Source organism: Pseudomonas sp. MS15a(2019) (assembly GCF_013277805.1).
Lineage (GTDB): Bacteria > Pseudomonadota > Gammaproteobacteria > Pseudomonadales > Pseudomonadaceae > Chryseomonas > Chryseomonas benzopyrenica.
The window spans coordinates 96077-208460 of the sequence record NZ_VBTN01000015.1 but is presented as its reverse complement, the minus strand read 5'-3'; the positions used below and the strand labels follow the sequence as shown (position 1 = coordinate 208460).

Sequence of the window (112384 nt, the reverse complement as noted above, 5' to 3'; positions counted from 1 at the left end):
GGCAGGTTTTTAGAGGTGCCCTCGATTGGGCGATGGCTGCGTCCTGGCGGACGTTCACAGCGCGCTGGTCAATCGCGTCTTTCTCAAAAGCCTGGGATTGGAGAAGCATGGCGTCGACGTCGGTGCAGGAGGAAAACCAGCGAATGATCTCGCCCTCGGCGTCGCGGATCGGCAGGGCCCGGCATAGACACCAGTGGTAACTACCGTCGCGGTGACGCATCTGAAAGGTCGCTTCCCAGTCACCTCGACGGGCCAGCGCGTCAGCCCGCTCGCCCGTGACGTGGGCGCGGGTGGCGCCATCGATCAGACGATTCCAGCCGTGGTGGTTGAGTTGCTCAGAGGTCAGCCCAGAAAAGGCTTCCCAGCGCGGGTTGAAGTAAAGGTCATTGCCTTCGAGGTCCGAGATCCAGACCATTTGAGGAATAGTTTCCGCGAGCTGCTGGAACTGCTCGGCCAGTTGTTCGGTTTGGCGGTGCCGCCGGCTTTCGGCTTCTACCCGCTCGGTGAGGTCGCGGATGATCTTGATCACGCCCGCGAACTGGCCATTTTCCCAAATCGGCATCACTACGCCGCTGGCCCAGAACTGTTGGCCATCGGCGCGCAGGTGCCAGCGATCATCGTCCGCGCGGCCCTGACTGATGGCCTGGCCTATCTCACGCTCAGGCACGCCCATTTCACGGTCTTCAACGGTGAAGATGCGGTGCAGGGATTGGCCGAGCGGATCAAACTTGTCTCTAAGGCCAAGAGCCCGGCTACTTCGGTACGGTTGATAACGCCAATGATATATAGGTAAGATTTAGATATTAATATGGTGTTTATCACTAACTAATCGAAAGGCGACCCCATCTTAAATTGGTAAGAATTTCCAATGGGGTTAAGCTGCAGGTGGTCGGTTACTGATAATAGTGACGATTTTTATGTATCAAAGCGCACGATGCGTGCGCCTCGGATACGTAGGTCTGCTAAGCACTCTGGGCTCATCATTCCAACGGCGTATTCCATATCCCGCTGTAGGTCTTTAACGATAGCTGAAAATGCTGTTTTGCAGCGCAGGCTCGCAATGGGTATGACCTTCGTGATGCTGGCCGTCCGGTCGGGATCCGCTACAGTTAGCAGAACTGACTGGTCTGCACTGCGGCATACGGCGTGGCAGGTGTAAGGGATAAGCGCCTTAATTAGGGGGTTTACAACGTCTTGCATTTGGGTCATCCGTAGCGGGAATTCAGAGTGCTCTAACAGAGGCGTAACGGTCTACCAACGTTCGCTTCGATCCGTTGGTTATTTCCATCTAGTGCGCCAGATCACCAAAAATCAAAAAGCAGGACTGAAACCAGAATTATTACGATAGAGCCTACCACTATGCAGAACAGCACGCCCCCAACGAACGCGGTGATTTTCGACATAGGAAATCTCGAAGCGAAGGGCTGGAGTTTAGTTGACAATACGCCCAAAAAATCGTTGCGGCGGAAAATTGCAGCTAAGATCGAGCACAGTGTTCGTGTGCAAATGCTGTGAAGCAATCCGCATTTGTTCACATTGGTCAGTCTTGGCAGACGGGCCCTTGCGTTGCTAATACTGGATATCTGGAGTAGAGCACTAGCGTTTTAGGGGCGCTAAGATTCAATTTGGCCTAAAGCATTAAGCCAAAATTCTCGAAGTATTAGTCAACTTCACCGTAAATCAACTAAAAGGATTAAGTCTTAAGGCTAAACGGAACCTTCATTTTGCCTCTCAGAGCTCCTGGATGTGCTACAGATGCGAGCTTGCCTTTGAAAAGTGGCAGTTGGCGCCTAGGGTTGAGGAATGAGCAATGTGCCAGGCTCTAACGGGACGTGCGATCCCTTTAGACGAAGCTCATTGACCGCATAGAGGATAATTACATTGAGGGTCCCCGCGTCAGCTAACGTTTTTTTGAGATCAAACGGCTGACCTTGGCCGGTACACCAGGGTCAAGCAAAGTCAGCAACAAGCCTTCAGTGCGCCACTCTGCGAAATGCTTTACCGGGGGATCAAGTGCTTCTAGTACGTTGCCTAAGCCCTTCATTGCATCTACCTCAGATCGACAGATTCCCTACGAACCTATCGCTGCTATGAGCCTAGGCTAAGCTATAGTTTTTGGGGGAACGTTCTGATCTATGCCGACAGCCGGCGCGCATTACTGCCTCGCCGCTGAAATTTGCCTCAAAGAGGAGGGGCAAGGATGAACCAGGAAAATCGTCTGCACGGCTTAGATCTTCTCGAGCGCTACGCCAGGCAGCAAGATCACATTGACTGTTTGCTGCGCCAAATTGAAGAGTGTAAAGACCGATTAGAATCTCAAGAGCTTTGGAGTATGCTTAGTTTGTGCCTCACCGAAAATAAGCAAAACCAAATTACCGTATGTAAAGCATTTCGCTTTCTGCTAGAGCTAGAAGATGATGATAATCAAGCGGCAGGAAGCGATTAAAGATTGACGTGTTTTAGGTTGAGCACATTAACATTCGGGAATGCGTATATTTTGTGGTGCTAAAGTTATCTCTTTGTAAGCCAGTCGCGGAGTGGGCAGTATGGCGAAGAGTAAAGATCGATTTGAAGATGCTCCCCCATATTATATGCAATATCTCGCGGTACGTGATGGCGGAGGCGCAAAAATTGCCCATCATGTTGCTGAGGTGCATGGCATTACTATCGAACAGTTGAAGGCTAATTGCCGGAGAGCAGCTGAGGAGTATCGGCTGCATAACGGTGCGCTAATGTCATATGATCAGGCGGTACTCGATTGGGCCGAGAGTTGAATTCTTCTCTTTGAATAAGGATAGGGCTAAGGGTAATTGCGCAATCTTTAGCCTTGCAGCGTCTTCTTGAACGTGAATCAGGCAGGTGCTATCGAGCGTTTGGATCTTCTTCGTGGTTGTCTCCAACGCATTGGCAGGCAACTGCCTCAGGGGACGGTGTCCCCTAAGGGTATGGGTCAGAGTAGGCGCTTAGGAGTGTGCGGACGTATGGTCATCAGGCTTTGTGGGGCAGCCGGCCCTGACGAGGTCTGAGCCTGCATCTTGGCGCTACGTCCTTTTAGTCATCTTTCGCTGCATTGGGCATCGATGCCTTAGCGCGGGCACTAGCACGGCCTTAGCGGTTGGCCTAGACGGCAGGTTGCTTGGTAACTTGGCATCATCAAGAGGCAACCGGATCAGCAAATAAGTAGGTATTCGACTTAAAGATAATTGGGGTTGGCTGATCAGTGAAAATCCCGGCTGCGCGTATCCAGCCCCTGTAACAGCTCGCTGATATCTTCCAGCCTACCCGCCACTACATGCAGTACTCCGTCTCGCGTCTCTATGGTGCCATCTACACGCATCAGCTGAGACGCCACCAACTCCCGCCGTTGGCGCTCCGCCAGGGTTCGCCAAACCACCACGTTGACCATCCCAAACTCGTCCTCCAGCGTTACGAAGGTCACGCCACTGGCGGTGCCGGGGCGCTGCCGACCGACCACCAAGCCGGCGATCCGCGCGGGCTGACCATGGCGCCGCGCCTTCAGGTCCTTCGAGCTCATCAACCGCCGCCCTGACAATGCTGGCCGGAGCAGTGAGATCGGGTGCGGACCCAGGGTGGTACCCAATGATGCATAGTCCGAATAGAGGTCCTCGCCCACGGTCGGCGCGACCAGCTCCTGGATCTCCTCCTCAACCACAGCGCCCTCGGCGAAAAGGGGTAGCTGCGGCTCAATCGCGGCCATTGCCCAGCGCGCCTGGAAGCGATGTCCGGCCAGCCCCTTCAACGCCCCTGCATCCGCCAGGCACTCCCGGGCCTTGGCATCGAGGCCGGCGCGCAGGCATAGATCGGTGACATCGCTGAACGGCCGCTGCCGGCGGGCCTGCTCAACCGCGCGCCCGGCTTTCTCGGCCAAGCCTCGTACCATGCGTAGCCCCATCCGGATGGCCGGCTGTGAGCTACCTGCGACATCCTCAAGGCTGCAATCCCAGTCGCTACAAGTCACGTCTACCGGCAGAGTCTGCAGGCGATGTCGTCGGGCGTCTTGCAGGATCTGGTCGGGACTGTAGAAGCCCATGGGGTAGGAGTTGATCAGCGCCGCGGCAAAGGCCGCCGGCTCATGGCATTTGAGCCAGCAGCTGGCGTAGGTGAGCAGGGCGAAGCTAGCCGCGTGGGACTCGGGAAAGCCGTAGCTGCCGAGCCCCTCGATCTGCCGGAAAATATCCGCGGCGTATTCCGCGGTATAGCCGTTGGCGAGCATGCGCGAGGTGAGCTGCTCCCGGTGCGGCTCAAGGCCCCCGTGTCGCTTCCAGGCCGCCATGCTGCGGCGCAGCTGATCGGCTTCGCCCGGGGTGTAGTCGGCGGCAAGGATGGCGAGCTCCATCACCTGCTCCTGGAACAATGGGACACCCAGCGTTCGGCCGAAGACGCGCTCGAGTTCCGGCGGGTAGCTGATCTCCTCCTGGCCGGTCCGCCGGCGCAGGTACGGGTGGACCATGCCACCCTGGATGGGGCCTGGGCGGACGATGGCCACCTCGATCACCAGGTCGTAAAAGGTCTGCGGCTTCAGCCGCGGCAGCATGGCCATCTGCGCGCGTGACTCGATCTGGAACACCCCGAGCGTATCGGCGCGGCTGATCATGGCGTAGGTCGGCTTGTCCTCTTGGGGAACGGTGGCCAGGGTCAGTTCTTCACCCCGATAGCTTTTGACCAGGTCGAAGCACCGGCGCAGGGCGCTGAGCATGCCCAGGGCGAGGATGTCGACCTTGAGCAGGCCCATCGCATCTAGGTCGTCCTTGTCCCACTGGATGACGGTGCGTCCTTCCATGGCAGCGTTCTCCACAGGCACTAGCGTATCCAGGGTCTGATCGGCGATGACGAAACCGCCCGGGTGCTGGGAGAGGTGACGTGGGAACCCGATCAGCTCGCCGGTGAGCACCAGGATCCGATGGAGCAGGGGACTATCAGGGTCGAAGCCCGATTCGCGCAATCGCTCGGGTGGCGGCAGGTTGTCCGTCCAGCGGCCGCAGCAGTCCGCCAGCGCGGTGATCTGGTCCGGAGGTAGGCCTAGGGCCTTGGCCACGTCCCGGACGGCGCCAGCGGCGTGATAGGTGGATACCACCGCGGTGAGCGCGGCGCGCTGCCGGCCGTAGCGGCGGAAAATGTACTGGATGACTTCTTCCCGGCGGTCATGCTCGAAGTCCACATCGATGTCCGGCGGCTCGTCGCGCTCGTGGCTGATGAAGCGCTCGAACAGCAGGTTGATCCGGGTCGGGTCCAGCTCAGTGATGCCCAGGGCGAAACAGACTGCAGAGTTAGCGGCCGAGCCGCGCCCTTGGCAGAGGATCCCCTGCTGCCGTGCGAAGCGGACAATGTCGTGCACGGTCAGAAAGTAACTCTCGTATGCCTTGTCGGCGATCAGCTGAAGCTCCTTCTGGATCTGAGCGCGCAGGCGATCCGACAGTCCCTCCGGCCAACGCCAGGCGCAACCTTCCTCAGTGAGAACCCGCAGCCAGCTGGTGGCCGTATGACCCTCCGGTACCACTTCGCTCGGGTATTGGTAGCGGAGCTCGGCCAGGCTGAAGGTGCAGCGCTCGGCAATGCGGAGGGTCTCCTCCAGCAGCTCTGGCGGGTAGCAGCGCCCCAATGCCTCACGTGTGCGCAGGTGACGCTCCCCATTCGGGAAAAGTAGTTGGCCAGCCTCGGCCACCGGGACGTGATGGCGGATCGCGGTAATCGTGTCCTGCAGGGCCCGCCGCCCGCGGCAGTGCATGTGCACGTCGCCGGTGGCCACCAGCGCTACGCCCAAGGCCACACCCAGCCCCTGCAGCTGCCGCAGCCGCACCTGGTCGTCCTGATCGAAGTGGAGCTCGGCGGCGATCCACAGCCGACCGGGGAACACCTGCAGCAACCAGCGCACCGCCTCCGCCTCCGCCTCCGCGCCCCGCTCCGGTACCCAGAGTGCGACAAGGCCAGCGACCTGGTCGAGGTCCTCGCGCAGTAGCCGGTAGCTGCCTTTGTCTGCGCGCCGGCGGGCGAGGGTGATCAGCCGGCACAGTTGTTGGTAGCCCTGCAGGTCTTGCACCAGCAGCACCAGCTTTGGCCCCTGGGCGACCTGGAACTCAGCGCCCACAATCAAGCGGACGTCGTGCTTCTCCGACGCCTGCCAGGCCCGCACGATGCCGGCGAGAGTGCACTCGTCAGTGATGGCCAGCGCCTCATAGCCCATGGCCTTGGCCCGCTCGAAGAGCTGGTCGACGCTGGAGGCACCGCGCTGGAAGCTGAAGTTCGACAGGCAGTGGAGCTCGGCATAGCCGGGTGTCACGCGAACCACCCCTGCACCCACCAGCCCGGCCCTTCGGCCGGCGACTGGAAGGCCCACGCCGTGCGTCCGTCGCTGAGCTCGAGGACGTAGTAATCCCGCCGGGCATCCTCACCGTCCCACCACCCGCTCTCGATCCGCTCTGGCCCGCTTAGGACCCGTGACTGATCGATATCCAGGGGCTCCGGCGCCGGCAGCAACCAACCTGGTCGCCGATTCGGTCCCAGCGCCTGAAGTGCTAGGGAAGGCGTGTCGCGCCGCCAGGCCCGCTCAGGTCGGTGATCGCCCTGGGCGCCTACCGCATAGACCGCGTCGTCGCCTAAGCGTGAACGCAGCCGCTCGCGCAGCTGCTCCCAGCTCACCGTCTGTTGCGGACGCTCATCGAAGAGGCCGCGGTGCTGAGGGACGAAGGAGGGCAACTCGTCGGCAACCAGGCCAATCGCGAGTACCGGCTCCACCACCTGGGTGGGCTCCAGGCGGCCCCGGGCAAATTCGAACAGCAGCGCAGGATCACGCTCCGGGGCGAGTAAGCCAACCACCACCTCCGTGGTCGGCGCCTCCCTATGCTCCAGGCGCAGGGTGAAGCGCTGGGCGCCCATGTCCCGGCCGGCCAGGTAGGTGGCCAGGTCCGAGGTCAGGCGACGCAGCGGGAACAGCAGGGCCTGGGTCGACTCGACTTCGAAATTGAGCTCGATCCGCAGCCTGAAGGTGGTCGGCGGCAGGAAAAACTCCAGGGGCAGGACCTTGCTGCCCAGCATCTGATCGAGGTGGTTCAGCAGACTCAGTTGAAAGCGCCGGGCGAGCTGCGCCCGAGGCAGCGCCAGCACCTGGCTGAGCTGCCGAAGCCCCATGCGGCTCAAGGCCTGGACGATCTCAGGCTCGAAGCCAAGCAGCGCTACTGGCAGCGTGCGCATGGCGCTGGCCAGGCCGGCGTCTTCCCGCACGTTGAGGCTGTCGCCGGCGTTGGCCAGCACCCGGGCAGCGACCGGGTTGGGCGCCAGGGTGATCCGGTGGCTGAACCCCAGCGCCGTGAGCTCTTGGCGCAGGCGCGCTTCGAATCGGGGCCACGGGCCGAAGAGCGGCAGGCTCGACTGCACCTCAAGCACCAGGGCGTCGTCGAAGTGCAAGCTGACCTGAGAGCTGAACCCATAGGCCCAGGCGGCGAGCAGCTCGTGCTGGCGCCGTAGTGCCCCCTCGTCGTACTCGACCGTCGCAAACTGCGGGCAGATCGCTTGAGCCGCGGTATAGGTCATCTCAGGCCGGAGCCCAAGCGACAAGGCCGCCGGGTTCGCCGCCTTGATGATCCTGCGCTGGATAGGCCCGTGGAGCAGTACCAGGGGTTCGTCCGGATCAGGACAGTTACGCAGCACACCGTCCAATGCGAACTGGGTGAAGTAGATGCAGGCCCATTTCATTGCGGTCGTCCTTCAATGCCACACTCGATGCGCCAGCGCGGCGACAGGGGGATTGCCGCCGCGGCACTTGAGCACTCGCAACTGCTGAGGCGAGCCGTCGAGCACCAGGCGCAGCGCCGCGGGGGATGCATTGACCGCCTCACGCTGGTGGCGGAACGCAAAGGCGAGGGTCTGCCCGGTTTCGGCGGCCACCTGCAGCCGGCGCAACGCGCGATCATCCGCCTTGCTGGGCCAGCAGAGCACCGCGCCGCAACTGCCGGAGCGCAGGCACTGTTCTGCCGCCCACAGCACGTCTTTGCCCTGGACATGGATGACGCTCAGCCGGCCAAGGTCGACGCCGGCCTGTAGCCAGGCGTGTGGGTAGAGCAAGTAGGGAGGGGCGATCAGCACCACGCGTTCGCCGGCGGCGGTCAGGCGCGCCAGCGTCGGCCAGACGAGCGTCAGCTCACCCAGGCCCGGCCGGGCGCTCAGGATTTCGGTCAGGGCAGCATCAGGCCACCCGCCGAGGGGCAGTTGGCCGTCGAGCGCGGAGTGCCCGGTTGGCTGGGTGCTGGCGTCGTCCACATGCGGACTTTGCCCGCGCCACACACGGCGACTGTCGAGCAGAGAGTCGAGCGCCACGACATTGGTGGCCGCGTTATCCATGCTGCACCCCCGTCTGCACCACCTGTGCCGTCGGCGTGCTGCCGCGCTCGGTGAGCAGGAACTGCAGCTGCGCACGCAGTTTGAAGAGGTCTGCATGCAGGACGGAGTTCATCGACTCCAGCCCCAGGATATGACGCTGGGCACGCGAGAGGGGATCGTTGCGGTCGTCCGGAATGAGCCGGTCACCCCGGGGCACGTGGCGTTGATTCTCTTCCTGTACGAACTGGACGTAGCGCAGTCGGTGCCGCTGTACCTCCGCCGTCAGGACGTCCCGCTCAGCGACTAAAATACGATTAGCACGCTGGGATTGCCCCAGGCACTGACGTACCTGATCGAGCTCCTCGGTCAGCAGATCCACGAGGTTGCGGCAGTACGTCAGCTCCGTGGGGCGAAACAGGGACTGCTGCTGTTCGAAGCTGTCCTGCTCATCACCAAGCATGTCCATAGCGGCCCACCTGCTCAATCCCTGAAGCCATGACCTTCTGGTACTCAACAGAGCGATCGGGACAGCGGTGACAGAGACGAGGGATACGGGGAGAAATGGACATGGAATGGCCTCCTTTAGAGTTACTGTATAAATAGACAGTAATCAGGGAGGAACGATCCAGCAAGCTTGACACCGACAGACGGCAGGGAAGACGAAGCGAAAGATTCTTTCGTGCAGGAAGGTGATCGCACGCCGGTGCCTGGTTTCAGCTAACCGGTGTGGCGAGCAATGAGTATGCAGCCAGGTAGCAGCGTCGCGATGGAACTGGCTGCGGTGAGAAGGGCGATCACAGGGTCCGAATCAAACGGCGCAGGGAGGTCAGCAGGCAGCAGTCCATTTCTGGCTGCATGAAGCCATCGGGCACCTTCGCAGACAATGGCAAATGCCACCGCCACGAGGCCAGTGCCCACCGTTGTTTGCGCTACGGACCGTACCGCCATCTGTCTTCCCCCAACTCTGAGAGAGAGAGGATGGCACTCGCGGCTGCTGACTGGATGGTAATTCACACCCGATGCCGGTCGTCGATCGTACAGCCCGGCAGAGTTGAACCTTTAACATGGGCAGGCGCCGGGGTCCCGCTACCGGCAGCAAGCTGCCGGCCCCTTTCCAGTTACCCTCCTGGCGACCACGGTGTCAGCGCATCGAACCGCGTATGAGTGTGAGATGCCGCCTCGCCGAGCTGCGCGCCAGCTTCGTCTCTTGCTCCGCTGCCCACTCATCCTGGATCTGCCGGGCGATGCCCGTGCGGACCGGCAGCAAGACTGGATACTCCGGCTCTTGCTGATCTACCTGTAGGAGGCCGGCCTCGTGCAGGTAGGCGTAGGGCTGCTTGAGAAAGTCTGATAGCGCCACCGCGTTCGGCTGGCCGCAATAGGCTTGAAAGTAGAGGTCGGCCCACATGTCCAGGTCGACACGATCGACGATGACGGGGTGATCCATTTCTGGTGGACGTTTCATAAACCGGTCCTTGCTGTCTGGAAAAGGATCACCGTACCGGTACTTCTGGAAACGCAACTAAGCAACCGGCGGATTGGCGTTCACCTTGCGCTGCTGCATCAGCAGCAGTTTTCGCACCTTGCCGAGGTTTAGGAGCTGTTCTCTGATCATGGCCAGCTTGGGCTCATACAGATGGAATAGCTCGACGAACCACGCATCCATTCCGATGGTGACTGGGGTGGCCGCATAGGTGTAGCCCAACCCCTTGGCGATGGGGGTACGCGCATGCTTCTTCGCGCCATTGCTACCTTTTATGAAAAAGACTTTGCACCAGACGATGGACACAGATCCTTTGCCATTGCCACGCACGTCGATCAGTCGATAGATGATCTTCCCATCGGCTCTTGCCTTGGCATCCTCGAAGTACTCATCCCTCAGCCGCAGCGCTTCTTCGCGTAGGGCTTCGTGCGCCTCGTCCAGTGAAGTCAAAGCCAGCCCATAAAGACGTGAAATTGGGCCGTTGCTGACTTGGGGGTCGATTGCAGGGGTCATTGTCATATCCTATCTATTTACAAGGAGACCGTTCGGGTTGTCATTAGCGAACGAGGGTGAAAACAGGGTCAAAAATCTACGTTTTCCATAGAAACCAATAAACGCGTATAGGTTGTCATTAAATATGCATTTCCCTGTCCTAAATGGGACGCTCCGGCGAGAAAAACCATATATCCGTTTGTATTGTCATTAAATATTGGGAAATGAGGCGGTGAACCTTGGGTATGATCGTCACCGGAAAGGGTGACTTGACCAGTTTCGCGCTAGACCGTTGTCAGATACCCCTGTGCTACGATGCCAACTCACCCGTTTGTATTGCCATTAATAATGGAAAATCTGTTAGCCAATGGCGTCTATCCCCAAACTCAATACATCCGTTTGTATTGTCATTAACTATTGGGAAAACCGTCTCGGAACGGGCGTAAACGATCAACCCAACACATCCGTATGCATGGTCAATAAGGCTCGGCAGACCAATACATCCGTTCAGATTGTCAATAATTATGGGAAAATGACCGGTATCTCTGTTCCCAAAGGGCGCCCTGGAGCCGATTTTGAACGGAATCGCCAAGGTTGTAATTACTATTGACAATGTTAATCAGTGACGAAAGATTTTTGGTATTGGGTCCCCCTTACGCGCGGGCTTTATAGGGCAGAAATATCGCTTGTGAAGCGAGAGTCAAGAAACCACTTCATCCGTTTGTATTGTCATTAATTATGGATAAGTGAAGGTCTCCCGCGGAGCCACAAAAAAGGCAATTCATCCGTATGTGTTGTCAATAATTATTGGCAGATTTCATGGCGTTAAAGTCGATTCCCGAACAACAACTCATACGGATGCCTTGCCAGTACTAGGTGACACCATTCAAGCACTCCCAGGCCGCATGGCTTCAGCGAATTCGCGCCCTTCGAGGGCGTGAATTGGAGAGAGAAAGAGAGAGGCGATAGGCACTCTTGTCCTAGGCGTCCTGTAGGACGCCTCGTTGCCCACCGCAATGGTCGACGTGCTCCGTAGGCGTCCTGCAGGACGCCTACGGAGAGGAGGGCGAAGCAAGGTGCTCCCGAATTGACCGGCAGGCGTCCTACAGGACGCCTGAGAGGCGGGTAGGGATTGGCAAATGCCCTGCCAGGCGTCCTGTAGGACGCCTCAAGCACGAACGGCAGCGCTGTTGCATGGGCGTGCTTGCGCCAGGCGTCCTCCAGGACGCCTGGCTGACCATTGCGGGACGTGACGCGTTGCGAACCCTTTCAAGCGAGTGCACGCATGAGTAAGAAATCCCAGAACGCCGCTCCGTACGTAGTGGGCCTCGATATCGGTTACTCCAACGTCAAGCGGGTCGAAGGCTATGCCGACGAGACCTTGCCACGCCAATTCATCTCCCCTGCCCAGGCAGCGCCGTTAGGAAGCCTCAATGGCAACGCGGTACTCAAGGAGGGGGAGCACTATGTCACTCTCGATGGCGAACCCTGGGCGGCGTTTCTAAGCGCCGGCCGAGCCGGGGTCACGCGGGAATTGCATGCAGACTATCCCGCCTCGAAGAGCTACCGAGCGCTGTTCAACGCGTCGATCAGCGATGCGTGCCGGGACGGTCGAACGGAGATCGACCACCTCATCACCGGCCTTCCGGTCAGCCAGATGCGCAATTCGCAGCTGGTCGAGCGGCTGACCGCACAGCTGACGGGCGTTCACCAGGTGGCGCCGCAGCGTGAGATCACTGTCCAGAAGGTCACTGTGTTGCCGCAGCCGGTTGGGACCCTCAACTATATCTACAGCACCTACGAAAGCCCGGACGACCTTGATGAGGGCGTAATCCTAGTCCTGGACCCAGGGTTCTTCTCGGTTGATTGGGTGGTCTTCCGCCGCGGGGATATCGTTCGAGATTCCAGCGATTCGTCCATGGAGGCAATGAGCGCTCTGCTTGAGGCTATCAATCTCTTGATCGCCCAAGAGTTTGGCGGACCGGGCCCTGGTCGCGACAAAATCGAGATTGCCTTGCAGCGGGGCAAGCCATACATCCAGCTCTATGGCAGCAAGGTGGACCTGCAGCCATTCGTGGATCAGGCGGTCATGACTGTTGTGCCCAAGGCGCTATCGAACATGAAGCAGCAGATGCGCTTCCTCGATGGCGAGGCGATCGACTTCGTTTTGATCGGTGGCGGCGGCGGCACCTGCTATAGCGCCGCGGCGAAGGAGATCTTCCCCTTGTCGAAGATTCTCGCCGCGAGTGAGCCGGTTATCTCCAACGCCTTCGGGTATTGGCTCAATCACTGATAAGGGAGCTAGGAGATGAGCGATGCGCCGGACGATCTTGCGCTGAGACTGAACGTCAAATTTCGGGACGGTACGGCTCCAATGCTTCAAGCCGAGCTGCTGAGGCTCCCGGGCCGGCAACGGGTGAAGCGCCTGTTGGAGTTGGCGAGCCTAGGACTCATGGCCGAGCGTGGTATGTCGGTAGAGGGCTTTGCCAGCCCATCCCCCGGGTTGATAGCGCCTAAGCTGGACGCCGGCCCTTTGCGAGCCGGCGAAGCGCCAGGCGATCTACCTGCCGACGATCTGCCGAAGCCGCCATTGCCTTCTCAAGAGGTCGGCAGGATCCCCGTCGCGGTAGTAGTGGAGACTGGAGAGGCAGGCGCACTACCAGACCTTCAGCAGCGTGGTGAAGAACTCTCGAGTGTGTCACCGCGCCCCCGAAGGCGTCCTAGCTTTAACGTCGACCTAACCGGTTAGGGGGCAGTTGGTTGAGAGATCAGTGCGGGAACTTGAACGAATACGACCTGGCCACGCATTCAGGTTCTCGCATTTCCTTCACGCGCCAGGCGATCCGACCGACGAGAGGGATCAGGCCCTACTCAAAGCGACGTCGTAGAGATCTTGAACCTCACCCGACCTACGACCTTGGGCACTCTGGCCTCACCGCTGGCAAGATCCTCAGGAGAAAACGTCATACTGGAATAGCGGACGTTAGCGACGTTGAAGCTCATCAAATCACTCACTGGGCTGACACTGCGCACAATGACGGACCCATGATGGGTCAGGATGAAATTCCCTTCCGTCAACGTGGTGTCTGCGATATCGACGACCACGATCTCGTCTGGCTTGATGTATGGCTCCATGGCGTCAGTGTCGACTCTTGCAGCCCTGGCGTTGCCCGGGCTGATGCCATACCGCTGAAGCAACTGAAGCGGCAGCGGAAACGTGCGAAGGAATGTCCCTTCGGAGGCGAAGTCAGGCTTCTCTCCAAGCAGGCCTTTCTCATAGGCCAGCTCGCGCAGCGACCTGACTATAAGGGTGACCGATTCCAAAGTCTGGCCAGGCTCGCCAACACCTGTCGCCAGGTATTCGACGGTGCTTCCCAACGCGCCGGCAAGCGCTACAAGGCGCTCCCTGTTACAGCTCGTACCTCGGTAGAGCATGTTTTTCGTAGTCCCTTCGTTTTCGTTCAAAGCAAGGGCCAGCTTTTGAACGGACAGACCTCTAGCATCCATGAGGTCCTTAACCCGTGTGACGAACGCTTCGTGCGAAGTGGCTTCGGGTGTGTAGTGCATGGTGGTCCCTTCCTTGTACGAGGCGATTGCGGTCGCCCGCGTGGCTTGGTGGTGCGCTGAACATCGGTCCAATTATCGGCCATTTACGCGCATTTTATTTACACCATTCCCTGTACAAAAGCTGAACGGGAAAATGCTCACAGAATGGTGTCGAATTTACGACGCCATCAACGTAAACGGCATCGCTCTCCGCGCTATCCGTCAATCTGGTGACGAACAAAAACGCTTATTGTGTGAAGCAAATCACCGAATATTAGGAGTTCCTTAAGCGTACACGCCGTTCGTCCCGGAAATGGGGCCAGTTAGCCCCCTAAGGAGGCGATTGATAGATGGCTCTATTGAAACAGTGAGAACCAGAGCACAAAATATGCACACATTAGAGGTGCAGTTTGCAGGGTGGCTGGTGTGGCGAATATTGGAGCTATTTTCGGGAGGCTAGCAGCAGCACTGCTTTGTGCTGTCAGTGCAGTCCCCGGCCAGGTAGCTGCCTTCGACCTGACTGGCACTGTCTGGGATAGGCCTTCGACTCAAGGGTGTCGGCCGTCACCTGAGCTTCTTTACGCAATTGCGCTGGTTGAATCGAAAAAATACGCGGGCCGGATGGTCACCCCCAATCCCTATGCTCTCAATATCGACGGCAAGGGATTTCATCCGGGAACTCGCGCAGAAGCAGAAAAACTGCTCCGAGAAGCGTTGCCCAGAACCCGGGCAATTGCTGTGGGAGCGATGCAGATCAGCCTACGGTGGAATGGGGGCGAGGTCAGCGACCCGGCGGACCTGCTCGATCTACGCACCAACGTGCGGACCGCCACGAAAGTCTTCTGCGGTTTTCAAAAGCAAGGGGGTGACCTAGCGCTGTTGATTGGGCGTTATCACACCCCTAATCCAGAGCTGGTCAGTGTCGCCAGGGCTTATGGAGAGGACGTCCTCCGCGTGTGGAGACGTCTCGTTTTGCTCAAGCAGGAAGGAGAGCAGGGATGATCACCGCGACGCCAGTGGGTTGCTTGCTGGAGACGGCTCAAGAGTGGATCGAGTCGAAGGACAGCGCCCTCTACCGCTTCTTCGATATCAGCACTGAGGACGGAAAGTGGCTGCTCACCGCAGCTGAAGCCGACATTGAGCGGCTGGCCTGCCTGCCCGCTTCGGTCTTCAAGATCAGCCTGGTACACGGCGATGGTGGAAGTGCCCCCCGCGCCATGTTGAACAGCTACAGCGTCAGCCTCGTAACCAATGTGCTTAGCGAGATCCGCGAGGATCTGCGTACCTCGGAGCTGGAGAGCCGAATCTTCTGGGGACTATCCGAGAAAGACGCCGGCTGGCTCAAAGAAAGCTCCTTCAGCCAGCGCAACCAAATTGCCGCCCTGGGCCGTGTGAAATTCACCGCACGAGACGGCCTGGTGCGTGAGTCCGCCGGTGAGCGCAGCGACACCCTTCAGCTACTGCTTCGCGTCATGAATCCCAGCTATTGAACCTGGGAATCCGATAACACCCTTTGAGATCCGCAGACATGGACAACGCAACCTTGACCCAGCAGATGGTGCAGGCAGGCTTTCGCTGCAGCATCATCACCGTGCATACCGATCACACCTCCAAGCAGGTCAATCGTCTGCGTAAGCAGATTGGGGTCGAGTACAAAGGGGCTAGCGGCCCCCTCCCAAGTGGCGCCTGCCTGCTGTCGAACTCCGGCCAGGTCGTTGAAGCAACATTGTTCATGTGTGCGTACCTTCGGGCCGCAAAAAATCCGTTCGTTGATGTCGATGTCCAGGCAGTCATGGCCGCCTATCGCGTTTACACCGGATACCGGTCCGCAGGCGAGGTAGCGCTGGCGACTTCGACCGAGGCGCTTCATATCGATCGCGCTTGGGTGATCGCACGTGAGTACCGCTCCAAAGAGGTCGTGGTCCGTATCTGCTCCTCACGCCGGTGCCGCCTTCCTTACCTGGTGTCGAGCTCCATGGGTCATCGGTCGTCCTGCCCGTTCTGCAGTGCGGTCGCTGAGCGCGATCGCTTCCATTGCGATGTGAATGACGCAGTACTCACCGAGCGTCCGGTCGCCGAGCTGTTGGAACTGGCAGCTCGTGTTCAGGACCTGGCCGGTTGGGGGTTGGCGGATCATGAGGTCGTCAAGGAGCTGGGCTTGTCTAACGTAGAGTTTCTTGCCACGCGGCGTCTCAACGCCTACGGCGAGCCTGCAAGGCAGGCAATCGCCAAGCGCTACTCGACGGGGAGCGCCCTTGTAAGGGCACTGACACGTAGCAACAGAGGTGTGGCTGAAAGACGCCTGGCATAAAGCACGCTGGCGGTAGCCACAACTCCCCAAAAGCCGGCGCCTTCGCCGGCTTTTTGTTTCCAGGTCACACAGGCGCGATCAATCACCGCCGAGATAATGCATCCCATAGGCGTCTTGCGCGGCGCGTGGCTGATCAGGCGCCTTTTCGCCGGCGTCCTGCAGGCGTTCCAGATCCCACGCTACGGAATCGCTCCGCCTTCCTAGAACACGCTAGACGTCCTGCAGGCGTCCTGCAGGCGTCCCAGCTCCCACGCTACGGGATCGCACCGCCTTCCTAGATCACGCTAGGCGTCCTGCAGGCGTCCTGCAGGACGCCTGATGCAACGTCCTCCGAGCCTGGCAACTCCGGCATCGCCAAGAATGTCTCCCAGTCGCTCATCAGTGCGCGCCGCTTTTCGAGTAGGGGGCCTCGGTTGTAGGCAGCCTCAGTCTTGGAGCCAATCCTGTGGGCCAGCGCCTTCTCGCAGATTTCCCTCGGGTGTGAGGTGGTCTCCGCTGCCCAGGTACGAAACGTCGAGCGGAAGCCGTGCGGGACCGCTCCCTCAAGCTTGATCTTCCGCAGCGCCCGGCCTATCGCGTTGCCCGGCAGTGGTTTCTTACCGCGGGCGTTGGGGAACACCCAGGTATCGTGCTGACCCTTCTGCTGCTCTAGCACCTCCAGCATCCGGTTCGTCAGGGGCACGATATGCTCCTTGTCTCGCTTCATGCGTTCCGCCGGGATGGTCCAGCGTCTTGCGTCGAAGTCGAACTCCGCCCACCGTGCCTCGCGAACCTCGGCATTGCGCAGTGATGTGAGGATCAGCAGCTCCGCCGCACGGGCGGCTGGACCGTCCAGGGAATCCAGGCGATGCAGCACGGATGGACAGCTTTCCGCCGGCGCCGCTGGATGGTGCGTGACATTGCGATCGTGGCGCGGCAGCAGCTTGTCGAGGTGGCCACGCCACCGAGCCGGATTGGCGCCTTCGCGAAACCCCAGTGCCTGGGCGGCATCGAGCACCGACTCGATGCGGTTGCGGATGCGCGCGGCGGTGACCTCGATCTTGTCCCAGATCGGGCGGAGCACCTGCAGCACCAGGTCGGTATCGATCTCGGCGACCGGCCGGCGACCGAGTACCGGGAAGACATAGCGTTCCATGGAGCTGACCCATTGACGATGGTGGTCATGGCTCCACGAAGCACCGTGGGTGGTGATGTACTGCCCGGCCAGGGTCTCGAAGAGGTCGGGTCCCGCGGCCGGCGATTGAGCCGCAGGCGATCGCCGGCCCGGTAACTCAGGCGCCCCCTCCGCGATCTTCAGTCGGCGCCTGTCCGCTTCAAGCCGGGCCTGCTTCAACGAGACCGCCGGATAGCCACCCAGCCCTACGTCATACCGCTGACCTCGGAAGGAAAATCTGAAGATCCAGCGTTTGGCCCCGGTCTTGGCCACACGCAGGATGAGGCCGCGGCCGTCCTGGTAGACGCCTGGTTCGGATAGCTCTTTCACCTGCTTCGGTAGCAACTGGCCCACGGTAACTCTCCACATCGATCGCCGAAGGCTATCACCCAATCCTGCGTATGCAACTATCCGAACCTCTAAAAACTGAGTCATACAGTACGGGGAAGTTATATCCCCGTACTAGATCTACGGAGCCCGCGCCATAGCTGAGATTTGTCTTGTTTCTATTGGTCAGAGCCCACAAAGAGCCCCACACGGCTGAGGCGGCCGCGATTCCAGGTTCAGCTCCTGACCAGTGTTGATCCGCGCATCTCTCACGGGCTACCGACGCTCAAAAGCGACAAACCCTCGCAGACGTTAGCTAACGTTAGGAACTAACCAGATATACCTAACCTAATTGTTTGTTAGCTGTGTTTGGCTTTACTATGCTGTTTTCCATTACCCGGAGGCGGCCATGGCTGAACGCAAATTTACAGACGCAGAGGTCATCGCCGCCGGCGAGCAGCTGCTGGCAGGTGGGCGCAAGGTCAATGGCTGGGCGCTACGGACTACCCTCGGCGGAGGCCGCCCCGAAACGCTCCTCAGCGTCTGGCAGCGACACCACACTGGGGTACCGGGTGGGGCCATTCCGACCAGGCCGCTGCCGGAGGAAGCCACGGCGATTATCGAAACCGCAGTCGCCAAGCAGACCAAGGCAATGCAGGACGCTCTGGCCGGTGCCCTTGACCTGGTAGCGGCTGCGGCGCGCAAAGAGGTTGTGCTGGAGCTCGAGCAGGCGCGGCAGGAGATCGCCCGCCTGGAGGCTGAGCAAGACGATGCCAGCGGCGTGCTGGAAGGCCTCGAGGCCGATCAGGAGCGCAGTCAGCAGCAGATAGACGGGTTGGCCAACGAGCTTCAGCTGAAGGACAGCCAGCTCAGTGCTATGGCCGAGGAGAACGCCAGTCTCGCCGAGCGGCTTGCCGAGGCAGAAGGGCAGGCGCAACAAGCTCGGGACCAGCTCGCCGAGAGTCAGGCCGAGTTGAGCCTGGCGTTCGCCCAGAAGGCTTCCGCAGAAGCGGCGAGCGCAGAGCATCAGCGTTCTGCTTCCGCAGCTGAAGAGCGTCTTGCTGATACCCAGGTCGAGCTCCGTGAAATGCGCAATCGGCTTGCCATCGCTCGCTCTGAGGCTGATAGCGCCGCGGGGCAGATCCAGGAAATGGAGCGTACGCGCGCCCAGGATCTTGAGATCCTCACAGAGCTGCGAGTGGAGAATCGCGCCCTGGGTGACAAGCTCGCCCGGGCCGACGCCGGCCGGGAAGCCGCAGAGCGCTATTTAGAGCGCGTCCAGAAAGATAGCAGTGCCCGAATCGCAGCGTTGGAGCGCCAGCTTGCCAAAGCGGTTGCGAAGCCGGCTCCCAGGGGCACCGGTAAGGCGCCCCGGGCAACTAGCCCTGCTTCCGGGGAATGAGGGTGGCCGACCAATTCGAGGGCTTCCACGTTTACGGCGGATCTGCCGCGCTGAAGTTCGAGGTGGTGCTGAATCAGGCGCAGGAAACCGTGCTCGCGGTGGACGGTGCCGGGCGCAAGGGATCCAGCGAAAAATTCGACTGGTCCGAGAAGCTGACGCTCCAGATTACGCCTCGCGAAATGCCGGCGTTTATGTGTTGCGTCCTGGGAATCACGGCGACGTTCGAAGCGCGCAATCATGGCGCCGCCGGCGACAAAGGGCTGACCCTGGTTAACCAGCCTGAGCGCGGTGTGCTCTACCTGCGCCTGCTCCAGCAACGCCAATCGATCAACGTGCCGATCACCCCGGACAAGGTCTTTCATTTGGGTGCCCTGGGCATCCGTGTGCTCGCCAAGCAAGTTCATCTGGACGTACCGACATGCCTAGCGATGTTGCGGGGCACGGCGGGGCGACTGCTGGTAGCGCCAGGACGCGAGTAATCCACGCGCTCGAGCTGCACCTAGCATCTGCTGCGGAAGAGTAGCTCAACCGCGATTTATGCGAGGCGTCGAAACGTACGCTTCGCTGGGCGCTGGTTATGCTCATCCAGCGTCATAACTTCACCCTGGCCATGACAGCTGGATCGGCAGTTGTTGGCGCTTTCCTGTGGCTTTGGGGCTAAGCCGAACCAGTGTTCATCAACGAGCGCTCCTTCGGCACGTTCCACGCGGAGTTTCCGCCCTTTCCAGGCATGAACTGCTCAAATCCGAGCGCTACTGGCAGCGACAATGGTCGTCAAAGCATGCGGTGTTCACCCCGTCTCCGGTAGACATGCCTGGGGTCTGCACTATGGAGCGGTCTATTGAAACCCATACCTATGAAACGAGAGAGCTACGTCGTCCGAAACTGGCCGTGGCTCGGCCTGCTGCTGTTGGTCCTGTTCATCTGCACATTCGGTTGGCTCACACGTGGCCTCGACCCTGCACCAGTTGTTGAAGTGCATCCTGGCTGGTATGGCTTCGTCGTAGCTGAGCTGCTTGGCCTATGTGCGCTTGAGGCGCGAGCGACCGATACTGCGTCCGCCCGGGTTATCAGCCGCCTCGCCATCGGCGGTGCAGGGGTCGCCATAGTCTGGATGTGCTTCTTCGCCGGCTGAATGGGCGTGGCGGGGCGGCCCCGGGCTGCTTAGCGCTGACACGTGTGACAGCCTCTCGCGCCTAAGCATCGGCCTTCCGCCGGTCACCAGTACCCCAGACCGGATGACCCGAGGCCAATGCCACCGTCTGGCCCACCGATGACGAAGATCGCGCACTTCGCTGTCACCATGCGCGGGTTCATTAGGGTCTCGTCGCCCGAGGCGATGCGTCGAAGCGATCGCACCGTACGGGCGCGGTGGGTGGCTGACCTCCCCCTACTATGCGCGGCTTGGCTCAGCTGATCAGCAGGTGTCGATACAGCAGCTCTCGGATGTCCTGGCCATCGCGAAAGATGGCGAGCACTACGGCTTCGCGCCGCGCCTCGTCGATCAGGTATCCCGCTCGATAGCCAGACTTGGCGATCTCGCGATACCTGGCGATGCCAAACTCGGCACCGGCGGCGGCAATCGGGTGAGCGAGTGGTGACTTCCGGAGCTCGGTGGCGACCTCGTCGACGACGCTGGTCATCTTGGCGAGTGCTTCGGGGCGAGAAACCGATTTCGCGAGGTGGTGCACCTGGTCGAGCGCACCGGTCCTTGCCGAAGCGCTGAACCGGACCTGGAAAGCCCTGGCGGTCATTTGCTATCGCCCCCGAACCGCTGCTGCAGGCCTTCTTTCAGCTGCTCGGATGACATGTGCTCGCCGGCTTCGTACTCCTTGGATCCCAACGCCAGCAGCTTGACCAGGGCGATGGACTCATCGCGGCGGACACGATCCGCATAGGCCTCGATCACATAGGCCGGCTTGCCATTCTGGGTAACAATCATTGGCTCAGTGAGCTCAAGATCGGCCGCATTCTTTTTCAGGTAGCTGATCGTTTCGACTCGCATTGATAGATCCCAATGTTCACTGCAATGCGGCCCACTCTATCGTTTGTCGGACCAAATTAAAACCAAATACGGTCCTATCCTTTCGGCGATGCGTTCTTGTGTCAGGGCTGGAGGCATTTCCGGCACCGCTGCGCAGCCGCACGCCGGCCGGCAGATGCGGATCCTGGTCGACCTCAATCACCAGCCGCGCGGCGCAGGCTGACCGACTGGACCTGGTGCAGCTGCAGACCCTGTTCAACCTCGATCACCAGATGCCTCCGGTGCCTAGACCGCGTAGTACAATGATGCATTCTCGCGTTGACTGTCATAATCTAGGGACCAGATTGCAATCAAAGGCGTCCATCACGACTGTTTGACGAAGGGGTCATTGATGCGTAATATGATTCACAAGAGCGCGAAACCAGCTGCCCCGCAGCGGCTATAGCTGGCGTAGGAACCTCGTTGATAGTTGCGGTATCAGCGTCAGGTGAGACCTCTTCATCCTAGTCTGAGGATGCAAATATCAGGCAAACACTCTTAGGGCAGCTCATAGCTGCCCTTTTTCTTTGCTCTCGATTTCATATCGGCGGAACAAGAGCTCACCATGACGATGCTTGTTCATCGACCTGGCGTCGCCATGCATGAAGTTCCAGAGCAACAGCCCATCTTTCACAGTCACGACCACAAGCATCTGATTCTTGGCCTCATATGCCCCAATGAAGGCCAGCCGATAGTCATCGTTGGTATAGAGCACCTTCCAGACCTCGAACGGCCCGGTGAGGGTATCTAGGGCATAGCGAACATACCTCTCCCTAGCGTCCGCGCGCTTCTCGACGATGTGTGGAAGGCTGTCCCGTAGAATCCGCACAGCACCTACAGGCGTAGTCACATCCACAAAGGTAACTCCCCCTGTAAACCCAAATTGGGCCGCTATGCACTCAACCGCATCGTCAACGGTTGCTGCTGGTGCTACCAGCGCAGGAGCTAGGGCCCTAAGCTCGCGGGTAAGGGAGCGAAGGTCAGGTAGCTCATGCTCCTTCCAAGTCTGCTGGCCTGAAGCCTCACGGATCATCACCCGGGGCGTTTCAGCCGACATTGCCAGCTCCAAACTCCAGTGATGGCATCATTCGGCTGGCCCATTGATTGCCTCGACAATAGCTTCACACGGGCCGGCGATGCGTCTGATCAGGGCCTCTAGTTCGGCGATCTTCTGATTGGCGATCTCTAGCCGGGCGGTGTTACGAACCCCTAAGTTTGCAGCTTGGATGATTGCTTTCGAGGCTGTTTTCTCTCCGGTCAGAGCAGAAAAGGCTTCGATTTGCTCATCGGTTACGTTACGAATAGTCAGTGCCATGATTCGTTGCCTTCTGATAGCAATACTGCTTATAGATGCTGGTCTGAGTAAGCGCTATTGATTGCATTTTAACGTTTTTGATAGCAAAAATGGCTTCCAGCAGAAAAAAATTTGCGTGCTATAGCTTGCGTACCTCGATCAGCAGGCGCTGTCGGCACCGCTGCGTAGCCCTGGGCTGGCCGGAAGAGCCTGGTGCGGCCGCAGATCCTGGTCGACCTCGATCACCAGCTGCAGCCGGCGCCGGTGCACTGCCTGGGCTGGCCAGCAGGGCCTGGCGCAGCTGCAGATCCCTGTCGACCTGGAGGCTGAGGCAGACACCAAGGCTATCGTCGGACGGATTACACCTTCGGTAGCCACAAAACGACCGTGCGGCTGAAGGGGTATGGCAATCGTCGGACTTTCAAATAATTTAAGAGTTACTGCGACAAATATGTCGTCAAGTGAACACCCGCGCCATCCTCTCGGACCCTTTCCATGAATCCCTCTCGTTCCCTGCGTGCTCAATTGCTGCTGCTCATCGGCGGCGGCCTGGTCTTGTTGCTGGCACTTGCCCTGGCCGGTTTCGGCCTGCTGTCCCGCCAACTGGATGGCTATCAAAGACTCCTCACCGGTCCGCTGGAAGAGGCGCGGCTGGTGGACGCCACCAACCTGGCCTTCAAGTCCCAGGTGCAGGAGTGGAAGAACGTGCTGCTGCGTGGCGGTGCCGCCGATCTACGTGAGCGCTACTGGAAGCAATTCCAGGAAGAGGAGGCGCGGGTCCAGACCGCACTGGAACAGTTGCGCCGGGGGACCGATGAACCCGAATTGCGCCAGCGCCTAGAGCAGCTCGCCCAGAGCCACCGGGAGATGGGCGAAGCCTATCGACGGGGCCTGGCGGCCTATGTCGCAGCGGACTATGCCGCGGCCCAGGGCGATGCCGCGGTCAAGGGCATCGACCGGGCCACCACCGAGCAGCTGTCCGGTCTGGTCACCGAGTTGAACGCGCGCGCCAACAGCCAGGCCGAGGCCCTGAGTGCCGAGGCGCGGCGCACCGTGCTGTTGGCGGTCGGCGCCATGCTCGCCTTCGCCGCTCTGATCGCCCTGCTCAGCGCCTGGCTGGTCAACCGCCGCATCGTCGGTCCGCTGGCGCGGGTCACCGAGCAACTGGTCCAGCTCAGCGAGGGTCGCTTGGGGCAGCCCCTGGCCGAGTCGCGGCGCGACGAGGTGGGTCGGCTGGCCCGCGCCGCCAATCGCCTGCGCGACTTTTTCGTCGATCTGGCTAGCCAGCTGCGCTAGGGCACCGGGGCGCTCGACGCCACTACCCAGGAATTGGGCACCATCGCCCAACGCAGCGGCGAGGGTATCCGCGACCAGTTTTCGCGTACCGATCAGGTGGCCACCGCCATGCACGAGATGAGCGCCACGGCGGAAGAGGTGGCCCGCCACTCCGGCAGCGCCGCCACGGCGGCCAACGACGCGGATCGTGCGGCCCAGGAAGGCGAGGTGAGCATGACCCAGACCATCGCCACCATTGAGCGGATGCATGCCGAGATCACCCGCACCGCCGCCGTCATCGCCCGCCTGGAACACGACAGCGAGCGTATCGGCAGTGTGCTGGAGGTCATTCGCGGCATCGCCGATCAGACCAACCTGCTGGCGCTCAATGCCGCCATCGAGGCCGCGCGGGCAGGGGACGCTGGGCGTGGCTTTGCCGTGGTGGCCGACGAGGTGCGTAGCCTAGCGGTGCGCACGGCCAGCTCCATCAGTGAGATCCATCAGTTGATCGCGACGCTGCAGGGCGCCGCCCACGAAGCGGCCGAAGCGGTGCGTGCGGGCGCCGCAGAAAGCAGTGCCGGACGCGATCAAGTGGTGGCTTCGGGCGAGCGGTTGCGCAGCATCACCCTGGCCGTGGAAGCCATTCGCGACATGAACCGGCAGATCGCCACAGCGGCCGAGGAGCAGACCTCGGTGGCCGAGGACATCGCCCGCAACCTGGCGGAGATCGTCACCGTCGCCCAGCACAATGAAGAGGACCTGCAGCGTACCCAGAGCGCCAGTGAAAGCCTCCACGTTGTGTCGCAAGATCTCTCCCGGCTAGCGAGCCGCCTCCGAGACTGATGGCTTTTCATTCGCATAGCCCATCTCAACGAGATAGGGCTATGCGAGCAAAACTTGATAGGTGCTGCTCGCTACCGGCTTCATCGCCATACGTTTAACCATATCCAGCTATAGAAATATACCACCCCTATACAAACCTCTCATTCCAGCCCCCCTGCATCTCCTCTGCCTAGCTTCACTTACTGACCGCCCGCGCCCCGCGCACGATGAAAGGGGAAGGGAAGGAAAGAAGAGAAGGAGAGAAGGAAGGAAAGGGGTCAGGGTCGCCGTGGGGTGGGAAGGGAAAAGGTTGGATAGGGGCTTGCGTTGTATAGGGGTGGTATATTTCTTTAGTTGGGAACGTCGCCCGTGAGGAGGGCACCACCATGTACGAAGGGATCCAGCGTGCGCACCAGGTGCTCGTCGAGCAGCTGACCAGCTTCAATTCGACCTGGCCAGGGTTGGTGGTCGACGGTCGCGTGTGGCAGGTGCCGCTGCTGAACGAGCAGAAGACGCCCGACGTCCTAGAGGTCCAGGAGATCGACGGCCAGGCGGCGATCGCGTTGGCCACCGCGGCCTTGGCCAGCCACCAGCGCGACGTTGGCCAAGCCGCCGGCACCGTCATGCGCCTGCCGGGCTACTTCCGCCTGCAGGCCAGCGTGCTGCCGCAGGTGTTGGCCATCAATGCGAGTAAGCAGGTGGTCACCGACGAGATCGAGGCGCTTCGGCTCGCCCTGGGCTACACACCCGAGATGCGGCCGCGGCTCCTGCGGCGCGCCCTGGGCGCCGGCGTCACCACCAAGCAGCTGCAGCGCACCATCCACGCCTTCGACGGCGCACCGCGGCGGATCTCGTTCACCTGGGCTGGCCACACCACCAGCAACCAGCGGATACCGGTGGCCACCGTGCGTGAGCAGCTGCAGGCGGAGGCCGAGAGTAGGGCGCAGCAGCAAGGGATACCGCTCGAGCAAACGCCCGAGTACCAGGATCTGCGCACGATCGCGAACCTCTCTGACGACCAGGTGCTGATCAAGCACAAGGTCGTCGCTCCGCACCCGCGCTGCACTCTCTGGTTCGGGGAGCGCGGAGAGAAGTGGGACGCCATCATCAAGGCCAATCTGCCGGTGTTTATGCTCGCCGGCGAGGCCGAGCCGAAGGTCTCGGCGCTGCGCGACTTCGATCGTGCGGCCCGCGGCCGCCAGCGCGGCGATGTGAAGGCACGGGCGGAGGTCTGGGCTGAGCGCAACCTCTACCTGCCCACCGGTGGCCAGCGGATGGAAGTGGCGGAGGGTGATCGCGTACCGCTCAAGACGCCTTCGACGTATCGGCTCGGCGGCATCACCTACGAGTCACCGGCCTAGCGCCTGCGGTCAGCTGTGGCTCTCGAGCGAGATATCCGTCAGCGTCACGGAGGCAATCCTGGTCGGCCCTGCAGGCATCGGTCGGCCCGGCTCCCTGCCTAGATTGGTAAGGGCTGCCATCATCAAAAAGATCACCGCCACCAAGATCGACAGATCGACCAGGTGCTCCCATCGTCGCACCTGATCAGGCCACCGCTTTCGCAACAGCGCCCTCGCAACGCTCACGACCACTACGAGCAGCGCGGCCCATTTGATCTCTTGATTCGTCAGCACACTGGCATCCTATTGCGGCTCCCACACACCAGAGACAGCGCATAGCTCTGCTGCAGACAGGCTTCCATCGAATATCCGAACGTTTCTGAAGGCGCCGCTTGACCCTCGAGCGCTCCGCTAGCGAAGCGTATCCTCCCTGAGGATCTGGCTGCCCATCGACCGCATCGTCCAGCCGACGATCGAACAAAGCAGCTGAAGCAGCGGTGTGCCTGGCTACGTGTGTCTGATGGCTATGCCGCCGACCCCGTCATGCGCCAGCCGGGCTACTTCCGCCGGCAGGCGAGCGCGCTGCAAGACGTGTTGATCATCAAGGCACCCGAGCGGCGCATCATCGACGAGCTCGAGTCATGCGAGAGCGCCCTGGGCGCCGTCGCTGCACACCTTCCACGCCTTCGATGGAGCGCCACAACGGATCTCGTTCACCTGGCCTGGCCAAGCCACCAGCAACCGGAGGGTACAGGTGGCCACCGGGAGTGAGCAGCTGCAGGCGGGCGCTGCACCAGAGGATGCCCATCGAGCAGACGCCCAAGCACCAGGACCTGCGCGCCATCGCGAACCTGGCAGACGACCTGGTGAGGATCAAGCACCAGGCCGTGGCGCCACATCCACGCTGCACGCTCTAGTTCGGTGAGCGCGGCGAAAAGTGGGACGCCATCATCAAGGCCCACCTGCGGTTGTTCGTGCTCGCCGGCAAGGCCTTGGCCCTGCGCAACGTCGATCGTGGCGCGCGCTGAGGTCTGGGCAGAGCACAACCTCTACCTGCCCACCGGTAGCCAGCGGCCACAGGACAGCGCCCGACCTGCGCTCCTTACGACCTCGACCTATCGGCTCGGCGCCATCGCCTATGTGGCCCAGGGCAAGCCAGGCGCTCGCACGGGGGACTAGCGTCGCGGCCGGGGTTGCATTTCCACCGCGTCAGATACGTTCTGCTGAAGCACACAGTTTCCCCATCCAGCGGACGATCACATGACCAGCTACAGCTTCAAGAAACGAGCCGGGACCGATGCTAGCGACCCCGAGTTCGTGCTTCAGATCTGCGGGAGATCAACTCGCATCCAGATCCAGGACTCTACGGCCTGGGGCGGCGCCTATGCGGTGTCCGTCGATTATCTGGATGACGAGGCCGAGCCACACCTCCTCTGGGTGGCGCAGTCCATCACGAGCTTCGCTGAGGCGGCCCGGGTGGCTATCGGCCATTTCGAGGCGCACCCTCTCGCACGTGATCAAGCAGCCGCGCCTGGCGCAGAGCCTGGCTCGCCTTAGCGGCGGCCCAGAACACGGAGGGAAGGGCGCATCAGCGGCGCGAACGGCGGCTTAGCGAGCCTTGCGTTTTTGGGACCTGCGATACCATAGGTCTATCGAATCAGGAGGTGCATCATGCATCCGATCATTGCCGGGGAAGTGCGTAGGGCGGAAGCCCTGCTCGAAGGCTATCTAGGTCTACCACCAGATAGCATCGACCTTGCGTCGATCAATTTAACGAGATTTAAAGGGGTCTCGTTGGAGCTAACTCGGACCGTGTCGTCGATACAGGACCTGATCTCGGCTGACAGCTTTAGCCAGCGTCAAACTGCGTGCGTCGTAAACTTGGTCGATAAACTTGCAGTGGATGTACAGCAACCGCGCGGCTCACGTTTTTCGCACGTCTTCTATGGGATCAATCGCAATCTAAACAAGACCAAACTGAGCTTTTTCTTGCAGATCATCCTTCCTGTTTTAGCATCGGGAACCGGGATCGTATACCTTCACGATGATAGAACTGAAATCGCCGATCTCGTATCTTGCGCGGCGATTGCAATAATCTCCGCAATGCTAATCGGTGCTTGGATAGCCGGGCGAGCCAAGAACTCAGTTTACCTTACAGCTTTCCTTATCTTCACTGTCGCCGGAGCGGCTGCTGCTATCTTCACTGGGAAGACAGCCCAGTATTGCGGATTGCAGTTTTTAATCTCTCTTGTGCCTCTAGTACACGCGATGGCTCACGGTAACTCAATCAGTAGTGACCGGAAGACGAACGACATGTCAGCAATAGAGGAGCTTGAAAAGATGCAGGACGGCATCTACAACCCGTATCGTATGGGTGAGAATTATCTGCGAGACGTTCACATAAAAGACATTATCGAGGGTGAATAATAAAGCCCGCTTACGCGGGCTTTATTTAGTGGCCTTTTTGTAACCCTCGAAGGTTCACGTCATCCACGATATCATCCGCACGATTTAACGTCATAACGTCGCCTAGCGCGCCATTGCCGTTATTGGACCGAGCAGCCTGAACGATGTTTTCGTACATGCCCGCCGCCAGCTCTTTGTCCATCCCCTTTTCTTTTACATACCCGTCCCACTTTTGCTTCACTTCGGCATTGTCCAGATGCCCCAGCTTTGCACTCGCATAGACGTCTTGTTGAGCGCCCTGCAGCCCCAGGTTCTCCGCACTCGCCTTGTACGCTTCAAATTGAGGCTTGAGGCCTGCCCAATCACGTGCACGGTCAATAGCCGAGCCGGCGATGTTGGTAAGGGACTCGCCGCGGTTATCGACGTCTCTGGACTTATCCCGAAGCCTGCCTTCCGCAGCGGCGCGCTCGTCGTGCATCGCGCGCTGAGCATAGGCTTGGCCCGAGCCTTCAATCGTACGGTCGTGGCTCTTCCAGGCATCGCCGACCGCTTTCGTGGCTGCTGGGCCTGACGCATTCGCATAACCAGCGCTGTGACGCTGCGCGAAGTCACCGCTGGACACCTCGTGACCCGCATTAGCGGTGTCGCGCTCTACGCCCTCGGTGTTGGGGCGCTGAATGTCCGAGAACTCCCGTGGCTGTAGCTGGCGAATGTTGCTGTATTCGTCGTGATTCAATGGAGGCCGGGCCAGTACACCAAGGTCATTGTGTTTACCTAGCGTGATCAACGCCGCGCCGACATCGCGGCGCTCGGGATCAAGCATACTTGCGTTGAGTGCGTGCTGCTCCTTGAAGTCCTGAGGATATTTATTCATTGCCTCATTGACCAAGGAATCAGCCTTGCCTTCGCGAATCGCACGACCTGCCCAAGAGTCAACGCCCATATTTTCGGACATGCCGACGCTCTTCTGATATGCAGCAGTTTCAGAGTATTGCTTATTATCGGAAATAGCTTTTTGTGCAGAGCGGGACAGACTTTCCTGATCCGATTGAGATACCCCGAGGCGTTCCGAATTTTGGAAGTTCTCTGCTACCTTGTAGCCTTCGGTTTTATCGATAGCATTTTTTGTTGTTTCACTGAGTCCCGAAGACTTCAGACTACTCACCGCACTTTCTAACTTTTGCGTGTCACTTGTTTGGATGCTCGAGGCAGTGCTGCCGCCAACTCCCACGGAAGCAGATCCGACAGCCCCCATCGGCGCTTTCAGCGCTCCGTTAGCAGAAAGTGTAGTTGCAGCAACTGCTGCGTCAATCTGGTTGCTTGATAGCCCGCTACTTTTAGCCGCTTGGTACCCGCTATTGAATTCCGCATTGCGGCTCAAGCCGAAAGCGCTCTGCATCGCTCTTCCGACCTCGGCCTGCTCGCCGATTGTTTTCGCCGATTCGAACTGCTTTGCGAAAGAACTCATCAGTTGCTTGTTGAAGGTCTCAGACGACTGCTCTGCCTGGGCCCGTTGGCTCTGCATGGTGTTGGAGAGGCCTTGCGAGATATCAATGGTTCCACGCTGATTTTCGGAGCCATTGATCCTTAGGCCTTTATCGTAGTCGCTCGTGGCATGAGGGGTCGTTTGCAGGCCCGCGGACGGTGTAACAACGTCAGGCGATACGATCTTCTCGTTGATCTGATCGGAGCCCCCGAGACGCTGAGCCATACTGGTAAACGCGACCGCGCTACCGGTGACTAGGAACATGCTGATCACTGGTACCGAGGATGCCATCAAGCCGGCAACGCCGATCGCGCTGTCCAGGGCAGGCATCATCTGCTTCATCATCTCGAACGAAAGGGCATTGCCGTCCGTGACACTGCTGGTGGTCGCGAGCAGCCCCTCCATCACCGTGCCGGTGTACCAGTTGGTATAGAGGTTGACGATGGCCAACATGGGTTGCCACAGCATCATCCAGCACAGCATGGTGATGTACTTGGTGATGAGATTCATCCCGAAGGTACCCATCACCAGGAGGAACGCCATCATGGGGGTGATGGCGTAGATGAGGCCTTCGAAGAACGTCAGGAATGGCCGGACATAGCGCGTGAACATCGAGCCTTCTGCAGCCCACTGGGTGGCTTGTTGCGCCTGAGCCTGGCTGAGCATGATGGCGTAGGCACCTTGCTGGTCCTCAAGGGCCTTCTGTGCTGGCGCGCGCTCGAAGATCGGAAGCAGCACGGATGCCATGGTGAAGGCACGGGCGTCTGCCACTTGGAGATTCAAGCCGCGAAGTGCATCGTCCACCCGGGTGGTGACATCGTCACCGGTGACCGTCTTGCCAGGCTTCTGGAACGCCAGCTTTGCCACATCGTCCATGATGCCGCTCTGCGTTGAAGCGCTGAGCGCCTTGAGATGTGTGTGCGCTTCCGAGCAGTTGTAGTAGGTACCGACGCCGGTGTTGCCCTCGAAGATTTCTGTCCCATAAACCTGACTGTCGAATCTCATGGAATCAACAGGGTTGTTGCTTCGCATCAGGGCCCCGTAGGCCGCCACGTTACGGCCTACCCCAACCAGGGTGCACTCCTTGATATAGGTCATCCACGACCGTACGAAGTCTCCCCCGGCGCGGGTGTCGCCCATCACAGACGGCATCGCCAGGACATTGCGGGTAGCGCCGCGCACCTTCATCAAGGTCGTGAGGGGGTCGGCGAACCCGTAGGTCGTCATGGCCGGCGTGGAGAAGGCCTGCTCCATCTCCCTGGTCAGCTTGTAGCCGATGTTGGACACCACGGACCCTACGAACAGCGGTCCGATCGGCACGTTGTCGACGACCACGACTGTGCCGTCATAAACGTCTTCCACGACCGCCCGGCCGGTGGGGCCGTAGAGTGCCATGTACAGGATCAGGGCCACGCCCACCTGCTGGAAAGGGATAGCCTGGTTCTTGAATACCGCTTGGAAGCCAAGGAAGAGGGCGCCGATCAACAGACCGACCTTGGCCAACGATTCGATGCTGCCCGATCCCGAGATCATTGCCACGGCGTTGAGGATGCTTTCGAGGTAGGTCGCCGACCCTACCGAGTAGATTGAGAACTCCATTACTGAGCTCCCTGCACAGGTTTTTCGACGTTGATAAATGCGGCAGGCGTGGGCAGCACCTTCATGCGCGCCTCGTAATCGAGCACCAGGTCGTTTTCGTTGCCGTAGCGGCTCAGCAGCGCCTGATGCTCCTGCACCAAGCGGTCACGTGCGGTACCGATGAATTCCCCGGCAGGTTTGCCTAGCTTGTCGACCATCTTGCCGCGGGTGATCACTGTCTCAGCCGAGTCGATGTAGGACTTCACCAGCGAATACGCGCCTTCGAGCGCGAGCATCTTCGCGTGGGCAGAAACGAAGCCGCGGGCCATCGATTCGCTACCTTGCGACAGGCGCTGGACCATGCCGGCAAAGCCCGGCTTCTGCATCATGTTGAGGATGGCCTGCTCATCGTTGGTGAACGCCCCTGTGTTAGTCGCCCACTTGTTCACGATGCCGACGGAGCCGTTCGAGCCATTGAAGCCTTTGATGATCTTCTCCGCCAAGCCGTCGAAAGCGATCGGGTTGATACTGGGCGCCAGACACGCCGCTGTGTCCCCGGCACAGGAGTAGATCGGCACCGTCTGGGTCTTCTGCCCCTCGACGATGTCCTGCAGCGAAATGCTGGTCGGCAATATCGGCTTGGTCTCGGGTACCTGCCCCTTACCATCGGCCGCGTCCACCAGGCCGGTGATGACTACCGAGCCGGTGAAGGACATGATCATCTCGTCGGTCTGCTGAGATCCGTACTTGAAGAACTGCTGGCTGTTGTACTGCTGCATGGCGCACCAGACGACGTTGCCGGTGTCCTCGCAGCTGACGAAGTTGCCAGCCTTGCTCTTCTCTTCCGTCGGCGACTTCGAGTTGGTGCTGCCGGAGAACAGCGAGCCGAAGCTGTCAGCAAGGCCTTTCACGGTGTTCCCCGTGGCCGTCTGCATGTTGTCCTTGCCTTCGAACGCGGAGAACGCGTCCGTCACCAGGCCCTGGGCGAGCTGGCAGCTATTGGACATGAGGCCGTTGAGATCCTGCATAGTCTCCTGCAGGTTGGCGATGGTGTTCTCTACCGTCGGCCCCATCGCCTTGAGCGCTAGCTTGAACGCATAGCCGGACGCTACGCCTACCGAGTTGGAGGCGATGGAGCGTAGCGACTGAACAAACTGCTGAGCGTTGATGAACGAAAAGGAGCCAGCAAACATGTCGATGCCGCCGCAGCCGGCCTGGAAGGAGGGCGGCCGGAAGGAGACGACCGGCGCCGTCGCGATCTGGTTGCGGATCCGCATCGAGCCGCCACTGACTACCCCTCGGGTTGCCGTCTGGTACATGCCCGGGTCGGTGCTGTTGGACATCGAGTTGAACATCGAGTCCAGCTGGCTCTCGATGTTGGCATAGGCGCCCAGGGGCGCGAGGGCCACAACCAGCACGGCTGCGCACAACGACTGCTTACTGCTGCGCCTCATGGGGCACCTCTCCATCTATGGTCTTGCGGGCGAGCTTGCGGCGCATGCTCTCAACGAACGCGGCGGGGTCCTGGTCGATCTGGTCCTGGCTGAGCCCATCGTTGTCCTCGAGGGTCAGCAGGCCGTTGTCGAAGAAGGGCTGCGTGGAGGCGAAGGTCTTCTGGTCAATGAGCGAGGCTTCGCGCGCAGCGATCAGGACCCGGTTGAACAGCACGTCCAGGGTGATGGCGCCGTAGCCGACAATCTCGGTCCGGCCCGGCGGGATCGCCAAGGCGAGGGCAGGGGCCTGATAGACCTCAAGCTTTTTGGCCTGACCATCGTCCGTGCGGTAGTTCGCGAACAGCCCATTGTCGAGGGGCGCGCCGTCCAGCGAGACCGGGATGATCCGGATGCTGGTGGCCGCCGTCAGGGACTGCAGCACGGCGGCCTGCTCAGCGCAGAGCACGCAGTTGCCCTTGAAGAAGAAGAACAGGCCGACCTTGTTGGCCAGGCCCTTGAGCACCTTGTCCCGGTTGTTCGAGACTTCCCGATTGAGCGCGTTCGCCGCATAGGTGGCCACCGGCCGCCGGCTGTCCTCGTCGAGGAACGGATCACGCATGATCACCTGGCTGGACCGCTCGGAGAACTTGGACGACTTGTCCATCATGACGCGCTGCAGGTAGTAGTAGGCCTGCACGTTGGCATCGGTCGGATTATCGATCGCGCGATCGCGGTACTTGGGCAGGTTGTCGCGGATCCAGGCGACGCTGAACAGCTCGGGGCCAGGTTCCGCTGCAGGCGCCGCCGGCGGCTCGGCCTTTTGCATCGGCGCGGGTGGCGGTGGAGGAGGGAGCGGCGCTTTCACCTCGAGCTCAGGCTCGTCCTCGGGCGGGTCCTTGTACCAGAACCACCCCTCGGCCTTTCCTCGGTAGAAGCTCTCGCTACCAGGTGCAGCGAAAGAATCTTTCGCGCCCGGGGAAGCAGGAGCCGGAGCACCGGCCTGACCATGAGCCAGGCTCACCCACAGAGCGCTGAACAACGCTATGTGCACGGTCCGCCTCATTGGGGAGTGTCCAGGTACTTCGCGACGGCTTCGGTCGCGTAGACCCAGCGTAGGCCGCGCTTTCGCCGATGAGGGGCTATCGCCTTGACCCAGGGCAGGTGCTCGTAGCCGGCGGCACCGATCTTCTTCGCCACATAGGTGGCGCTGTACTCCAACTCTTTGGCGATCTGCTCGGGCGTCATCGCCTTACCGTAGGCCGCGGCAAGGCGCGCGAGGGTAGGGCTTAGCTCGCCTTGGCGCTGATGACCATGCGGCAGTGAAAGAGCATCACGAGTGGTGTTTTGGGGATGCAGCATGACTCGTCATTCCGACCGATATGATGAGGACATGCTAAGGAGCAGCGTGACGTAGATGCGGCGGGTTTGCGCCCACCTAGGGCTCGTTCAGGTGGAAGGCAATGACCTGATAGTCTTTGCTACCTTTGGCCTGCCGATCATTGGCTCGGTAGTTCCGAATCGGCTAGCGCTTTCCTGCCGGCGTAAGGCAAGCCCAATATATTCGATTTAACGCAGGACGAAGCCGTACAAATAAATCAATCCAAGCAATGAATAAGCACTACACACGAGACATCGAACACTTAAGGAGAAACAGTTGATCAGGTCTTTTCTTCATGAGCGACGAGAAATTAAACTACATCGTTCTAAAACTATAAACCTCGGAAGAGACAGCCTATATCAGGCCAACTCGATGACGTTATTGGTAGGGCCAAATGGCTCAGGCAAAACAGCTTGCCTGTTCTCGCTTATGAATCAAATCCTTTCTGGCGACAGAAAAGCGCATGACAGTGTTGCCTTCGATCATCCTGAAGAAAAATATAAAACGTGCATAATTTACTATACGCCAGTTCCATACCTGAGAGAAACGCCGGTTTCAGACCCTCACTTAAAGATGCTAGTACCACGGCCATCTAAACTGGCCAAATCTCTTACCGATACTGAGACACGCATAGCGGAGGAACTTAAACAAGAATTCAAAATAAATATCCTATCCTATTTAAAGCTTGATCCGATTACAGATCGCGACATAGAAAACCTACTAACCCTAATCGCCCGAAGAAGGTTTATTCAAGACTCTTTATTTGTGGAGATCCAGAACGAGTATGATTATTTAGAGCATGTCCATTTAGAACTACGTGAAACGAAAGCCACCTACGACAGCCCAGAGTTTCTCAATCTTAGGAGTAAACAAGAACACTTAAGATCTAAATTTTTAACAACATATAAAGCGTTAGCAGGAGACGACTATGCAATAAGGTTAAGGGCATATGTTTCCGCAAAGAGGTCTTGCAAAGCCAGTCTTGGCGGAGATCTTCAGCTATTAGAAGATCTGGGATTTACGATAAGCATAAACCGGATTAAAAATATATCTCAAAGAAGAACCAAATCAAGAACGGCTTTTAGATCAGCGATTGGCACCCTGCGCCATGTATCAAGAATACTAAGAGATAGAACTTTAGAGAATGACTTACATGAAATAAATCATAGTCAACACGCCCTATTACATCACATTGACATATCGAGAGTTGGCTTTACTAAGTTCAACCAACTCAGCTCAGGAGCCGCGGCCCTATTCGATCAGTTCGCGAGCATAACGCAGGCAGTTGCCGATCTGGCTCCAAATCCAAAAAATGAGCATCTACTGCTTTTAATAGACGAAGGCGATGCATTTTTGCATTTGAAATGGCAGCAGCATTACATAAATTATCTAGATAAGACCATTGCCAACATAAAACTTTGGTTTAAGACAGTCCAGGTTATTGTCACCACGCACTCCCCAGTGTTGATGTCAGATTTTCCGAGAGAGTTTGTTGTAAATTTAGAAGACAAGGATAGCATAAAAAGAATTATGGATATTCCACAAGACAGTGATCAGCCAACCTTCGGTGCTCCAGTGGAGACAGTAATGCGCGAAATTGCCAATGCTGGCACTATAGGTAGCTTCACAGCGAAGATTATTAGGGAGCTAATCGATAGGATTCGAAATGGCGAGGAAGTGTCGCCTAGCCAGATTTCTGTAATCGGTGATCCTGCGCTGCGTAAGCAGCTTATGGCAATGCTTAATGAACAGATTAGAAAAGATTAACAGCCATGCTTATAAATATCACAGATTGCTGGCCAAGAAAGATTCAGGAAAAACATGATAAATATATCAAGGACGTTATTAAAAAAAGTGAACCGCATTCTTGCGTTCTACTTGATCACTTTATAAGGGACTACGGAGGTGAAATAGCTCTTGCACCTGCAGATCGACTCAAAGCAATAATAATTGATATAGAGAGCCGCCTTGTAAAGCTGAGTGACGAGGAAAGAAATAATTTCCATATGGCGTGCAAAAAAACTTTCAACTATAGCTATTTTTCTAGCAAATCGAAGCCAGGGTGGAACGCTTATGCGCTCTGTAGCGGTGCGATATACAAACTTTGTCCGTACTGTCAGCTTACTAATATAGATACAATAATCTCAACCTCGTCTGAACTTAGCCTAAGACCGCCGCTCGACCACTTTTATTCACAAGACTACTATCCTTACCTCTCACTCGCTTTGTACAACCTGGTTCCAAGCTGTCATCCCTGCAACTCAAGCTTAAAGTCAACGAAAAATTTTTTTGAAATACCTCACTTACACCCTTACTGTAGCACTGAAAGCGTATCCCATAAACTCGATGTAGATGACTACTTGAGCTATCTAATGGCTGAAGGTATTACAGCAACTCCAAAGGTTATGATCTCTGCACCCGACTCTGAAAACATTAATTATGCAGAAGCAAGGAACTCCATCAATACGTTCCTTATGGAAGAGCGCCTAGCGAAACACCAGGAGGAGGTTTCAAAGCTGACCTCCCGTCTGCGTATCTATCGGCCGGAGCGCATTCCGGAACTCGAGAAGGTTTTTGGATTAGGCTTTTTTATAACCGCTGAAAGGACACTTTTGGATTTTTGTAGGTCTGACTATAAGAATGAGCTACTCGGCGTTGCTAAGAAAGACATGTATGACCTGCTTTGGAAGAAGTAGGAGATAATTGTCAGGTCTTCTTAATTTCCTTTAAGAATGAACTGATGATGGCGAAGAGCGGCTATCACGCAAAACCCATATCCAATTTAACATAATTATGATTATGCGAATTAGAAAAATATCCCGCGCTAGGTTCGGAAAGTAGGAAATTTCAAAACGCGGCATTTTGATTTTCAAACCGCAGTCAAAAGCTAAGTCAAGCTTTCGCTTGCGCACACCATTGGGCCTGAAAGCTATTCCAAGCATGAAGCATAGACACTGTTATGCGAGGTCGACGCGCGCCGCGGCAGGGTGCCCGGACGCGCATTTTACGTCCGGGCGCTGACATCAACTCTGCTCGTGAGCTTCGTCTGCGGCGGATTTGCCACAGTCGTCGCAATCACCCAGGTCCGCTTCGTAGGTCGCGTTCGCCGTGACGACCTCCGAATCTGCTCCTTTGGATCGGCGATCGCTGTAGCAGTCGTCACAAAGATTTACCGTGGGGTACTGGTCGGACGTCCGCTCCGAACCCATGCTGCCGTAGACCACACATGTTTTCATACTGTTACCTCTGGTTGCTGCCGGCGGTGCCGGCGGGGTTGCCCATGAGCGCGCGTCGCTCTATCGGGATGATATTACTTCGGGAGAGCGGTGTTCGCTGCCCAAATTCGGATACACTAGGATTTTGCAATCAATTGCAATTTCGCAGGGATCGCTTTGAATATCAACCGCTTCAAGTCTTGGTGCAGTCGGAACCGTATATTACTATCTGCCACATGCACTGCTGTTCCTTTGATTATAGGCTTATACTTTGAGCGAGGCAATATAAAGCAACTTGGCCTTCCTCTAAGTGTCAATGACGTAATTCAAGCCCTAGGCCAATTCGCAACAGTAGGGGCGTTTTGGGTTGGTTTCAAACAACTTAAAAAGGCCAATGAACAAGCCAGCGAGCAGGCTGAGAAAGAGCAGCAGATGGTATTCATGAACGCTGCACAGTCACAGATCAGCAAAATGTCCTGGGTGTTGAGCCAGGTTTCTGCAACAGACCTAAGAATCACGGGACTATGCGATTTTGTCAGCACGATGGCGAATCTTGGAGGCAATTTTCATGGGATTTACGAAGATCTTAGGGAAGGCCCTGAAAAGCGTGTGCTTAGAATCGCTTGGCAGGACATGTTGTGGAACGAGTTAAGTCCTAAACTGGAGCAGGTAACCCTCACCGGCTTGATCAGGGATTCAATAAGTCACGGGGACCTAACTGCAGCCAACGTCAACGCTGCAGAGATGCAGTATCGCCACAGATACCTAGACGAATACAAAGAATATTTTAAATCCGTAAACATGCTGGATGTCTGTGCCATCGCTCTGCCCACAGAATTACGGAGGCTGCTCGAAAAAGAGAACACAACGTTTATGCTCTTCAGAATGTATTACTTTGATGAAGAGTACGTTAGTGACTACTGCAAAGACTTAGTAAGCCAGCCAAATTATAGAGCTCACGTTCCGACTATTGCGGCGATTGGTTACTACTTCTCCAATCCTCGAACCCCTTACCTTGACGACCCAGATCCTATATAAAATTACAGCGCATCCCTTGAGATCTGAGCAGCTGTTGAGCCCCTGGCCCTCAGATTTCAAATTCCAGAAACCGGGGCGTCCTCATCAAGCTCTCGAAGGATCCGCTCGGCAATCACCCAGCCATCCCACCATTCGATCGTCTGGACGGTGTTGTTCGGGTACGGGCAGGGGTCGCCCAAGCCGGCCAAGTAGTCTTGGTAGCCGCGGCGGCGTGGGGTGAGCAGCGTCGTCTGTCGGAGATCACGCATGGCTACTCATTCCCCAATATCTCCGAACGGCTTTGGCTCGCTCAAAACTCGATATAGAAGATAGGCCGACGGGGAGCTAAGACATCTTGTGTAGCAGAACAACGACTGCCATCGGAATCAAGGCCATGGCGGAGCCGATGCCCAGCGGGAGCCAGAAATACTCGGCCGATCGCCAAGCTGGTTTGGAGAGCATTTCCAGGTTCTTCCGGTTTATTTCGGCCGTATCTCTCATGGATTGGACGATCATCCGCTGCATTTCTACCTGGAGACGCCGGGACTCAAGCTCCAGGTTCTCTCTCTCGCTCATGATCAAATCTCGCTGATTCGCCTGCGTACTCACGGTAATGCTACCCCTTCCCAGTCAAACCGGCACGGCATCGCTCGCAGCGCCGGTGGACACGAGAGGCTGGGAGCGCTCAAGCCGCCTGGAGGCGGTCCGGGGGATACTGGCGCAGGAAGCCCGTCGAGGCTTCGGCCGATGCCATCAGCCAGTCCTTGATCGACCCATTCGGCAGTATCGCCAGCATCCGTTTCTCGTCCTCAGGCCGGTGGTAGTTCTTCATGAAGGGGTGATCGTCAGCGTTGACGGTCAGCATGGTGAAGCTGAAGCGCCCCTTACCGTCGGGATCGCTCCATTCCTCCCACAGGCCGGCAATCGCCATCAGGCCGCCGTCAGCGCGCTCGATCCGTGTCGGCAACGCTTTCCCGCTACGCCAATCTGGCTCATAGATCGCCGCCGCTGGAATGATGCAGTGCTGGGCCCTCTTCCAGGCCGTGCGAAAGGAGTTCTTCGTGGCGGCCGTTTCCGAGCGGCAGTTGTAGGTGCCGCGCCCGAGCTTCCTGTCCTTTGCCCAACCAGGCAGCAAGCCGAACTGGCCTACCGAGATGTCGTACTCCGGTGCGCCATCCTCCTCCCCCTCGACTGTGTTCAGCCGGACGAAGGGCCCCATGTAGAGGGGCCATAGCTCGCCTTGGTATTGCTCGTCGAAGGGCGCGCCAAACGCGCTTTTCAACCGCGCCGGCGTCGGCGCCTCATAGTGACTGCACATGCCCTGTCGCCTCCGGGAAGTCCCACCTGGTGCTGCTGGCCTTTCGGCCGCGCCACACTGTTTGACCGGATGACCGCGCTGCGTTCCCGAAGACCGCCTGCGGGCTTACTGGCCCAGGTGAAGCAAGCACCTTCGCCGGCCGCTGACGCCCCGCTCGGAACGCGCGATCGGCTGATTCTTTACCCTCCAGGTGGTAGCCGTTCTAATAACGGCCTTTGACGGGACCTGCGCGGGTCCGCATAGCGCAAGGAGCGAGCATGATCATCGGCATAGACCTGGGTACCACCAACAGCCTGGTCGCCGTCTGGAGCGGCGAAGTTGCCCAGCTGATCCCCAATGCACTGGGCAAGGTGCTGACCCCAAGCGTGGTTGGCCTGGACGACAATGGCCAGCTGGTGGTTGGCGACATCGCCCGCGAGCGCCTGCAGACACATCCGCAGATGACCACCGCCTTGTTCAAGCGCTACATGGGCAGCGCGCAAGAAACGCTGCTAGGGCACCGGCCGTACCGCCCGGAGGAGCTTTCTGCGCTGGTCCTTCGCAGCCTCAAAGAGGATGCCGAGCGCTTCCTGGGCGAGCCGGTGACCGAAGCGGTGATCAGCGTGCCGGCCTACTTCAGCGATGCCCAGCGCAAGGCCACCCGTATCGCCGGCGAGCTAGCGGGACTGAAGGTGGAGAAGCTTATCAACGAGCCTACGGCCGCCGCCCTCGCCTATGGTCTGCACCACAAGGAAGAAACGACCTTCCTGGTGTTCGACCTAGGCGGCGGGACCTTCGACGTGTCGGTCCTCGAGCTGTTCGAAGGGGTGATGGAGGTCCGCGCCAGCGCCGGCGATAACTTCCTCGGCGGTGAAGACTTCGACGACGTCCTGGTCGCGCACTTCCTGGCGGCGCCGGCGGCCGCGGGCCTGTCTGACGCCACCACCGGCGCGCTGGCGCAGCGCCTGCGCCGTGAAGCACAGCGGGTGCGGCACCAGCTCGGACAGCAGCCCCGGGCGCAGTTTGCTATCCACGAGCACGGCCGTGAGTGGAGCCTGGAGATCACTCAGGATGAGGTGATGGCTCTCTACCAGCCGCTCCTCGATCGAATGCGCGCCCCGATTGAGCGCGCGCTAAGGGACGCACGGATCAACGCCGCCGATCTGGATGAGGTGCTGCTGGTAGGCGGCACCACCCGTATGCCCTTGATACGCCGCCTGGTCGCCGGCCTGTTCGGCCGCTTTCCGTCGATGCAGCTCAACCCCGATGAAGTCGTGGCCCAGGGCGCCGCGATCCAAGCCGCGCTCAAGGCCAGGCACGCCTCCTTGGACGAAGTGGTGCTGACCGACGTCTGTCCCTACACGCTCGGCATCGAAACGACGTCAGGCGATGACCTCCGGCGGGAATATGGGATCTACCTTCCCATCATCGAGCGCAACAGCGTAGTCCCAGTCAGCCGGGTCAAGACGGTCTCCACGCTCGACGACAATCAGACCGCGGTGAAGCTCTGCATTTTCCAGGGCGAGAGTCGGCTGGTGAAGCACAACATCTACCTGGGCGAGCTCGAGGTACCTGTGCCACCGCGCCGGGCGGGTGAGGTGCGAATCGAGGTGCGCTTTACCTATGACAACAACGGGCTGCTGGAGGCAGAGGCACACGTGCCGCTGACCGGCGAGAGATTTAGCCTGGTCATCGAGAACAACCCGGGCGTCCTGAGCCCGGAAGAGATCGCGCAGCGCCTGGAAGCGCTTTCCGCCCTCAAGGTGCATCCTCGCGATCAGCAGGTGAACAGCGTGCTGATGGCCAGGCTGGAGCGCCTGTATCAAGAAAGCCTGGGTGACCTCCGGGAGCGGGCCGGCGGCCTGGCGCAAGATTTCCAGCGAGCGCTCGACACCCAGGATGAGCGCGTGATCCGCGATGCCCGCAAGTCGCTGGCGGAGCGGTTGGATCGTCTCGAACGACGTCTCTGAGGCCAGGCATGAAACTTGACCTGTTGGAGCTCTCCCAGGCGGCCACCGAGCGGGATCTCAAGCGCGTCTATGCGCGTCTCCTGAAGGTTCACCGACCCGATACGGATCCGGAAGCCTTTCAACGCCTGCGGCAGGCCTACGAGTGCGCGTTGGCAGAGCTCAGTCGGCCGGCAAGCTTGGACGAAGGGGCCAAGGCCACTCAATGGGTGTACTCACCCTCCCCCGCAGCAGCGACGCCGGTCGATCCTGTGCCTAAGATGGACGGCACTCCGCTGGCCGCACCGGTCCAACCGATCCAGCGCGCAGCAGAACAACCGCCCACAGAGCCTTCCCTCCAGCGCCTATCCGAGCAGCCACTTCCAGACGCCACCAGTCGCCTCGCCGGGTTGCTCAAGGGTGACCTCACCCTGGCCTGGGAGACAGCCAGGCGCGAAGGCCTGGAGGCTGCTTTTCAGCGACAGCTCCTGCAGCGGTGCTTGAACAGCGCTGACCTGCAAGCCCTGGCCTGGGCGCAAGCCAATCTCCACTGGCTGACCCTGGCCCAGCCCGACTACCTGGGTCTGCGTGAGGAAGCTGTGCTGGCCAACCAGCTCGCCCTCCAGGTGCTTGACCAGATGCGTCAGGCCCTCGCGCAGGGCCTCGAGACGCAGGCCTATAAGCAGCTTCGTGTGGCCTTGGAAAGCGACTGGCTGCAACCACTCGACCGCCGGACCCGGTTCCAGGCCGACGTGTTCGAGCTATTGGAGAACGACGGGCACTGGACGCCGGCTTTCTTTGATCGGGTATGCGCACTCAATGTCTGGAGCGAAGAGCGTGGCCACCTGCCCTGCAGCGTCAAGCGCTGGGCCGTGATGGTAGGGCGTTGCCATGCTTACGCACTGGAGGCGAGCTTGCGCGACCAGCTCGCCGCGCCGGCGAAAACAGCCGGGCAACGGGCAGCGTGGTTCCTGCTCGGCGACCTGGACGACCGCCGCCGGCGACAGTGGGCCGATAGCTTCACGACAGAAGACTGGCAGGCCTGCATAGCGTTGGAAGAGGACATCGCGTCCTTCTCCCAGATACCAGCCGCTCTGCAGCAACCTTACTTCGCGGAGTGGCGATCCTGGATGCCACGCGGCTACTGGCGCTGGGGCTACGTCTACCTGTGGGCGATGCTGTCCCTAGCGCTGACCATCATGCTGATCGCCAACCCGGAAAAGACCCTCGGCGAAAGCCTCGGGATACTGCTCGTAGCACCGCTAGCGGTCGTGCCCCTGGCGTTTGTGCTGCCCGCCACCTGGCTCATGCGCCTGTGGACGGACCTATCACGGCTGCTCGCGCCAGCAGATGTCGCAATGAGCGCCAGGATGTTGCCACGGCGCCTGACTCGAAGAGGCAGCGGCGTTTTGGTGCTGCGCCATGTGTTTCCCAGCCTGCTGCCCGCGGGGTTTGTCTGGATGTGGGGACGCGCCGTACCCATGCTAGGCCCGGTAATGGCGTTGGCCACCGTACTGGGCGCTATGCAGTTCGCCAACGTCGTCACCCGAGGCGCCTCACCCGTAGCTTGGATCGAACGAGGCCTGCATCAATTGCTGCAGAACCGCCGTCGAGCGAAGCAGGTGCTCGCCCTGGGCGCAGGATTGGCGCTTATGGTCGCGGCACGGCTGTTCATTGGCTAAGCGACTGCGGGACATGCTGCGTCGTTGAGGCGCGTTCAAGCTCAACCAGATTCGATCGCGCCGCTGACGTGCGGGCCCTCCATTCGGAGGCCTCGCTGGGTGACGCCTCACCACCTATCGATCGCCGGTCGCCGCCCTGGAGTTACCTGATGAACCTAAGCAGGTCAGGTCCGTCGATGCACAGTCCAGTACGCATGCTGGTGAACTCACTGCTTTTGCCAAGCAGATCCATCTGAGCATTGCCCTTGCTGGAGTCGTGCCCGTAGAAAAAGATTCTTTCGGGCCGACCGCGAGCGTCCCAGTCGATCTTGATGATCTGCAGGCGGTAGATACGCTGCTCCCCCCGCCGCTGAATCAGGCTGCCTTGCTCAAAGCCTGCTTGCCCGAGGGCCTGGTGGCTGATGCCCTGCATGACCGCGTAGGAGTTGGCCAACGCGGCGACCTGCTCCTCTTCCGAAGCGTCGCGAATCGTTTCCCACAGCGCCGGCTCGACGGCGCGCACCATCGCGAGCAGCTCCGGCCGTAGCTTGGAAAGGTATCGCTTGAGCCCTGCTTCCATGGATCCTTCAGTACCCCTGTCTCTGGTATACGGTGATCGCGAGCAGACCCGACTGGTCCAACGCGGGCCTCGTCACGAGCTGCCAGCCCGCCATGCTGCCAAGGTACCGCACGCCGTCCTGGTTACCGGCGTGCCGATGCTGCTTATGCCGAAGTACCTCGGGAGGAAGCGTCACTTCGCGATTCAGGTCACGGACTACCCGGGCCAGTCGTGGGAAAACGTTCTCCGGCTTGCACTCACCCTTCGTCTCGTCCAGGTACTCGACAAGGGTGTGATGGGTCAGATAGATCTTGCCGAAGACTGGGTTCTCCACCGACGGCTGCGGAGGGGGTGTTCCATCCCATTGCACGCAGAAGGCAAGATGCTCCTCGCGGGTCCAGGGCTTGTTCTTCTCGACGCTGATGCCGCTCAGGCCGAAGAACTGAGTGCGCAGCGCGTTCGACGTCTCGTAGAGCTCGCCCTTGGAGCTGTCCGAGAGCAGCAGGCGCTTCACCGCGCCGCGAGACACCACAAGCTTAAGGTTTCCGCAGGTACGCTGGTGGCCGGCCAGCTCGAATTGCACGAGGGCGCACCACAGGCCGTAGAGCTCGATGAAGTCGAGCACGTTGTCGCCCAGGTCTCGGCTCAGGTGGATCTCGATCCGGCGGAAGAAGCGGTCGTCGCCATTGAACAGGACGTTATAGACGCCTGGCACGTCCGTGGCCGCAGTGCTCACTTTGCAAACTTTATAGGTCATCGTTTGGATCTCGGCAGGTAACTGGAACCTAGTCTCCATGCCTTTTGAAAATTGCAAACGCCGATTCTAGCGCGGTTCTGGGTCGAACCTGCCAGCGCGTCATACGATCACTTAGAACTCGTCGTAGCTGACCTTCCAGAACAGGTCGACGCTACCGTCATCGCGATGGGCAATGATGACGCCCTCCATCTCGCTGATCGCCTCGAGCAGCTGATCCCAGTCCTGATCTCGCGCGTCGCGTCGCTCAACGTGGACGTGCTTTTCTCGGACGCCAGGCGCACTCATGACTTGCCTGTGAACCCGTGCGGCGAGCTGGTCATAGGGCGTCAACGCCGGCGGTGAGGTGCGGGCCATCTCCACAGGTCCCATGGGGCTGTTCTTTTATACAGTATTAAACGGACCAGCTACCTGGCAACCGGCGCGTGCCTTGCGAGACGAAAGGCGCCCAGGCTGATCGCCAGACGAAAAAAAAGGGTCAGCGTGCGCTGACCCTTTCAGGATGCTCGGTCTGACCGAACAAGGTGTTGATGATGAGTTGTGCTTCTGCCGCGTAGGGCCCGAGGAAGGTCAGTGTGGCGCCCTCCTCTGCAGCCTTTACGTGCAGCAGGATCCGGTACCGGCCGTAGTGCTCCCGGTACCGATCCCTGACCAGCGCGCGGTACTCCTCCGGGCCGCCGGCAAACGTTGCCGGTGGCGCGAAGGGGTCGATACCGTGGCTACCTGGTGCCGTGGGCACAATCCGCGGATCGAAGAGGTAACTGCTCACGCAACTGCCCTCCTCGCCGACTGCGGAAAGCCCATCCGCCCCAGTTGCAACAGCACATCATTCCAGTCGACGCCCTTGGCCCCTTCCGGAATGGGAAGCGGCGGCACGAAGACCTGCAGCTGGATGTTCCGCTCCCAGAGCCGCTTGCGCAGCACCTTGGCAGCTTCCTCTCCACGACCTGACCGGTCCTTGTCGATCCAGATGCGAACGAGCTTGGTCGACGGCCCAGGCTCAAACGCTTCCAGCAAGGTGGCGCTCACCGCCGGGTAAACCCGAACAGCAAGATCCATCCCTGTTTCGATCGCAAACGCAGTCTCCAGGCCTTCGCACAGGTCGACGACCGGGGCATCCCACTGCCCGGTGCAGATCGCGCCACCGGTGACCTGACGATCACTGGGATAGGCGCACATCTTCTTCGGGTTCTCCACCGGTGCCTTCTCGCCGCGGGCGGTGAGAAAGTGCCGGTGCAGGGTGATTGGCATCTTCGCCTTCGAGACCTTGGCGACGATCGCCGGGTACTCGCCTTCAAAGCGCCCATCTTCGTTGTGGCTGGCCAGGCCCCGGTGAAACCGCACCGTGCCTTCGAGGCCGCTGCGATCCCAGATCAGGATCTTGCGGCTGGCCAGGTACAACCGCGCGGGCTCGGCATCAGGATGAGTCAGCGGGATGGTCTCCGCCCACATCTTGTTCAGCCGGTTGCGCAGCATCGTGTCCTCCTCCGCCTGCTTCGCGGCCGCGGCCTCGCGCCGGGCTTGAAGCTGGGGCAGGCTCTGCCGGTTGACACGCTCCTGCACGTTCTCGTCATCGGTAGAGCGGATATCCAGGCGGTCACCCACCAGAGATACCGCATCAGCGAAGTCGATACCCTTGAGCCACTGCAGCAGCGCGAAGCCATCCGGGAACGCACCGCAGGTGTTGCAGATACCGCCGCCGGACTCGTGAAAGTCCTTGCGGAAGAAGCGGAAGCCATCGCCCTTGCGCCCAGTCTTGCCGTGCACAGGGCAGGCGACATGGCGCCCCACCTTGCTGAATGCGCGTGCATCGATCTCAGGGCATAGATCTTCCAGGATGGAATCCCAGCCCCGCACCTTTGCCGCGTCACGCACCACACTCGCTTTCAAATTTCTCATCATGGACCTCCAGGTAAAGCCCAGCACCGGGGCTTCCCGAAACCCCCGAGACGGGAGCTTGGGGAAGCCCCGGCGCTGGGGAGTGGTCCAGAGAGACTTCGCCCCCAGAGGGGGATAAGCCCCCCTGGGGTTGGTTGGATCAGGCTGCCTGCCGCAGGCGCGGTAGGGACAGCGAGTTGAGGTACTGACGGGCAGTACCGATAGCTTCGTGAATGAGCTCGCGGCCGGCGCAGCAAACGCGCCGACCTTCCGGAAGCTCTACGCCGTAGACGTGCTTGCCGGCGAGAAGGATGTCGCCACCCTCCTCTTCACTGGTGACCAGGTAGACCTTGGCCTCCAGTGCGCAGAAGCGCAGATCGCCCTTCAGGACCTGAGCAACCCGCTCATCAAACTCCTCGTTCGTGGTCTCCGACTCGAACGGGTCGTAGGATTCATCCTTGAAGGCGCTGAGCTCCACACGAAAGCGATCGAGCTTGAAGATCCGCAGATCCTCGGTTTCCTCGATGTAGCACTCAGAGAGCGAATAGCCCATACGCGCTAGCATCGCCCCGGTGGACACGACATCCTCCTCCAGGGCCTTCATGAAGCGGTAGAAGGCTACCTTGTGAGTTGGGCTGCCGTAGACGTCCGCGGCAGTGCCTTCGACGCTGCGCGCAGACTCACTCAAGGACGTCGACCGCTCGTGTACATAGCGACCTGGACCTCGAGACAGCGTGAGCTCCTCGTCCTGGTCAGCGTTTTCCTTGAGCTCGCTCCAGATCGCCGGAAGAATCTCCGGTACCAGGCGCGGGCCAAGCTTTTTGATGTCGAGCGTACCGGTGAAGCTTGCGCCGTCTCCCTGGCAGTAGCCGAGGGAGAAGCGCACGTCGTCAGACGGATAGCCAAGCTTGTCGAGCTGGCGGGCCATCATGGTGGTAAGCGCGGTGGTGATAGACATTCCTGGATCTCCGGTAAGCGCGGAGTCCGGCCCCGGCGGGGACGAAGCCCGCGCGGGTTGAGGGTTGGCCTATCAGAACGAAAGGCCGGTGCTGAAGAGCTCAGCTGCTGCATCGCGAAAGCGCACCATGGCGCCATCGAGAATCCACTGTGGGCTGCCTGATGGGCACTCCGCAGTAGACTCAAGGCAAGCCCCGCCGTGTGGGCGGGGACTCGCTTGAGTGATCGCTTCAGAGAAGCAGATCGAGAACGACAATCACCAGATTGATGATCTCGGCCATGGTGCACCTCCTGGTTGGGAGGGACCCTGCCCCCATCGGGAGCATAAGTCCCGTGGGGAAAGGCCTTGCGGCCCGCTGATACGTCTATCGGTGAAAGCACAGCCTCCCGGAAGAGAGGCTGGCCAGGATTACGCTCAAGCCTTGCGGGCTTGCGCCTTTACCGCATTGATCGCGCCCCGCAGGGGTGCGAAGTAGATCGCCGGCGCCTGCTTAGCAGCGCTGACGAACTCAGCAGCGAAGGTTTTGAAGAAACGCACCAGGTGATGTCGGAACATGGTCGGCTCCTCGCCAGTACATGTCCCGAGCATACGCCCGGGCTGGTGCCATCACAACGGCTTTGTGCCACTGTTTTGGTGGCAGTTTTGCAGCTGTCGCCACTGCAAAGTGACACCGGTTATAGCCCCGCGTAACGGAGCGAAGTAGATGCGCGGCGCCTCGCGGGCCGCCGTGATGAACTCCGCTACCGCTCTTCTTACCTTCGAGCCTTCAGTGATCATCTTTGATCTCCTTGAATGCCTTCCAGGACGTGAAGCCCAGGTAGGACAGGAACAGCAAAGCATCGACCACCAGGATGGTGTGCTCGAGGAAGAACAGCACCGTGAGCGTGAACTCAGCGACGTTGTACTCCCGCAGCTTGTGCACCAGGTATCCCAGCAGCACCGCCGGCATGGCGACGATGAGGAAGATGCCGGTACCGACCAAGCTATGGCCGGCAAAGTGCATCAATGGGTGGTACCAGGGAACGCGGACAGCAGGGTCTTTCTTGCTATGGTCTCCCATAACAGGCCTCCATCGAAAATGCAGAGACCCCTGCCCCACGGGGACAGAGATCCCCGCGGTGGGTTGAAGTGCTGAAGGAAGATGCTCAGCTACATCGTCTTCACCGATCGCATGATCGCGTGAAAGATTCTTACAGCGCGGCCTGGATTCAGGCGGCGGCCACAAACATCTCGGCAGCCAACTGGTCGAGCAGGTTGCCCTGATAATCGATCCAGTTCAGCAGTGCCTCAGCTAAAACACCCGAAAATCCTATGGCCTTCGCGCCGCTCACTAACTCGATGACGAGGGCAGAAGGGAGGATGTCCAGAGCGTAGGGCCCAAACTCAATGCGCATGGGCGAGACCTCACACGGTACGCCCTCAAGCTCATCGAGTTTTTCATCCACGGCTTCCATGACCTGCGCCATCGCTCCCCTCAACATCTGCAATCGCATGCTTTGAGGTTGTTCAATGCTGGAGGCGAAGCGAAGCAACTCCTCGAGCATCACCGACGGCTCAGGAATCCCGGCCGCGGCATTCGGCACGAAGTGCCAGCAGTGCACAAAAGCACCGCGCTCGCTTCGGGCAACGACGGTTAGGTCGTCGAACTCGATGTCGTCATCCGGCGCCCTCTGCGCAGCCCTTACGAACGCGCTTTCCTCACGCGTCACGCCAAAAGCGTTGATGCAGTCACCGAAGGTCAGCCCTCGTTCGACGGCCGCCTGCAGCAGCTGTTTGGCGTCGAGCGCGCGCAGCGATTGCACGAGCTTCAGGGCATCCGCTTCGGCACAGGGACGTACCGCGTTTTTGTGATTCATGGTCTAGCTCCTTGGTAGAGCCAGGCCGTGTCCCTACCGGGACTAGGCCCGGCTGGGTGAGGTTATGAGTAGATGATGCGTTCGATGGACACGAGCGGTATCAGGGTCTGCTTGAGCAGCTCCATTGGCGTGTCGACGATCAGCACGTGATCGCCAAGGGCCTCAGGGAACAAACACAGCAACGTGCGCCCATCCGTAAGGCGGGCGCGAAAGCTCGTGTGGACATCCACCTCTCCTTCGGCAAAGTTGATTCTGGCCCAGGGATACACCTGGCAGAGCCGTTCACGCTCAACGTCGGAAAACGTCGAGACGAAGCCTGAGTAGAGATAGTTCGCAAGGTGGGGTGCGGTGACTTCCATGGTCTCTCCGGTAGAGGGCGAGACCAGTCCCTGCGGGAGAGCTCCCGCCAGGGTTTATCGATGTGCTGATAGAGGATCAGCTGCCTTTCGACGCGGCCACCATTGGCCACGCTGAAACCGCTTTGCAAAGGCCTGCTTTGCGAAACGGTTTCCGATCCGTCGATCCAGAGCCACGAGGGCCCTGCATCGACATCGGCGTTCCCAGCAAGAGGAACGGGTGCAGCGGCGCAGGCAAGCCTGGACCGCCGCTGATGTAGAAGGAAAGCTCTATTTCTCTGCCTGGTTCGCCTTCCGGATCAGATCGTCCGTAGTGCTCGACAGCAGTCTCCACAAAGCCACGGCGGGCGCCCAGTAGCCGTACATGGTCTCTCTTGCGCCGCGCTTGAAGCCACGAATGAACTCACTCATAGCTGTTTCCTCTGGTGATGTCCTATTAAAGGGCTGCCAGGCAACCCATCAATTGATCTTAGTCTAGGTTCTTGCACGCTTTGATGGTGGATTTTATCACCCACCACAGAAAAAACGCACAGTCACCGTAGAGAACCGCTTTTTCGAGCACTGTAAGAATAGGGACGAGCGGCTTTCCGTAATCCAATGTGCCGACCTGGTGGGTAAACCAAGCGAGCAGCAAGGCGGCCGAAGCCAGGATCAGAAAGAACAGCACCCCTACGAGCACGTGGGCGACGAATGCGCCCAATAGACCTATTTTTTTCAACATTGTTATCTCCGGTTGTGACGGGATAACAACGCCCCGACGGGGTTGTTAAACCCCGTCGGTTTAGTAAGTGCTGGTGGTACCAGCTTTTCAAAACAGACCACCATGGGTCTGCCTGAAACCGCTTGAGCAAGCTGCTCTTGCCGAAGCGGTCTCTGCCCCCCTCCGCCAGGCTGGTGGGGGGCGAGATCGTCATGCCGCGAGTCGATAGGTGCCAGGCGCGACGCGCTCGAAATAGCGCTCGTCCTGGACGACCTGCCGAATCTTGGCCTCCCAATGGTTGTTCGCTCGGGTAGCCGCGAAGGCCTCGAGCTGCGTGTTGATCTCCTTGAGGTGCAGCGTCTTGCCACCCTGCAGCAACCGACGCACTGCGGCGCGCCAGGTGATGCCTTGCATGGCCTGAGCGCGCTGCTGGACCTTGGCCAGGAAATGCAGTGAACCGCGCTCCTTGCGAAAGACCAGCAGCTTCTCGTGCGCGATGCGTACGACGTTGCCGCCATAGGTTCGCCGGTCAGACACGCAGTTGTGCTGCGCCTTGATCAGCTCATCGATCAGCTTGCCGGGCGCGACCCGCTCCACCAGCGAGGAGAGATTGAAGTACTCCCCCTGCCGGCGCAGGTTGCCCATCAAGATGCCGTAGGTACCGCCGCGCTCCATAGCGTCGTGGATGTTCATCAAGGCCAGCTCCAGCGCCTCCACGAACTCCCTCATCGCCATGCGGCTCATGTCCCACCGGTTGGGTTCACCCCAGACGTTCCCGCTGTACTGGATCATGTCCAGGTACGCCGGGTGCCAGAAGCACGAATGTGCCTCCTCGCCCAGGAACGTCTGCAGATCATCCAGCAGCAGATTGAAGCCCTGGTGCAGGTCGGTACCTTTGAAACGCAGCCCCATCTCCTGAGCCACCTCGACCGAGGTGCCTCCGCCAATGCTGGGATCGAACGCCAGGCCGTCCTTGCGCCGGTGATAGGTGGCGAAGAAGCCCTGGATGACGTGACCACTGCAGTTGCCGCGGTAGCGGCTGTTGCCCCACGGCCCACGGTCCGGGAAAGACAGGATCGAGTTAGGGAATTTCATGATGTGCTCCAGTTGAAGGAGGCACACCCCCTATCGGGGGTAATGCCCCGATAGGGTTGAGTTGTTGTTCAGCCTTTTGGAGGCACGTGGCTGAACGCCGCCAAAAGCTCGGTGACATCGGTGGGTTTGCACACGATGCGCTGGACGTAGAGATCGAGGCTACCCACCGAGACGCAGGTCTCCGGTTCCTCCTCGCTATCGAAGTCGCTATCGCCATCCTGCAGGAAGAAGAGATTGATCGGGCTGTCTGCCTCGACCAAGACCTCTCCGTCGTCGTTGTAGCGAACCAGGACATTGACCGTACCGGTTTCGCCTTGCTGGGCTACCGTCAGGGACCAAGGCTGCTGCGTACCGACGCCACCGCTCAGGATGAATGGATCCAAGCTGTGCGCCGCAGGAATGCGTTGAAGGTCCTCGACGATGCCGATATTGAACCGCTGGACCGCCAACGCTCCCATGCCGTCCATTAGGAACCGCCTGGCGGCATCTTGCATGTCGTAACCGACAGCTTGATTAACCAGTTTGAAACCGCGGGAAACGAGCGAGCAGGTGTAGGTGAGTTTCATGACTATCTCCGAGAGTAGGAGGTGGTCATGCCCCGAGGGGGACATGGCCACCCAGGGGTTAGGAAACGCAGACGCTGCGACGGGCAACCGCCGAAGCATCGAAGCAAAGGTCGTCGACGGCCTGAGTCGTGAGACTCCAGGCCGAGACAAGGCACCGGGGCTTGCCGAACTGATCGCGCGCCGGAGTGCGCCACAGCGGTAAGGCCATCACGTACCGGCTGCCATCGAAGAAGCCGATGATGGAACCGGCCGCCGATGCCCGCGGTGCGATGTGGCGAAATAGCCGTTTGCCGAAGGGAGACACGACGAAGCGACTCGCCGCGTCGACCGTGCTCGAACCAGCTACCTGGGCAGATACCCGGTAGTCAGCCATTTCAAACGTGCAGTGGTAGAGGTTCATGCCGATCGCTCCAGAGTGAAGCGAGGCTATGACCCTGCAGGGCCAGTAGCCCCGCAGGTGGGTGAGATGCTGACCAGGTCAGCTGAGGAATCTGCCACCGCACATGCGGGGACAGAAAAGATCGCTTTCGCAAGCTGGGCTTGGGAAAGCCATCTCGAACGGATCAGGATGGGTGCTGGGCTGCCAGCTCAGGCGTCGATGCGCGCTCCGACTATAGCGAAGCGGCTGGGCCGACGCCAGCAAAGCCCTCCTCTGGACGCCGAAGCGACCAGAGGGGGAACGTCTACGCAGCTGCGTAGCGGTTGGGGCTGAAGACCCGGGCGCGCCCGCGCTCGTAGTACACCAGCAGGTCGTCGAAGCGATCACCTCGCTCTCGAACCAGGGTGAAGCGCGGCCGCCTCCCGGGCGCCACCTCGCGATGAAGCTCCAGAACCGCACCGTCCGAAAGCTCCCACAGCAGGATCTTCATGGTATCGGTGGTGACGCTCGCGCGTCGGCCGATCTGGCGTGGTCCCAACAGCCTCGCGGCTTGAAGAATGATGGTCATGCATTCACCTCGGAAGAGGCGGGCACGCACGCCCCTAGCGGGCATGGATGCCCGCTAGGGTTGAATTTCAGAACACGCCGGAGAGGACGCGCTGAATTAGCCGATCACGCTCATCACGCGATCGGGGTATTGGGTGTAGCTGCAGCCGGCGCTACGCATGAGAGGCAAGGCCTCCTGCACGCGCACAGGCGCGCCAGACCTACCGCGTTGCGAGATGCATCAGGTCGTCGACGCTGTCGATCTGTACCAGATCGGGCGTAACGTCTTTGACATGGATGCGGTCGTTGCCGGTGGGCACGACGAGGGTCTTCAACTCGCCATCGTCATACAGGCATAGATCGTAGAGGTGAACCTCATTGAACACCTTTACGCGCGCTCCGGCCGGCAAACCAGCGGTTTGGATGAGAGTGGGCATGCCGTCCTTCAAAAGGACAGCGACACCAAATCCCTCCCTTTTAACGCTCAACCAGGAATCCGGGTCGGCGCCGCCTGCGTTCAGGTGGTTCTCGATGAGGTCGTCGATCTCCTTGGAGGAAAGCGGGTCGACCTCACCGTCGTTACTGGCCATATCCACCAAAGGCGCTGGATGCTGGCCCTCGTGCAGCTGCCAGAAACGCAGAGCGGCGATGAGGGTGTGAAGGGTACGTTCGTTCATGGTCTGCTCCTTGAAGCGAGGCCATGATCCCCACGCGGGATCATGCAGCCCCGCGCTGGGTTGGTGGTGTGCTGACTAGGCGTCAGCTGGCTTTCCCGGCATCGACATCGATGACGGAGAAGTCTGCTCAGCAAGCCTTCGCTTGCTCAAAAGACTCGGTAGTAAGCCCGCCCCCGGGTGGGGGCAGGTGTATCACGCAACAGTCAGCAGGGCGGAACGCGTCCGCCGTAGCGTCTCTCTGGATAGCAACATGCCACGGTCAGTCCCGGTGCCCAAGCACAGGTCCAGACCGAACTCAGCGATCAGCTGGGAAGCGTTGCCCGGCGCTGCAACCGCGGTGCCGGCGAGGCAGCTGCTCAGCATCTGAGCAACCTCCTCCCCGGGCAGCGTGCTGGTGACCACGTCGTCACCGGTGTGGCGGTCCCGCACGATCAGCTGATCGGCTGCGGGCGCTGTTGTCAGCAGCTTGCGCAGCGTCGGCGACAGCCGTGGGATCGCCTCGGGCGAACCCAGGTGATACTCCTTGAGCAGCGTAGGCTGTCCGAAACGGACGACCACCTGGCCGATGTCACCGTAGTGCGCCAGCTGGCGGCATCCGGTAAGCGCCTGGCCAAGGCCGCCCCAACGAGCGTTGCGGCCCGTCTGATCGAGGATTCCCAGGATCCGATAGCCTTGGAAGCTATGGACGAACGGGACCACGATGCGGTTGCCGAGGCGACCACGGCCGACGACGGTGAAGGACCAGAAATCAGTCCCGCAATGCGAGGGCTGCCGGAGGCGCACGCGCGAACCTGCACGCTTGAGTAGCAGCTGACAAACCAGCAGGGCTTGATGGGTATTCATGGTTTTGCTCCTTGGTGGGAGCGGGACCATCCCAGTGCGGGGTGATCCCGCAGTGGGTTAAGGGTGTTGCGTACCGTCTACCGCTTCGCTAGCCGGGATGCCACTGACGGCCAGCACCTCATCGAACGTGTGGAGGCGAGACCAGCCGGCCTCTTTGCTCCACACCCCGCCTAAGTACACTTGAAACGGCTCCGGCGTGTAGTGGCCATACTTCTCAGGCTGAGCCAGGATCAGATCGATCTGCGCCTTGTATTCGTCGTAGCGTGACCGGTTGAACCCGGCGACGGCTTCGAGCGACAGCGGCAACCCGCAACGCACCAGCCCGACCGATCCGTTGACGTCACGCTCGAATTCCTCAGGCGAGCAATTCGAGTATGCGGCGCGCGTCCTGCGCTCGGTCTGCACCTCAAACCGGCACGACGCGCCGTCCAGGAAACAGTCGAACGAATGGCGGCCTTGGTAGCTCGAGCGCCAGCGGACCCGAAGGTTCAGCATGGTTCGCTTGAGCTCAGCAGATGGCAGCGTTTGGGTAATCGTCATGGGGAAGCTCCAAGGTAGAGAGCGGCCCCTCCCCCTGCGGGAGAAAGGCCGCAAGGGGGAGTTGGTTGATGCCGGTGTCGCCGGTGGCGATCAGGCGTGTTTCTGCAGAATGCGGCCACGCCAAATGGTGCGCGTGACGTGCTTCTTGCGTGTGCCGGTCGGGTTGCCATCGGCGTCGAGGATTCTCTCGTCGACTTCGACAGTTTCCTTTCCCATGCGCTTGAGCTGTACCCGATCACCAACCTCGATGTTCAGCTCATTGACGACCTGCTGCAGCTCGATTCCCCAAACAAGACCACCGGTGTCCAGATGGACCAGGTAGGAGAATGACGAATTTTTCTCGAAGCGGTAGCGATAGCGGCCGTGCCGCTTCACTACCCCTTCCTTGGCGCCGGACCAATCGATCACGTCCGAAGATACCGGCGATGGCGTGGCCCGCCGCTCCGCCTTGGGCGGGGCAGCAGGTGCCTCATCGGAGACCGGCAGATCCTCGCCGACGTCGAAGCCCTCATAGTCAGCAAGGCTCGCCGGCGGCGCCGCGAAATAGTCCTGCCCGGCAGCCGGGGTCGACCTTTCAAACGGGATGAACTGCGCAGCGTGAAGGAACCGCGGCAAGTCCTGCCAGGCGGTGTCTGCTGCATGCGAAGGGAAGCTTCGCAGCGAGCAGGGCCCGTCTTGCATGACTCCGTGAAGGCGCTGCGCGAATTCGCGCTGCCGGTCCTGCAGTGCTTCACGCTGAAGCCGATTAAGCTGCTCGTAATCCGCCCGGGTGCGATAGGCCTCCGGAGCACGATAGGGAAACAGCAGGGCATCGACCACAGGTGACTGGGTGAGCTGATAACGCATGGTGAACTCCTCGTAGAGAGGAGACACGTCACCCCTAGGGGGAACGTGCCCCCAAGGGTGTGATGCTCCGGACGGACCGGAACGATAGGTGCTGGAAACCTCCAGCTGGGTATCTCTCGACCAACAGAGGTCGAGGAGAATCTGATCGGCGCAGCCTGGCGCTCTGCCCATGAGACTCGAGAAAAAGCCTCCCCCGGTGAGGGGGGAGGTGTCAAGCAATCACACCGACAGTTGCTCGAGGACCTGGTGCTTGGTGAGGGTTCGAACCAAACCCTCGCGCAGCAACTCACTGTCGACGCCGGCGAAGTAGGCCAGGGTCTTGAACGAGAAGGGACCGAAGTCCTCCTCGTCCATCACCCAGGCCCAATGCTCCTGGCGAGACGCAAGCGAATTACGCCGGTCCAGCAGGACGCCCAGCGCGTGATGCAGCATGTATTCGCGAACGCGATCGATGTCTGCGTCAGTCCAGACGTAGGTGTCGACCTCGCTGTCCGGAATGGCCAGCAGGTCGAAATACAGCTGCTCGATATCAACCGCGGTGTTCGTCTTGCGAGGCGCCCGTTTGAGCCGCGGCCTGGGCAAGCGCTGCGGTAAGGGAAATTCGCAAAACGAGCTTTCGGTGAAAGAAAGCGCAAGTTGCATGGTATGCCTCCGGTTAGGAGGAGACACACCCCCCACCAGGGGGGTATGTCCCCTGGTGGGTTGTCCGCCGTGAGGCGGTTGGTAGAACTGCGGTCGCGGTTAGGCGGCCTGGGTCAACACACGCTGCACGAGCGCCTGGAGGGCGCTGCGCAGCTGTCCGAGGTCATCCAGCAGCTGCCAGTGACCGGTGCCAAACATCAGCTGCAGTTTCGTGGCCTTCGCCTCCCCATAGGCGATCGCGAACACCTCGATTCCTGAAGCGCGACACCGCGCGACCATATCGATCACGTCGGTCACGTTCCGCGGGTCGCCGTCGGTGCTGATGATCAGCACCTTCCGCTGTCCCTTGGCGCGCAGCAGGTCGCCGGCGGCCGGCCATATGGCGCTGGCCAACGGTGTTCCGCCGGAAGCAGTCAGGCCGAAGCGCTGTTCTGCCACGGCGCTGGCCAGGTTCTGGCCGTGCCGTTTCAAAACACCGACCTGCTCCCGATCCCCCCGAGGGAAGACCATCGCACCACTGGTAACGCCGGCAATGCCTTCCAATGCCGTAAGCATCGCAAAGCACGCCTCCTCCGCAACCTGGATAGGCTTGCGCCCGCCGGTCTTCACACCCATAGAGCCGGAGCCATCGAGCAACAGCTGGATAGCAGCGTTGGTGCGCTGCACGGGTTCCTGTTTCCGGAAGATCCGGTTTTCCCCAACCCTCACCCGTGCAAGGCTCGCTGTATCCAGGCGACTACCCGTTTTGCGCACGGTGACCCGTGCGTTCTGGCTGCCCTGAATGAGGCCATTGAGCACCTGGCGCAGCCCCATGGAGGCGGCGCGTCCGTTGATGACAACGTCCTGCTGCAGAGCCTGTGAACCGACAGCGTGCGCCAGCACCGAACTCGGCGTGGAGCTTGTGCCGCCCGCGTTGGCGCCGATCAGGGTAGCGGCTTGGGATGAGACGTCCCCAAGCGCATCCTGCATGGCCTGTGAGTCAGCGTTTACCACCCGCTGCTTCAGGCTTGGCTGAGCGCCCTGCTGATCGGCGCCAGGCTGGCCGGACGCCGCTTGCGCGTCGCCTTGACCTGCCTGATCGCCGCTGCTGGAGTCGCCCTGTTCGCCCTGGCCAGGTTGACCCTGGCCTTGCTGAGCGCCTTGATCCTGGCCCTGTTGAGGACCCTGCTCCTGAGCTTGCGGCGCAGGATCTGGATTCGCGCCAGCATTAGGCTGCTGAGGCTCCTCTTCATCCAGCACATCGAGTATCCGATGCGCGAGCTGGTACACCCCTGCGGTATCCGGCAAGCCGGTGACCGTGGACAGTAGCCCCAGGATCTTCGCGCGTCGGCCGGCACCAAAGGTGTTGGCCAACGCAGCGTCGAGGACGACAGCGACCTCTTCGATCGGCTGATTGAGCAAGCGCGCCCGGCCGATGATCAGGCAGGCGTCGTGCAAAACCACCGCTTCGGATTTGCCGTCGGCGCTCCAAGGCTTTTGGAACACCTCCTGGGCGGTCACCCGCAGTGGCTCGATGGCGCAGTAATGGTCTTCCATCATGCGCTTCTCGATCCGCAGGTCTTCGAGCAGGTTCAGAAATCGTCCAATGAAGGGGCTTTCTGCGTGGGCCAGCTCAAAGGGCTTATCGTCCGTGTACTTGATGTGCGCCGACTCATGGGCCGTCCACCCGAGGGAGACGTTGACCATGCGGGGCGACTCATCTTTAAGCACTGGCAGGTAGATCACCTTGTCCTGTGTTGCTGGCTGGTTGCCACCAAACTCGATGCGCACCCCCAGGTCGTCGCAGAAGTAGCGCGCGATAATCGGGAAGGCGTTGCTCAGAGAACGTTGCATAGCTGTCACTCCAGTAGTGGAGGACACACCACCCCCAAACGGGGGCAGGTGCCCCCGGGGGGTTGGTTTACATGCAGAAGTCCAAGGCGTCCTGGGTAGTCGGCATTGGGATATTGGCAATAGACGTAGCAACGCCCAAAGCCGACATCTGGGTATCGATCACCTGCCCGTCAATGGCCCGGGCCTGCAGCTCTGCAGCTACCGAGCTCAGATCCTGAAGACCAGGTGCTGCCTGCTGACCGGCGATCTCATCGAGCAGCTCGCCAACGGACATGCCGCCGTCGTCCGCAGGGGACGGCGACTGCTCGATCACGGCAGCAGAAGCTACGACGGCCCCAGCAGCTGCCGGGGCCTGTTCGATCACGACACTCGCCGCCGGCACGCCACCGGTGGCGGCAGTCTGCGCAGCAGATGCCGCGAAGGACGCTGCCAGCTTCGAGATGTTGCGCTCGTCACTCAAGGACAGCATGAGTGTCTGCAGCGTTTGGAAATGCCCACCCTCGTACGGCCCCCTTTTGGGGAGCTGCTCGATGACAGACATCATGTGCTCGGCGACCAGGTGGATCCCGGGATTCAAGAACGCGAGCGAGGTGAGCTTGCGGTGAATCTTCAGGATCGCGCTGACCGCCTTGCGGCTGACAGAAGACTTGTTGGCGAAACTGCCATCCACCAGGTCCTCGGCCGCGTCCGCGATCTCCCGGAACAGCTGTCCGGAAAGACCCTCCACTTCCTGCTCCAGCCCCTTGCTCAGGGCCGGATCGGACTTGTCGGGTACCACGCGCACCAGGGTGTAGCGGAAACCCAAGCGTTGGGCCACGACCTCTTTCGGGGTCTTGGCCTTCTCGATCGCAGCTTGCCACTTCGGGTCCTGATCCCACTTCTGCGCCCACGCATCGAAGTTCGAGTCGTAGTTGTCGAGGAAGGATTTGATCTCAACGTTGAACTCGCGCTGGATGTCGTCGAGCTCCTTAGCGATGGCCGGAGCCGCGTCGTTCGGGATGCCGTAGCCGCCCAGGAAGCGCACGCCTTCGCTCTCAAGGAGGCGATGGGCGCGGCGCTTGAGGTTGTCGAACCGCTTGATCTGCTCGGGATCCATGATCCGCTTGCTACCCAGCGATGCGAGCTCCGCCGGCGGCAGATCCACACCAGGACCGAGGTCCTCGATACGGAGCTTTTTGCGGCCGGACCAGATGTTGACGTCGAGACCTACCAGCAAGAGCTTGCTGAGGGTTTCGATTTCCTTGATGGGTTGAACAGTTTGCATGGTGAAGACTCCGGTTTGGGCGGGAGTCTTCCCCGATGGGGGAGACCCCCATTGGGTTTGAGATGAGCTGCTGGTGTTTTGAGTGCCCAGCTGGCACTTCGCAGCTGCCTCCACATGGAGGCGGCCGAGAACCGGATTTGCTATAGCCGACTATAGCAAATCGGGCTCAGAGAACGGGGGCCCGAAGGCCCCTATTCACCAGTCAAACGTCGGCAGATCTTCCACGACATCAGCGTCGCGGTCGAACGCCAGGTACATGATCGCGCCACTGTTTGAATCCAAGCAGTAACGCAAAATCCGTACGAACGCGTCTGACGCACCGGCTGCCATGATTCCGCCAACCGTCACGCTACCTATGCAAATCACGAAGCCGAAGATCGTTTCGAGCACCACAGGCATTGCTGCACCGTCGGTACCGAGCAGATCGCGATAGTCAGCCGCGAATCGCTCCAGCAGCACGAAGTCATCCTGCGTGATGTGGGAATTCGATAGCTCAACCGATCTGGTAAGAGGTAGTTGCATTGCATCGCTCCATCGTTTGGGACGGAGGCCACCCCAGCGGGGTGGCCCCGCCAGGGTGGTTTAAAAGCAGAAATCCATCTCGCCTGCAGCAGCCACATCGGCTACCACAAGGCTGGAGAGGTCCATCGGTCTTGGCATAACGCCCAGGGTAACTAGGGCATCACGCCATTTCGGCATCGACGCATCGGTGAGGTTGCAGACGCGCTGCAGCACCAGGTCCCAGCCATCCGGCCGAGCGGGCTCTAATGTGGCGCCGGTATCGTCTGACAGGGTCAGATTCGACGGCTCCTCCAGAGCTACCTTGAGTGCTATGAGCATCACAACCTTTTCGACCTCGTACTCCGGATCCACCGAGCCCGCGGCAAGCTTCCCGAAGGAAGCCTGCACGGCCTCGAAGGCGTTAGAGAATCCGAGAGATGCCGCAGCAGCGCTCAAGCCAGACAATGCCTGGCCAGCCCACCACTGCGTATCGGCCTGCTCGAACTCGTTCTGGTCCGCGGGGGCCAGTGCAAAGTAGAGCGTCACGATCAGACCCCCGGTGCAACGACAGGATCATTTGCCCAGGCCGCGCCGAACTTGTCCTTCGCGATGGTATGGATCACCAGTCGCATGGGTTTGTCCGTCCGGTTGGTCAGTGCTTCGCGAAGCGCCTGCGCCAGGGGGCAGGCGAACGGGAAGTTCGCTTGCCTGCTGGCAGCGGTGCTGTAGGTCGTCGCGATACGGGCCCAGCGCAGCAGGGTCCGCGTCGAGAAGGTGACCGTCAGCCCCGATTGGCCAGCTTGAAGCGCCTGGTCGGGATTGCCGATGAACTGCTGACGCACTCCATTGGCAACATCGATCATGGTGCTCAGGATCGTCGCATCGACCTGGGGCAGCGTCGCCTGCAGAACCGCGAGCTCCTCCTCCTTGGTCAGGTAGGAGACTTCCAGCATGCGGTACCGATCCCAGGACGCAAGGTTCTGGGACAAGGTACCCGTGTAGAGCCCCGTCTCATCACCTTGACCCCGCGTGTTGCAGGTGATGATGAAGCGGAAGTTGGGGTGCGGCACGATGACCTCACCACGGTTTTCGGCCAGCACCAGGGCGCCGCCTTCCAATACCGCGTTGAGGCCGGCCATGACAGCCGGATCCAGGAAGTCAGCTTCATCCAGGAGGAAGATGCTGCCCTCTTTCATCGCCAGCGCCAGCGGCCCGTGCGCGAACACGGTCTGCTGGTCACCGGTGGCCGGATCACACTGCAGCGACATCTGACCAATGAGCTCCGGCATTTCCATGCGGGAGTGAGCATTGACCCTGCGCAGCGGGTACCGCATCCGCGCCGCGATCTGCTCGACGACGGACGTTTTGCCAGCGCCGGTAGGACCTACGAGTGCCAGCGAGTCTCCGCCCGACGCTGTCAGGAAGTTCATCACGGGCATACGCAGTTCAGTGCGGAACAGGAATTGCGCGTTGTGCTTGGGTACCAGGTCGAGTAGCGGGTGATTCTCGGCGGCGAACGCAGGCGACATAGTGTCAGCGTTCGTACCAGTAACACCGTAGGCGGACATCGGGACGCAAGGGGTAAGGTTCATGGTGACTCTCCAGTGAGTTGGAGGCGCACCACTCCCCTACGGGGCGTGGTGGCCCCTGTAGGGTTTCAATGATTGCTGTGAAGACGCACAGCTGCGTTATCGCTCTCGGGCCGCATAGCCAGAGAACAGATCCGGGAAAGCTCTGGTAAACCGGAGGCTTACCGCAACGTTCCAGGCAAGAGACAGGGGCGCTTTCGCGCCCCCTCATCCTCACAGGCAAAATGCCTGAGATTCCGTCTCCTGGTCAACCAATGGCAGCCTCATGGCCTCCAGCGCAGCAGTCGTGATCGGATGATCCGAATCGAGGGTGATCCGGACCCGCTCAGAGGGTGCCTGCCGGAAGCGCTGACGCTCCGCCTCAGTCGCCTGCAGCTTCCGGCTCTCGAAGAGATCCTTCCACCGCATGTTGCCGGCCTGCTGGTAGCGGACGACGCGAACGCCCTCCGCCTCGGCCAGCATGTACCCGCCCATCTGCTCGACGAGATCCGCCTGCAGGGCTTCGCGTTGGCCCTTCAGGGCTTTCAGCTGTTCCTGCAGCGTGCTCGCCAAGGCATCGACGTCGCGTACCTGCTGCGCCGTCGCTGCCCAACGCACCAGAGCACCGTCGACCGGGGTGAAGTAGTCGCGCTGAGGATCCTTCTCAGGCTCCTTCTCGCTGACCACCAACTCCCAGAACAACTGCGCCTGCTGCTTGATGAGCTCGATGGTGTCCGGATCGCGACGGATCTCGAACACCAGGGGCTGCCGGGTCGTGCTGTAAAACACGAGATAGCCCCTGGCCGAGCCAGCCACCGCAATCTGGTGCTGCACCTGCCACCAATAGAGCCGGTAGGGCTCGCTCTTCTCGCCCTGCTCCAGCACCAGGTCGAAGTTCTTGTCCGAGGGGACCTTCACCTCGACCGGGCAACCGTCGTCGTCGACGCCATCGAAGCTCGCGCGAAGAAGCGGAAATGTCGCGCACTCGCCGCATAGCGGCAATAGCGTGGTCTGGTACCGCTCCTCGAACCAGGCGACCGCATACGGCTCATGCAAGATGCCCAGGCGGACCTGAGGAATCATGGACAGATCCAGCGGCGCGACACGGCCAGTGAGCTCCGCCCACAACCGCCAGCGCGTCTTTTCCACATGCTGGCCCAGGATGACCGCTGTCGCGGTCGCCGTGATGCCCTGCCGGCGCCAGGCGTGCCATTCCGGCGTGCGCTGGCGCAAGTCGACAATCTTCATCATCACCTCCAGGTTAGGAGGGACCCCAGCCCCAACGGGGATGAAGCCCCGTTAGGGTTGGGTTTGGGCTATGCCGCCTGTGCTTGCGCGGCCTGCCTCTGCTTGAAAAGACCCAGTGCATAGGTCAGAGCCTCACCCGTGAGGTTTTGCTCTGCCCAGGAACAGGCCCCTTCCCAGCTGCGGGTTCGTGCCGCGCGGTCGCAGACGCTATGGATTCGCTCGCGCGTCACCTCACGTCCTTGGCCAGAAGCAGCTTGGGCGGCCGGCTGCACTTGGGTGCGACCGGGCTGCTCACGTGGAACCTGCTCATTGACCGTCTCCTGCTGGCGACGATCATGCGGCTGGTCGCCGACGTGGTCATAGACGTTACCGCCCTGCGCCTGCGATACCGGCGCGGACGCCTGCACCATCGACGCGTCGGCCAAACCGTCCAAAGCACTCAACGGGGTGCCAGCGATCCCCTCCTCACCTTCGGTGTTGAGGTAATCGATGACCTGGTCGAGCACCGGGTTGGTCGTTGGCCAGTACTTCCGCGCTGACTTGATACCGGTCTTGATGGCCATCGCCTCGAAGTGCGTCTCCCAGGGACCGCGTTTACCAGGACCTTGAGAGGTCCAGGCCGCCGACATGTCCCGTGCTTTGAACACATCCGCCGCCCGCATCGCCTTCACCATGACCCTTCCTGTTGCCAGGTAGGCGGTGGTGTAGACGCCGCGAAACGTCCCGCGCTCGCTCACGTCGAGGAAAGGGTCGAAGACATGCTCAGGCTCGGCAGTCGCACCTCGGTAGATGAAGCGATCGCCGCTGTAGACGACCTCCGCCACCACCATATCGACAGCGCGGCTGTCGGTGGCCACCTTGATCAAACCGCGGAACGAAACGTCAGCGATCACCTTCCCCTGGCGAGGAACCAGGAAGGCCATCTTTTCGGTGGGATTGAGCGTCAGCCCTGTCGCTGCGATCTGCTGCATCGCAAGCTTGAAGCTGAGCTTGTTGTTGATTGCGCACTTCATCAGCGTTTCGTTGGAAAGCATGGCGTGGTAGGCAAACAGCGCCTCCTGCGCCCAGTTCACCCCGCTCTGCGAACGGGTGACGATCTGGATGCATTCCGCCTCGATACCGCTGAGCAGATCCTGCGCCTGTTGATCGCGCTGGGTTACCTGCTGAGTGTTCTGGGATTGGATAGAACGGGACATGAGAACCTCCGGTTTGGATGCGGAGGCCCCCCGAGCGGGGGACGCCCGCAAGGGTTATTGGATTGAAGCGTTACAGCATGCAGAGGTACGGCACTTTCGCGAACGGGATGTCGTCGTCGAACGAGTCGTAATCTCCTGGGGTTGGTTGCTGCTGAGGACGAGGCTGCTGCTGCGGCCGCGGTGCTTGCTGCGAACGATCATTCGCCGGCGCCGACGACGCCGGTGCCTGCTGTGACCGCGGCGATCGTTGGGGCGCTGGTGCGCTCTGCTGATCGTCGTAGTCACCGCCCTGGCCAGCGCCATTGCCGCGGCCGCCGAGCAACTGCATGTTGCCGTTGATGTCGACGACTACCTCGGTTGTATAGCGATCCTGGCCGTCCTGCCCTTGCCATTTGCGCGTGCGAAGCGTGCCTTCGACATAGACCTGAGAGCCTTTACGGATGTACTCGCCGGCGATCTCGGCCAAGCGGCCGAAGAACACGACGCGGTGCCATTCCGTTCGATCTTGCTGCTGCCCGGTCTGCTTGTCCTTCCAGCTTTCGCTGGTGGCCAAGGTGACGTTGGTTACGGCATTGCCGTTGGGCATGTAACGGGTTTCGGGATCCGCACCGGCGTTGCCGACGAGGATGACTTTGTTGACGCCACGAGCCATGAGGAATCTCCGGTAACCGAGGCGCCTTGCCCCTATGGGGAAGAAGCCCCGCAGGGTGGAAGGGAGGTGCTGACGGAAACAGTTCAGCTGCTGCAATCAAGCGCCCTGCAGAGGGTGCTCGAAAGTCATGGTCTGGGCAGGAGAAGCTCCTTCCGGCTGGGCTTGAGGCAAGGCCAGTCGGGAAAAGCTTCCGGGGAGCCGAAGCCCCCCTCGCTACTGCTGGATCACATCGCAATCGACACCTCCGCGGTGGCGCCGATCAGTCCAGTTTCCTTGGCCCAGTGCGCCAAGTAGCGCAGGTCCAGGGCATCAGGGTCCACGGTCTCAGCGATATGCGGCGGTACGGTGACCGAGCTATCGGATAGGTAGAGCTCCTGACGATCCAGTAGGTAGATCGCTTGTACGTTCATAAGCATGGCGGAGTTCCCCGTCGAGTGGTCCACCCAAACGTCCGCCAGAGACGCTTGGGTGGACCACCCGCGAGGGAGGTCCGTGCAGCACTACTCGCCGGTGGGCGGGCAGTCCATGATCAACCCTTGCACATCGACTCCGCGACGCTGCCACGTAGGCGCTTCGTACCCGGAGTAATCAATGCCTTTCGGCAGTTGAGATTCACGCGTAGCACCACGCAGCCGAGGCTGGGAAGCGACATCGCGTTCGATGACAAGAGAGGGAGCTGCTTTTACTGGAACGGCCCGCAGGGGCGAATCCAGCTGGATGTCATCGTCAACATCAACGGATGCAACCATAGGCTCTGTACGTTCAGAGCGCTTGTGGCCACCGGTGATAGCAGACCAGATCACCCAACCGACAGCGAGAACCAGCAAAACCGGGACGATATCGGTCATTGTCCAGCCTCCTCGATAGCCTGTTGATGGGCACGAAGTTGCTGAGCAACGGGAGCGGTCTTAAACGATGGGACGATCGTGAACTGCGCAATGGCGGTGCAGATCGCAAAAACGAGCAGGTATTTCATTCTTGGAGGCCTCCAAAAAAAAGAGAGCCTCCGCCCCAAGGGGACAGGAAGCCCTCTTGGGTTAAGTCACGATCGCGAATCGTGACTGGATAGTGCTAGAGAAAGTGCCTAGCTGCACTAAAACCCAACCAGAGCAGAGCTCGGTGGGTACGACACACAAGCAACATGCTTGGGCGAAGTAGGCTTCAGAATATCGCCGCTCTCGACCTCCTGTAAACACGTTTTTAACTGCGCCCGGATAGGGCGCGAATCGCGCGCGAATATGAGATCCCAGCCCCTATGGTTGAGCTTCCCCCAACCCCAGGAGCCCACCATGGCCAACGGAAGTGATTTCAAACCCCAGGGTAAGTTTTCCGCCCCTACCCTGCCCTCGACCTACACGCTGAAGACCGAGCAAGCGCAGCAGGTCCATCGACGCTGCTTCGAAGGCGCCGCCCATGCGCTTTACACCATCGATGTCATCGCGCGCGCGCTTTCCCATCGCAACAAGGCCTTCAGCCACACCGAGGTGATGAAGGCCGTAGAGAGCCTGATCACCAAGCTGGAAAAAGAGATCAATGACGAGCGGGACCGCTTCCTCGCGATCCTCAAGGCCCAGGGCGGCGAAGGCATGGTCGCCCGCTATGACAACGCGGCTGAGTTCAACTTCACGATCTCCACGCCTCTGATCCTGCGCCTCGCCCATGTGATCCAGAGCTTCGACGACATGCTCGTCCAGGCCCAGACCGCCTGGCTGATGGGGTTTCTGCCGTCGGACAAGAACGACATGACCGCCAATGAGCGCAAGCGCCAGCTCATGCGTGTGGTGCGCAAGCTGCAGGCAATGGCCTCCGATGCCCGGGCAAAGGCCCGCAAAGGCCCCGATGCGGAAGAAATCGCCCGCACCGTCGGCGCGGTCGCGGAAGAAAGCGACCTGGATCGAGATACCGCACAGGCAGTCCGAGAGCTCGAGGCAGACGCCGCGTGATTCGCTGGTTATAAAAAAGGGCGCCTATTTAGGCGCCCTTTTTGTTGCTACTTGTCGGTGAACGTCCCGCGCAGGTTCTTCTCCGTAGCGTTTCGGGAGTCAGGGAACGTGACGTCCACATTCTCCATGATCTCGTTGTTTCGAGTGAGAACATCTTTCCGATTAGCGCCGGGAAAGTTCAGCGCGGATCCGCTACCAGTGAGATTGTCGAGATTGATCTTGTCTGCAGTCGGATAGTTGTTGGTGATCTGCAAGATCCCTATCCATTCCGAAATGTCGATCTTGCTCCAATCCAGCTTCGCTAGATCGCCGACGGATATCCCTTCACAAGAAGGGTTTTCAGCGTCGCCCCAGGTTCGCCCCAACTGCGGACGCGCCTGCTCTTGGATGATCCGGCCAAGCGGCGAGTTGAAGCAGCAGTACGATTCGCGCTTTTCGATACAGCCCATAGGAGACTTGGAGGCACAGTAGCTTCCAAGGAAGTGACAGACCTTAGTTTCCTTTTTTGCCGCAAGCTCAAACTCCTTCTGCTCACACTCCCAGATTATCTGCACCATGATGTTCGCGATGGTGTAAATCGTGTAGGCAATCATGATTACCGAAAGAGCGGACGCGAATCCGGCAGCAAACGTGGCGTTCGGCGCGGTGCTAACTGCACCGGTGGTGGCGTTAGTTGAAGCGTAGGGAACAGAGCTTGATCCCTGAGCAGCTGTTCCGCTGGCAAAGATCGTATTCGCGGCGGCAGTACCGAAGGTGTTGGCTGTCCACTCGGCCGCGTAGTTCATCATCTTTTGCTTTAGGAAATCCAAGCCAATCATCTGGCTGATGGTAGTTGCGCCTTCGTTCACCCCGGATGCCGTATTCCACGCTGATGTAAGGCTACTACCATTCGCCAATTCCTTGCCGAACGTCCATGCGGCCTCAGCGGTTGGCGCCCTCTCGATTATCCCGATCTTCTCGGTCAAGCTGATGGTATTCATGGTCAGCGATACGTAGTCCATGAGCGAGATGCCGTCTGGCGCCTCACAGCAATCGACCCATCCGCCGACCGCCTTTTTGCACTCCATGGGCTCCCCTTTCCAGACCTTGCAGTTGTGATCGGTCGAGGTGTCGGTGGGGTTCTCCCCGCAGTCCAGGTCATGCTCCGCGAACTGAGCGATCTGCAGCGCCGCCGCGGCGTAACCGAAGTCAGTGGATTTCTCGTCCGTCGGGCTGAAGCACTCGGTGCCTAGGCACCGAACAGGTCCATCGCACTGATAGCTGGTGTTTGAGGTCGACGTCGGGACCTCAACCTCATGGCCACAGTCCCAGGTTTCCTCCGTGACGTAGCATTTGCCCGACTCGCCCTCGGCGCCGTCCACGCACTGGCGAGAGATGAAGCCGCACTGCTTGTCAGCCTCGAACTTGGTACAGGTGTCCAGGTTGAGTCCGCCGGTCACGCACCCCTGCACCTTGACGTTTTGAAAGAGCTTATCGACACCCTTGATCGGGGACGGCTTCATGGCGTTGTACATGTCATCGCCCGGGCAAACCGTAACCCCCTTCAGGTTCAAGCACCCGCTGGCCACGCCCCGGGTAACTGTGACACTGCCGCCCTCTGAGCATTGGCCGTTCTGGATTTTGTTCGCCGAATCGATGCAGTACTGGGGACCGAATGACTCACCATCGATGCGCACGTTCTTCAGCTTGAGCTCATGAGCATAGAACGCGCCAGGCGTGCCTTTGCCGGTGTCCTTCACGTCGACGACCATCTTCAGGCCGTTGTCGCACGTCGGCATCTGAACGATATTTAGCGAGTCCTCGGTCAAGGTGTTGGGGGCAAACTTGTGCCCCGTCCAGATCGCAGTGCTCGAAACGGCGAAGCGTTGCGGAAGCCGCTTGCCGTCCGCGCCTTTCTTGCACATCACGTCCAGTGAGGCCTGGTCCACGTAGCCGTCGCTTCGTAGGTTGCTGGAGGTATTTCGGTAGGTACCGGCCAGGAAGTCGACCTCGACCCGATTGGTCTCACCGGCGCCCGGGGCATCCTCTACCGCAAACCGAGCTGATACGGGTACCTCAACCACGCGCATGTCGTGAGAGACAGCGCAGGTCTTATCGCTATTGGTGGGACACTGCTCGTTGCCCTGGGCGTCGGTGTAGCACTGCATGTCGCCTTTGTAGAAATTGCACTGCGCGTCGACCGATACCTCCTGGCACAGCGGCGATATTCCGGATGCTGGGGACTTGTTCTTGAAGCTGCTTTCACATACCCGCGTGCCGTTGATGACCGCGCAACCGTTCTCGTCCACGTCAGGCATTTTGTTGCAAACGAACTTGCCCTGGCAGGCGCCGTCGTTCACCGCCGTCACGGCCTCGGCAGCCTCCGGCGGGTACCAGTTGTCGTTGCTGATGACCTCCTGCGGGTCATAGAGAATGCGGAGCTTAGCGTAGGCCTCACCGCGGCCGGTAACTGAGGCGCGGATCTTGAAGGGGATGACGCCACCCTTTTTGACGATTGAGGTCATGTTGACGTCGGGGTTGGTCTCCCAAGACGTATCGAGCTCGCATGCCCCATCGGTCTCCGGCGGGAAATTCTCGTTCGGCCCGGACCACACCTTGGTCCCACCGACGAGCACCTGCATGTAGTCGTCCCACTTCGCATAGACCAGTTGCGCGCTCTGGATCGCTTCGGGCTTGATGACCTCGAACTTCATCTCGTTTTCGAAGATGGTGCAGTTGCCGCGCCAATAGTCGTTGCCGACCTGGCCCAGCCAGATATCGACGCAGCCTTCACCGCAGGATTGGACGTTCGCTGGACCGTCGTAATACCGGACGACCCCTGCCAGGTACTCGTGCTTGAGCGTGTAGCTACCCGACTTGTCGGTTACCCGCTCGCACTGCTTGAGCTCGCTTACGTGCTTCGTGGCAGTGCCCTTGGTGTACTCCGTGTTCTGCTTGCAGTCCGAGAACTCCTTGTTGAAGAGCGCCTGGTTGTCGATGACCTTGTCGGTGTTGTTCCACAAGGGATCATTGGTCAGATCGGGGCGCGTCTGGGAGACATTACCGCGCAGCAGGCGATAGGCCTCACCGCTAGAGGACTCCTCCGAGGTCAGCCGCAGGTTGGCATCGCTGCCAGCCGCCATCGTCGCCTTGTCATCGCCGTAGATGTTGCTGAGCGCGCTGGTGTTGGAAGAGTCGGTCACCCCGGGAAACAGCTCCGAGATACTGATCGACTGCTTCGCCGCGTCCGAGCCAAAGGTGATCTCCGTTGAGCTGGCGGACGGGGGCGACCAGGCGTTCAGCGCCTCCTTTGCAGTTGCAGTGCCGGTCGCGGCTGAGGCAGTCACGCTGTCGGCCCAGGCCATGACAGGGCACGCATAGGCGTAGAAGAAGAGGGTGATAGCGGCGACCACCCGGGCAAAGATTGGATTGCGCATCGGGTGCCTCACAGGGTGTTACAGCAGTCGTTCCAACGGAACATCATGTACAGCGCGTCTTCGCCGACCTGGGGAATGGCGCGCCCTTCGCCGCCTTGCCACGTCAGGGGGCTTGCGCCGATGTAATGCCCCTTCTTCGTCTCTGCGCGCGGGAAAAACATCGACATCTTGTATTGCGACTTGGGAATGGTCGGGAAGATGGATCCCCGGCAGAGGGTGTCATCGCCCATCGTAAGGTGCGCCAGGCCGCGCCGGTGCTGGGTGGCCAGCGTCCGGGCAGCGAGTAGCGAGGTGGTCCGGCCGAAGTCGTTCGGCAGCGTGGTGCCGGCCATGGGGTAGATCTCCCCCCAGGTCCCAGCGCACCACCAGAGGGAGGTCAGCGGCTCCTTACCGACCACACCCACCGCGGCATCTGCCGTGCACGCTGCCTGGGCAATCGGGTTAGCGACAGCAGCGGCTTCCGGATTGACGAAGAACGCCAGTTCGTCGTTGGTCCAGGTCGGGTCGATCTCGGAAAGCTGGATGATGTCGAAGTCGGCGTAGCCATCTGGCGAGCAGCGCTTGGGCATGTACATCTCGAGGATCGAGAGCAGCGGAAAAGCGTAGTAGTGGACGTTGTAGAACGACATCCGCTCGTGGCTCACCTGGTTGCCGGTAGTGGCGTCGGCGTGGGTTCCCCACAGTCGCTTGTCCCCGATAGCGAGCGTCACGCCGCCAAGCGCCGGCAGGCAGCCCGGCTTGCGCACCACCTCGATCAAACGCGCCGGTTCCCACATGGAGTTCACGATCCCCGGCTTCCAAATCCCGAGGTTGTCCTCGCACATGCAGAGACTTTTCTTCGATGCCCCCCGCGGCGCATCGCCTGGCGTGATGGAAATGCCGGCGATACGAATCGGGAAGAGGCACGCCCAGCAGATGTCGGTGAACAGTTTGCCGCTGAACAGCTCGGCGTTCGGGCAAGACGCTGTTGGCGTGGACCCTTCGGCCGCCCGCGCGCCGTTGTAGCCGAACACGGCCATTAACAGGATCAGAGCCGCTGCATAGCGAATCAACATAGGTCAAAGGCCTTGAGTCAGGAGGCGGCGAGCGCAGCAGCAGGAAGGAGGAAGGGCATCGACAGCCCGAAGCCCTGACGGGCGGCGCCGGTGAGGGGCAGGAGCACCTCGCACAGGAGGTGCTCCTGCTCGACTTTCTCGAGGATCAGCCCCGTACCGCAGCGGGTGCAGTGGTCACGCGCATCAATGACCCAGTCCAAGTTGATACTGCGGGCCAGTGCCGGCAGATCGATCTTGCAGAAGTCCCAGGCGTGCCGTTTGAGACGGGCCGAGTCGGCGCTGTCCTGGCCGTAGTCATCGATGGCCACCGCGATCCCGTGCCGACGGATCATCACCAGCCGCTCCTCCAGGTCGACGCCCTGGAGAGGAGAAAGCTCGGGGATCTCGAAGCACACAGACAGTGAAAGGCCGCTGACCAATTGGCAGAGGCGGCTCAGGTGCAGCAGGTTGAGCAGGGATGCCGGGCTCAGATTGATGAACAGGATGCCTCTGGCAGGCAGCTCGTGCGCCCGCGCCAGTACCAGGCCGATCACCTCCGCGTCCAGGCGTTCCCAGTCCTCATCGGTCGCGCCGGCCATGAAGACGCCGGGCCCCTGGACGCCCTGGACGGTGGTCTTGCGGGCCAGGACCTCGTGCCCAAGAACCGCGCCGTTCTGATGATGGATTTTCTGCAAGGCAAGCTCGATCACGGCGCAAACTCCTCGATGTAGAAGCTATGGCGATCGGCCGTCACAACAGACGGCACGAAGTCGATGGCGAAGCGGCTGCGCACGTCATCGCGCAGGACATAGGCGGCGTCGTCGATCTCGTTCTGCAGGGCGGCAAAGCCATCCCAGCCTTGCTCCCGCGCCACGCGCGAAACGATCACTACGACGTTTTGCTTGGCGCCGTAATCCGCAACCTGTTTCTTGGCCAGGGCGACCTGCTGCGGGTCGAGCGGGTCGATGATCACCAGGCGTTGGGTGAAGGGACGCATGTCGAGCGGATTGATCCGATCGCCCGCCTTGTGGATCACCGTGCCATCTGCCGCGGTCATGTCCGCCGGCACCAGCACCGTGGGATCCAGAGCGCGCACTCGATGCCGGGTGGCGCGTGGCAGCTCGGCGAACGTCTGCTTGTCCCAGAAGGTGTTCAGGGCGCGCGTTTTCATCTTTTCCATGTCGACTTTAGCCAGCCGCTCTTTCATCACCTCGATGAGGTCACGTTCGGCGATCTCGACCAGAGGACCCAGCGACAGCACTGGCTCTTTGCGACGGGCAAAGGCCTCGTCCGCGCTCGCGGTGGAGGTGGTGCCCTTCGCCAGGTAAACCGACTTCTGATCAACCAACTTGCGAATCGCCGGCACCTGGTCGACGCCGGCCTCTTCGAACACCACCGGATTGATCAGCACCGACGTTTTGGTCTTGGTTTCGAGCGACAGGCGCTGCAGCTTGGCGAGCGCCAGGGCAAACGGCATGTCTTCGGGCACACCGCGGAATACGAGCTCTACCGACTCGTCACCGTCATAGCTTTGCAGCAGCTGCTTGATCTCTGCCTCGCCCAGGGACCACGACACCAGGATCTGGTAGACGACCTTCCGGGTGTCTACCGGCGGCTTGGGCGCTTCGAGAGGGCTTGCCAGCGGCTGGCTTTGCTTCAGGTAGCTGAAGTCCTCGTTACGCAGCGTGAAGTCGACCTGCTGCTGAGTGCTGACCTGCATTTCCTTGAGATCGGCGGCGAAGTGCTCCAGCGCCGCCTGCTCCTGGTCAACGGCGCTGTCGGCGGCCGAGAGTGTGGCGAACAACAGCGCAACGACACCGATTACCGCGCGCAGGCTCACCATATCGGGTACGCCCGGCCGAGCACGTCGACCTTGCTGACGTAGCCCCAGTAGCGAGAGTCAAAGCTGTCCAGGGAGGTGCCCATGAACCAGAGATGGTCCGCTGGTACGATCTCGTCACGACGGTAACGACTTGCAGGCTTTCCGAGCCGTTTGGCCAGCAGCACGCCTTGGCCCTGGGCCTCGCCGTTGATGGTTACCCGCTCGGGGGTCACGATGACTCGGTCACCCGGCACGCCACGGACGTACTTGATGACCTTGGTGCCATTGCGGAAGAACGGCTCCATCTGGGTTGAGCGAAACGCATAGATGGCATCACGCTCAACGTCCTGGTCATAACGGTCGATCAGGAACACCCGCCAGTCCAGGCACGTGTTCTTCTGCGGATCGATCCCAATCTCGTAGCGCGACGTCGCGTACCAGGCCGCGCCGGCGGCCAGCAAGCTAAATGGAAGGGCCTTCAGCAGAAACCTGAGATGGCGGTTCACTCGGCCCCCTCAGCTTGCTTCGCAGCTCCCGGCGCGCTCGCCGGCACCTCAAGCTCTGCGGGATAGCTGACCACCGCGCGCTTATCGATGGTGACGAAGCCATTGGCAGCGAGCTTGTTCGCCGAGGCGCGTAGCGCTGCCATGGCCGCATCGACCGCTTGCGGGTCACGCACATCGACGTTTCGGGTGGCAGCGTCGTAATCAACGATTGCGATCTGGGTGCCGAATTCGTCAGTTTTGAAAAGCCAGGCGTAGCCAGTGACCACCGCCACCGAGACGAGCGCAGAGATCACGACCGTCGAGAGGGTCTGGTTCATGCCGCCAGCCCCCGATCAGCCATGACCTTGTGAATGGCATCTGCGGTACCAACGCCTTGGTTGGTGTATCGCCCGATGTCTTCCACGTCCTTGGGGAACGTGCTGTAAAGCAGCTTCGAAAAGTTATCGACCGTCAACCGACCGATGCCGGACCCGGTTTCGGTGGAGAAGAAGATCTCCGAGTACTGGCCGCGAACCGTGTGCACCGACTTGAGCAGCTTGAATCCACCCTCGGTGAGCGAAAGGCGCTTTTCCTGCTGAATCAGGTCAATCGCCGAGGCCTTCTGACCGAGCAAGAATTGGTGCGCGGAGTTCTCGACGATCGCCCGGCCAGTGGGGTTGGCGTACAGGTCGTTCACGGACTGGGTGATCGTGATGGCCGAACCGTTGTATTTCCGGAACCGGCGATAGCCGTGCTCGATGAACTTGGCGACGTCGCCCTCGGTGAGCAGCGACCAGGCCTCGTCGATAATCACGATTTTTTTCTGATCGCGACTACCAAGGAACATGGCCTGCTGGATCTGATAGATGAGCTGCAGAAGAACGACTTGCTGCAGGTGCTTCCGACCTTTCAGCTCCTCAAGCTCCAGGACGGTGAAGGGGTTCTTGAAATCGACGTTGTTCTTGCCGTTGAAGAACTTTCCATACATCCCCGCCCGGGTGAACGGGTACAGCTGCTTGCCGATGTCCTGGACTCGCGGATCTTCGTCACTCAGCAGCGACTTTTCGACATCGTCAACCACCATCTCGCCGCCCAAGGCTTCGAATACATCGTGGGTGTGCTTACGGAGCCCTGCAATCTGCAGGTCTAAGAGCGGAGCGGTAGGCGCGGCCATTGCGCTGAGCAGTCCGATCAGGACGTCTTCCTCCTCGGAATAATCCTGCACCAGCTCGAAGGGATTTAGGCAAATCTGGGAGTCTTGCGTAAATTCAACGAAATCCCCATCGAATGCCTTGGCCAGTTTCAGGTAAGAGCGACCGACGTCAATTACCCAGACTTGTGCACCGATAGAGCGGTAAGCGGTAATCAGGTAGTTCGTCAGGAATGACTTACCACTACCTGATTGCGCGGCAACAGTCGCATTGTAATTCGTGTCCGAGTCGAATAGACAATACGACATCAACTGTCCGTTTCGAGAAACGAACTGCATCGTATAAGTCCCGGTTCCTTTCCAGTCGGCGTAAATGGGAACTAGCGGCAGTGCTTGCGTGATGGCCATCGACTTGAAGCGGTAAAGCTCTTCAATCGCTTTAAGGTCTGCACCGAATGGAAGTGCGTTCAGGAAGATCGGCAATACGAAATATCGATCCTCCATGAACGTAAATTGCCGAATACTCATGTAGTTTCGAGCTTCGGCCGCGGCGCGAATGAGCCGCTCGCGACTGGATGCAAAGACCACCATTGTCATGTTGCAACGGACAGCCGACTCGCCCTCGTCCAGCTCTTTGAACAGCGCATCCATACCCTGCTTCTTCGCGCCCAGCTTTGGCACGAATTTCAGCAACGGACCGTATGCCTGGTTGTTCACCCATTGGCGCTTAGCACCGAGCTTGTCCTTGAAACCCTGCTGCTCTGGGAAATAGATCGTGAAGCTGATAAGGCAGTTTTCGCGGATACCCGAGGCCCCAGTCAGCAGATCTCCGAGATACCAACCCGCGGCGCCTTGGAGGGTACGCCGGGGGAATTTTTTCACCGATAGACATTTGACGAGCGTATCGCCGATCTGCAGATGATCCTTCTTGGGGATGAGCGTCCGATCGTAATCGAGCACTTGGACCTTTAAAGGCTTGTCGTCATCCGCCTCAATCTCATTGCGATCCCGCCAAGAGGCTTCTTCCCCTTGATTCAGGATAGATGCCATTACTTCCAGGTATAGGTTGCGCCCCAACGCAATCGGGGCAAATCCAATCGATTTAAAAACCGAGTCGAACTGTGAGCGAATTTCACTCGCTACTTGGGTTTCCTGTTCAGTCGGCTCGACATTGGCGATTGACATGACGACAGTGATGATGCAATGCACATCACGAACCTTGATACCGGAATAGTCGTCGATTGGATCGAGAGTGCCCTTGAACAGATAGCTCGATCGGTTATTGATCGCCTGTTTGATAACACCCTCATCCGTATTGCTTCGCAGGCGAAGCATCGCGTTAATCGGGTTGTTGATATTTTGCGAGGCGAATAGGCAGAAGTTGATGCTTGAGTTCGCCGGCCAAGCTTGCTTCAAAACCGACTTGAGCTGCTCGCCCTCTTTTCCATCGCTACCCGACAAAGGGCGGCACAGAAAGGAGAAGGCGATCTGATTGTCATCGAGGATGAACAGCTTGCTCTGTTCGTCGAAGGACGTAACGCTCAGCAATTGGCCGAGCGGAAAGTTGCCCTGTACATAGCTGGTCATCAGTTTGCCCCCGCCAGCCAGGACTGCAGGCTGCCCTTCTCGTATCCATGCCGGACAAGGCCGTCATTCCGGATCATGAACGGCACGCCCTTAACGCCGAACATTTGGGCGCTGATGATTCGCTTACCGATTGCCGAGGTGTCGCAGTCATCACCGATCTGGTCGACCACACGTGGCTTGGTTTCGCCCAGAGCGACCGCGAGCGCCTCGGCCTTGTCCTTGGCACAGTGCAGGCTTCGCACGATCTTGCCGCTTTCGGGGCCCATAGCGGACAGTTCGAGGATCTTGAAGGTGTAGCCCTCAACCTTCTTGAGGTCCTGCACGAGCTGGTGACAGGACGGGCACTGTGGATCGGTGAAGATCACCACTTCCTTCGGCCCGGTGCCGTAGGTGAACGGCGCCAGGTCGTCCACCTGGAAGCGAAGCTTGGCGAGGTCGATGTAGCTGAACGCGCGGTCTGCGTCCGCCAGGGAGGTGATCTCTTTCTGGCTCCAGGTGTCGTAGAGCGTACCGCGGAAGACAAAACGACCGTTGTCACTGACGAACGCCAACTTATCGTTTTTCACCGCTGCAACCATGCCGTTGATGGGCAACGGCGTAGTCGCTGTTTCGGCGACCACATGGCCGGCACCGGTGACGCTCGCGAAGATTACGGCGAGCGAAAGAATCTTTCGCAGCATGGAAGCACCTCCATTTCAGATGCTTTCAGGCTATCGATGAGCACTGTGGCCAAGTGCCCAATTCACGCCCTACGTGGGCGTGAATCTTCTCAGCTCGCTGCTTCGGATGAGTACCTCAGCCTTACCACTCCACCGGCTCGGAATCCGCACCGGCGTCGTCAGTAGCGGTCAGCACGATGTGCGGCGCCTGCGGGTAGGTGCGCTTCGAGATGGTGATCACCGACCCGCTCAGGCCCTGCTTCTCGTCGTTGACGAACCAGTGGTGCCGAGAGATTCGGCCATCAGGGTCCTTGCAGTTCGCGTTGGCGCGCCAGGACGACGAGCTTTCCTTCACGTCGAGCTCGCATTTGGGCGGTTGGTTTTCCTTCACATCGATGACGACTTCGCTCTCCGCGGTCTTCTGCATCTGGGTCTCAATCTGCAGAGCGATCTGGTACTCGCCCTCACTCTCCAACGTTGCTCGCGCATACCGGGAGCCATTGGTGTCGAGCTGCTTGCCGCCCAGGGTGTAGCGCATGGACAGCACCTTGTCCTTGGGATGGCCGCCCGAGATCGAGGGCATGACCAGGACCTTCAGGGGAGCCCGGGTCGCGTTGTTATCGCCCGTCCACCGGAGCGACACCGTCCACGGCGGTGGATCCAGCAAGGTCACGGTACGCTCGACCGTCGAGTAGTTGCCGCGGCCATCAGAGACGTGCACCTTGAACGGATAGGCTGCGGCCTTGCTCATCTCCAGGATGCGCAGCGTCTCGTTCGTGTCGTTGGCCACGGTGTAGCCGTCAACCTTAGGCAGCTCCCAGTCGTATTTGACGTTCTCCAGCGCCTTGAACTGGCCGAGGTTCCTCATCCGCAGGGTGAGCGTGGCCGGGACATAGGCGGCGCTCAGGCTAGGCTGCAACTCCCATTTCGGCCACTCGTACTCCCAGTAGGTCAGTCGCTGCTGCGTCAGCCCCTCACCGCCTTTGTCCCGATAGCCCTCGATCCAGGCTCGGTAGGTGATGTAGGTCGGCTTGTCAGTCACGTCCTCTTCGGTCGGTGTGAACGCCGCCGTGGTACCGGGAACGATCGATGTTCCATCCGGCATGATGAACTCGCCGGAGGCCTTCAGATCCATGTTGGTGTACGGCATGACGAGCCGGGCAACCCAGGTCGACTCCTTGCCCACTTCCGGCCGGCGGCTACCGACCAGCTGCACGCGTGGCGGCTTCACCTTCCGGAACGCAACGCCGCCGCGCAACAGCTTCCACGCCAGCGGATCGTCTGCAGGCGCGTCCTTGTACCGGACGCGCGAGAAGACATAAACGCGCTCCTCGGCGCTACGGGTGACCGAGTAGCTGTCATTGCCGGCAAACCAGGTCATCCCCTTATCCAGGCTCCACTGCGCCTCGATGTTGGACAGATCCATGACGTCGCCCTTTTCCGACTGCTTGAGCTGGAAGGTGGCCTGAGCGTCGACGAAGGTGTTGCCCGGGCCGGCGAGGTATCCCTTGGGGATGTTGAAGGCGTTGATCTCGATGGCCTGGGTCATCGATTTGGCGCCGCTGTTCTTGTTGGTGAGCTCGGCCCTGATCATGTAGCTGCCCTTCTGCAGGGTCGTCGCCAGCCGTTGCGGGGCATTGCTCGGATTGCTCACGGTCTGCCACTCGCCACCGTTGGTGGACATCTCCCAGCGCACGTTGCCCAGGTCCCGCGCCCAAGACCGGTTGTTCACCTCAGCGAAGAGCGTGACGCGCATGGGCGCCTCGCCGGTGAGGCGTAGCGCCCGGACGCTACCGTCGAGCGCCGCACCGTTGAGGATGACGATGCTCAAGGGACGCGGCGAGGTGCGGGTCTCCTGGTAGGCGGGCTCCGGCGACACCACCCGTGCTTCGGCATACACGCGCAGGTTCTTGCCGGCGAGCTTCTCCACCGGGACCTCGAAGGCCGCGTGGCCAGCCCCGTCGGCGCGGACCCAACCGGCGATCTCCTCAACGGTGTTCCAATCCGGCCGCTGCACCAGGCGAATCTCCCACTCGCCCATGGTCGCGCTGTCGTACGGGACCTGGCTGTCGTAGGCATCGCCCATCGTCACGCCAACTTCCAACGCATCGGTCGAGAGGATCTTGCCGTTCTCGTTGTCGATCACTGGCATGATGTTCGCGTCCGGAACGGACAGCACCGTGAGATCGGAGTGGGTAGCGATGTTGGGCAGAGCGGTATAGGCCACATCCACCGCGAGCGGCCGGCGCTGCCACAGCGTCGAAAACGGCGCGGCGTAGATCCTGCGCAACTGGGTGCTGACGTCACCATTGACCGGGTTGATGTCCTCGGTGATCGAGTCGCCCTGGTTCAGGTTGTGCGTAAGCTTCAGCCGCGCGCTAACCGCGGTCACGGTCGCATCGCCGGCGTATCCACCACTGATAGGCGCCGCCAGGAGAGTATCGCCGAGCTGCTGCGCCCCCTTGTACGTCACCACGGGGGCCGTCGGCTGCTTCGCGGTGAAGACGAACTGGTCGGTACCAAGATCGATCTTTTTGCCGCTGGGCGTGAACGACGAAAGCTTCCAGGCGATCCGGTTGCTTCCGAGCATCGTCGCCGCGCCGCGCAGCACTGGCTTTTCCCAGTTCTCCCGTATGGCAAGGCCTGGCGGGATTTCGGTCCATTCGACCAGGCAAGTCGGCCGGGTCGTATAGGAGGCCGCGGACGTGATTGCCCGGCGCTCGATTACCGTCAGGTCGCACGTCGGTCCTGCGCTCTGGACGAACTCGATGTCCAGGTCCTGGACCTGGGCATAGACGGTATCCATCGGGTACTTCGACGTCATCTTCACGGCGCCCGCCATGGGCACGACGTTCACCTGGGTGGGATAGGTCGCCAGCAGGCTCTTCTCGCCCTTGTCGTCGACGATGTAGGCAGCTGCTTCGACGGAATAGGTACCCGCCTCCGCGGCGAAACCCTGCTGCATCAGCAGACCGTCGCTGGACAGATCCTTGGCTTCGGGCATCGGCTTGGTGAACTGCAGCAGACACACCGGTTTGTCGTAGGGGTTGCTGTCGCGCGCCGAGACTTCCCTGACGGTGTTGGTGCACACCGAGTTGGAGGCGGAGAACTGGATCCGGGCCGACTCCAGTCCCAGGCCGATCGTCGACGGGGTCGCCTTGAGCTCCCCCGTGAGCTTCCATACCTCGAACGGGACGGCATAGACGGTACCGGTCAAATCGGCACGCGCCAACAGGATGCGGCCATGGCCGGCGGCGCCACTTTGCAGCGCAGCGACGGCCGCACCAAGCGAGCCATTCATGACCCGGTCCATTGCCAGGCGCGCACCCTGGCCGCGCTCCAGCGGCCGGCGGCCGACGCGCAGGCCAACCTCCGACTTGCGCTCGACCATGGCAATGATGTCGGTACCCAGCTCAGAGAGCGCTTGCTGATCTGTGATCACAAGCCCAGGGCGCCCATCCAGGTGAGTGAACTCCTTGGTGATCGCCGGCGTGCTGAATGCGCTTGGGGACAGCTCCTTGACCGGCAGCTTGTCGAAGGGGTCGTCGAGGGATCTCGGCGCCAGCCGCACAGGGAAGGTCGCCGCAGCGCCGTCCTGATCGGTCACCGTGACAGAGACAGTGGTTGCGGTGCGGCCGTCGGTGCTGAAATGGAGTTCATCGCCGGTGAACCACACGTAGCCGTGCTCCGGCTGAGTGGCCACGGAGAAGGTGTGAGAGCCCCAGGTGTTGTCGTCGATCGCGACAAGTCGCTGGCTTCCACCGACGCCCTCGTAGAAATAGACGACGGAGGGGGTGAGGCCGGTCGGCGCGGTGTTGAGCTGAGCAACGGCCACGGTAGCCATCGCTTCGACGTACTCGCCGCCCTTATCCACCACCCGGAACCGGAACAGGTCGTTACCGACGAAATGCGGGTTGGGCGTATACACGTAGCCGGCGGCCGTGGCCACCACGGTTCCCGACTTAGGCTGTTCCACCACCTCATAGGTGAAGGAATCCCAGGCATTGCCATCGGTGACCTTTGGCAGGGTCGCGGCGGAGGCGGCGTTCTCGACCGTCCTGATGCGCAGGGTTGCTGCGACCGGCGCCAGATTGAAGCGATCGACCTGCAGCGCAATGGTGCCCTGCACAGTTAGGCCGCCAGGATCGGTCGCCTCGATGACGGCAGAATCCGTACCCACGAAGCTGGCCGCCGGCGTGTAGACGAGCCGGTTCTCGACGATGGCCAAGCCGCCGTTGGCGGCCTGCTGCACGAGCCGGAGCGTATGCCGGCCGGCATCAGCCACGTTGCGGTCGACGATGCGCGGGTAGTAAGGCGCGCTCGCCGTACCCTCACGCACCACGATGCTCCCCGACAGGCTCTCAGGCGCCAGGTTGCGCGGCTTGACGACGACCGTCACGGTGCCTTTGCCAGACTCCCCGCCGGCATCCGTCGCGGTGATGGGGAAGCTCTCGGTCCCGGTCCAACCGGGCTTGGGCATGTAGACGACCTGGCCATTCAGGACCTTCACCGTCCCGCCCGCGGAAGTGGCCGGTACGGCGAAGGTGAAGGTATCGCCTGGATTGGGATCGACCACCGTGGGGGTACCGGATACCTCGACGCCCTCTTCTGTTACCAGGCTCAGGCCAACTCGCGTAGGGCCGACGTTACGACCGCGGACGGTAACCGTTGCGGTCCCCACGACCTCGGCACCGGCAGGATCTCGGGCGATGAATTTGAAGCTGGTGGTGCCCTTCGAGCCAAAGGGGGCATGGTAGACGAGCTGGTTGTTCACCACCTCAGCGGTACCACGCATCTCCTGAATGGGCACCGCGAAGGTGTGTTTGCCCGCGTCGTAGAGGTTTTTATCGACCACCTCGGGTGTGACGGGCGCGGAGGCCTGGCCCTCGTTGGCAACCAGCGCTGCGTTCGCCGCGCTGGGGGCGTAGTTGGTCTTGTCGACCTGGATCGCGCCGTCCTTGATAGCCGATTCGGCGCCGGCGGCATCGCGCAGCTTGTACTTGAAGGTGGCGGTACCGACATAGCCGTCGACCGGCACGAAGCGAACGCGCAGGCCTTCAGTGGTGATTTTCCCGACGCTCGGATCCGGTTGCTGGACGATCACCACGGTGTGGCTGTCCGGATTGTCTGGATCGGTCCCGATGACCTGGTCACCGACGACCTCGAAGGCGATGGTCTGTGCAGCGGACACCAGGCCACCTGGATCCGCCGCCGTGACCTTGGCGCTGGCGGTGCCCAAGTAGCCGGTCGCTGGCTTGAACGTCAGCAGGTTGCCGGCAAGGCTGACGGTTCCTGCTGCCGCAGCGACAGGCTGCTGAATTGCAAAGGTCAGCGGCGCGTCGTGGTTCGGGTCGGTAGCGGTCAACTCGACAGTGACCGGCGTCTCCATGGCCGTCTTGGCAGATGCGGCATCGACCACAGGCGCCTGGGCAACGGGTAATACCCGCACCAGGATCACGCCCTCATCCGAGTCCAGGCCAAAGGAGTCCTTGGCCACGTAGCGAATCTCGCGGGTACCGACGAAGGTGGTGTTGAGCGAGACCTTCGCCGTCGTTCCCGTGAAGCTGACGCTGCCGAAGGCGGGATCTGCCGCAGATACTGCGCGCAGCGTCGCCGTGTCGTTGGCGTCTACGTCGGAAACCTGGAGGGTGAAGCTGCTGGTAGCGCCCTGGTTGAGGGTGACCGTCTTGCTCTCGACCACTGGCTTGTCTGCTACCGGCGTGACGGTGATGCTCACTGGTACGGGCGCTGAGGCCGCACTGCCAGCGTCGATGACGGCCACCTGACACGTGGTCTTGCCGTCCCAGTCAGGCGCAGGCGTGAAGACCACGGAGTCGCCGTCCAGGCCGCAGCCACCGATCGACGCGCCCGGCTGGCCGCTCACGACAAATTGGTAGGGACCATCGCCATCCGGATCGGTGAAGACGATCTTGGCGCGCCCCGGTGTGTCCTCGTCCGTCACGATGCTGATGGGCTGGGCGACGGGGGCATCGTTGACGCCCTGGACCGTGATTGGGATCTCGACCATGGCGCTCTTGGCGCCTGCGGCGTCCACAGCGCTGATGCGCAAGACGTCCTGGCCGTAGAAGTCTGGCTTGGGGGTCAGCTTGATGCGGTGCCCGTCAGCGAGCACCTCGCCAGCAACGCCCTTGCCTTGTGCTTCGATCACCAGGCGGTAGATGTCCACCGCGTCGGGATCCTGCACCGTTGGCTCAAACGTCATTTGCGCGTCTTCCGTCATGATGACGGGCTGCGCGATAACCACCGGCGGATCGTTTCGCCCCGTGGTGATGATGCGGATGGTGGCCGTATTGGAGTAGGTGCCGTGCTGATCACGGCCGCGGTACTGCAAGGCAACGATGCCGCTCCACCCGGGCACCTGGGTGAAGGTCAGGGTGCTGCCCTCAACCTTGACCTGGCCAATGGCGCTATCGGGCGTATCGAGCACTTCGAACTGCTCTGCAGTGACGCCCTCCCCGCCCAACGTGAGCGGCACGATCGCGGGCTGGTCTTCGGCCACCGAGATTTCGATGTCGCGAGCAGTCGGCTGCGCGATCGCGGCCTGAACGATCACCTCGGTGAGCGTATCGCCAACGGTAAGCACCAACGGGCCGGTGAAGCCGGCTGGAGCCGTAACGGTACCACTGCAGCTGGCGGCCTCCTTGGTACGGACGCCGCCGCACTTGCCTGCTTCCTGGCCCGTGCCGGCGCCGATCAGGATCGGGACGCTGTAGCTTCCAGCCGAGGTGCAGCTGTTGCGCGTGGCGCTGTAGGTGAGCTTGATCTGCGCACCGGCAAAAACCGCCCGGGAATCAGGCGTCAGCACCGCATTGGACTCGGTGCATTCAGCAGCTTGGACCTGGTTGGTGTAGTGCGCGAGGCCTGCGAACAGCAGCGCGACGAGTCCCTTCGAAATCTTCCAGTTCACAGGCCGGTTCCCGAGCAAGTTTCAGATACCTGAAAGCCGGCATGCGCCGGCTATCAGAGGGGTGAGCCCTGGGCGGCTCCCTAGTTGATCTGCAGCAGCGGCGCTGCGCTGGTCACCATGTCATTGGCGGCCGGCAGGGTTGCCGACATGATCGATTCGATGATCTTCGGGGTGTTGTACAGGCCGACCCCGCCGCCGATACCGGTGGCGAACGCCATGATCGACTGACGCACGACGCCGCCAACGATGCCCACCAGCACCATGGCGCCGGCGACCACGCGGCCGAGGGTGCCCTGCATCCAGTCACTGATCGTGGTCCAGACGGCGTCGAAGTCGGTACCGCCGGTGCCTGCCATGGCGCTGGATGCGCCCACGACGAGCAGCAGGGCGACGCCGAACTTCACCAGGTCGCGTTGACGACGCGCGCGGTGGGCCGGGTTGCTCAAGGGTTTAGCCGGATTGCTCAGGCGCATGTTGTGTCTCCTTACGAGGGCTGGGGGGGTTACGAGGCGGGGATCGCCTTTTTGTGGGATTCAAGCGGACGCAGCGAAGGCGTCGGCCGCAGGGAGGGCGTACCGACTTCCCAACGGCGCGGTTCGATCTCGGTGTAAATGAAGCCAGGTACGTTCAGGTCGCCGGCTTGCGACTCCCAGGGCGCGACCCAGACCCGCATGACGGTGGCCTGGCTGCGGATCGGCACCGGATCACGCGCCGGGCGAGGCACGACGTAGCGCTCGCCGGCCGCTACTTCCGGCTGCACCGCCGGCGCCGGGGCGTGGCCGCCGTGCTTTTCGGCCTCGGCCTTCTGCGCATTCTTCTCGTCGACGATCTGCCGGAAGTTCTCGTTTTCGGTCAGTTGGTACACGTCACGCGCCGACATACAGGTCACGCCGTCGGGCATGCCCTTACAGCCGTAGTCGGACGAGCCGATCTGCAACATGGAGCAGCCGCTGATCATCGAGGTGAGCGCCGCCGCAGCGGCAAGGCCCAGGGCCTTACGCAGGTTCGTTTTCATGAGGTTGAGTATCCGTAGCGAGGGATGTTGGAAGGGGGTAATTCACCCCCTTCCAGGGCGTTCAATAGAAGGGAGCTGGGCGCTCCCGCTGGCTTCAGGTTTTGTTCTTGCTCAGCGTTTTCAGCTTGAGCTGCACACCCTTTTTGACGACGAAGTCGATCTCCCGGGCAGCGTCCACTTCGATGACCGGGTAGAGGTTCTCGGCCATCTCCAGGTAAAAGTCCGCGATGCGCTCGAGGGCTTTGCCGGTACCGCCGATCATGGCGCCCTGCATGGCCTGGGAGTTGAACGCCTGCTCATAAACGGGCGATACCGTCCGGCCATTCGTACCGCTGCCGCTGCTGGCGATGCTGATGCTCGGCACCTGGCGCACGCTGAATGCGTCCGAGACGCCCTGCATGAAGCCGGCCATCAGCGAGCGAGCCAAGATGGCGCCCTGCTTGGAGACCAGGCGCCCACGCACCCCGGCCTTGCCGTCCTCGCCAGAGGCATAGGCGTCCATACCGCTTTCGATGATCCCGCCGTCGTCACGTACGCAGGAGATCGTCTCGGCCCGCATGTAGGCGCGCTCCGAAGAAAGGTCGCCGAATGCGCTGGCAATGAGGAAGCACTCGCGGACGTCTGCGCGGAAGCGGTTCGGCAGTACGGCCTCCTTCTTCACCCGCAGCAGGACAGGGAAAGGATCTTTCCGTGCTCCGTTACCGGTGGGCGCGTCGATACCAGTGATGATCGCGCCGGAAAGGATGGCGCCGGCCGGCAGGTAGACGTCCTCTTCCTTGGCGTCGGCATCGGGATCTTCAGCAGGTGCCTCATCCCCGTAGGACATGATCTTCGGCGGCTCTTCCTTCTTGGGCGCTGCGCCCGGCTTCTCAGGCTCCTTTTCCGGCGCCGGAGCGTTGGCGAAGAAATTGCCCTGGTTGCGGTTCGGGTCCATCAGCGTACGGTCATACCGCTGGCGCTCCTGCGCCTGCGTCTGCTGCTGCGCAGCCTTGCGCTCCAGCTCGGCGGCCTTGTCAGGCGTCGGTGCCTTGGACTGCGCTTCCTGCAGCTGCTTGCTGAGGTCGCGGTTGTCCTGCTCGGCCTTCTGCTGAGCAGCCTGCGTTGCCTCAAGCTTTGCCGTCAGGTCCCCTATTTGCCCCTGAATCTCTTTGAGGCCCGCAGCGGTCGCTTGCTGGGCCTGGGTCCCATTCATGAGGTTCTTCAACGTCAGCTTGAGGTCGTTGAGCTCCTTGCTCTGCGCCCGCTGCTCGGCGTTGAGCGAATCCAACCCGACACCACGCGGATCCGCGTCAGTCAGTACGTTGGTGATCGTCGGCTTGGCGTTGGTCTTGCGCGGTCCCTCGCCACCCAGGCTGCTCAGGCCCCAGACGAACAACAGCACGCCTCCAATCGCCACACCGATGACGGTCCACTTCTTTTTCTGCGGGCTCAGGTTGGCCCATGTTTGCTTGATCATGGTGCCTTCCTCAGTTCAGCAGGCTCGGGCGGGACGAATCTTCCGCCGGCGCCTCGCCCACACGGGTGACGATGTAAACCTCGGTCTTTTCACCGGCCTCGAGCATGTTGCGCGGCCAGGCGGCGGCAGCCGCCAGCGAGGGATGGGTGCAGCTGGTCTCATCAAACATGATCGGCGCGCGGCCGTTGTTCTGGGCGACGCCCACCAGGACGCGGAAGTTGTGGCCCATGATCACCTGGGCCCGGCTGAAGTCGAAGTTCAGGCCCTGCTGATAGCAGGCGGGAAGCTTCTCGCCGCTCTGCAGCTTGGCCATCGAATAGCCCTTAGGGATACCGCCCAGGGCTAGGGCGCGCATGATGCCTTTGATGGTCTCCATGTAGGGCTGGCCCTCCTCCCACTTCTTGGCCTGCCCGCTGTAGCGCGATCCGTAACCGAAGCCACCGGCGCTGGACGCACTGGTGCTCCCAGGCACCTGGCCGATGATCAGATTGGCCTCGATGGGCGGCACCCTGCGAGGCGCGAGCGTCAAGCTGATGGCCACCGATTCGTCGTCCTTGGGGGTGATGTACATCGTCACCGGGCTCTCGCTACCGGTCGACACGTAGATCACGTTGCCCTTTTGCTTAATGGTTGCCTGAGAAGTGGTCTGGACAATCGGATTTTCGAACGGCGTGACGATGCGGTTCAGGTGATACAGCGCCGCAGGGATGATCGTGTTGACGCCTGGCTGCACCACCACATCCTGGCGCGAGCTCACCGGCGGCGCGGCGGCCTCGGGCGCGCCAGAGGTTTTGGCGACCGAGGCCGGGACCGCGGGAAGATCACGGCCGCCACCGGCGACATGAACCAGGTCGGTAGACGCCTTCGCGGGCGCTGCCTTGACCTGGTCCTGCTTCTGCTCGGTACTGGAGGCCACCGTTGGAGTGGATGCGGGTGCAGCGGGCGCAACAGCAGGCTGCGCGGCCGCGGCGCTCGGTAGCGTCTTCTGCTGCTGCTCAGCCAGAGCCTGGCGCGCCACCTGCTCGTCAGCTTCCTGCAGGCCGTAGTCGGCAGGGTCGACATCACGGCCGGGCACCGCGGGGATTTCCTGAGTGCGCGACTCGGCCACAGGGGTTTGCGGGATGTTGAGCTCACGAGCGTTGGCGATCGATGCTGAAGAAAACAGCGCGACGCCGATCAGCGTGAGGGTTTGGATATTAGTTTTCATTGCGCTGCTGCTCCAAACGCTTGCGAGTGTCTGCGGCCTTAGCCTCGCGGTTTCTAACTTCTTCGGTACGCGGCGCACCTTCATACACAGAGAGGTAGGCAATGACCGGCTTATAATTTTTGATCTTCAACTCAATCTCATAAGTCATATCGAGTTGCTTAGGCTGGCCGCTCGGGCCGGTCATCTTGGACTTGCCCACGATGAAGTACTTGGTCGCATCCTGCTTATCTTGCAGGACTTGGCGCGGCTCAAACTCCAGCGTCACCCGATCTTGGCGAATCTGGCGAACCTGGCTATCAATCTTGTTAAGCACGTCCTGATAAATATCGTTGGCAAGTAATGGCTCGAGCGTCGCCTTAATGATCTCGGCAGACTTTGGATTAACGTTGCCAAGTCGATCGGCAATGTAGAGTGCCCAAGCGCTGACGTAGCTATCCGATGCGCGGTCTTGATCGACCCAGGCACGCTCAGCAAGCGTCGGCGGCTGCATGTCAACGACGGTACTTTTGCGCAGCCAACCGATGACGGTCAGTACCTCCACCAGGATCAGAGCGACGATAATCTTGCGAAGAAAGGCGTTCTCCGACATGGTCCCGCGATAGGTGTTTTTGAATTTGCCGTACAGCATGGCGACCTCAGTTGAATTCGCGGATGAATGGATTAGGGATAGTGCGCGCCTTTGCACCGGAATATCCCGTGAACCAATAGATCATGTGCACCATAAAGCCATCGGGGTGATCATCGCGGTACTTTCGGTACCAACGAGTCAGCAAGAAGCCCGCTATCGTGCAGACCGCGGCATATCCAGTGAACATACCGAATACGAGACCGATCCCAATGGGAGCAACTTCATCTGCCTGCCAAAACAACAGGTGCGGCGGATCATCAACGTATTGGGGGATATCGATTGGCTGCATTATTGTGCGGCTCCATTGCCTTGAACGAGTTTCGCCATGGCGCGAAGAATGTCTTCGGGCCCCTTGGCGCCAGAAAGAACTACTTGTCTATTGCTCGGGTTATGGCGAACGATGGTGGTCGGTGTTTCCTTGATGCCCAGCTCTACCGCCTCACGGAAGTCCGCCTTCACCTTCTGCAGCGGCTCCTGGTTGTCGATGCAGCGCGAAAGGGCCGCGCCGTCCAGGCCGATGCTGGAGGCGATTACTGCGAGCGGCTTTTCGGTCCCGGTACCGTTACCTGCGGTCGAACTGAAGATGGCGCCGGCCATGCGGTAGAACGCATCGTTGCCACCCTGGGCCGCCGCGCACTCTGCGGCGAACGCCTCCCTGCGCGACGCCTCGCCATGGATCGGGACATGCTTGAACACCACGGCCGCGTTGCCCCGCGAACTGTCGACAACAGCCTTGGGTACTGCGAAATATTGCTTGCAGTAAGGGCACTCGAAGTCCGAGTACTCAATCAGGCTGAATTGAGCGGTGGCGTCGCCATAGCGACGGTCGCCGGTGATCGGAACGCTTTGGCTCTTGCTCGGTACCGCCGGTGCCGTGGGCACAGGCGTGGGCGCCGGGGCAGACTCTTCTCGGCGGCGAGAAAGGAGCGAATCGAGTTCGGTACGCGAGAATGCATACGGCTGGATCTTCGCGACCTGGTCGTTGAGCTGGTTGACCAGGTGTTGCTGATCACGAATCGCCCGGCCGCAGAAGACGGCGGCAGCGATAGCTAACGTGATCGCTACGCAGGAAAGGATGATGGGAAGTCTTGAGCTCATAGGGCACCTCAGCTGGTATAGCCATGGTGCTCAGGCACGAGGTTTGTGTGTGGGCAATCCACGCCGTCTACGGGATCGAACCCCTGGTGGTTGAGCGATAGAGCGGCAGTACGAAAATAGAAACGCCCGGCGGGTGCCGGGCGTTTGTCGGCGTCAAAGCCGTTTGGGCAGGTTGCCTATCAACAAGCTTGCAGCGATCGGAATGAGCAGGATGACCACGAGCGGAACGATCATTGGCGGAATCGGCAGCGGTGCGATAAACGACAGGCCTAGCGCCATGACCACCCACGAGATGATCCTCGAGCTGTAGGTGTTCAAAAACGGCGAGGAATGGGCGAAGGTGTAGCGCTTGATGTTCCAGGCCATGTACCCGCCGAGGATCGCCGGCAGCAGAATCACAAGCATGTAGGGCAGCCACATCATCAGCAGCAGGCTTCGATAGTAGATGTGGTAGCAGACCTTGAGGACAGCGTCGCCGCGGCCGGCGATGAACGTTCCCCACTGACTCTCGAGCTTTTCCCAGCCTGGCGTTTGTTTGCCCCCCAGGAAGAAATCACGCACCGTCGCATTCAGTCCGGACTCCAGATGGATCGTGCTGTACAGCCGTCCGGTATCTTCGATCAGCTGGTCGCTGGCGGCTTTGCCCATCAACGCCTCACCCCAGTCCTGCTCTTTCAGGATCGCAGCGTCGATGAATGCATTGGGAACGACGCACACGATGAGCAGGATCTCGATGCATACGAACGCGAGGGAGAGCCAGAACCCGGCCGGCATCCGCTCTTCGATGTCAGCCATGCTCGGCTCCTTGGATGCTGCGCCACACCAGCCCTATGGACGTGTCTGCCGGAAGAAGCATTGCTTCAAGCCGGGCCCTGACCGAGGCGCCACTCTCCTTCTCGACTTCAATGAGCAGGCTGTTCTGCATGTCGACCACCGCTGCGGTCGGCGCAGGTTCCCTTTCCAGCATTTCGGCCAGTCCATCGAGGAACGGATCCATGAAGGCAACCAGGCGCTCCTGGTCCGGCCGACCTAAAGCAGACTTGTAGGATCGAAGCGCCTCAGTAAGCAGGTCTCGACAGCAAGGCGCGCAGCTCTCTGATTCGACGACTTTGAACGCAGCCGGCACCACCTGGAGTGCTGTTGGCCAGTCGGCCTCCAAGAGATTGAGCAGGCCTTTGGTTCTGGTGTCGCTACCGAGCAGTCGAGATAAGGATTCAAAGCGGGTACGCATGATCAAGCGGCCTCTTTCGTAAGCAGGCGAGCACGCGCCACTGCCTTTTCAAAGTTCTTGGGTTTGGTGAGCACCGGAATGCGCCCTTTCTGGATCTGGCCGCCGGCGAGGATCGCGAGAAATTCGAGATCTGGCAGCTGGCCGAAGAGCTGCGCTGGAAACAGCTCGCCCTCCTCGTCCATCAGGCGCTCTCCGACGTTCAGAGAGTGCATGTGCGGGTCGTCCTTGGTGGAGTTGCCCTGGGTACGCATGACGTACTTGTAGTAGGTAGGCGGAATTTTCTCGGCGATGTACTTCTGGGTGTCCTGGTCGGTAATTCGCAGCGCGATCACATGGTTGGTATTGCCGAGGACCTGGCGCGCCTTCGCCGGTGACCCCATTCGCGCTTCGAAGTCAGCGATGGTCTGCGTGGCGACGTAGATACGCATGCCGGCACCGCGGCCCTTGTTCAGCAGCTGTACCAACTGGTCGTTGACGATCTCCGCCGCCTCGTCGCAGAAGATATTGACCGGAGCGGCCTTGAGCTCTTCGCCGCTTTTGAGGTTGTAGCGCTGTCCGGCGACGGCGGCCAAGTCAGCCAGGAAGATCGAACCGAGCGCGGACCCGACCATCGAGTCGGACAGGGAGTCGAGGCCCAGATACAGCACCTGGTTGTTCTCGATGATTGTCTTGGAGTCAGTGATCTCGCGGGTATCGCCGCTATCATCCTTCAGCGGCGAAAGGATCGGCCCCATGTGGCCTGCCGTGAGCATGTTGAGCACCGGCAGCAGCGTCGCGATCATCTTTCCGAAGTGATCCCGGTCATGCTCGAACATGGACAGGATGCCCTCCAGATCGGAATTCGGCTTAAGCGGCACGATTTCTCTGCGGTAGACCGTGATCAGCGCCTTTGCTTTGGCCTCGTCGGTTTTCGACTGGTTGGCAGCCGCGGCGGCGAACGCGTCGAAAGCCGGATGGACTGACTTGCCGTAAGCCGTGACCGCCTGGATGACCAGGGATGCAAGGCCACCCTCGAGCGCCCGGCGAATCTGGACCAGGGTTGGGAAGATGTCGCAGAACAGCATCGCCTGGATGACGTTGTTCACGGCCATCTGCGCGAATGCCTGGAACGGACCCTCACCATCAGTCAGCGCAGCGATGCGCGATGCCAGTTCGGTTGCACGACCAAAGTTCTGCGTCGGTGAGATACGCACGCAGGTATCTGGGAACGCCGGGTGGAAGTGCTTGTAGCGACTGACATCCCCGGCGAGCTCGCAGGCACGGCGCGCGTTCTCCGACATCTCCTTGTCGCCCTTCGGATCAAGGATGATCACCGACTCGCCACGCAAAATGGCCTGGCTGATCAGCAGGTCGAAGAGGCGGGTCTTTCCGCTACCGGTAGTGCCGACGATCAGCGTATGCAGGGAGGCAAGGGAATCCTTGTAGCCAATCGGCACATCGCGCTGAAGGGAGATGCCATGGATCCACGGCGAGCCCATAAATCCTTCCGGTACAGGCGGCATGAGCTTCGTGATGTCTCGCTTGAGCAGCTCGAATACCTGCTGACCTTCGCGTTGAGTCCATTTGAAGCCGACACCGATGTACATCTTGTCGCGATGCTTGAGCATCTGCTCGATGAGCTCGTCCTGCCCCATCAGCGTCGCCTGCTGCGCTCGCAACCCCTGGCGAATCCGGTGGAGGTGCAGGGCAGCAGGGACACGCCGAAGCGCAAAGCCGCCCATGATGCCGAGGGACAGGTAGAAGGGTTGAGCAGGCAGATTGGTGGTGAGGTGCACGGCACAGGTGCCCGCCATCCCCAACACCCAGCCGGCAATTTCGATGGCCTCGAAATTCGGCCGCCAGGGCATTTCGTACGTCCACTCACTCATCGGAATCACTCGGTCAGGTCAATGACGTGATTGTTTCCGATGAGCAAGTAGGGATAGTGCGCAATTAGCGCCCTTTTGAGGGTTGGTTCGTCGACCTGGAACGCCGTGCTCAGCTGAGTCAGGCGCCGCATCGATATCTGCACCAGGCGTTTACCCTCCTGTAGCTTGGACGGGCACCTGCGGATGACTTCCTCAGCCAGCGACCGGAGCATTGCCGATTCCCCCTCATCACGCGCCTGGAAGGCTGACTGCCGATACCGACCTAGAGTCAGCAGTTCCAAGATGGAACCGAGATAGGGTGAGAGGAGAAAGCCTTTACGGTGCAGACCGGTGAAAGTGCCGGTGAAGTCGTCGAACAGCCAGTTCGCGTCGAGCAAGGCGGACCGGTCCTCAGGGGTAAACGCCTCGGGACTATGCACACAGAACGGTTTGCCGTGCTGCTGCGCAAGAGATGCGTGGTTTTCGGGTATCGCATACCACCGTAGCTTTTGCGCAAGTGTCGGCCACAGGGCCAGATAGGCCTCGCTCTCAGCGGCGGATACCCGGCCCCCCAGAGTGGCAGCGTCATTGGCGACCACCGGTGAGTCCTTAACGCGCTTCGGCGGCTCTGCCGGCTCTTGCCGTCGGCGTGGCTGGCCAATAGTGATGGATCCTTGCTCTTGAGCACCGCTGCTGATCCGGATCGTATTGTTGGGCGCGACGGAGGTGGTAGGGACAGGCGCGGCGCGATCGGTCGATCCGCGCGAACCCGCCGGCTGATCCGTGGTTTTGCGTGTTGAGGCAGCCGGGGTTGATGACGTTACCTCAGCCCGCTCCTTGCCTCCTCGATGACGTGACTCCGGCTGTGCGTCTGCAGCCATGATCGTCGTAGAAGGCTCTCGCGCGGCCGATCGGCTCAGGCCAGGGCGGCCATTAGCTTGATGACGTGATGGTGCGTTCTGCTCCTTTGCTGCGCTCGCTCCGTAGTCGGTGGCCCTCTCGCGGGCCGCAGGCGCGTCCTCGCTCCTGAAGTCCTGTTCCACTAAGGCAATGCCGTTGTCGTTGGTAGCGAAAGAATCTTTCGTCACCGCAGCGCTGGGTGCCCGCAAGGCCCCTTGCAGGGGTGCGGCAAGGTGATCCGGATCCGGCTCCTCTTCTCCGCCCGGGGTTTCAGCTGGCGACACGAAAGATTCTTTCGCCGATGCATTCGCCTCTGGCGATTGCACCTTTCGAGGGGTGGTTTTGTGCGCGAAAGCATCGGCCACGACCCGCTCAGATTGGTTTCCGAAAGTCTCCCTAGCGATCTCCTTAGGTAGCTGCACCGCTAGCGGTGAGCCAGCTGGTACATCGCTCAGACCCGCGGCGGCGGCATTCTTGAGCAGGCGATCGAAGGAAAACTCATCGGCCGCGATAAGCTCATTGGGTATCGTCAAACCGGCCACCGCCGGCGAGGCAGCCTGGCGATCAGCGATTCGATCCTTGAAACGCACCAGGTCGAGCGGTGATACCTCTTCGACTGCTTGGCTCGTCTGCACTGGAGCGCCGGAACCTTGCAGCTGGCGGTCAGGAATGTCCATTCCGACCAACTGAAGGACTTCGTCATCGATGTCTCCATAGTCCGCCGCATAGACGCCGTCTCCGTAGCGGACGGCCGGCGCCTCATCCTGTGCAGGCCCAATCTTAGCGGGAGTGGCCTCTACCACCGCCCTGGCGGCCGAAGCGGTAGCCTGCAGGTCCGCTTGCGTTCCAGCTCGATCTGGGGAGCCGGCCATTTCGCGTTTTGCGTCCGTAGTCGAACTCGACGCGGATCGAGCTTGCTCAGCTGCCTCTTTTCCTTTCAGCTTCTTCCCCGTTGCGCTCACCTTTCCGCCTGGAGACTCGATACGCACGCCTGCAATTTGCAGATGCGGCTGTCCAGTGGAGTGACCGACATTGATCTTCAGGCCGCCTGAGGCAGCGGGCTCGAGGACAACCGCTGCCTTCGGCGCTACCTGGTTTTTCTGCGCAACGTCCGCCTTCTTGGCCGGCACAATCTCCGGCGTTTTAGCGGGACTGACATTTGCCTTGGGAGCAGCGGCAGGAGCTGCAGCGCTTCCTTGCATCGGTGAGTCGGCGCCGACCTGATGGGAATCATCCTCCTGCACCGGACCCAGAACTGCACCAGCACCGGTCTGTCCCGGGAACTCATACCTGATCTCACTGGGCGCCGCTCCCACGGTGCCGGCGGTCGATGCGGGAATGCCATCGAAGCGGAACAGCGCTTCAGGATTCGTGAGCTTGATGCACTTCAAGACGATGGGCTTGTCGCGGCCGACGTTGATCTTGTCGACTTTGACGGGCCAGTAAATCGAGCCGTCTGCCGCCGCCTCGACGACCTTGTGATCAAGCAGAATGCCACCTAGAACGTCGGCACTGCGAGGGATGGCCTTTACGCCCTGCGTCTGCAGATACTCAGCGATCTCAGTGGACGCCTGAGGCCAAACGACGAAGACGTGGCCGCCCAACACCCATACCCGGTGACCAGGTTCGTTCACGAGCCAATCCTTCTGGCCCAGGAAGTGAATCATGGTGTCCAGGACGAAGGCGGGAATGGGTACGCCGGTGCCCATGCCGAACTGACGTGATGCGTCGCCGCCGTGCTTCTGCATATCCAACTCGACGGATTTCGAGTCTGCGCCAGCGACGATGGTAGCGAGCCGTTTGCTATCGTCGCGGCCGGACATGGCATTGACCATTTCGCTGTAGATGTCCGGCCCGCTCTCGCGCAACCAAACGAGCAGCTCCTGGGGAAGGAACCGTGCGATTAGGGTGGCCGATAGGTCCCGGTGGACGTCATGCCTATCCGGGTTCCAGGTCAGGTAGTAGCGATCAATTCCGTTCGCCTGTGCCCAGGCGGGTATAGGTGGGCCCATCGGATCCCAGCGGCGATCGCCACGTTCGTCAGCGACGACGACGTCACTGAGCACTTTCCCAAGATCGTGCATCAGCGCCGCGATGACCGCCGCCACGTACCAGCGGTTCTCCCGCACGAGGCGCTGAGCGGGAAAAAGCGAGTAATCGAAAGCAGTGCACTTGCAGCTGTTGAAGGCGAACATCGCCACCTCAAGCGAATGGGCAAGCAAGCCGCCCGGGCCTCGGTGGTGATGAGATTGCGAAGCCGGCAGCAGGTGGACGAAGTCCGCGAACGATTCAAATACGGGAAGAAGCATCCGATCGAAGCTACCGGCGGGCATGCGAACGCCGCTGGCGAGTTTCTGCATTGTCGCCCTGTGGGGCTTGAGGAGCTGGGCGCCCGGTATTCTGGCTGGCCATCCTCGTTGGAACGGCGGGTACCGTAGCAGCGCCTCATCGCCGGCCTGGATGAACTGCTGGATCTCCGGAGCGCTGACATCCAGCTCCTGGATGTCGCGGATGCTAAGCAGCGGCTGAGCGGCAATCGCCTTAGGCGCGAAAAGTCTTTTCCAAAAACGCATGATGATCTCCGGTCTGAAGGCATCATGCGGCCGAGCTTCGCTGTCGAGTTGCCAATTGCAGCCCATTGACGGCGCGGATAGCAGGCCAAGGCCAGTCAGCGTTCCAATAGGCTCAAGGCTCAGTCAGCATGAGTCTTGCCATGAACGATCGCACCAGAGCTTCCGCCCGACGTCGCCGCGCCTCAACCCTCGACGACGACTCACTCCGCGCGGCCCATCAGAGCATTGCCGCCGGCACCCAAACCCTTGGGGACATCGCTGATTTGGTCAAGGTAACCCATAGCAGGTCGCCTTCGCGCACCACGGATCGACCCGGCGAAGCGCCAGTAGCTGCACTTGGTACCAAAGGCCTTAATTCGGTGCTATCGAACCTCCAGCAGGTGCTTGGAATCTCGCCAACGCTGCTGACAATCGCTGCCGCCGGGAGCATAGCGCTTGGGGTGATGATCGGGGTGTGGAGCTACGGCACCCCTCTCTATACGTTCTTCTTCAGCCGATAGCCGGGAATCTCCCGGCCAGACGCAGTACCTAGGCGCTATTTGCCGCGCATGCATTTTCCACGCAATGACGGCGGCACTCCGTGGGGCCCACCCTTAGCTACCAGCTCCCACTCTCGCTCGGTAAGCGCCATACCGGCGCCGGCGCAGAATTTCCGGTAGGCAACCAGATATTCTGCCTCGGTCGCCGGGGAGACAGGCTTAGAGATGGGCGTAGAGGGTGGCGGCACGACGGTAAGCGCCTGGTCGATCGCCCGGTTCACACCGCTGTTGACGGCAGTGACCAGCACGCTGCTGCCCGTACCAGTCGCCTGGTTGGGGTTCTGCAGCGCGAGATAATTGCCATGGGTGGTCATGACCATCTCTTCGCTGCCCATCACATGCTGATAGGCCGGCTTACGCAGCGCCGCGCCACCGCGCCCGTCGTGCCCCCAGCTGCTATAGAACTCGTGGGCGAGACGGACCGGAACGTAGGTGGTCGGCAGCGGCTGTACACCTTCAGTCTTCGACTGGCTCGTGCAGGAAGCCGCGAGGGCGGCGAACGCTGCGAAGACGATTTTCGAGAAACGCATCGGGACTCTCCCTGAACAGTTCAGGAGAGCCTAAATACCCAGGTGCCTGGGTAGGCTCGAGTTCACGCCCAAAAAGGGCGGGATTGGCAGCTTGCATTCCAACAATGCGGGATAGGGTATGCGGGTAGATACAGAGTGAGATCGGAAAATTGAAGAGTACGCGCGCGGACGCTGGGATGTTCCTGTTGGGCTTTGCGGCGGTGGCCATACCAGGCACCTGTTACCTGCTCAGCCTGCCCTATGGCGACAATGATTCCACCGTCGCGACAGTGATCGTCGCTCAATTTATCTCCGGTTTCGTTTTCCAATATGCCTATCGCCAGATCAAAGCACGGCGCGCTGCACGCACGGGGAGCAAGTGATGACCTATCTCGAGGAAGAGTTTGAACCGGCGGATCCGGGTATCGAAAACTTGGAAAGTTTCTGCGAAAAAATCGAAGCAGAGACGCCCAACGCGGTGGGATCGACCCAGCTGAAATGGCTGGATCCGGCCCTGATCGAGGAGGAGCCAGGCTTTGCTCTCCGGAATTACGAGGAGCCGCGGGTTCAGGCGCACATCGCCAAGCTGGTCAAGGCGTGGCACGCGTGCAAGCAGATGGAGCCGATCAGGGTAGAGGTAAAAGGGGGCCGCTGCTTCCTGCGAAAAGGCGGCTGCCGACTGCGCGCTGCGCTTATCGCAAGAGAACAGGGCGCGATGATCAGGCGTGTCGCGGTGATCGAAGTTCGCGAACGCGGAGCCCGATCGACGGTGCACCTGCTCAACTCCGATGACCATCTCAGCCTGACACCCATCGAGCGTGCGCAAGGCTATCAACGGCTGCTGGACGAACGCTGGTCCACCGCGGAGGTAGCCACCGAAATCGGCAAGACCGCGGTTCATGTGCGAGACGCCGTCGCCCTGCTTCGTATGCCTAGCGCGGTGCAGCGAATGATTGCGGATCGGGTAGTGAAGCCTCACCTCGCCCTCGACGTCTGGCGCCGGTACGGTGAGCAAACCGAAGAAGTACTGCTGCAGGCGCAGGAGCGCGCGCGCCTCGAATGGCAGGCGTTAATCGAGGCCGATAGTGCGACAAAGCCAGCAGCCAAGACCGTGCAAACACCTGCCGCTGCGCCCGAAATCCCTATCACCAGTCGCCACCTGCAGGTGCCAACCCGTCGGTTTGGTAAGAAGTTCGTCACTGAACTCACGCATCACATCGCGGGGCTGGCCCAGCAGTTTCGCGCGAATGCCGTGCCAGACCCGCAGAATGACCGCGTTGCCCTTCATCTATCCACGGCCGAGTACCAGGCGTTCCTGGAGTTGTCTGCCCAGGCTGCGGCCCATCTGTCCCAGCCAGGTACGGAAAGTGGCAATGAGCTGATAGCAGTGGCCGGCGGCAAGCCTGCAGCTCAAGCCGCCGCCCACTGAGCATCCGCGATACGAACGAGCTGCACAGCGGTTAGGCTGAGCTACCTAGCCCCTTTCCCCTCGGACACTGGGTTTTCTTGCTGCACCCCGCGCATACCGGAGGCTGAGGGCAAGTAGGCCTGGCTGCTAGACCTTCGCGACGCAGCATCCAATACCGATTCCACAGCGCGATGACCTCCCGCGTCGAAAGCAGGCTGACCTCAATGTAGGTTGTGCCGTGAGGCGTGACGCACCGGATAAAGGCGGTACTGGCGACAGGATAGTTCTGCCCTGCGAATACGCTCGCTTGCCGCGCAAGGATCGTGGCGTAGACGCTCAGCTGAACCACGTCTTTGGCGAAAACGCGAGCCTGCTTGCGCCGCTTCGTGTCTACCAGGATCAACCAGCCGCGGGCGAGGAATACCTGGTCGACCTGCCCGTGGAGCGGTACGGGTACATCGGTGGCGATTTTGCGCTCCGACAGTAATAGCTGCGCACCCTGCAAGAGGGGCGGAAGAGGCTCTCGCCAGCCTCCCTGAATAGCTGCCATTTTTCAACCCTCATAGCGTTCATTTCCAGGGTATAGGCATATTTGAAAATGCAACTACCTCCGATAACGCCAGGTGTCGGTTGCCGAAATAAATGCGACACAGCACTCGCGAAGTTCTAAATCTGCGGCACTCGGTTTTCGAAATAGCTGCGACTGTCCGCGACAATTAATGCGGCCGGACTAGGTTTTACTGGCAATAGCTGCGACTGCCTACGACATTTTCCGTGAACACTGCGAAATCGGTAGTGATAGGCTTCCTAGGAGGCCTATTGCCGACTCTCTAAGGATCGATCCCGATCCGCGTTCAATCCCAACAGAGAGTCCTGCCATGAATCCCCGTCGTGCTGCATCCCTTCGCCCTGGACAGTTCAAACATTTGGTACGAGTAGCGTCCGTATCTGGCCGTATGCCAGAGCGTGACGTGTTGCTGGTCTGGATCACCCACACCACAGGCGTGAGGGTCACCGAGCTGGCCCAGCTGGAGGTCGCCGACGTGCTCTTTCCAAGCGGGGCTGTCCGGCCCGAACTGTACTTGCGACCCTCGATCACGAAGGGCTGCCGTGCGCGCAAAGTGTACCTGACGCATCCCCGGTGCCTGGTCGCTCTGGAGCAATGGCTTGCGCTGCGCCAAAGGCGCCGCTGGGGACTTTCGGGTGCCGCCGAATATCGAGGGTTACGCCCTGATTCGAAACTGATTCTTACCCACAAGGGTCAGGCATTTGAACTGGCGTTCAAGCATCGGATCTTGGAAGGCGGGGCGGAGGTGTACCGGGCCTGTGACGCGCTGCAACAGACGTTCAGCCGCATCTACCGGCAAGCGGGTATCAAGCATGATTCATCGCACAGCGTTCGGCGCACGCTGGCCGCCACGGTGCTGGCTGCGACTGGCGATGTGGACATTGTTCAAACGATTCTCGGGCATGCCCAGCTCGACCACAGCAAGCCTTACCTGGCGATAAATGCGGACACTATACGGCGAGCCTTTGAAGTAGCTTTGTAGAAACTATGTTTCTACATTGGTGCTTGCGCATAGAGTGGCAAGTATCTACAATGGCTATACATTACGGAGGTGCTTATGGAAGTCAAAGTTCAGCAGTGGGGCAACAGTGCGGCGATTCGTCTGCCGGCTACCGTGCTCAAGCTCATGAAGTTGGTCAGCGGCGACGTTCTGAAATTGGACGTGTCTGCCGAGGTTATGACGCTCAAGCCGGCGAAAGCCAAGCCGCGTTATCAGTTGGCGGACCTGATGCAGCAGTGCGACTTGTCCGCGCCGGAGCCGGCAGAGCTTGCGGGTTGGAATGCCATGAAGCCGGTAGGTCGTGAAGCGTGAAGCGAGCCAAATTCAACCGTGGCGACATTGTGCGGGTGAACCTGAACCCCACCGAGGGGCGAGAGCAGCAGGGCGATTTTCGCCCAGCGTTGGTACTGACTCCAGCGGCCTACAACGCCACCGGGCTGGCAGTGATCGCACCGATCACCCAAGGGGGCGACTTCGCCCGGTACGCCGGTTTCGCCGTGACCTTGAGCGGAAGCGGCACCGAAACTCAAGGTGTGGTGCTGTGCAACCAGATTCGCACGGTTGACCTTGAGGCTCGCGGCGCCAAGCGCGTGGAGGCGGTGCCCGAGGTCGTAATGGACGAAGTGCTGGCCCGTGTGCAGGCACTCTTTGAGTAAGGAAAACGAAATGAACGCAGAGATGCTCAGCGCTTGGGATCGTTTGAACAATGCGATCAAGGCGCTTCTGGTAGCGCAGCCGGCTGGGATGAGTTCCGCAGCCGCGGAGCTAGCCAGCGCCCGCCTCGCATACGAAGCGCTAGTTCAAGCCGCCGCTCTGTCTCAGATCAAGTAGGAAAATGGATAGGAAATCTGGATGGCCATATTCGACGAAGTGCGGAGTCAGCTCCAGGAGCTATTGAATCTTGTGATCCAAGACGAGCAATACACCGCGGCCGTCGCTCATGGGGTGATCCAGGCAGACCAGGTTACTGCCGATGCACATCACCGGCGGGCTACTCGCATCAACGAGCTGAAGCGACATTTCGGGCTGAAATGAAGGAGACAGCCATGCCCATCCATAGCCAGTACGAACCGTTCGCCGAGATCATCCGACTCGCCCTGGCCGAGCGCCGGGCATCACGAGAGAATCTTGAGCGGCACCCGGAGCACAAAGTGCCTCGTTACGCTGTACGCATGTGCGAGCAGTTGACCCGGGCCATCCATAGCGCCGGCAATCACAGCGTGACGCTGGCCGAGGTGGTTCGTCTGGAGACCAGCTGCACAGGAGCTGACTACCATTGCAAACTCGCGCTGCGGGCCAGTCGCCTCGCGCACAGCGCCGCTGCTTAGGAAAGACGAGCATAGGCGAACGTAGCGACTTCGGGATATCTGATTGTCAGCTTAGGCACTTGTGCCTAATTCTTGAATAGGCACAAGTGCCTAAACGAATGGAGCACCATGGATAACCGTGCCCGCTTCCGGTTGCTGCTGGAACAGCATTCAATCACACAAGACAAGGCCGCAGAACTGGTGGCGTTCGCTACTAAACGGCCATGCTCGGTGCGCGCCGTGAGGTCGTGGGTGGCAAAGGAAGACGCGAAGTCGAAAAGGCCATGCCCCGATTGGGCACTGGCGGCGCTGGATAGAACCATCACTGCCATCCAGAAATACAACGCCCAGCGCGAAGCGGAAGAGTTGGCTAAAGCAAATGCCAGCGCCGCCGGCCACGAATAGGAAAAACAACGATGGTAACGGAGGTGCTGAATGGCTGGAAACTCTCAACTTGAGGTGACCCTTCAGCGTGCCCAAGAGCGGGTAGGGCGTGTCGTAGGTGCGTTGACCGAGCGGGATGCTGACCACTTCGAGTCCGAGGCAATGGGGTATCTGTCCGCCCTTCGCGACGAGCAGCTGCTACCAGATGGTCACATTGACCGCCTGATGATCGACCTGCAGCGCGCTCGGCAGGCATGGCGTAAGCGTGCCTAACTCATAGGAAACCACGATGAAAAATACTCCAGTAGGTACATTCGTCATTGGCGCGGAGTCGCGATCCAGTGGCAAAGGCAAAAGCCCTTTGAGTGATGCTCAGGCGAAGGCAGAGGTCATGCTTTCCGAATACCGGCATGCTTTGAATGACGGCCTAGGCGCAGCCGAGGGTGAAGCGTTCGAACTCGCGTGCCTGCACTATCTTGGCGACCACAAAAATGTGGGAGTTGCATGGATGGTTTCGCAGCAACGCATCTATCTGCTTTTTGGCGGTGCAGATCGACCCGAACCCGAGTACGAGCCGACTTGGTTGCTGGACATGGCCAAAGAGCTAACCCTGTTCCTTCGCACGTTCGTAGTGCCGGATCAAAAATCGGCCGGGACAACGTTTTGGGGTGGTGTGAATCATGGGCCGATTGTCTCCTATCGGTTCAAGCTTGCCGACTCGCCTGCAAGCCTCAACGTCTAGGAAATCACTATGTTCATTGCATCACCAGAAACAGCGCTGCGTTTTGCTCAGAAAGAGGATGGCAAGCTCGAAGACGGGCTTCACTACTGGTTCCGCATGCAGCGCGAAGGCGTAGCTGACTATCTCAAGAACCGTGACGCGCAACCGTCTGAAAGCCAACTCTGCTCTGCTGCTGAATTTCTTGCGGAAACCACAGGCCTTGTTTGGTCTGTAGCGCAGGTCAGTGAGGTGCTGAGCCTTTACCCGCGGGCACGGATCAGTCTTGCTGTTAATGGCGAGGCTGGCGATGCGCTCTCTTTTGCCGCAGCACATTTCTTCCTTGGTACATCATGGCCGACCTTTGGCGACAAAGTAGACATAACTGCGTTCGTTAATCTGCTCCAGCAGCAGGCGCTGCTCATGGGCTACTTGAAAGCCAACTGATCACGGAAACCGCCTGCCCCATCAGCCCGCCCAGTGCGGGCTAAGCCCGTAAAGAGAGACGCTTTTTGCTCCCCAGGATCGACAGGAACAGGCCGTGGCAGAAGCAAGAATTGTAATCGAAGGTACTGCACTCACTGACGCGCAGGCGATGACTGTACGACTCGCGCTTGATGCATTTCGTGAACGTCAGCAGCACGAAGGGCTTGGCGACGATGATCGCGGTCGCGCCATGTCGTCGGCCTACGCAAAGTGCGCTGACGAAGTGCTCACCTTGATCCATCAGAAGTTGTAGGAATTCGCCCGGCTGTTGCATGCCGGCGCGCAACACCACGCAACAGGAAAAAGAACCATGACCTTCAGCACATTTGGAATCCGTCAGCCTTTCCCATCCTCGTAGTCGCATCTATTTCCAAAATTCCCGCAATAATTTGGGAAACCGACACCAGGGTCTAGTTGCGCCGCTTGCGTTTTACCATCCGCTGATAGACTGACCTCCTACCAAGTAGCGCGAGCACGCTCATGAGCAGCAATCACACCGTGAAAAAGGCTAGGGCTTCTGTGTCCGCAACGGATCTGGCAAAACTTGGCTATTGCGAATTGATGATCCTGCTGGGGCCGGGCATGGACGATTCGGATCAGGCTAATCAAAAGATCGCAGCGGGGAACCAGGAGCATGAACGGTTCCACCTTCGTGCAGTGCTCAATGCGGGTAGCAAAGAGGAATACGAGCGTCTCTGCCAAACACTGGCGAGTCGAACATCCGCTAAAAGGAATCGGCCTACCCGCTAACAGATTCGCCTGCGAAGCGACGTAATACCGGAGGCACTGCACTACGACGTATTTGGAGCCTATGAAATGGGCCACCGTGAATCACTGGCTCGGAGCTATCAAGCTCCAGTGCGACTTTAGAGCCGGCTTTTACCCAGGAGCGCAAAGGGCCAATCGCGGACTCGATAGAGTAAACGCTGCCGTCTAAGGAGGCAGACGCCTGCACGTAAGATGACTGGTGCCACCGGCCGGGCAGACCCGTGACAACGCCCAAAACTATCCCGCTGGCATTTGGGATGATAAAGCCCTGCCCCCTGTACCGTGGGTATAGGCCGCTCACGTAATCGAACGTCCAGCAGCTGCCGAGGTGCCTCTCGCTCAATGGCTGTTTTGACAGGATCTCGATGATGAGGTCGGCGCTGCTGTCATAGTCATCGGCCGGAGAGTGCCACGCAGCGCTGCACAAGGCTTGGTAACCTCTTCTATTGGCGGGTGTGTCCAAATATCGCCCGATGCAGAAGATCGTGGTGGCGATAGTCGCGACCAGCGCAAAAAGTATCGCAAGCCCTCCAACCAATACTAGGCCAGGAGCGGGGACAGGGCTCAGCTTTATCCAGGCGACGCAGGATGCTCCCAAAAGGCCAATGGTTATGACTGGCCGCATCGCTTTACTTATATCCGCAAATATTCGGATCAACATATCCATCGGATTTCCCTTTGTGCGTTACATACCAGCGAACACCATCTTGATAGGCGGGCGCGAGATCCTTACCCTGACCTATCATCTTTACTACACCTGCTGCCATTAGGGCCTGCGGTGTTGGAGCATCGTAGAGTGCTACCTTCACCCACTTAGCAGCCTTTTGGAGCGCAGGATCATCTTGCGACGCCTTGAGTATCACCACCGCTAAATCAGCGGCGGCTTGGTAGTTACCCCCATACACTGCCAACATTAGAAAGGCCTTCCCGCGCGCTGGATCTTCTTCAAACCAGCCGTTGCCCGACAGATACATCCGAGCCAACGTTACCGCCGCGACAGCGTCGCCATTACACGCGCGATCACGAAAACGAGCGGCCTCTAAAGCATCAGCGTCCTCGCTATAGGATCGGTGATCCTGCAGCTCGAAGCCGGTGTTGTGACTGGTTGGAGCGGCATGGGCGCCTGAATGAGTCGGGACAAAACCGAGGGCCAACACCCATAGGCGCAGGGCCACATGTGAAGTGCCACCGAGACGCCGGACGGTGCCAGTAAAGCGCCTCGCTACGCCTGACCTGATAAATCCTCGCATAGCGTCACTGGCCCTAGGGAAAACCAAATCCTACCCCAGCGCCCTCACGCGTCTTTCGCGATTCACGCCTGCAACGGGGTGGAACTCGGCGCCTTGACGGCCGGGTAGCCCATAGCATTCCTGAACCTACGAAGGAGATGCAGCGATGGCGTTTGAGTGGACACCCGAGCAATTGGCTTTCCATGAGTGCAAGGCGCCGCGCATACGCGTGAAAGCCTTTGCTGGGGCCTCCAAGACGACTTCGCTCGAGGGCTATACCAAGCGGTATCCCCGGTTGAGATTTCTGTACGTCGCCTACAACAGGAGCATTGCAGACGAGGGCAAGGCACGATTTCCGTCCAATGTGAAATGCATGACCTCCCATCAGCTGGCCTTCAAGGCAGTAGGCCGGCGTTTTCAGCACAAGCTCGGTGCCTCGCTGCGCCCGGCAGACATGCGCGCCGTACTGGGCACCAGTGACTGGGCCTTCATCAACGCGGTCATCGCTACGGTCAATGCGTACCTTTGCAGTGACCGGGAGGACTTCCACGAGGACCACCTGCCGCTTTTTAACGGACGACCTATTGTCGAGATGCCGCCGGCGTTCATCGCCGAGGTGTTCCTGCAGGCCAGGGAGGTCTGGCGACGCATGATCGATCCGGAGGATACGACCGTGCCGCACCTGCACGACGCCTACCTCAAGCTCTACTACCTGAGCAAACCGGACCTGGGGGACCGCTTCGATGTCATCCTTGCGGATGAGGCACAGGATCTGAACGGCATAACGCTCGGGCTCATCAAGAATCAGTCGTGCCGGGTGATATTCGTCGGAGATCCTCACCAGTCGCTCTATGCGTTCCGCGGCGCCGACAACGCCTTGTCCGATCCGGATCTCGATGACTCCGTCGATCTCTATTTGACCAAATCCTTCCGCTTCGGGCCGGCGGTGGCCACCGTGGCCAACATCATCCTGAGCTACAAGGGCGAGCAGCTGAAGATCGTCGGCGCTGGCCAGCCTACGCAGATCAAAACGCAGCTCGACGAGGGCGTTCGAGGGGCCGCGTATCTCTGTCGGACGGTCTCCGGAGTCATCATGACGGCGCTGGAGTTCGCCCCACAGGGCAGAACCCTCTACTGGGTCGGCGGCATCGAGGCGTACCAGATTGGCGACTTGGAGGATCTGGTCTGGTTCAGCCAGGGAAAGACCGACAAGGTCAGGTCGAAGCGTCTGCTGAAGGACTTCCCTGACTGGACCTCGTATCTGACCATGGCCAAGGAGAGCAAGGACCGCGAGATGGCGAGGCTCATCAAGGTGGTGGGTCTCTTCCCAGACATCGAGAAGCGACTGGCGCGCCTGCGGACGCTGACACAGAAGGATGAAAAGGACGCCGACGTCATCCTATCGACTGCGCACCGCTCGAAGGGTCTCGAGTGGAAGCATGTCTACCTGGGCGAAGACTTCCCCGATCCCCTGGATCCTGAGCTCCCGCCGGATGCGCGCCGTGATGAACTCAATCTGCTGTATGTCGCTGCGACGCGAGCAAAGCATCAGCTGGCCATCAACTCCGTCATCTTGGGGATCATGCGGGATTACGAGCGAAGCCGTCGGCGGGCGCTCGAGCATCAGATGCTGGCGATCGAGTAGCTGGCCAACACTCCATTTAGCACCGTGGTTTAGAGGCACCGGCCAGGACCCGTCCCCCCGTCGCTTTCTGCACAACCCACCTGGGCATCGGTTTGCTGGCCTGGCGGCGCAGGGTGAGCGCGCGTCTACCGGCCAGCGGCCCGACGCGGCAACGCACGCCCCAACACAACGGGTCGCGTTCCTGCGCTTTTAGCCGGTGATGACCAGGGCGCCTGCAAAGGCGCCCTGGTCATCACCCCGGGCGTCATGCTCGAGTCAATCTCGAGTGCTTCGTGTCAGGCGGGCAGGAGGGCATCTGCGACCTACTTCGCTGGCTGCGCGGAATCGGCTGCCGAGCCGAAGCCGAGGATCTTGCGCGAAACCTCATCGCCCTGGTCCTGGGGCTTCCCCTGCGCCTTGTCCGCTTCAGCCTTCGCCGCTGCCTGTTCAGCTGCCAGCATCCGTTTCATGATCGTCACGAAGGCGCTGATCGGCTGGGCGCCGGAAACGAACTCTTTCTCGCCCGTCAGGTTGTCGATGACGATGGTGGCCGGCGTACCGGTAGCACCGATCTTTTCGCCCATGCGGATGTGATCTGCAATACGGTCCTTCACCTTGCCGCTGCTGATGCACTGATTGAAGACCTTCATGTCAGCACCGAGGCGCGACACTAGCCCGGGCAGATCCTTCACACCGCCGCCATTGCCGGCCGACTCTTCGAAAATCTGATCGAGGATCACCCAGAAGCCACGATTTCCCTTCTGCTCCGCGTAGCATTCGGTCGCGATCGCCTCATCGGTTGCAGCAGGGTTATGGAAGCCCAGCGGCATATGGCGCCACTGCCAGTTCACCGCGCCATTGGACTTGTCCACGATCTCCTTGAGGCTCGGGTGCAGCCGCTTACAGAAGGGACACTCCAGGTCGGAGAATTCGGCAAGCGTGAAGCGGGCCTTGAGGTCGCCATAGACTCGCGCGTCGTTTGGCACCTGGTCCGCCGCCCGCCCGTAGCGAGCAAATTGTGCGTCGACCCAAGCTTGCTTCTCGGCTCGCTCCTTGGCGAACACACCCGTCTCGATGCCGGCCGTGATCTTGCGGTCTAGGTAGGCTTGCCCGCTGGTCCAAAACACCCCAAGGGTTACGAGCTGAGATACGGCAACGGCAGACGCAAGGGTGATGAGGTGGTTTCTAAGTGAGGTTTTCATGGGCGACCCGGCTATGTGATTTGCCGTCTACCCTAAAAAATCCGCCTCGCTCGGCGAGCTCCATTCCACCCACAAATGGGCGCGAACCCCAAATAACGCTCTAGCGACGGTTTTTTCGACGCGTCCACTCACTGCACTGCGTCGGACGCGACATGCGAAGTGCACGCGGTTGGACCGCGCCCCTGCGCTGACCGGAATGGCCGAGCAGCCCACGGTAGGCTTGCAGCGCAATGGCCAATGGACCAGATCCTAGGTATCCCGAGGCTGTTTCGACATGATATCGAAGCACCATGACTTCCAGCGGGGCTTCGCTCCACGACTGAGTACCGAACGCTTGAGCTCTTCCCCCTAAAACGGCTAGTCGGTCGGAGGCCAGTAGCTGGCCATCCAGAACAGCAAATAGGCAGACGAATTGCTGGCCGAAAGCGGCTAAAGCCGACGTTATGCTCGACAACCGCTCAGACTCACGCCACTGCCGAGTTTGTAATTCTCGGTACCGAAAAATCGTGGCCTGCGACAGCCCCTTTCCCTGCCCTTGAGCATCGAGCATATTGAGCTCACGCTCGATCTGGCGCAAAGCCTGGTGCACAGACTGATGCCGGGCCGCTAGAGCGCGCACTTCTTTTTTCAGTAGAAAAAAAGTATTGAGATGTTGGCGAAGATGCATCGCACAACTCCTAGCTGTTTCCTGTTGCATAGCAATAGGCTCTTTAGCCTGCTGTGTTCAGGCTTGCGATCAGCGGCCCCTAATAAAACGAAGCCGCTTGCTTCGCATTAGTAGGCGGCGGCGGGGTTCGTCCCATCAGGCAGATAGAAGGCCATATCGTTGGGCAAATGCTCGCGCAGTGCGGCGGCGAAGTCTGCAGCGTTTACCTCACCAAGATTTGCACCAATCATCTTACCCACGCCGCTACCCACTTCGGAGTAAAATGGTATGGCTACCAAGTGCGCGGGATAGCCGCCCCGGTCCACCGGCGCATAGCCGTCGACGAGATAGCCTCCCTTCGTTCCGATGAAGATTTCGCCGAGCTTGCTGCCGGTCGGAGTTTTGACAAAGCCATCTCGTACTTGAGCAAACTCGAGCTTTTGCACGCGGACGGTGGGTTGCAACGTAGCGTTGACTACGTCATTCAACTTTGAAGCGCATCGGACCCCGGCCTGCTCGAGAGTACTGGTTTCGCTTTTTTTCTCGAAGCAGAACATAAAGCCCATTTTGGTTCGCGGATCGAAGCCGTTATCGCCGAGGACTGTGAGCGCCAAGCCAGCAGCGCCCACTCCACCACCGATGGCATTGAACGCGATCATCGAACCATCGTTGTTATAGCCCGCACTGGGCCGTGCCGTTGCACTGATGGCTTGCTTGACTTGATCAGGCGATGCTTGCTGTAGATAAGCATTGCGTACTCCACCCGGCCCAATCTGAGCGAAACTCGGCATCCCAAGTACGGCAAAGAGCTTATCCGCGGCAGTCGCGTTAGGGGCGAACTGCAAGGGCTTTTCGTTCGCAATTTTGAGCGTAGGGTTTTCTGTTTTCCAAGGTCTAAACACCGGAGTAGTAAGCTCCGAGGCCGCAACAGGCTTCAAATCTTGGCCTTGGGTCGCACAGCCAGTTGCAGAGGCTACTACGACCGCAATCGCGGCCAGCCGAACAGTCTTCATACCGATACTCCTGTGTTGGTGTTAAGCATGAAATCACGCTTTTCCAGGAACGCAACCCCAATCTTCACCCGTCATAGGCAGTGGCCTTGGTTTCAACGCCTTAAAACAAATTTAATTATGATTTGCTCTAGTCATAACTATGTGAAAAGGCTATAACGGCAGCCACAGCCTAATCTTGAGGAGATCACGATGTCCCTGATCCAAGAATACCGCCAGACCGAAGCCGCTATTGCGGAATTGCAGCAGCGCCTTGAACAGCTGAATACCGACGAACGTCTGCAGAAAGAACTCGATTTCGAGAAGAAACTGCGAGCGCTGCTCGGCGAGCATAACAAGTCGCTGCGCGACGTCATTGCAATTCTGGACCCCAACGCCGGCTCTGCCGCTGCCAGCAAGTCCAAGAGCAACTCGGGCGCAGCCCCGCAGCAGCGCCGGGCGCGTACGCTCAAGCGCTATAAGCACCCCGAAACCGGTGAAGTCATCGAAACTAAGGGTGGCAACCACAAGCTTCTGAAAGCCTGGAAGTCCGAGCACGGTGCCGATACCGTCGAAAGCTGGCTCCAGAGCGAGTAATCACGCGGACCGACGCCGGCGGGCCTTGTGCGGCACCGCCGGCGCTGTCATTATCGGCGCTCTTGATCCAACCCCTGTGGCTTGGATGCTTCACCAGCTGCTTCGCAGCACCCTCCCCCTCGTTTGGCTCTCCTGGGCCATCTGACCCGCTGTAAGAATCTTTCATCCAGCTCGGTTGCCGATCACTCAGCTGATCCTTGGCCGAATTGTCGCGTGCGTATCGTTTGCCACGCGCCCCGGTTTCATACGTCCAGAAGGCGGCCACTGCCATAAGTGCTGGGAGCTCTACTTCGGTAGAGGTCCTGTCGCATAGCGAAAGAATCTTTCGCTATGCGACGGTGGGGCCAGCAGACGGTGCCCCGGGTGATCTTTACCTACAAAACAGCTGCAGTTGCAGAGATGGTGCGAGGGTTCGCTACATCCGATCAGGATCTCCTGTCGGAACGGGCAAACCCGCCTCCACCCTGCACTGCAGGGCCCAGGCGACTGGCGCATCAGGCTCCAACACTGTTCCGCGAATACGGAGCAGCAAAAACCCGGCTCATGGCCGGGTTTTTTTTCGCACGCAGAAAGGTGCTATCGCGGGTGTGAGTCGGTGATGTCCCGCGCGGCTACGGCGATCAGGCAGCAGTAGAACAGCCAGCCACCGATGCTTACCAGGAGCAGCGCGACACCAAGCCAGTTGCTGGTGGCATCCAGCGCTCTCGCTGTCGCCTGCAGGGTCACTCCGCACAGCGTCAGCAGCCGCATCGGGCCGAGCACGAGCTTCTGCGATTTGCTGAGCTGCGCCTGAACGGCCCGCGCGGAAGACCATGTCTCTCGACCGGCCATGACCGCAGCCACCAGGTACGGCTCGAGCCGGCCGCCCATGATGACGAAGAGCGGCATCAGGCTCAGCTGCTGTTCCACCGCGGTGGTGTAGAGCATCACAAGCAGCGGGCGTTTCTCCGCGCTGAAGAGGTCCAGCGGCAAGGTGGTGAGGGGTAGCGCCCCGCGCTTCCAGGCGCCGATATCGGAGCCAAGCATCGCCAGGACCGCCAGCGCATTCAGCGCAATGCCGATGACCAGGGCGAGCGGCGCCGCTACCCGAAAGAAATTACGCCAAGGCGACCCGGCACCTATGGCCGTGCCCAAGACGGGGCGGTCCCCGAGCATCCCTGCACGCCGAAGTGCGAGCGCCAGCACCAGGAAAATCAACGGCGAACACAGGCTGGCCAGGTGGAACGCCGCTTTACCCAAGATGAGCAGAATGCTCACCGTGGTGAACGCTGCCAGCAGCGTCAATGCGACAAAGGCGGGTAGCACCTGCACGAATAACGGGACAGCCTGCTTGATCCATCGCGGCCAATCCGACCACCGCGGCGTATGGGACGCCACTCTCACTTCCATCGTTGCTGCTTCCATATCCTCTCTTCCACCCAGGTGCTGCGCTTCTCGCGCGGGGTCATGGGTAGCTTATCGATCCGCAGCCAATTGCAACCTGTCTCGTCAGAGCGCCGATCGCGCCACCGGTTCCTTCGGCGGTCCGCCGCAACTGGCCAAAGGGAAGGCAACCTAGTCAAGCCGGCGCCCAGGGTCAACAGCCCCCTCTCGATCCGGTCCCGCAAGCGGCATGAATGGCCGTTTGCATTTACCGCGGCTCGTGGATGCTGAGCAGGTTCAATGAGGAATCTGCTATGCACAGAAATGATCACGCGCTGCAGCTCGTCGTCACCAGCGAGCCAACCACCCAGGAGCTCTACAACCTCCTCGGTCGCTACTGCCTACCGTTCGAGGACCTGGTGCTGACCAACATGCGCCAGGTACTGGGATCCGGGTACCGCAATGGCGCCTATCAGCTTCGCCGCTACTTCAACGGGGCTTTCGCCCTGGTGCTGCCTGTCGAGGACGGGCTTGTGACGGCGACCCTGGGCCAGGTCGAAGAATCTCTTTCGCTCGAAGCTGCCAGCTACCTGTGCTCACTACTCGCGCTGTCGCAGCTGATCACCGTCGCGCACAGGCGCAACGACCACGATGATCACTCCCGGCTCCATTACCTCTACTACGGATTACTGGAGGTCCTGAGGGCCGATCCGACATTCGCTGCGACCGTGACCGCGCCGCACCATCGTCCGCTGACCGACGAGGAAGTTCACCTCGGCGGATCGCTCGCGCCGTTCGCCTACCAGCCGGCCCTCGAGCGCCTCCTGGATTAGGCCACGCCCTTGCATTTCCGGTACGCCTGGAAAGATGAGGCGTATCACTCAACGTTGAGCAACCCTAACCATGGTCCAATCCCCACAGCTCGACCTCTTCCCTCTCGTCGAAGCGGCCTTCCGGAACTGCCCGGATCGGCCGCTGGCCAACGCGGAGCTCTATCGGCTCGTCGGCGCCGCCGCAGGGCTCCAGGACCGGGAGGTTCACGCCAAGCAGCCAATCGGCGCGGCCGGTCAGCCCCGCAGCCCCGTCACGCGCGAAATCCGCTGGCATCAGCAGACCCTCAAGGCCTGCGGCATCCTCGAGCGCGTTCCGCACGAGCGAGGCGTGTGGCAACTGACCGAAGAGGCGAAGCGCGGGATGCATCGCGCGGCGCCGCAGGTCACGCTGCTAGGGTTCAGCACGTCACTGGGCCTGGCGCTGTTTGGCCACTCGCCCCAGGCGCTGCAGGGTCTGGAAGAGCGCATCGACCTCGTACTGACCTCCCCGCCCTATCCTCTGCAGCAACCACGGGGATACGGTAATCCGAAGGCGAGCGAATTCACCGACTTCATCTGTC

114 protein-coding genes and 1 pseudogene (1 of these 115 only partly in view) are annotated in these 112384 nt (G+C 60.2%); 35 read left to right on the top strand and 80 right to left on the bottom strand.

Annotated features, from left to right (window positions below; all coding sequences use genetic code 11):
* Window positions 1-673 (bottom strand): PAS domain S-box protein (locus FEZ61_RS22345; protein ID WP_173150431.1); only part of this gene is annotated, 673 nt, incomplete at its 3' end.
* 1527 nt (window positions 674-2200) lie between these two features.
* Here FEZ61_RS22345 and FEZ61_RS22340 point away from each other — a divergent pair.
* Both FEZ61_RS22340 and FEZ61_RS22335 read left to right on the top strand, forming a co-directional pair.
* Window positions 2201-2446 carry a hypothetical protein gene (locus FEZ61_RS22340; protein ID WP_143008549.1) on the top strand — a complete coding sequence of 82 codons (246 nt, stop codon included), beginning with the start codon at window positions 2201-2203 and terminating at the stop codon, window positions 2444-2446.
* Between the two features lie 100 nt (window positions 2447-2546).
* The gene (locus FEZ61_RS22335) at window positions 2547-2774 is read left to right on the top strand and encodes a hypothetical protein (protein WP_143008550.1); all 228 of its coding nucleotides are present in this window, start codon (window positions 2547-2549) and stop codon (window positions 2772-2774) included.
* Between the two features lie 443 nt (window positions 2775-3217).
* Here the strand turns inward: FEZ61_RS22335 and FEZ61_RS22330 are convergent, their stop codons facing one another.
* The 6 genes from FEZ61_RS22330 to mobI form a co-directional block, all read right to left on the bottom strand.
* Entirely contained in the window at window positions 3218-6298 is a 3081-nt protein-coding gene (locus FEZ61_RS22330) for an error-prone DNA polymerase (protein WP_173150429.1), read from the bottom strand.
* Window positions 6295-7710, bottom strand: coding sequence for a DNA polymerase Y family protein (locus FEZ61_RS22325; RefSeq protein WP_074584868.1), 1416 nt, complete (start codon window positions 7708-7710; stop codon window positions 6295-6297). The genes FEZ61_RS22330 and FEZ61_RS22325 overlap by 4 nt, the downstream gene beginning before the upstream one ends.
* Before the next feature lie 12 nt (window positions 7711-7722).
* Window positions 7723-8355 carry a translesion DNA synthesis-associated protein ImuA gene (imuA, locus tag FEZ61_RS22320; RefSeq protein ID WP_064307039.1) on the bottom strand — a complete coding sequence of 211 codons (633 nt, stop codon included), beginning with the start codon at window positions 8353-8355 and terminating at the stop codon, window positions 7723-7725.
* Window positions 8348-8800: a hypothetical protein gene (locus FEZ61_RS22315; RefSeq protein WP_064307038.1), complete on the bottom strand. Its 453-nt coding sequence runs from the start codon at window positions 8798-8800 to the stop codon at window positions 8348-8350. The genes imuA and FEZ61_RS22315 overlap by 8 nt, the downstream gene beginning before the upstream one ends.
* A gap of 675 nt (window positions 8801-9475) precedes the next feature.
* A complete protein-coding gene (locus FEZ61_RS22310) occupies window positions 9476-9799 on the bottom strand; it encodes a hypothetical protein (protein WP_231893024.1) in 324 nt (107 codons plus the stop codon).
* 57 nt (window positions 9800-9856) lie between these two features.
* Window positions 9857-10330 carry a conjugative transfer protein MobI(A/C) gene (gene mobI, locus FEZ61_RS22305; RefSeq protein WP_064307036.1) on the bottom strand — a complete coding sequence of 158 codons (474 nt, stop codon included), beginning with the start codon at window positions 10328-10330 and terminating at the stop codon, window positions 9857-9859.
* Window positions 10331-11594: 1264 nt separating this feature from the next.
* On the opposite strand from mobI, the gene FEZ61_RS22300 reads away from it, so the two are divergent.
* Window positions 11595-12602: a ParM/StbA family protein gene (locus FEZ61_RS22300; RefSeq protein WP_064307035.1), complete on the top strand. Its 1008-nt coding sequence runs from the start codon at window positions 11595-11597 to the stop codon at window positions 12600-12602.
* Window positions 12603-13180: 578 nt separating this feature from the next.
* Here the strand turns inward: FEZ61_RS22300 and FEZ61_RS22295 are convergent.
* A complete protein-coding gene (locus FEZ61_RS22295; protein ID WP_064307033.1) occupies window positions 13181-13876 on the bottom strand; it encodes a LexA family transcriptional regulator in 696 nt (231 codons plus the stop codon).
* A gap of 600 nt (window positions 13877-14476) precedes the next feature.
* Here FEZ61_RS22295 and FEZ61_RS22290 point away from each other — a divergent pair.
* From FEZ61_RS22290 to FEZ61_RS22280, 3 genes are read left to right on the top strand one after another with little or no spacing between them, the layout of a single operon-like run.
* The gene (locus FEZ61_RS22290; protein WP_231893023.1) at window positions 14477-14857 is read left to right on the top strand and encodes a lytic transglycosylase domain-containing protein; all 381 of its coding nucleotides are present in this window, start codon (window positions 14477-14479) and stop codon (window positions 14855-14857) included.
* Window positions 14854-15345, top strand: coding sequence for a hypothetical protein (locus tag FEZ61_RS22285; RefSeq protein ID WP_064307032.1), 492 nt, complete (start codon window positions 14854-14856; stop codon window positions 15343-15345). Before FEZ61_RS22290 ends, FEZ61_RS22285 begins: the two co-directional genes overlap by 4 nt.
* Window positions 15346-15383: 38 nt before the next feature.
* The gene (locus tag FEZ61_RS22280) at window positions 15384-16166 is read left to right on the top strand and encodes a FlhC family transcriptional regulator (RefSeq protein ID WP_064307031.1); all 783 of its coding nucleotides are present in this window, start codon (window positions 15384-15386) and stop codon (window positions 16164-16166) included.
* 274 nt (window positions 16167-16440) lie between these two features.
* On the opposite strand, the gene FEZ61_RS22275 is transcribed toward FEZ61_RS22280, so the two are convergent.
* Complete coding sequence (locus FEZ61_RS22275) at window positions 16441-17673, bottom strand: site-specific integrase (protein ID WP_064307047.1); 1233 nt, start codon at window positions 17671-17673, stop codon at window positions 16441-16443.
* 382 nt (window positions 17674-18055) lie between these two features.
* On the opposite strand from FEZ61_RS22275, the gene FEZ61_RS22270 reads away from it, so the two are divergent.
* The 3 genes from FEZ61_RS22270 to FEZ61_RS22260 all read left to right on the top strand — a co-directional run bounded on the left by FEZ61_RS22270 (window position 18056) and on the right by FEZ61_RS22260 (window position 20183).
* The gene (locus FEZ61_RS22270) at window positions 18056-19048 is read left to right on the top strand and encodes a DNA-binding protein (protein ID WP_064307030.1); all 993 of its coding nucleotides are present in this window, start codon (window positions 18056-18058) and stop codon (window positions 19046-19048) included.
* Complete coding sequence (locus FEZ61_RS22265; RefSeq protein ID WP_064307029.1) at window positions 19045-19527, top strand: hypothetical protein; 483 nt, start codon at window positions 19045-19047, stop codon at window positions 19525-19527. Before FEZ61_RS22270 ends, FEZ61_RS22265 begins: the two co-directional genes overlap by 4 nt.
* A 362-nt stretch (window positions 19528-19889) precedes the next feature.
* Window positions 19890-20183: a hypothetical protein gene (locus FEZ61_RS22260; RefSeq protein WP_156522275.1), complete on the top strand. Its 294-nt coding sequence runs from the start codon at window positions 19890-19892 to the stop codon at window positions 20181-20183.
* Window positions 20184-20457: 274 nt separating this feature from the next.
* Here the strand turns inward: FEZ61_RS22260 and FEZ61_RS22255 are convergent, their stop codons facing one another.
* The 4 genes from FEZ61_RS22255 to FEZ61_RS22240 form a co-directional block, all read right to left on the bottom strand.
* Window positions 20458-20802 carry a hypothetical protein gene (locus tag FEZ61_RS22255; RefSeq protein ID WP_064307027.1) on the bottom strand — a complete coding sequence of 115 codons (345 nt, stop codon included), beginning with the start codon at window positions 20800-20802 and terminating at the stop codon, window positions 20458-20460.
* Window positions 20799-21053 carry a type II toxin-antitoxin system Phd/YefM family antitoxin gene (locus tag FEZ61_RS22250; protein WP_064307026.1) on the bottom strand — a complete coding sequence of 85 codons (255 nt, stop codon included), beginning with the start codon at window positions 21051-21053 and terminating at the stop codon, window positions 20799-20801. Before FEZ61_RS22250 ends, FEZ61_RS22255 begins: the two co-directional genes overlap by 4 nt.
* A gap of 526 nt (window positions 21054-21579) precedes the next feature.
* A complete protein-coding gene (locus tag FEZ61_RS22245; protein WP_082900361.1) occupies window positions 21580-22128 on the bottom strand; it encodes a PBECR2 nuclease fold domain-containing protein in 549 nt (182 codons plus the stop codon).
* 27 nt (window positions 22129-22155) lie between these two features.
* Window positions 22156-22386, bottom strand: a complete 231-nt coding sequence (locus FEZ61_RS22240; RefSeq protein WP_064307025.1) for a hypothetical protein — start codon at window positions 22384-22386, stop codon at window positions 22156-22158.
* Between the two features lie 474 nt (window positions 22387-22860).
* Here FEZ61_RS22240 and FEZ61_RS22235 point away from each other — a divergent pair.
* Together FEZ61_RS22235 and FEZ61_RS22230 are read left to right on the top strand one after the other, a co-directional pair.
* A pseudogene (locus tag FEZ61_RS22235) lies at window positions 22861-24483 on the top strand (methyl-accepting chemotaxis protein).
* Window positions 24484-24848: 365 nt separating this feature from the next.
* A complete protein-coding gene (locus FEZ61_RS22230) occupies window positions 24849-25823 on the top strand; it encodes a replication terminus site-binding protein (RefSeq protein ID WP_064306982.1) in 975 nt (324 codons plus the stop codon).
* A gap of 9 nt (window positions 25824-25832) precedes the next feature.
* On the opposite strand, the gene FEZ61_RS22225 is transcribed toward FEZ61_RS22230, so the two are convergent.
* A complete protein-coding gene (locus FEZ61_RS22225) occupies window positions 25833-26096 on the bottom strand; it encodes a hypothetical protein (RefSeq protein ID WP_064306983.1) in 264 nt (87 codons plus the stop codon).
* A gap of 966 nt (window positions 26097-27062) precedes the next feature.
* On the opposite strand from FEZ61_RS22225, the gene FEZ61_RS22220 reads away from it, so the two are divergent.
* Together FEZ61_RS22220 and FEZ61_RS22215 are read left to right on the top strand one after the other, a co-directional pair.
* Window positions 27063-27359 carry a hypothetical protein gene (locus tag FEZ61_RS22220; protein WP_064306985.1) on the top strand — a complete coding sequence of 99 codons (297 nt, stop codon included), beginning with the start codon at window positions 27063-27065 and terminating at the stop codon, window positions 27357-27359.
* A gap of 114 nt (window positions 27360-27473) precedes the next feature.
* Window positions 27474-28229 carry a hypothetical protein gene (locus FEZ61_RS22215; protein WP_064306986.1) on the top strand — a complete coding sequence of 252 codons (756 nt, stop codon included), beginning with the start codon at window positions 27474-27476 and terminating at the stop codon, window positions 28227-28229.
* Window positions 28230-28254: 25 nt separating this feature from the next.
* Here the strand turns inward: FEZ61_RS22215 and FEZ61_RS22210 are convergent, their stop codons facing one another.
* The 4 genes from FEZ61_RS22210 to FEZ61_RS22195 are packed head-to-tail and all read right to left on the bottom strand — an operon-like array spanning window position 28255 to window position 34064.
* The gene (locus FEZ61_RS22210; RefSeq protein WP_173150427.1) at window positions 28255-31293 is read right to left on the bottom strand and encodes a conjugal transfer protein TraG N-terminal domain-containing protein; all 3039 of its coding nucleotides are present in this window, start codon (window positions 31291-31293) and stop codon (window positions 28255-28257) included.
* Window positions 31293-32726, bottom strand: coding sequence for a conjugal transfer protein TraH (locus tag FEZ61_RS22205; RefSeq protein ID WP_064306988.1), 1434 nt, complete (start codon window positions 32724-32726; stop codon window positions 31293-31295). The genes FEZ61_RS22210 and FEZ61_RS22205 overlap by 1 nt, the downstream gene beginning before the upstream one ends.
* Window positions 32710-33756, bottom strand: coding sequence for a conjugal transfer protein TraF (gene traF, locus FEZ61_RS22200; RefSeq protein WP_231893019.1), 1047 nt, complete (start codon window positions 33754-33756; stop codon window positions 32710-32712). Before traF ends, FEZ61_RS22205 begins: the two co-directional genes overlap by 17 nt.
* An 8-nt stretch (window positions 33757-33764) precedes the next feature.
* Window positions 33765-34064, bottom strand: coding sequence for a hypothetical protein (locus tag FEZ61_RS22195; protein ID WP_064306990.1), 300 nt, complete (start codon window positions 34062-34064; stop codon window positions 33765-33767).
* A gap of 295 nt (window positions 34065-34359) precedes the next feature.
* Here FEZ61_RS22195 and FEZ61_RS22190 point away from each other — a divergent pair, with 295 nt between their 5' ends.
* From FEZ61_RS22190 to FEZ61_RS22180, 3 genes are all read left to right on the top strand, one after another.
* Window positions 34360-35850, top strand: coding sequence for an AAA family ATPase (locus FEZ61_RS22190; protein WP_082900358.1), 1491 nt, complete (start codon window positions 34360-34362; stop codon window positions 35848-35850).
* A gap of 5 nt (window positions 35851-35855) precedes the next feature.
* Window positions 35856-36779: a hypothetical protein gene (locus FEZ61_RS22185; RefSeq protein ID WP_156522272.1), complete on the top strand. Its 924-nt coding sequence runs from the start codon at window positions 35856-35858 to the stop codon at window positions 36777-36779.
* Between the two features lie 951 nt (window positions 36780-37730).
* Window positions 37731-38336: a hypothetical protein gene (locus FEZ61_RS22180; RefSeq protein ID WP_064306993.1), complete on the top strand. Its 606-nt coding sequence runs from the start codon at window positions 37731-37733 to the stop codon at window positions 38334-38336.
* A 56-nt stretch (window positions 38337-38392) separates the two neighbouring features.
* On the opposite strand, the gene FEZ61_RS22175 is transcribed toward FEZ61_RS22180, so the two are convergent.
* The 3 genes from FEZ61_RS22175 to FEZ61_RS22165 all read right to left on the bottom strand — a co-directional run bounded on the left by FEZ61_RS22175 (window position 38393) and on the right by FEZ61_RS22165 (window position 39633).
* A complete protein-coding gene (locus tag FEZ61_RS22175; RefSeq protein WP_064306994.1) occupies window positions 38393-38584 on the bottom strand; it encodes a hypothetical protein in 192 nt (63 codons plus the stop codon).
* A 76-nt stretch (window positions 38585-38660) separates the two neighbouring features.
* Complete coding sequence (locus tag FEZ61_RS22170) at window positions 38661-38891, bottom strand: hypothetical protein (RefSeq protein ID WP_064306995.1); 231 nt, start codon at window positions 38889-38891, stop codon at window positions 38661-38663.
* A 109-nt stretch (window positions 38892-39000) separates the two neighbouring features.
* On the bottom strand, window positions 39001-39633 hold the full coding sequence (locus tag FEZ61_RS22165) for an SOS response-associated peptidase family protein (protein ID WP_173150425.1): 633 nt from the start codon (window positions 39631-39633) through the stop codon (window positions 39001-39003).
* A 257-nt stretch (window positions 39634-39890) separates the two neighbouring features.
* On the opposite strand from FEZ61_RS22165, the gene FEZ61_RS22160 reads away from it, so the two are divergent.
* Window positions 39891-41582 (top strand): molecular chaperone HscC, encoded by a 1692-nt coding sequence (locus tag FEZ61_RS22160; protein WP_064306997.1) that lies wholly within the window; start codon window positions 39891-39893, stop codon window positions 41580-41582.
* An 8-nt stretch (window positions 41583-41590) separates the two neighbouring features.
* On the top strand, window positions 41591-43240 hold the full coding sequence (locus tag FEZ61_RS22155) for a J domain-containing protein (RefSeq protein WP_064306998.1): 1650 nt from the start codon (window positions 41591-41593) through the stop codon (window positions 43238-43240).
* A 142-nt stretch (window positions 43241-43382) separates the two neighbouring features.
* Here the strand turns inward: FEZ61_RS22155 and FEZ61_RS22150 are convergent, their stop codons facing one another.
* From FEZ61_RS22150 to FEZ61_RS24660, 32 genes are all read right to left on the bottom strand, one after another.
* Window positions 43383-43799, bottom strand: coding sequence for a hypothetical protein (locus FEZ61_RS22150; protein ID WP_064306999.1), 417 nt, complete (start codon window positions 43797-43799; stop codon window positions 43383-43385).
* Window positions 43800-43806: 7 nt separating this feature from the next.
* Window positions 43807-44535 (bottom strand): hypothetical protein, encoded by a 729-nt coding sequence (locus tag FEZ61_RS22145; protein ID WP_231893020.1) that lies wholly within the window; start codon window positions 44533-44535, stop codon window positions 43807-43809.
* 111 nt (window positions 44536-44646) lie between these two features.
* On the bottom strand, window positions 44647-44889 hold the full coding sequence (locus tag FEZ61_RS22140; RefSeq protein ID WP_231893021.1) for a DUF1654 domain-containing protein: 243 nt from the start codon (window positions 44887-44889) through the stop codon (window positions 44647-44649).
* A gap of 121 nt (window positions 44890-45010) precedes the next feature.
* A complete protein-coding gene (locus tag FEZ61_RS22135; RefSeq protein ID WP_064307002.1) occupies window positions 45011-45301 on the bottom strand; it encodes a hypothetical protein in 291 nt (96 codons plus the stop codon).
* Window positions 45298-46434 carry a toprim domain-containing protein gene (locus FEZ61_RS22130; protein WP_064307003.1) on the bottom strand — a complete coding sequence of 379 codons (1137 nt, stop codon included), beginning with the start codon at window positions 46432-46434 and terminating at the stop codon, window positions 45298-45300. The genes FEZ61_RS22135 and FEZ61_RS22130 overlap by 4 nt, the downstream gene beginning before the upstream one ends.
* Before the next feature lie 136 nt (window positions 46435-46570).
* Entirely contained in the window at window positions 46571-47368 is a 798-nt protein-coding gene (locus tag FEZ61_RS22125; protein WP_064307004.1) for a hypothetical protein, read from the bottom strand.
* A gap of 414 nt (window positions 47369-47782) precedes the next feature.
* Window positions 47783-47923: a hypothetical protein gene (locus tag FEZ61_RS22120; RefSeq protein WP_156522273.1), complete on the bottom strand. Its 141-nt coding sequence runs from the start codon at window positions 47921-47923 to the stop codon at window positions 47783-47785.
* Window positions 47924-48134: 211 nt separating this feature from the next.
* Complete coding sequence (locus FEZ61_RS22115) at window positions 48135-48428, bottom strand: hypothetical protein (protein WP_064307005.1); 294 nt, start codon at window positions 48426-48428, stop codon at window positions 48135-48137.
* A 148-nt stretch (window positions 48429-48576) separates the two neighbouring features.
* Window positions 48577-49224 (bottom strand): hypothetical protein, encoded by a 648-nt coding sequence (locus FEZ61_RS22110; protein ID WP_064307006.1) that lies wholly within the window; start codon window positions 49222-49224, stop codon window positions 48577-48579.
* Window positions 49225-49286: 62 nt separating this feature from the next.
* Window positions 49287-49583, bottom strand: a complete 297-nt coding sequence (locus tag FEZ61_RS22105) for a hypothetical protein (protein ID WP_064307007.1) — start codon at window positions 49581-49583, stop codon at window positions 49287-49289.
* Window positions 49584-49850: 267 nt separating this feature from the next.
* Entirely contained in the window at window positions 49851-49991 is a 141-nt protein-coding gene (locus FEZ61_RS22100; RefSeq protein WP_156522274.1) for a hypothetical protein, read from the bottom strand.
* Between the two features lie 58 nt (window positions 49992-50049).
* Window positions 50050-50301 (bottom strand): hypothetical protein, encoded by a 252-nt coding sequence (locus FEZ61_RS22095; protein ID WP_064307008.1) that lies wholly within the window; start codon window positions 50299-50301, stop codon window positions 50050-50052.
* A 189-nt stretch (window positions 50302-50490) separates the two neighbouring features.
* A complete protein-coding gene (locus FEZ61_RS22090) occupies window positions 50491-51375 on the bottom strand; it encodes a hypothetical protein (protein WP_064307009.1) in 885 nt (294 codons plus the stop codon).
* A gap of 68 nt (window positions 51376-51443) precedes the next feature.
* Window positions 51444-51941: a hypothetical protein gene (locus FEZ61_RS22085; protein ID WP_064307010.1), complete on the bottom strand. Its 498-nt coding sequence runs from the start codon at window positions 51939-51941 to the stop codon at window positions 51444-51446.
* A 58-nt stretch (window positions 51942-51999) separates the two neighbouring features.
* Entirely contained in the window at window positions 52000-52341 is a 342-nt protein-coding gene (locus FEZ61_RS22080; RefSeq protein ID WP_064307011.1) for a hypothetical protein, read from the bottom strand.
* A gap of 283 nt (window positions 52342-52624) precedes the next feature.
* Window positions 52625-52888, bottom strand: a complete 264-nt coding sequence (locus FEZ61_RS22075; protein ID WP_064307012.1) for a hypothetical protein — start codon at window positions 52886-52888, stop codon at window positions 52625-52627.
* Between the two features lie 199 nt (window positions 52889-53087).
* Window positions 53088-53543 carry a hypothetical protein gene (locus tag FEZ61_RS22070; protein ID WP_064307013.1) on the bottom strand — a complete coding sequence of 152 codons (456 nt, stop codon included), beginning with the start codon at window positions 53541-53543 and terminating at the stop codon, window positions 53088-53090.
* Window positions 53544-53735: 192 nt separating this feature from the next.
* Window positions 53736-54386 carry a hypothetical protein gene (locus FEZ61_RS22065; protein ID WP_064307014.1) on the bottom strand — a complete coding sequence of 217 codons (651 nt, stop codon included), beginning with the start codon at window positions 54384-54386 and terminating at the stop codon, window positions 53736-53738.
* Between the two features lie 57 nt (window positions 54387-54443).
* Complete coding sequence (locus FEZ61_RS22060) at window positions 54444-54926, bottom strand: hypothetical protein (RefSeq protein ID WP_064307015.1); 483 nt, start codon at window positions 54924-54926, stop codon at window positions 54444-54446.
* A 90-nt stretch (window positions 54927-55016) separates the two neighbouring features.
* A complete protein-coding gene (locus FEZ61_RS22055; RefSeq protein ID WP_173150423.1) occupies window positions 55017-55772 on the bottom strand; it encodes a hypothetical protein in 756 nt (251 codons plus the stop codon).
* Window positions 55773-55991: 219 nt separating this feature from the next.
* Complete coding sequence (locus FEZ61_RS22050; protein WP_064307017.1) at window positions 55992-56414, bottom strand: hypothetical protein; 423 nt, start codon at window positions 56412-56414, stop codon at window positions 55992-55994.
* A gap of 99 nt (window positions 56415-56513) precedes the next feature.
* On the bottom strand, window positions 56514-58247 hold the full coding sequence (locus FEZ61_RS22045; protein ID WP_064307018.1) for a VWA domain-containing protein: 1734 nt from the start codon (window positions 58245-58247) through the stop codon (window positions 56514-56516).
* Window positions 58248-58314: 67 nt separating this feature from the next.
* A complete protein-coding gene (locus FEZ61_RS22040) occupies window positions 58315-59511 on the bottom strand; it encodes a DUF3150 domain-containing protein (protein WP_064307019.1) in 1197 nt (398 codons plus the stop codon).
* 195 nt (window positions 59512-59706) lie between these two features.
* Window positions 59707-60033 carry a hypothetical protein gene (locus FEZ61_RS22035; protein WP_064307020.1) on the bottom strand — a complete coding sequence of 109 codons (327 nt, stop codon included), beginning with the start codon at window positions 60031-60033 and terminating at the stop codon, window positions 59707-59709.
* Window positions 60034-60093: 60 nt separating this feature from the next.
* The gene (locus tag FEZ61_RS22030) at window positions 60094-60558 is read right to left on the bottom strand and encodes a hypothetical protein (RefSeq protein WP_064307021.1); all 465 of its coding nucleotides are present in this window, start codon (window positions 60556-60558) and stop codon (window positions 60094-60096) included.
* A 2-nt stretch (window positions 60559-60560) separates the two neighbouring features.
* Complete coding sequence (locus FEZ61_RS22025) at window positions 60561-61604, bottom strand: AAA family ATPase (protein ID WP_173150421.1); 1044 nt, start codon at window positions 61602-61604, stop codon at window positions 60561-60563.
* Between the two features lie 210 nt (window positions 61605-61814).
* The gene (locus FEZ61_RS22020) at window positions 61815-62828 is read right to left on the bottom strand and encodes a lambda-exonuclease family protein (protein ID WP_173150419.1); all 1014 of its coding nucleotides are present in this window, start codon (window positions 62826-62828) and stop codon (window positions 61815-61817) included.
* 68 nt (window positions 62829-62896) lie between these two features.
* Window positions 62897-64024 carry a recombinase RecT gene (locus FEZ61_RS22015; protein ID WP_064307024.1) on the bottom strand — a complete coding sequence of 376 codons (1128 nt, stop codon included), beginning with the start codon at window positions 64022-64024 and terminating at the stop codon, window positions 62897-62899.
* A gap of 70 nt (window positions 64025-64094) precedes the next feature.
* Window positions 64095-64676, bottom strand: a complete 582-nt coding sequence (ssb, locus tag FEZ61_RS22010; RefSeq protein ID WP_173150417.1) for a single-stranded DNA-binding protein — start codon at window positions 64674-64676, stop codon at window positions 64095-64097.
* 224 nt (window positions 64677-64900) lie between these two features.
* A complete protein-coding gene (locus tag FEZ61_RS22005) occupies window positions 64901-65092 on the bottom strand; it encodes a hypothetical protein (RefSeq protein ID WP_064306981.1) in 192 nt (63 codons plus the stop codon).
* An 84-nt stretch (window positions 65093-65176) separates the two neighbouring features.
* Window positions 65177-65524: a hypothetical protein gene (locus FEZ61_RS22000; protein WP_064306980.1), complete on the bottom strand. Its 348-nt coding sequence runs from the start codon at window positions 65522-65524 to the stop codon at window positions 65177-65179.
* Entirely contained in the window at window positions 65521-65652 is a 132-nt protein-coding gene (locus FEZ61_RS24660; protein ID WP_256326465.1) for a hypothetical protein, read from the bottom strand. Before FEZ61_RS24660 ends, FEZ61_RS22000 begins: the two co-directional genes overlap by 4 nt.
* 313 nt (window positions 65653-65965) lie before the next feature.
* Here FEZ61_RS24660 and FEZ61_RS21995 point away from each other — a divergent pair, with 313 nt between their 5' ends.
* Window positions 65966-66619 (top strand): hypothetical protein, encoded by a 654-nt coding sequence (locus FEZ61_RS21995; RefSeq protein WP_064306979.1) that lies wholly within the window; start codon window positions 65966-65968, stop codon window positions 66617-66619.
* Window positions 66620-66666: 47 nt separating this feature from the next.
* Here FEZ61_RS21995 and traN read toward each other — a convergent pair whose 3' ends face one another.
* From traN to mobH, 20 genes are all read right to left on the bottom strand, one after another.
* Window positions 66667-70035 (bottom strand): conjugal transfer protein TraN, encoded by a 3369-nt coding sequence (gene traN, locus FEZ61_RS21990; RefSeq protein WP_064306978.1) that lies wholly within the window; start codon window positions 70033-70035, stop codon window positions 66667-66669.
* Window positions 70036-70043: 8 nt separating this feature from the next.
* Window positions 70044-71054 carry a TraU family protein gene (locus FEZ61_RS21985; RefSeq protein ID WP_064307045.1) on the bottom strand — a complete coding sequence of 337 codons (1011 nt, stop codon included), beginning with the start codon at window positions 71052-71054 and terminating at the stop codon, window positions 70044-70046.
* A gap of 53 nt (window positions 71055-71107) precedes the next feature.
* Window positions 71108-71779, bottom strand: coding sequence for an EAL domain-containing protein (locus FEZ61_RS21980; RefSeq protein WP_064306977.1), 672 nt, complete (start codon window positions 71777-71779; stop codon window positions 71108-71110).
* Window positions 71776-72912 (bottom strand): TrbC family F-type conjugative pilus assembly protein, encoded by a 1137-nt coding sequence (locus FEZ61_RS21975; protein WP_064306976.1) that lies wholly within the window; start codon window positions 72910-72912, stop codon window positions 71776-71778. Before FEZ61_RS21975 ends, FEZ61_RS21980 begins: the two co-directional genes overlap by 4 nt.
* The gene (gene lepB / locus FEZ61_RS21970) at window positions 72906-73397 is read right to left on the bottom strand and encodes a signal peptidase I (RefSeq protein WP_064306975.1); all 492 of its coding nucleotides are present in this window, start codon (window positions 73395-73397) and stop codon (window positions 72906-72908) included. Before lepB ends, FEZ61_RS21975 begins: the two co-directional genes overlap by 7 nt.
* On the bottom strand, window positions 73394-73714 hold the full coding sequence (locus FEZ61_RS21965) for a hypothetical protein (RefSeq protein WP_064306974.1): 321 nt from the start codon (window positions 73712-73714) through the stop codon (window positions 73394-73396). The genes lepB and FEZ61_RS21965 overlap by 4 nt, the downstream gene beginning before the upstream one ends.
* On the bottom strand, window positions 73711-76113 hold the full coding sequence (gene traC / locus FEZ61_RS21960) for a type IV secretion system protein TraC (protein ID WP_064306973.1): 2403 nt from the start codon (window positions 76111-76113) through the stop codon (window positions 73711-73713). Before traC ends, FEZ61_RS21965 begins: the two co-directional genes overlap by 4 nt.
* Entirely contained in the window at window positions 76113-76793 is a 681-nt protein-coding gene (locus FEZ61_RS21955) for a DsbC family protein (RefSeq protein ID WP_064306972.1), read from the bottom strand. The genes traC and FEZ61_RS21955 overlap by 1 nt, the downstream gene beginning before the upstream one ends.
* A 121-nt stretch (window positions 76794-76914) precedes the next feature.
* Entirely contained in the window at window positions 76915-83700 is a 6786-nt protein-coding gene (locus tag FEZ61_RS21950) for an Ig-like domain-containing protein (RefSeq protein ID WP_156522270.1), read from the bottom strand.
* 80 nt (window positions 83701-83780) lie between these two features.
* Window positions 83781-84173: a TraA family conjugative transfer protein gene (traA, locus tag FEZ61_RS21945; RefSeq protein WP_064306971.1), complete on the bottom strand. Its 393-nt coding sequence runs from the start codon at window positions 84171-84173 to the stop codon at window positions 83781-83783.
* Window positions 84174-84202: 29 nt separating this feature from the next.
* Complete coding sequence (gene traV, locus FEZ61_RS21940; protein ID WP_064306970.1) at window positions 84203-84715, bottom strand: type IV conjugative transfer system lipoprotein TraV; 513 nt, start codon at window positions 84713-84715, stop codon at window positions 84203-84205.
* A gap of 94 nt (window positions 84716-84809) precedes the next feature.
* The gene (locus FEZ61_RS21935; protein ID WP_064306969.1) at window positions 84810-86171 is read right to left on the bottom strand and encodes a TrbI/VirB10 family protein; all 1362 of its coding nucleotides are present in this window, start codon (window positions 86169-86171) and stop codon (window positions 84810-84812) included.
* A gap of 10 nt (window positions 86172-86181) precedes the next feature.
* The gene (locus FEZ61_RS21930) at window positions 86182-87378 is read right to left on the bottom strand and encodes a type-F conjugative transfer system secretin TraK (RefSeq protein WP_064306968.1); all 1197 of its coding nucleotides are present in this window, start codon (window positions 87376-87378) and stop codon (window positions 86182-86184) included.
* Complete coding sequence (locus tag FEZ61_RS21925; protein ID WP_064306967.1) at window positions 87368-88006, bottom strand: TraE/TraK family type IV conjugative transfer system protein; 639 nt, start codon at window positions 88004-88006, stop codon at window positions 87368-87370. Before FEZ61_RS21925 ends, FEZ61_RS21930 begins: the two co-directional genes overlap by 11 nt.
* 7 nt (window positions 88007-88013) lie before the next feature.
* On the bottom strand, window positions 88014-88295 hold the full coding sequence (gene traL / locus FEZ61_RS21920; RefSeq protein ID WP_064306966.1) for a type IV conjugative transfer system protein TraL: 282 nt from the start codon (window positions 88293-88295) through the stop codon (window positions 88014-88016).
* Window positions 88295-89104, bottom strand: coding sequence for a thioredoxin domain-containing protein (locus FEZ61_RS21915; protein WP_064306965.1), 810 nt, complete (start codon window positions 89102-89104; stop codon window positions 88295-88297). The genes traL and FEZ61_RS21915 overlap by 1 nt, the downstream gene beginning before the upstream one ends.
* A gap of 153 nt (window positions 89105-89257) precedes the next feature.
* On the bottom strand, window positions 89258-89899 hold the full coding sequence (locus tag FEZ61_RS21910; protein ID WP_064306964.1) for a DUF4400 domain-containing protein: 642 nt from the start codon (window positions 89897-89899) through the stop codon (window positions 89258-89260).
* Window positions 89892-90341, bottom strand: a complete 450-nt coding sequence (locus FEZ61_RS21905) for a hypothetical protein (RefSeq protein ID WP_143008589.1) — start codon at window positions 90339-90341, stop codon at window positions 89892-89894. Before FEZ61_RS21905 ends, FEZ61_RS21910 begins: the two co-directional genes overlap by 8 nt.
* Complete coding sequence (traD, locus tag FEZ61_RS21900; RefSeq protein WP_064306962.1) at window positions 90338-92203, bottom strand: conjugative transfer system coupling protein TraD; 1866 nt, start codon at window positions 92201-92203, stop codon at window positions 90338-90340. The genes FEZ61_RS21905 and traD overlap by 4 nt, the downstream gene beginning before the upstream one ends.
* 5 nt (window positions 92204-92208) lie before the next feature.
* Complete coding sequence (gene mobH, locus FEZ61_RS21895) at window positions 92209-95655, bottom strand: MobH family relaxase (protein WP_064306961.1); 3447 nt, start codon at window positions 95653-95655, stop codon at window positions 92209-92211.
* Window positions 95656-95795: 140 nt separating this feature from the next.
* Between mobH and FEZ61_RS21890 the strand changes: the two genes are divergently transcribed.
* The gene (locus FEZ61_RS21890) at window positions 95796-96155 is read left to right on the top strand and encodes a hypothetical protein (RefSeq protein WP_064306960.1); all 360 of its coding nucleotides are present in this window, start codon (window positions 95796-95798) and stop codon (window positions 96153-96155) included.
* A 35-nt stretch (window positions 96156-96190) separates the two neighbouring features.
* Here FEZ61_RS21890 and FEZ61_RS21885 read toward each other — a convergent pair whose 3' ends face one another.
* On the bottom strand, window positions 96191-96724 hold the full coding sequence (locus tag FEZ61_RS21885; protein WP_064306959.1) for a hypothetical protein: 534 nt from the start codon (window positions 96722-96724) through the stop codon (window positions 96191-96193).
* A 176-nt stretch (window positions 96725-96900) separates the two neighbouring features.
* Between FEZ61_RS21885 and FEZ61_RS21880 the strand changes: the two genes are divergently transcribed.
* The 10 genes from FEZ61_RS21880 to FEZ61_RS21830 all read left to right on the top strand — a co-directional run bounded on the left by FEZ61_RS21880 (window position 96901) and on the right by FEZ61_RS21830 (window position 102535).
* Entirely contained in the window at window positions 96901-97086 is a 186-nt protein-coding gene (locus FEZ61_RS21880) for a hypothetical protein (RefSeq protein WP_064306958.1), read from the top strand.
* A complete protein-coding gene (locus FEZ61_RS21875) occupies window positions 97086-98132 on the top strand; it encodes a hypothetical protein (protein ID WP_064306957.1) in 1047 nt (348 codons plus the stop codon). The genes FEZ61_RS21880 and FEZ61_RS21875 overlap by 1 nt, the downstream gene beginning before the upstream one ends.
* Before the next feature lie 857 nt (window positions 98133-98989).
* Window positions 98990-99661 carry a site-specific integrase gene (locus FEZ61_RS21865; RefSeq protein ID WP_064306955.1) on the top strand — a complete coding sequence of 224 codons (672 nt, stop codon included), beginning with the start codon at window positions 98990-98992 and terminating at the stop codon, window positions 99659-99661.
* A gap of 75 nt (window positions 99662-99736) precedes the next feature.
* The gene (locus FEZ61_RS21860) at window positions 99737-99991 is read left to right on the top strand and encodes an AbrB/MazE/SpoVT family DNA-binding domain-containing protein (RefSeq protein WP_064306954.1); all 255 of its coding nucleotides are present in this window, start codon (window positions 99737-99739) and stop codon (window positions 99989-99991) included.
* Entirely contained in the window at window positions 99988-100335 is a 348-nt protein-coding gene (locus FEZ61_RS21855) for a type II toxin-antitoxin system ChpB family toxin (protein WP_060501497.1), read from the top strand. The genes FEZ61_RS21860 and FEZ61_RS21855 overlap by 4 nt, the downstream gene beginning before the upstream one ends.
* A 196-nt stretch (window positions 100336-100531) precedes the next feature.
* Window positions 100532-100714, top strand: coding sequence for a hypothetical protein (locus FEZ61_RS21850; protein ID WP_064306953.1), 183 nt, complete (start codon window positions 100532-100534; stop codon window positions 100712-100714).
* A gap of 11 nt (window positions 100715-100725) precedes the next feature.
* The gene (locus FEZ61_RS21845; RefSeq protein WP_064306952.1) at window positions 100726-101007 is read left to right on the top strand and encodes a hypothetical protein; all 282 of its coding nucleotides are present in this window, start codon (window positions 100726-100728) and stop codon (window positions 101005-101007) included.
* A 108-nt stretch (window positions 101008-101115) separates the two neighbouring features.
* A complete protein-coding gene (locus FEZ61_RS21840; protein WP_064306951.1) occupies window positions 101116-101391 on the top strand; it encodes a hypothetical protein in 276 nt (91 codons plus the stop codon).
* A gap of 268 nt (window positions 101392-101659) precedes the next feature.
* A complete protein-coding gene (locus tag FEZ61_RS21835) occupies window positions 101660-102112 on the top strand; it encodes a hypothetical protein (protein ID WP_064306949.1) in 453 nt (150 codons plus the stop codon).
* Between the two features lie 9 nt (window positions 102113-102121).
* Window positions 102122-102535, top strand: a complete 414-nt coding sequence (locus FEZ61_RS21830) for a hypothetical protein (protein ID WP_064306948.1) — start codon at window positions 102122-102124, stop codon at window positions 102533-102535.
* 40 nt (window positions 102536-102575) lie between these two features.
* On the opposite strand, the gene FEZ61_RS21825 is transcribed toward FEZ61_RS21830, so the two are convergent.
* Window positions 102576-102848 carry a hypothetical protein gene (locus FEZ61_RS21825; RefSeq protein WP_064306947.1) on the bottom strand — a complete coding sequence of 91 codons (273 nt, stop codon included), beginning with the start codon at window positions 102846-102848 and terminating at the stop codon, window positions 102576-102578.
* A 206-nt stretch (window positions 102849-103054) separates the two neighbouring features.
* On the opposite strand from FEZ61_RS21825, the gene FEZ61_RS21820 reads away from it, so the two are divergent.
* Window positions 103055-103324 (top strand): hypothetical protein, encoded by a 270-nt coding sequence (locus tag FEZ61_RS21820; protein WP_143008588.1) that lies wholly within the window; start codon window positions 103055-103057, stop codon window positions 103322-103324.
* Between the two features lie 647 nt (window positions 103325-103971).
* Here the strand turns inward: FEZ61_RS21820 and FEZ61_RS21815 are convergent.
* Complete coding sequence (locus tag FEZ61_RS21815) at window positions 103972-104517, bottom strand: hypothetical protein (RefSeq protein WP_143008587.1); 546 nt, start codon at window positions 104515-104517, stop codon at window positions 103972-103974.
* A 220-nt stretch (window positions 104518-104737) separates the two neighbouring features.
* Here FEZ61_RS21815 and FEZ61_RS21810 point away from each other — a divergent pair, with 220 nt between their 5' ends.
* Window positions 104738-106216 (top strand): ATP-binding domain-containing protein, encoded by a 1479-nt coding sequence (locus tag FEZ61_RS21810; RefSeq protein WP_064306945.1) that lies wholly within the window; start codon window positions 104738-104740, stop codon window positions 106214-106216.
* Between the two features lie 302 nt (window positions 106217-106518).
* Here the strand turns inward: FEZ61_RS21810 and FEZ61_RS21805 are convergent, their stop codons facing one another.
* The 3 genes from FEZ61_RS21805 to FEZ61_RS21795 all read right to left on the bottom strand — a co-directional run bounded on the left by FEZ61_RS21805 (window position 106519) and on the right by FEZ61_RS21795 (window position 109056).
* Window positions 106519-107397 carry a DsbA family protein gene (locus FEZ61_RS21805; RefSeq protein WP_064306944.1) on the bottom strand — a complete coding sequence of 293 codons (879 nt, stop codon included), beginning with the start codon at window positions 107395-107397 and terminating at the stop codon, window positions 106519-106521.
* A 100-nt stretch (window positions 107398-107497) separates the two neighbouring features.
* On the bottom strand, window positions 107498-108064 hold the full coding sequence (locus FEZ61_RS21800) for a hypothetical protein (protein ID WP_143008586.1): 567 nt from the start codon (window positions 108062-108064) through the stop codon (window positions 107498-107500).
* A 107-nt stretch (window positions 108065-108171) separates the two neighbouring features.
* Complete coding sequence (locus FEZ61_RS21795; RefSeq protein ID WP_143008585.1) at window positions 108172-109056, bottom strand: hypothetical protein; 885 nt, start codon at window positions 109054-109056, stop codon at window positions 108172-108174.
* Window positions 109057-109245: 189 nt separating this feature from the next.
* Between FEZ61_RS21795 and FEZ61_RS21790 the strand changes: the two genes are divergently transcribed.
* Window positions 109246-109629: a histone-like nucleoid-structuring protein, MvaT/MvaU family gene (locus FEZ61_RS21790; RefSeq protein ID WP_064306942.1), complete on the top strand. Its 384-nt coding sequence runs from the start codon at window positions 109246-109248 to the stop codon at window positions 109627-109629.
* Window positions 109630-110205: 576 nt separating this feature from the next.
* Here FEZ61_RS21790 and FEZ61_RS21785 read toward each other — a convergent pair.
* On the bottom strand, window positions 110206-111033 hold the full coding sequence (locus FEZ61_RS21785; RefSeq protein WP_064306941.1) for a hypothetical protein: 828 nt from the start codon (window positions 111031-111033) through the stop codon (window positions 110206-110208).
* Between the two features lie 272 nt (window positions 111034-111305).
* Here FEZ61_RS21785 and FEZ61_RS21780 point away from each other — a divergent pair, with 272 nt between their 5' ends.
* Both FEZ61_RS21780 and FEZ61_RS21775 read left to right on the top strand, forming a co-directional pair.
* Complete coding sequence (locus FEZ61_RS21780) at window positions 111306-111824, top strand: hypothetical protein (protein WP_064306940.1); 519 nt, start codon at window positions 111306-111308, stop codon at window positions 111822-111824.
* Between the two features lie 70 nt (window positions 111825-111894).
* On the top strand, window positions 111895-112384 hold the beginning of the coding sequence (locus tag FEZ61_RS21775) for a site-specific DNA-methyltransferase (protein WP_064306939.1). 758 nt of this gene lie beyond the right edge of the window; the window shows 490 of its 1248 coding nt (coding positions 1-490); its start codon is at window positions 111895-111897; its stop codon lies off the right edge, out of view.

What these genes read in the sequence shown, in the direction of transcription:
- FEZ61_RS22125 (WP_064307004.1), bottom strand. Translation starts at nt 47,368, where the DNA reads ATGTCTATCACCACCGCGCTTACCACCATGATGGCCCGCCAGCTCGAC.
- FEZ61_RS21880 (WP_064306958.1), top strand. Translation starts at nt 96,901, where the DNA reads ATGTTCCTGTTGGGCTTTGCGGCGGTGGCCATACCAGGCACCTGTTAC.
- FEZ61_RS22160 (WP_064306997.1), top strand. Translation starts at nt 39,891, where the DNA reads ATGATCATCGGCATAGACCTGGGTACCACCAACAGCCTGGTCGCCGTC.
- FEZ61_RS21975 (WP_064306976.1), bottom strand. Translation starts at nt 72,912, where the DNA reads ATGGTGAGCCTGCGCGCGGTAATCGGTGTCGTTGCGCTGTTGTTCGCC.
- FEZ61_RS22205 (WP_064306988.1), bottom strand. Translation starts at nt 32,726, where the DNA reads ATGAGGCGCAGCAGTAAGCAGTCGTTGTGCGCAGCCGTGCTGGTTGTG.
- FEZ61_RS21825 (WP_064306947.1), bottom strand. Translation starts at nt 102,848, where the DNA reads ATGCAACAGCCGGGCGAATTCCTACAACTTCTGATGGATCAAGGTGAG.
- traC (WP_064306973.1), bottom strand. Translation starts at nt 76,113, where the DNA reads ATGACCAGCTATGTACAGGGCAACTTTCCGCTCGGCCAATTGCTGAGC.
- FEZ61_RS21930 (WP_064306968.1), bottom strand. Translation starts at nt 87,378, where the DNA reads ATGAAAACTAATATCCAAACCCTCACGCTGATCGGCGTCGCGCTGTTT.
- FEZ61_RS22005 (WP_064306981.1), bottom strand. Translation starts at nt 65,092, where the DNA reads ATGCTTATGAACGTACAAGCGATCTACCTACTGGATCGTCAGGAGCTC.
- FEZ61_RS22240 (WP_064307025.1), bottom strand. Translation starts at nt 22,386, where the DNA reads ATGGCACTGACTATTCGTAACGTAACCGATGAGCAAATCGAAGCCTTT.
- FEZ61_RS21925 (WP_064306967.1), bottom strand. Translation starts at nt 88,006, where the DNA reads ATGCTGTACGGCAAATTCAAAAACACCTATCGCGGGACCATGTCGGAG.
- FEZ61_RS22280 (WP_064307031.1), top strand. Translation starts at nt 15,384, where the DNA reads ATGGACAACGCAACCTTGACCCAGCAGATGGTGCAGGCAGGCTTTCGC.
- FEZ61_RS22180 (WP_064306993.1), top strand. Translation starts at nt 37,731, where the DNA reads ATGGTATTCATGAACGCTGCACAGTCACAGATCAGCAAAATGTCCTGG.
- FEZ61_RS21885 (WP_064306959.1), bottom strand. Translation starts at nt 96,724, where the DNA reads ATGCGTTTCTCGAAAATCGTCTTCGCAGCGTTCGCCGCCCTCGCGGCT.
- FEZ61_RS21860 (WP_064306954.1), top strand. Translation starts at nt 99,737, where the DNA reads ATGGAAGTCAAAGTTCAGCAGTGGGGCAACAGTGCGGCGATTCGTCTG.
- FEZ61_RS21820 (WP_143008588.1), top strand. Translation starts at nt 103,055, where the DNA reads ATGAGCAGCAATCACACCGTGAAAAAGGCTAGGGCTTCTGTGTCCGCA.
- FEZ61_RS22340 (WP_143008549.1), top strand. Translation starts at nt 2,201, where the DNA reads ATGAACCAGGAAAATCGTCTGCACGGCTTAGATCTTCTCGAGCGCTAC.
- FEZ61_RS22100 (WP_156522274.1), bottom strand. Translation starts at nt 49,991, where the DNA reads ATGAGTGAGTTCATTCGTGGCTTCAAGCGCGGCGCAAGAGAGACCATG.
- traN (WP_064306978.1), bottom strand. Translation starts at nt 70,035, where the DNA reads ATGCGCAATCCAATCTTTGCCCGGGTGGTCGCCGCTATCACCCTCTTC.
- FEZ61_RS21875 (WP_064306957.1), top strand. Translation starts at nt 97,086, where the DNA reads ATGACCTATCTCGAGGAAGAGTTTGAACCGGCGGATCCGGGTATCGAA.
- FEZ61_RS21955 (WP_064306972.1), bottom strand. Translation starts at nt 76,793, where the DNA reads ATGCTGCGAAAGATTCTTTCGCTCGCCGTAATCTTCGCGAGCGTCACC.
- FEZ61_RS22020 (WP_173150419.1), bottom strand. Translation starts at nt 62,828, where the DNA reads ATGAAGATTGTCGACTTGCGCCAGCGCACGCCGGAATGGCACGCCTGG.
- mobH (WP_064306961.1), bottom strand. Translation starts at nt 95,655, where the DNA reads ATGCGTTTTTGGAAAAGACTTTTCGCGCCTAAGGCGATTGCCGCTCAG.
- FEZ61_RS22185 (WP_156522272.1), top strand. Translation starts at nt 35,856, where the DNA reads ATGCTTATAAATATCACAGATTGCTGGCCAAGAAAGATTCAGGAAAAA.
- FEZ61_RS22250 (WP_064307026.1), bottom strand. Translation starts at nt 21,053, where the DNA reads ATGCGAGTCGAAACGATCAGCTACCTGAAAAAGAATGCGGCCGATCTT.
- FEZ61_RS22290 (WP_231893023.1), top strand. Translation starts at nt 14,477, where the DNA reads ATGGTCACCCCCAATCCCTATGCTCTCAATATCGACGGCAAGGGATTT.
- FEZ61_RS21850 (WP_064306953.1), top strand. Translation starts at nt 100,532, where the DNA reads ATGGCCATATTCGACGAAGTGCGGAGTCAGCTCCAGGAGCTATTGAAT.
- FEZ61_RS22315 (WP_064307038.1), bottom strand. Translation starts at nt 8,800, where the DNA reads ATGGACATGCTTGGTGATGAGCAGGACAGCTTCGAACAGCAGCAGTCC.
- FEZ61_RS22230 (WP_064306982.1), top strand. Translation starts at nt 24,849, where the DNA reads ATGTACGAAGGGATCCAGCGTGCGCACCAGGTGCTCGTCGAGCAGCTG.
- FEZ61_RS22065 (WP_064307014.1), bottom strand. Translation starts at nt 54,386, where the DNA reads ATGAATACCCATCAAGCCCTGCTGGTTTGTCAGCTGCTACTCAAGCGT.
- FEZ61_RS21995 (WP_064306979.1), top strand. Translation starts at nt 65,966, where the DNA reads ATGGCCAACGGAAGTGATTTCAAACCCCAGGGTAAGTTTTCCGCCCCT.
- FEZ61_RS21845 (WP_064306952.1), top strand. Translation starts at nt 100,726, where the DNA reads ATGCCCATCCATAGCCAGTACGAACCGTTCGCCGAGATCATCCGACTC.
- FEZ61_RS22070 (WP_064307013.1), bottom strand. Translation starts at nt 53,543, where the DNA reads ATGAACGAACGTACCCTTCACACCCTCATCGCCGCTCTGCGTTTCTGG.
- FEZ61_RS21810 (WP_064306945.1), top strand. Translation starts at nt 104,738, where the DNA reads ATGGCGTTTGAGTGGACACCCGAGCAATTGGCTTTCCATGAGTGCAAG.
- FEZ61_RS22090 (WP_064307009.1), bottom strand. Translation starts at nt 51,375, where the DNA reads ATGAAATTCCCTAACTCGATCCTGTCTTTCCCGGACCGTGGGCCGTGG.
- FEZ61_RS22115 (WP_064307005.1), bottom strand. Translation starts at nt 48,428, where the DNA reads ATGGGAGACCATAGCAAGAAAGACCCTGCTGTCCGCGTTCCCTGGTAC.
- FEZ61_RS21800 (WP_143008586.1), bottom strand. Translation starts at nt 108,064, where the DNA reads ATGCATCTTCGCCAACATCTCAATACTTTTTTTCTACTGAAAAAAGAA.
- FEZ61_RS22220 (WP_064306985.1), top strand. Translation starts at nt 27,063, where the DNA reads ATGACCAGCTACAGCTTCAAGAAACGAGCCGGGACCGATGCTAGCGAC.
- FEZ61_RS22080 (WP_064307011.1), bottom strand. Translation starts at nt 52,341, where the DNA reads ATGAACCTCTACCACTGCACGTTTGAAATGGCTGACTACCGGGTATCT.
- traD (WP_064306962.1), bottom strand. Translation starts at nt 92,203, where the DNA reads ATGAGTGAGTGGACGTACGAAATGCCCTGGCGGCCGAATTTCGAGGCC.
- FEZ61_RS22210 (WP_173150427.1), bottom strand. Translation starts at nt 31,293, where the DNA reads ATGGAGTTCTCAATCTACTCGGTAGGGTCGGCGACCTACCTCGAAAGC.
- mobI (WP_064307036.1), bottom strand. Translation starts at nt 10,330, where the DNA reads ATGACCCCTGCAATCGACCCCCAAGTCAGCAACGGCCCAATTTCACGT.
- FEZ61_RS22150 (WP_064306999.1), bottom strand. Translation starts at nt 43,799, where the DNA reads ATGGAAGCAGGGCTCAAGCGATACCTTTCCAAGCTACGGCCGGAGCTG.
- imuA (WP_064307039.1), bottom strand. Translation starts at nt 8,355, where the DNA reads ATGGATAACGCGGCCACCAATGTCGTGGCGCTCGACTCTCTGCTCGAC.
- FEZ61_RS22085 (WP_064307010.1), bottom strand. Translation starts at nt 51,941, where the DNA reads ATGAAACTCACCTACACCTGCTCGCTCGTTTCCCGCGGTTTCAAACTG.
- FEZ61_RS22265 (WP_064307029.1), top strand. Translation starts at nt 19,045, where the DNA reads ATGAGGGTGGCCGACCAATTCGAGGGCTTCCACGTTTACGGCGGATCT.
- FEZ61_RS22140 (WP_231893021.1), bottom strand. Translation starts at nt 44,889, where the DNA reads ATGGCCCGCACCTCACCGCCGGCGTTGACGCCCTATGACCAGCTCGCC.
- FEZ61_RS22055 (WP_173150423.1), bottom strand. Translation starts at nt 55,772, where the DNA reads ATGCGTTATCAGCTCACCCAGTCACCTGTGGTCGATGCCCTGCTGTTT.
- FEZ61_RS22040 (WP_064307019.1), bottom strand. Translation starts at nt 59,511, where the DNA reads ATGCAAACTGTTCAACCCATCAAGGAAATCGAAACCCTCAGCAAGCTC.
- FEZ61_RS22270 (WP_064307030.1), top strand. Translation starts at nt 18,056, where the DNA reads ATGGCTGAACGCAAATTTACAGACGCAGAGGTCATCGCCGCCGGCGAG.
- FEZ61_RS22015 (WP_064307024.1), bottom strand. Translation starts at nt 64,024, where the DNA reads ATGTCCCGTTCTATCCAATCCCAGAACACTCAGCAGGTAACCCAGCGC.
- FEZ61_RS21985 (WP_064307045.1), bottom strand. Translation starts at nt 71,054, where the DNA reads ATGGCCGTGTTCGGCTACAACGGCGCGCGGGCGGCCGAAGGGTCCACG.
- FEZ61_RS22105 (WP_064307007.1), bottom strand. Translation starts at nt 49,583, where the DNA reads ATGGAAGTCACCGCACCCCACCTTGCGAACTATCTCTACTCAGGCTTC.
- FEZ61_RS21790 (WP_064306942.1), top strand. Translation starts at nt 109,246, where the DNA reads ATGTCCCTGATCCAAGAATACCGCCAGACCGAAGCCGCTATTGCGGAA.
- FEZ61_RS22110 (WP_064307006.1), bottom strand. Translation starts at nt 49,224, where the DNA reads ATGAATCACAAAAACGCGGTACGTCCCTGTGCCGAAGCGGATGCCCTG.
- FEZ61_RS22195 (WP_064306990.1), bottom strand. Translation starts at nt 34,064, where the DNA reads ATGCTGCATCCCCAAAACACCACTCGTGATGCTCTTTCACTGCCGCAT.
- FEZ61_RS21965 (WP_064306974.1), bottom strand. Translation starts at nt 73,714, where the DNA reads ATGAACCAGACCCTCTCGACGGTCGTGATCTCTGCGCTCGTCTCGGTG.
- FEZ61_RS22025 (WP_173150421.1), bottom strand. Translation starts at nt 61,604, where the DNA reads ATGAACCTTACCCCTTGCGTCCCGATGTCCGCCTACGGTGTTACTGGT.
- FEZ61_RS21890 (WP_064306960.1), top strand. Translation starts at nt 95,796, where the DNA reads ATGAACGATCGCACCAGAGCTTCCGCCCGACGTCGCCGCGCCTCAACC.
- FEZ61_RS22095 (WP_064307008.1), bottom strand. Translation starts at nt 50,301, where the DNA reads ATGTTGAAAAAAATAGGTCTATTGGGCGCATTCGTCGCCCACGTGCTC.
- FEZ61_RS22325 (WP_074584868.1), bottom strand. Translation starts at nt 7,710, where the DNA reads ATGAAATGGGCCTGCATCTACTTCACCCAGTTCGCATTGGACGGTGTG.
- FEZ61_RS21785 (WP_064306941.1), bottom strand. Translation starts at nt 111,033, where the DNA reads ATGGAAGCAGCAACGATGGAAGTGAGAGTGGCGTCCCATACGCCGCGG.
- FEZ61_RS22215 (WP_064306986.1), top strand. Translation starts at nt 27,474, where the DNA reads ATGCATCCGATCATTGCCGGGGAAGTGCGTAGGGCGGAAGCCCTGCTC.
- FEZ61_RS21910 (WP_064306964.1), bottom strand. Translation starts at nt 89,899, where the DNA reads ATGGCTGACATCGAAGAGCGGATGCCGGCCGGGTTCTGGCTCTCCCTC.
- FEZ61_RS22050 (WP_064307017.1), bottom strand. Translation starts at nt 56,414, where the DNA reads ATGCAACTTGCGCTTTCTTTCACCGAAAGCTCGTTTTGCGAATTTCCC.
- FEZ61_RS22285 (WP_064307032.1), top strand. Translation starts at nt 14,854, where the DNA reads ATGATCACCGCGACGCCAGTGGGTTGCTTGCTGGAGACGGCTCAAGAG.
- FEZ61_RS21780 (WP_064306940.1), top strand. Translation starts at nt 111,306, where the DNA reads ATGCACAGAAATGATCACGCGCTGCAGCTCGTCGTCACCAGCGAGCCA.
- FEZ61_RS21865 (WP_064306955.1), top strand. Translation starts at nt 98,990, where the DNA reads ATGAATCCCCGTCGTGCTGCATCCCTTCGCCCTGGACAGTTCAAACAT.
- FEZ61_RS22295 (WP_064307033.1), bottom strand. Translation starts at nt 13,876, where the DNA reads ATGCACTACACACCCGAAGCCACTTCGCACGAAGCGTTCGTCACACGG.
- FEZ61_RS22245 (WP_082900361.1), bottom strand. Translation starts at nt 22,128, where the DNA reads ATGTCGGCTGAAACGCCCCGGGTGATGATCCGTGAGGCTTCAGGCCAG.
- FEZ61_RS22060 (WP_064307015.1), bottom strand. Translation starts at nt 54,926, where the DNA reads ATGACGATTACCCAAACGCTGCCATCTGCTGAGCTCAAGCGAACCATG.
- FEZ61_RS22130 (WP_064307003.1), bottom strand. Translation starts at nt 46,434, where the DNA reads ATGATGAGAAATTTGAAAGCGAGTGTGGTGCGTGACGCGGCAAAGGTG.
- traA (WP_064306971.1), bottom strand. Translation starts at nt 84,173, where the DNA reads ATGCGCCTGAGCAATCCGGCTAAACCCTTGAGCAACCCGGCCCACCGC.
- FEZ61_RS21805 (WP_064306944.1), bottom strand. Translation starts at nt 107,397, where the DNA reads ATGAAAACCTCACTTAGAAACCACCTCATCACCCTTGCGTCTGCCGTT.
- FEZ61_RS21915 (WP_064306965.1), bottom strand. Translation starts at nt 89,104, where the DNA reads ATGAGCTCAAGACTTCCCATCATCCTTTCCTGCGTAGCGATCACGTTA.
- FEZ61_RS22300 (WP_064307035.1), top strand. Translation starts at nt 11,595, where the DNA reads ATGAGTAAGAAATCCCAGAACGCCGCTCCGTACGTAGTGGGCCTCGAT.
- FEZ61_RS22155 (WP_064306998.1), top strand. Translation starts at nt 41,591, where the DNA reads ATGAAACTTGACCTGTTGGAGCTCTCCCAGGCGGCCACCGAGCGGGAT.
- FEZ61_RS22120 (WP_156522273.1), bottom strand. Translation starts at nt 47,923, where the DNA reads ATGTTCCGACATCACCTGGTGCGTTTCTTCAAAACCTTCGCTGCTGAG.
- FEZ61_RS22255 (WP_064307027.1), bottom strand. Translation starts at nt 20,802, where the DNA reads ATGACCGCCAGGGCTTTCCAGGTCCGGTTCAGCGCTTCGGCAAGGACC.
- traL (WP_064306966.1), bottom strand. Translation starts at nt 88,295, where the DNA reads ATGCAGCCAATCGATATCCCCCAATACGTTGATGATCCGCCGCACCTG.
- FEZ61_RS22075 (WP_064307012.1), bottom strand. Translation starts at nt 52,888, where the DNA reads ATGACCATCATTCTTCAAGCCGCGAGGCTGTTGGGACCACGCCAGATC.
- FEZ61_RS22175 (WP_064306994.1), bottom strand. Translation starts at nt 38,584, where the DNA reads ATGCGTGATCTCCGACAGACGACGCTGCTCACCCCACGCCGCCGCGGC.
- ssb (WP_173150417.1), bottom strand. Translation starts at nt 64,676, where the DNA reads ATGGCTCGTGGCGTCAACAAAGTCATCCTCGTCGGCAACGCCGGTGCG.
- FEZ61_RS21935 (WP_064306969.1), bottom strand. Translation starts at nt 86,171, where the DNA reads ATGATCAAGCAAACATGGGCCAACCTGAGCCCGCAGAAAAAGAAGTGG.
- FEZ61_RS22145 (WP_231893020.1), bottom strand. Translation starts at nt 44,535, where the DNA reads ATGACCTATAAAGTTTGCAAAGTGAGCACTGCGGCCACGGACGTGCCA.
- FEZ61_RS22000 (WP_064306980.1), bottom strand. Translation starts at nt 65,524, where the DNA reads ATGACCGATATCGTCCCGGTTTTGCTGGTTCTCGCTGTCGGTTGGGTG.
- FEZ61_RS21795 (WP_143008585.1), bottom strand. Translation starts at nt 109,056, where the DNA reads ATGAAGACTGTTCGGCTGGCCGCGATTGCGGTCGTAGTAGCCTCTGCA.
- FEZ61_RS21830 (WP_064306948.1), top strand. Translation starts at nt 102,122, where the DNA reads ATGTTCATTGCATCACCAGAAACAGCGCTGCGTTTTGCTCAGAAAGAG.
- FEZ61_RS21840 (WP_064306951.1), top strand. Translation starts at nt 101,116, where the DNA reads ATGGATAACCGTGCCCGCTTCCGGTTGCTGCTGGAACAGCATTCAATC.
- FEZ61_RS22165 (WP_173150425.1), bottom strand. Translation starts at nt 39,633, where the DNA reads ATGTGCAGTCACTATGAGGCGCCGACGCCGGCGCGGTTGAAAAGCGCG.
- FEZ61_RS22310 (WP_231893024.1), bottom strand. Translation starts at nt 9,799, where the DNA reads ATGAAACGTCCACCAGAAATGGATCACCCCGTCATCGTCGATCGTGTC.
- FEZ61_RS21835 (WP_064306949.1), top strand. Translation starts at nt 101,660, where the DNA reads ATGAAAAATACTCCAGTAGGTACATTCGTCATTGGCGCGGAGTCGCGA.
- FEZ61_RS22170 (WP_064306995.1), bottom strand. Translation starts at nt 38,891, where the DNA reads ATGAGCGAGAGAGAGAACCTGGAGCTTGAGTCCCGGCGTCTCCAGGTA.
- traV (WP_064306970.1), bottom strand. Translation starts at nt 84,715, where the DNA reads ATGAAAACGAACCTGCGTAAGGCCCTGGGCCTTGCCGCTGCGGCGGCG.
- FEZ61_RS24660 (WP_256326465.1), bottom strand. Translation starts at nt 65,652, where the DNA reads ATGAAATACCTGCTCGTTTTTGCGATCTGCACCGCCATTGCGCAGTTC.
- FEZ61_RS22035 (WP_064307020.1), bottom strand. Translation starts at nt 60,033, where the DNA reads ATGCAACTACCTCTTACCAGATCGGTTGAGCTATCGAATTCCCACATC.
- FEZ61_RS22335 (WP_143008550.1), top strand. Translation starts at nt 2,547, where the DNA reads ATGGCGAAGAGTAAAGATCGATTTGAAGATGCTCCCCCATATTATATG.
- FEZ61_RS22045 (WP_064307018.1), bottom strand. Translation starts at nt 58,247, where the DNA reads ATGCAACGTTCTCTGAGCAACGCCTTCCCGATTATCGCGCGCTACTTC.